Below are 115,058 nucleotides of genomic sequence, written 5' to 3' on the forward strand. Positions count from 1 at the left end.
GCTGAATACCTGCCGTTTCTGGGCCATCCGCTGATTCAGCATACTGGTCAGCTTATCGCTAAATCTGCCGTGTCGGTGCTGGTGAACCTGGCGCTGGTGTTTGCCGTCGGGATCCCGATTGGTCTGGCGACGCGTGATAAAGGCTATGCCGCGCTGATTGGTCTGGTGACCTTCGTCGTGTTCATCAACGCCATGAACGTCACGCTACAGCTGCAGGGCGCGCTGGCGCCAGCGGCCCAGATGAAAGCGGCCGGGCAGACCATGGTACTGGGCGTGCAGGTGCTGGAGATGGGCGTTTTTGCCGGGATCCTGACCGGGGCGCTCTCCGGATATCTGTACAACAAATACTCCGGCGTACAGTTTAACGGCGCGATGGCGATTTACTCCGGCCACTGTTTTGTCGCCATCGTCATGCTCCCCGTCTCCATGCTGCTCGGCGTGGCTATGAGTGAACTGTGGCCGTTTGCCCAGCACGGCATTAGCGCCCTGGCGCTGGCTATCAAAGGCTCCGGGCCGTTTGGCGTGGCAATCTACGGTTTCCTGGAACGCATTCTGGTCCCCACCGGCCTGCACCATCTGGTTTATACGCCGTTCCTCTATACCGAGCTGGGCGGCACGCAGGAGGTGTGCGGCGCAACCTATCAGGGCGCGCGCAATATCTATTTCGCCGAGATGGCCTGCCCGGACGTGAAGCAGCTCAGCAGCACCGTGGTGTGGGACGCGCGCGGCATCAGCAAGATGTTCGGCCTGCCTGCCGCTGCCCTGGCGATGTATATGACCGCAAAGCCAGAGCGTAAAGCCATTGCGAAAGCCATTCTGATCCCGGCGGCGCTGACATCGCTGCTGGTCGGCGTAACCGAGCCGATTGAATTCTCCTTCCTGTTCGTCGCCCCGCTGCTCTTCGTGGTGCACGCGGTGCTGACCGGCATCGGCATGATGCTGTTCTCGCTGCTGGGCGTTCACGCCATCGGCGCCAACGGGATTATCGACTTCATCCTTTACAACCTGCCGCTCGGCACGGAGAAGTCCAACTGGCCGATGTACATCGTGGTCGGGCTGATCATGTTTGCACTCTACTTCGTGGTGTTCCGCTTCCTGATTCTGCGCTTCAACATGAAAACGCCGGGCCGCGAGGATGACGATCAGGAGACGCGCCTCTACAGCAAGCAGGAGTATCAGGCCAAAGGCAATAACGACGGGCTGGGCGAATCCATCGTGACGGGTCTGGGCGGCCGGGAAAACATAGAGGTGGTGGACAACTGCTACACCCGCTTACGCGTCACGGTGAAGGACGTCGCCATTATCGACGAGCCGCGCCTGAAGGCGACCGGCGCGAAAGGGATTATCAAACAAGGTAACAACGTTCAGGTGGTCTACGGGCTGCACGTCAAAAAAATGCGAGAAGCCGTTGAGACGTTTCTCTGAAAGGAGCTAAAGATGTTTACACCCCCATTCATTCTGTCGATTGCCGGCGGCGGTAGCACCTACACGCCGGGTATTGTGAAAAGCCTGATGGTGCGCCTGCAGGATTTCCCGCTGGCCGAAATCCGCCTTTATGACATCGACGAGGCGCGTCAGAACACCATTGCGCCCGTCGTCGAGAAGGTCATTCGCGACCACAGTCAGAGCATCAAATTTACCGTCACCAGCGACCCGGAAGTGGCCTTCAGCGGCGCGCATTTCGTCTTCGCCCAGATGCGCGTCGGCCAGTACAAGATGCGCGAGCAGGACGAGAAGATCCCGCTGCGCCACGGCGTGGTCGGCCAGGAAACGTGCGGACCCGGCGGGCTGGCCTACGGGCTGCGCACGATCCTGCCGATGGTGGAACTTATCGATCTGGTGGATCGCTACGCGCACGAAAAAGCCTGGATCGTGAACTACTCCAACCCGGCGGCGATTGTCGCAGAGGGCGTGCGCCGGCTGCGTCCGGACGCGCGGGTGCTGAACATCTGCGATATGCCTGTGGCCGCGATGCGCAATATGGGGGCGATTCTGGGTGTCGATCGCCGCAGGCTGGAGGTGGACTACTTCGGCCTGAACCACTTCGGCTGGTTTACCCGCGTCCTGGTGGACGGCGAAGACAAACTTCCCGAGCTGCGTAAGCATATCGCGAAGTTTGGCCTGCTGACGGAAGACGCGGCCAAAACCGACCCGCAGCACTCGGATCCTTCGTGGGTAAAAACCTGGCGCAACATTAAGCCAATCATGGACAACTTCCCGGAGTATCTGCCGAACCCGTATCTGCAGTACTACCTGATGCCGAACCAGATTGTGGAGCATCAGAACCCGGACTATACCCGCGCCAATGAAGTTATGGACGGGCGCGAGAAAAAGCTGTTCGCCGCAGCCGAAGAATATAAGCGCACCGGGATCCTGCCGGACGCCTTCCACGTGGGCGTGCACGGCGAGTTTATCGTCGATGTCGCCCGCTCGCTGGCCTTTAACCTGCGGAGCCGCCACCTGGTGATGGTGGAAAACCTCGGGGCGATTACCAACCTGCCTTACGATGCCGTGGTGGAAGTGCCCGCGTATATCACCTCCGAAGGCCCGGAACCGATTCGCATCGGTCAGGTACCTCTGTTTCATCAGACACTTTTGCAACAGCAGCTGGCGTCTGAACAGCTGCTGGTGGAGGCGACCATCGAGGGCAGCTATGAGAAAGCCCTGCAGGCGTTTACCCTCAACCGCACCGTGCCGACCATGGAGCATGCAAAAGCGATTCTGGATGAGATGATCGAGGCCAACCGCGACTACTGGCCTGCGCTGCAAAAAGCCTGGCAGGACGGCGAAACGGTGAAAAAATAGGGGCTTGCTCGCGAGTTGAACGTGGTTTGCTTGTCGGTGTCATAAAAAACACCGACAATCCTTTTTTACGGAAAAGAATGGAGGCAACCCATGTCCACCTCATATTTTGTCGCCGCCGACTGGCTGATTGAGCACGGTGACGATCCGGAAGTTCAGATTATTGACGCGCGTATGGCCCCTGCCGGGCAGGAACACCTTCGCGATATGGTCGCGGAATACCGTGCCGGACATCTTCCTGGCGCGGTATTTTTTGATATCGAAGCCCTCTCCGATCACAACTCTCCCCTGCCGCACATGCTGCCGCGCCCGGAAGCATTTTCCGTGGCGATGCGCGAGCTGGGCGTCAGCAAAGACAAACACCTCGTTGTCTATGATGAAGGGAACCTCTTCTCCGCACCGCGCGCGTGGTGGATGCTGAAAAACTTCGGCGTGGAAAAAGTCTCGATTCTGGCGGGCGGGCTGGCGGGCTGGAAGCGTGACGAGCTGCCGCTGCAGCAGGGCGACGTGACGCTGCCGGAAGGCGAATTCGATGCCACGTTCGACGCGCACGTGGTGAAACGCCTGACCGACGTGCTGGTCGTGAGCCATGAAAAAACGGCGCAAATCGTCGATGCCCGTCCAGCTCCGCGCTTCAATGCCGAAGCGGATGAACCGCGTCCAGGGCTGAAGCGCGGACATATTCCCGGGGCGCTGAACGTGCCGTGGGGCGACCTGGTGTTTGAGGGCGAGCTGAAAACCACCGACGAGCTGCGCGCCATTTTTGACCGTGCAGGCGTGGATTTACATCGTCCGATTATTGCCAGCTGCGGCTCCGGCGTCACGGCCTGCGTGGTGATCCTGGCGCTCGCCACGCTCGGCGCGAACGACGTCACGCTATACGACGGCGCCTGGAGCGAATGGGGTGCGCGAGACGATCTCCCTGTCGAACCCGCGAAATAATGGATAACCGCCTGGCCACGCTGTTAACGCGCGGGGCGTCGCTGACCCGCGCGGAGTATCGCGTCCTCGCCCACCTCACGGAGCACCCGCTGCTGGTGGGCAACATCACGGTACGCGAGCTGGCGCAGGCGACATTTGTTTCTACCGCCACCATCATGCGGCTGTGTCAGAAGCTGGGGTTTAGCGGCTTTAGCGAGTTTATCTGGCACTGCAAGCTGCTGCTCTCCGACACGCCGCATATTGCTGCCCAGGGGCAGTCGCTTCCTGAACTCCCGGCACTGTTTAATCAGTTTATCGCCAACTATCAGCACACCTTCCAGTGGGTCACGCAGGAGAAGCGCCAGCAGTTTGCCGACCTGCTGCGCCAGAAAGAGAGCTTCTTTCTCTACGGCGCCGGGTTTTCCTATCTGTTTGCGGAGTACCTGACCAAGAAGCTGCAGGTGCTGGGCAAAACGGCGTTTATCTCCGGGCCGGGAGACAGCCGGAATATTTTCCTCAGCAACGCCTCACGCTATCAGGTGTTTATTGCCGTCTCGCGCAGCGGCGAAACGGAGCAGGTGCTGGATAAAGCGCGGATTGCCAAAAACGTCGGTATGACGATCGTCGCGTTTACCCGCGCCTCGGCCAATACGCTGGCGGGGATGGCGGACGTGCATTTTGCCCTCTATGACGAAGCGGTACACTTCGCCGCCGAAGCCGCGGGGGTGACGTCGTTTGAGTCGAATCTGGTGCTGCTGATGGATTTACTGCTGCTGGAAGCAACGGGGTGATATTCACCCCGCCGTAATCAGATGATGCGGTTGGTTTTGAGATCGCGCAGGAAGCCGCCCCAGCGACGCTCGTAGAACGGCGTGATGTGCTCGGTAATAAAGTGGCTGATGCCCTTCTCACCGTTCTTCACCTGGCAGATATCAATCGGCTCGTCGCCCGGCAGCGTGTCGGTCGCCACGCTTCCCGCCGCCTGAATGATTTCGTCGATATCGCCGTCCGCCTCAATACCAATCAGCAGTACCGGATGCTCGTCCGCGCGCTCTTTAATAGAACAGAGAAACGCGCGTCTAACCGGTTTCAGGGTTTTGAACAGCGTCGTCAGGGAATCAATCATCTGCGCGGGCGGCTCGGCTACTTCAGACAGCAGCAGCGTTTCGCCCCCTTCCAGCACTTCCTGGGTGCTGAGCGGGTTGCCCTCTTCGCCAATCAGATGGCTGATTTCACGCGGCGTAAACTCTTTCCCGGTCGGCAGCTTCGCGTTAAGGAACAGCGTCTGGCCCAGCGTCATTTCAAACAGGGTACGCACCGGCATTACCACGAACGCCTGTTCATCTTCTACCGCTTCCTGCAGGGCTTCCAGCGAGGTGAAGAACGGGATCACCGACGTGCCGTCGTCTTTCTCCCAGTGCAGCAGATCCAGCGCGCTGTCTTCGACAACCTGCTCACCTTCCGCCGCGGTGCCCGGCACCCAGACGGTGGATTCCAGCAGCGTGCGGAAAAATGCCGGACGATGGGCGGGCTCGGTCGCCGCCTGCTCCAGCAGGGTTTCTAATTCGTTTTTGGTTTCGGACATAATAATTCCAGATGTCGAATTTCCCCCTCCCCCCTGCCCTCTCCCCATGGGAGAGGGTTAGGGTGAGGGCAAAGAGCATTACTCAGCCGTCAGCAGGTTCGCCACGGTACGCACGCCCAGACCGGTCGCGCCCGCGGACCACTGCTCAACCGCCGCTTTACGGTAGGTTGCGGAGCAGTCGATGTGCAGCCAGCCTTCGTGGTAGTTCTCAACGAAGTGGGACAGGAAGCCTGCCGCCGTGCTTGCACCCGCCGGGTACGCCGCGCTCGCGGTGTTGTTCAGCTCGGCAAAGTTGGACGGCAGCTGGCTGCGGTGGAACTCGGCCAGCGGCAGACGCCAGAACGGCTCGTTTTCCGCAGCGGCGCTTGCCAGCAGGCGAGCGGCCAGCTTGTCGTCGAAGCTGAACAGCGCATGGTAATCGTTGCCCAGGGCGGTTTTTGCCGCGCCGGTCAGGGTCGCCATGTCAATAATCAGCTCTGGCTTCTGCGCAGACGCGTCGATCAGGCCATCGGCCAGAACCAGGCGGCCTTCGGCGTCGGTGTTCATCACTTCGACGTTTTTGCCGTTGCGATAGCGAATGATGTCGCCCAGCTTGAAGGCGTTACCGCTCACCATGTTGTCCGCGCAGCACAGATACAGCTTCACGCGCTTGTTCAGACCGCGGGTGATGGCGAACGCCAGCGCGCCGGTGATAGTTGCCGCGCCGCCCATATCGGACTTCATGGAGTCCATGAACGCGCTCTGCTTCAGGCTGTAGCCACCGGTATCGAAGGTGATGCCTTTACCCACCAGGCAGGCAAATACTGGCGCCGCTTTATCGCCGGTTGGGTTGTAATCCAGCGCCAGCAGGACCGGAGGACGCTCAGAACCACGGCCCACGGTGTGGATGCCCATGTAATTCTGCTCGCGCAGATCTTCACCTTTGGTGATGCGGTAGGACATCTTGTCGCCCGCCACGCCGCACAGCAGATCAACCGCGCGCTGCGCCAGCTGTTCCGGACCAAGCTCTTCCGCCGGGGCGTTGATGGTGTCGCGGACCCAGTCGATAATTTGCAGGCGGCTTTCCAGCTCTTTTTGACCGGCAGCGTCAAGGTTCGCCCACTCAATTTTGCGGGTGCCTTTCGGCCCTTTGTAGCCAGCCCAGAATGCCCAGCTGCGGTCTGTGTCCCAGCCTTCGCCTTCCAGGGACACATGCTTAATGCCCAGGCCATCAATTTTACGCGCGGCGCGCTGGATCAGGCCCAAATCATCGTTGCCCGTCAGGTGCAGGGTAACGCCGTCGTTGTTGATGCTGTAGGTGGCTTTCTCGCCCCAGCGCGCATCGGCTGGCTGCGTAGAGAGCGTAATCTTCATCGCTTCGGTCATTTTATTTATCCTTATTAGCAACTAGCAAACGGGCCGCCTGAAGGCAGCCCGTTATGTTATTTATTCTGCTTCATCTAACCAGACTAACAGAATCGCCTCCAGAATTTTTTCATTGGATGCGTTTGGATCGTCGTCGAAATCCTCTAAATCGCAGATCCACTGATGCATGTCGGTGAATCGTACGGTCTTCGGATCGAGATCCGGGTTCGCGTCGTAGAGCGCTTCGCCGATTTCACGGCTGTCTGTCCACTTCAGTCCCATATCAATGCTCGCGTGCGTGGTTGATGGTGTAGCGTGGGAATTCCACGACCAGATCTTCATCGGTCACCGCGGCCTGGCAGCTCAGGCGGCTGTCAGGCTCCAGACCCCATGCTTTATCCAGCATGTCGTCTTCGTCTTCAGTGCTCTCGGCGAGAGAGTCGAAACCTTCACGCACGATGCAGTGGCAGGTGGTGCAGGCACAGGATTTTTCACAGGCGTGTTCCACTTCGATACCTGCACGCAGGGCAACATCGAGAATGGTTTCACCGGTCTTCGCTTCCAGAACAGCGCCATCCGGACAGAGGTCCGCATGAGGCAAAATAACAATCTTTGGCATATTAAACCTCGTCCACGGACTGGCCTTTCAGCGCGACGCGGACAGATTTGTCCATGCGGCGAGCAGCAAAGTCCTGGGTTTGTTTATCAACGTTTTTAATGGCTTCTTCTATTGCGTCAGCGTCATTGCCTTCTGCTACTGCGCTTAAGCGCGCGGCAGCGTCGTCAATCACCTGGCGCTCAGCGGCGCTTAACAGCGCGGCATCGGCAGCGAGCGCGCCGTTCAGGCTTTCCAGCACGCGGGCGGCTTCAACTTTCTGTTCGGCCAGCATACGCGCCTTCACATCCTGCTCGGCGTAGCTCATTGAGTCCTGAATCATGGAGGCGATTTCGCCATCGGTCAGGCCGTAGGACGGCTTCACCTGAATGGACGATTCCACGCCGGTGGATTTTTCCATCGCCGTGACGCTCAGCAGGCCGTCCGCATCCACCTGGAAGGTGACGCGAATATGCGCCCCGCCCGCAGGCAGCGCCGGGATGCCGCGCAGCGCAAAGCGCGCCAGAGAGCGGCAGTCCTGCACCAGCTCGCGCTCGCCCTGCATTACGTGGATGGACATCGCGGTCTGACCGTCTTTGAAGGTGGTGAACTCCTGCGCGCGCGCCACCGGAATGGTGGTGTTACGCGGGATCACTTTCTCTACCAGGCCGCCCATGGTTTCTAAACCCAGCGACAGCGGGATGACGTCCAGCAGCAGCATTTCGCTGTCCGGCTTGTTGCCGACCAGAATATCGGCCTGGATTGCGGCGCCCACGGCAACCACTTTATCCGGGTCGATGGAGGTCAGCGGCGTGCGGCCAAAGAATTCGCCCACGCGCTCGCGCACCAGCGGCACGCGGGTCGAACCGCCCACCATGACCACTTCCAGCACCTCGTTTGCCTCAACGCCCGCATCTTTCAGTGCACGACGGCAGGCCAGCAGGGTGCGCTTCACCAGCGGGGCAATCAGATCGCTGAACTGGTCGCGGGTGATGTCACCCTGCCAGCCCGCAACGTTTACGGTAACCGTCTGCGCATCACTCAGGGCGATTTTAGCGTCGATGGCCGCATCCAGCAGCTCACGCTGCACGCGCGCATCGCTGCGATCGCTGATGCCCGCCTGCTCGCGAATGTAATCCGCCAGCAGATGGTCGAAGTCATCGCCGCCCAGCGCGGAATCCCCGCCGGTCGCCAGCACTTCAAACACCCCGCGGCTTAAGCGCAGGATCGAGATATCAAAGGTACCGCCGCCGAGATCGTAAACCGCAATGACCCCTTCCTGACCGGAGTCGAGGCCGTAGGCAATCGCCGCCGCCGTCGGTTCGTTCAGCAGACGCAGCACGTGCAGGCCCGCCAGACGCGCGGCGTCTTTGGTGCCCTGACGCTGTGCATCGTCAAAATAGGCCGGAACGGTGATGACTACGCCGTCCAGATCGCCGCCGAGCGTCGCCGTCGCGCGCGCCGCCAGCGCTTTGAGGATGTCGGAGGAAACGCGAATCGGGTTCAGCAGACCGGCCGCGGTCGCAATCATCGGCAGGCCGTTTTCACTGGCCTGCAGCTGATACGGCAGATGCGGATAGCGGGTCTGAATATCGGCCAGCGAGCGGCCCATCATGCGCTTTACGGAGCTGATGGTGTTGGCCGGATCGCGCGCGGCGTTGGCGCGGGCGTCATAGCCGACCGCGTGACCCTGCTGCTGGTAGTGGACTACGGAAGGCAGCAGATGGCGGCCCTGCTCGTCGGCCAGCGTTTCCGCCTGGCCGCTGCGCACGGTCGCCACGAGGGAATTGGTGGTGCCCAGATCGATACCCACCGCCAGACGACGCTGGTGCGGTGCGGCACTTAAGCCAGGCTCACTAATTTGTAATAAGGCCATAATTGCTTCCGAAATTAAAAATCGAGCAGCTTTTCTTCGAGTTGTTCAGCACTGCTTCGCAGTTTATCGAGAAAACGGAGTTTGCGCACAGTGTCTGCCGCCACGTCCCAGGTCTCGTTGTTCAGTTGCTCCACCATCTGCTGATGACGGGTATCGAACATGCCCTTCACGCGCGTGATGAAGCTTTCCAGACGCGCTTCGTCTTTGGCCTGTTCAATCTCATCCAGCTCTTCGCGAAGTTCCAGCTGTTCCATCAGAAACGCGGTGTCGCGCACGGTATGCTGTTCGCTCGTCAGATCGAAACCGTGGAGCGAGAGTAGGTACTCGGCACGGCTCAACGGATGACGCAGCGTCTGCCAGGCCTGGTTGATGGTCGCAGAGTGCGATACCGCAGCCAGCTGTTCTGCCTGAGTACCACTGGCGAATTTATCCGGGTGATACTGACGCTGAAGATCCTGAAAACGGATCGTCAGCGCCTGGAGATCAATCGGGTATTGAGCGGGTAGTCCGAAGAGAGTGAAGTAATCCATAACAATCTCAGGGGTAGCCTGTTAGAACAAACCCCACGCGTAGCGGGTAACGCCACGGTGGGGTTTCGGATGACGCGCGGTTAAACGTGGAAGCTTTCGCCGCAACCACACTCGTCTTTGACGTTCGGGTTCGTGAATTTGAACCCTTCGTTCAGGCCTTCTTTAACGAAGTCCAGCTGAGTGCCGTTGAGGAATTGCAGGCTTTTGCCATCGACCACCACCTTCACGCCCTTGTCTTCAAACACGGTGTCATCAGACGCCGGTTCATCAACAAACTCCAGTACGTAAGCCATACCAGAACAGCCGGAGGTACGTACGCCCAGTCGCAGGCCAAAGCCTTTACCACGGTTCGCCAGAAAAGAGCTTACTCGCGCGGCAGCGCTGTCGCTAAGGGTAATCGACATACTCAAACCTCAATTATTTTGCTTCACGTTTGCTTTTATAGTCCGCAATGGCGGCTTTGATCGCGTCTTCTGCCAGAATTGAACAGTGAATTTTCACCGGTGGCAGTTCGAGTTCTTCAGCAATATCGGTGTTCTTGATTGCCTGTGCTTCGTCCAGAGACTTGCCCTTCACCCATTCGGTGACCAGGGAGCTGGACGCGATAGCAGAACCGCAGCCGTAGGTCTTGAAGCGCGCGTCTTCAATGATACCTTCATTGTTGACTTTAATCTGCAACTTCATCACGTCGCCACACGCCGGTGCGCCAACCATGCCGCTACCGACAGATTCGTCGCTGTTGTCAAAAGAGCCAACGTTGCGCGGGTTCTCGTAATGATCGATGACTTTTTCGCTGTATGCCATGATTGAATTCTCCTTATGTACCGATTAGTGATGTGACCATTCAATGCTGTTCAGATCCACGCCCTGCTTGAACATTTCCCACAGTGGAGAAAGGTCGCGCAGACGGCCGATGGAGTTGCGAACCAGCTTGATGGTGTAGTCAATCTCTTCTTCGGTAGTGAAACGACCTAAAGAGAAACGGATAGAGCTGTGCGCCAGCTCGTCGGTCATACCCAGCGCGCGCAGCACGTAGGATGGCTCCAGGCTTGCAGACGTACAGGCTGAGCCTGAAGAAACGGCCAGGTCTTTCAGCGCCATGATCAGCGATTCGCCTTCAACATAGTTGAAGCTGACGTTGAGGATGTTCGGAGCGCCATGCTCGAGATCGCCGTTCAGATACACTTCTTCCATATCTTTCACGCCGTCCCACAGACGGTTACGCAGCGTGCGCAGGCGCGCCATCTCGGTTTCCATCTCTTCTTTTGCAATGCGGTACGCTTCGCCCATGCCCACGATCTGGTGAACAGGCAGCGTGCCGGAACGCATGCCGCGCTCGTGACCGCCACCGTGCATCTGTGCTTCGATGCGGATACGCGGTTTACGACGAACGTACAGCGCGCCGATCCCTTTCGGGCCATAAATTTTGTGGCCGGAGAAGGACATCAGGTCCACTTTCAGCTGGCTCAGGTCGATAGGCAGTTTGCCCACGCTCTGGGTCGCGTCAACGTGATAGATGATACCGCGCGCGCGGCACATTTCGCCGATGGTCGCGATGTCTTGTACCACGCCGATTTCGTTGTTGACGTGCATGATGGAAACCAGAATGGTGTCATCACGCATGGCCGCTTCGAGCTCTTTGAGGTCGATGATCCCGTTGCTCTGTGGCGCCAGGTAAGTCACTTCGTACCCTTCACGCTCCAGCTGACGGCAGGTATCCAGCACGGCTTTGTGTTCGGTTTTGCTGGTGATGATGTGCTTGCCTTTTTTCTGATAAAAGTTGGCTGCACCTTTGATCGCCAGGTTGTCGGATTCGGTCGCACCGGAGGTGAAAACAATCTCACGCGGGTCGGCACCCACCAGGTCGGCAATCTGATTACGGGCGATATCAACCGCCTCTTCAGCATGCCAGCCAAAACGGTGTGAACGGGAAGCTGGGTTACCAAAGTTTCCGTCCAGGGTCAGACACTGCATCATTTTCTCGGCAACACGCGGGTCCACCGGCGTGGTTGCGGAGTAATCGAGATAAATCGGTAATTTCATTGCTCTTTAAACTCCGTACATCGCTTCAATGCAAGGAATCAGGCAACCGGCTGGATGTACGACCGAGTACGCGGGGCGTGACCGCCCCGGCCTGATTCTGAAATCTTTATCGTTTTATTACGCGCGCAGTTTGACGTCGATAGCGTCCTGCGCGCGGGTGCTGCGTTGGGAATCCTGACCGTGCTGACGACCAGAGACATCCAGAACTTCCTGGTTATTGACCAGTTCACCCAGGGTGATGTTGTTCAGGAAGCCGGTGAGACGGTCGCTCAGATCGCGCCACAGCGCGTGGGTCAGGCATTTGTCGCCGCCCTGGCAGCCGCCTTTACCCTGGCAACGGGTCGCGTCAACGGATTCGTCAACTGCGCTAATCACTTCACCAACTGCAATACTGCCCGCGTCTTTACCCAGCAGATAACCGCCGCCTGGGCCACGAACGCTGGAAACCAGTCCATTTTTACGCAGTCTGGAGAACAGCTGTTCCAGGTAAGAGAGGGAGATCCCTTGTCGTTCAGAAATATCAGCCAACGGAACCGGGCCCGCTTCGGAGTTGAGCGCAACGTCCAGCATCGCGGTCACGGCATAACGCCCTTTAGATGTCAGTCTCATGTCTTACTTAACCTCAAACTCGCCCCTGCCCGGGGTTTTTTATTGTAAAATGGGGGTATTGCATAGCAGGGCCAAGTCTGACATTCCTGACTAAAATGGTCAACTATTTACTTGACTGTTTTAGTCAGGTATTTAACGTTCCGTGCCTTCATAACCCAGGTGCGGCCTGATGCCCTCACCCCGGCCCTCTCCCACGGGGAGAGGGGGAAATCGACACTACTCTTTATTCTTCTGCTCAATCGACGCCAGAATCCCGCGCAGGATGTTCAGCTCCTGGCTTTCCGGGCGAGCGCGGGTAAACATGCGGCGCAGCTTGTTCATCACCTGGCCCGGGTGACCTTCACGAATAAAGCCGGTTGAGAGCAGCGTCTGCTCCAGGTGACCGTAGAAGCGCTCAAGATCGTCCACCAGCGGGTAGGCCGTCTCTTCTTTCTGTTCGACCGATTTCTCCTGCGTCGCCAGCCACGCCATACGCACCTCATAGGCGATAACCTGCACCGCCATCGCCAGGTTCAGCGAGCTGTATTCCGGGTTCGCCGCGATGGCGACGTGATAGTGGCACTTCTGCAGCTCGTCGTTGGTCAGGCCAACGCGCTCGCGGCCAAATACCAGCGCAACCGGAGCCTGTTCCGCTTCTGAGACGCTTTTCAGGCCGCATTCGCGCGGATCCAGCATCGGCCACGGCAGCGTGCGTGAACGTGCGCTGGTGCCAACAACAAGGCTGCAGCCGGCCAGCGCTTCGTCAAGGGTATCGGCGATCTGGGCGTTGCCGATCACGTCGCTGGCACCGGCCGCCAGGGCGATGGCCTGCGAGTCAGGTTTCACCAGCGGGTTAACCAGCCACAGGTTCGTTAAGCCCATGGTTTTCATAGCGCGGGCAACGGAGCCCATGTTGCCGGTGTGCGATGTTTCGACCAGCACGATTCGAATGTTTTGCAGCATAATTTTTAATGTCTGAATTCAGCGTCTGAAGAATATTCCGGCATATTATCATAAACGGGAGACATAATCCGATCCCACTGCTATACTCTGCGCCGATTTTCCTGTTCTTTAACATCCAGTGAGAGAGACCGATGCATCCGATGCTGACCATCGCCGTGCGCGCAGCGCGCAAGGCGGGTAATGTAATTGCCAAACACTACGAAACGCCAGACTCCGTAGAAACCAGCCAGAAAGGCAGCAATGATTTCGTGACTAACGTCGATAAAGCCGCAGAAGCGATTATTATCGAAACGATCCGCAAATCTTACCCGCAGCACACCATCATCACCGAAGAAAGCGGTGAACATGAAGGTACCGATCAGGATGTTCAATGGGTTATCGATCCACTGGATGGCACCACCAACTTTGTTAAACGCCTGCCACACTTCTCTGTGTCTATCGCAGTACGCATTAAAGGCCGTACTGAAGTCGCCGTTGTTTACGATCCAATGCGTAACGAACTGTTCACCGCTACCCGCGGTCAGGGCGCACAGCTGAACGGCTACCGTCTGCGCTGCAGCAACGCACGCGATCTGGACGGCACCATACTGGCGACCGGTTTCCCGTTCAAGGCGAAACAGCACGCGACCACCTATATGAATATCCTGGGCAAACTGTTTACCGAATGCGCGGACTTCCGCCGCACCGGTTCTGCTGCGCTGGATCTGGCCTACGTGGCGACCGGCCGCGTTGACGGTTACTTTGAGCTGTCTCTGAAGCCGTGGGACTTTGCTGCGGGCGAGCTGATCGCACGTGAAGCAGGCGCCATCGTGTGTGATTTCACCGGCGGCCATAACTATATGTCTACCGGCAACATCGTTGCGGGTAACCCACGCGTTGTTAAAGCCATGCTGGCCAACATGCGTGATGAACTGAGCGATGCGCTGAAGCGTTAATCCCGGTAATTCCCTCTCCCTCTGGGAGAGGGTCAGGGTGAGGGCATCAGACCGCACCCTACTAGAAAGGCCGCAATCCCCTTCCCACCGGCACAGCGCTCATCCACATCGTCACCGCCGCCACCAGCAGAATCACCCCGCCCGCCAGCGCAAGCGTTGTCCACCCTACCTGTCGCCACAGCACCGGCGTTTTATTGCCGCTCAGTTTGACCGCAAGCTGACGGAAGCTGTGAACCAGCAGCGCTAAAGACGAAATGGTGAGAGACGTCCCTGCCGCCATCGCCAGCGCGGAAAGCATTCCCCAGCCAAACACGCCAATCACCTTACTAAACAGCAGCACCATGATTGCCCCCGAGCACGGGCGCATGCCCATCGAGAGAATAATCATCAGCCGCGCGCGCCAGTCGTCACCGTTCTGCAATTGTTCCTGCGTGGGCAAATGCTGATGCCCGCAGCCGCAGCTTTCATCATGAACGTGGTGCGGCGTAAAGGTTTTGAATTTCGGTTTTTGCAGCAGCACGCGCAGCTTTTTCAGCGCCCGCCAGCAGAGGATCAGCCCCAGCACGCCAACCAGCGCGTAACTCCCCTTCTCCAGCCAGAAGCTGCTCAAGTGCAGCTGGCGCGCGGGAAGCTGTAACAGCGAAAGCACGACCACGACGAGCGCAATCGCCACGCCGCCCTGGAGCAGCGAGGAGGCCAGCGTAAGGCCGATACTCGATCTCAGCTTCGACGGATGGGTGGCGAGCCAGGTCGTTATCACGATTTTGCCGTGCCCCGGCCCAAGCGCGTGCAGAACACCATAGATAAAGCTGAACGCCAGCAGGGAACCACCCGCTTTGGTCGGGTTCTCCGCCACCGCCTTCAGCAGACCGCTCATCTGCTGGTTGACCTCACGCTGCCAGGCAATACTTTTCATCATCACCTGCGGCCAGGCCTGCCATAGCCAGAGCGAACCGCAAACGGCTAGCAGGAGAAAGAGCGCCAGGGGCCAGAGGTGCAGCCAGCGGCGCGGTTTCCGAAGCGGAGAAGAGATCACTGACATTGTAACGTCACCTCCTGCGCGAACTGTTTACCCAACTCCATGTCCTCAGGCGGTGCATCTTCTTTATCAAGCGAGACCGCAAATTTCAGCGTCTCTTCGCTGGGTTTCGGTGTATGCACGCCAATTTTGCAGTTTTTTTGCAGAGCGTCCGGCAGCCGTACGTCGCTGTCTTTGTCATAGCGCATGTCGACATAGTAGGTAGGGTCAAAGGTGGAAAAACGGTACGTTTGCCCCGCCAGCGGCTGCGGATGCGCCAGCGGAAGCACGAAGGTCAGCACCGCCTGATGCCCGTCACGCGTCATACCGTATTCCGTTGGCCGGTTAAGAAATTTGACCTTCTGCCCGTTGTGCCAGAATTCCGTGAAGTAGTGCTGGCCGAGCACGTTAGCCATCACTTCCGCTGCCAGCTTTTTCCAGATTTCATCGCCAGGCTTCGCGTTTCCCGCATCATAGAGCAGATCGGCCGAGGTGATTTCATCCATCGTCCAGCGCATCTTCAGGCCGCTCAGCTGCGTGCCGTCGGTAACCAGCTCGGTCTGGAGGTCAATAAAACTGTGAGGGTGTGCGCTGGCGGTGAAGCTGATAACCGCCAAAAATAACGCCATCGCACTTTGTTTAACTGTTTGCATCAATTCCTCACGTCAAAAATTCTGTGATGTTCCCCAGCAATCCTGAGTGAAAGGCCTGCCGGCGCGCTTTTCAGCGCTCATCCTTTAGCTATTCTTATCAAACATTCACACTGGATACCCGACAGATGATGACGACGCTTGAAATTCCATCTGTGCTTTCCAGTTCGCAGCGCCGCTGCCAGGTGCTCTTGATGCTTTACCTGCCCGATGCTGCCGTCACCGCACAGAGCATAATTGCTGTCAACGGGGTTGACGACGCGATGGCACGGCAAGATATAGCCGAGACGCGCGATGAAATCCAGCGCTATCACCGGCTGGACATCGTTACGCACCACGACGGCAGCTACCGGATTGAAGGCACATCCCTGAATCAGCGTTTATGCCTGCTGCACTGGCTGCGCCGGGCGCTGCGGCTTTGCCCGCAGTTTGTCTCACACCAGTTTACCCCCGCATTAAAAACCGCGCTTAAACAACACGGCATTGCGCGGCCGCTTTACGATGATGCGAACCTGCGGGCGCTGATCGGCTTCTGCTCCCGCAAGCTGCAGCGTCAGTTTGAATGCCGCGACGTCCAGTTTTTACAGCTCTATTTGCAATACTGTCTTATTCAGCACCAGCTCGGGAATACGCCGCAGTTTTCTCACGTTCAGCGCAGCTGGACCCAGTCGAGAGGGGAATATTTTACGGCCCAGGAGATCGTGCGGCACTGGAAACGGCGCGTTCCGCAGGGAGCGCACGGGGATGAACAGCTGTTTCTGGCACTGCTGTTTATGATGCTCCGCACGCCCGATCCGGTGCTCGATAAACACCAGCAGGATCAGCGCTTGCGTCGGGCCATCGTGCGCATGGTCGCCCGTTTTCGCTCGCAGACCGGAATGAACTTCAGCGACGAGCAAGGGCTGACCGATCAGCTGTATATCCATCTTGCTCAGGCGCTGGACCGCTCGCTGTTTGAGATTGGCATCGACAATAGCCTGCCGGAGGAGATCCATCGTCTCTATCCCCGGCTGTTACGCACCACGAAGGAAGCGCTGTTTGAGCTGGAGGCGGAGTTCGGGCTGCGTTTTTCTGATGAAGAGATGAGTCTTGTCGCAGTGATTTTCGGTGCCTGGCTGATGCAGGAGACCGATCTGCACGAAAAACAGGTGATTCTGCTGACGGGAGACGATAAAGCCACCGAGGACCTGATTGAACAGCAGCTTCGCGAGCTGACGCTGCTGCCGCTCAACATTCGCTATCTGACGCTGCAGGCCTTCCAGAAAGAGGGGGCACCGCGCGAGGCCGCGCTGGTTATCACCCCCTACCCTACCGTCCTGCCGCTGTTCTCGCCGCCGCTGATTCATGCCGTTGAGACATTGAACGCGCAGCAGCAAGAACATATTCGCGCCATGCTGGAATCATAGCGGCGCGCGAGCGGCCACTTTAGGGCGAACAACGATCGCGGGTAAGGCGACCAGCGCCATCACCCAGAAGACGCCATGCCCCAGGTGCTGGTAGAGGAACCCCGCAAAGACCGTCATGATCGCGATACTTCCCCCCATTGCGACCGCCGAATAGACGGCCTGCAGGCGAATAACGTCTCCGCCCTCGCGCGCTGCGATATAGCGCATCGCCGCCAGATGACACACGGTAAAGGTGCCGCAGTGAAGGATTTGCGCCACTATCAGCCACGGCAGGTCGGTCGTCCAGCCCATAATGCCCCAGCGCGCCACGCCGCACACGGCGGAAAGCAGCAGCAGGTCTCGCGCGCCAAAGCGACGGAACAGCTTCTTGCTCAGGGCGAAGATAATGACTTCGGCCACTACCCCCAGCGACCAAAGATAGCCCACTGCGGAAGCTGAGTATCCAGCCCCCTGCCAGTAGATGGCGCTGAACCCATAGTACGCCGCATGCGCCCCCTGAAGCAGACAGACACAGGCCAGAAAACGCCAGCTCTGGGCCACCAGGCTCCGCCAGGCGGGCCAGCCTGCGCTCTCCTGATGGCGGCTTTCCCCTTGCGGCATCACCGACGGACGCAGCAGCATGCCCAGCAGCATTGAGGCAATACCGATACTTAGCAGGGCGAGAATGGCGCGGTAATCGTAAAGGCTGACCAGTTTGCCCACCAGCGCGGAGCCAATCACAAAGGCAATAGAGCCCCACAGGCGCACTCGGCCGTAGTCCATGGTGATCTGCTTTTGCCAGGTGTTCGCCAGGGCATCCGTCAGCGGTACCAGCGGTGAGAAGAACAGGTTAAAGCCGACCATCACTACCATCAGCCAGGCAAACTGGTGGCTGACCCAGAAGCAGGCAACGAAGACTAGCGTCAGCAGAGCAAGAATGCGCACGGCCTTGATCAGCAAGGAGGGATCGCTGACGCGCGGGGCAATCAGCAGGCTGCCGAGGAAACGCGCCACCAGCACGGCCCCCAGCAGGACACCGATGGTCTCGGGAGTCAGGCCGATACCCTTGAGCCAGACGCTCCAGAAAGGCAGAAAAATACCGTAGCTAAAGAAATAGGTGAAATAACTTAGCGCCAGCCAGCGCGTGGAATGCAAGACCATGAATCCCTCCCGAAATCGAGGCCATAGTCTGGCGTTAAATCAAAGCCTGCGCAAGCAACTATTAACAAGTGAATAACACGCACATTTCACAGGGCCATAGCGGCCCTGCGAAACGTCTAGCGTACAAAGACCTGATTAATGCGTTTGGAAACCAGGAAGTAGGGGATCCAGATCGATGCGCCAACTATGGAGGAAAGCGCATTGCGAATATCAGCCGTATCCAGCCTTGCGTCGAAGAGCCAGGCAGGTATGCCCACAAAATAGAGCATAAAAACAACGCCCATTAAATAGTAGGGAATGATGATCTTACGGATACCCGACTTTCTTTTAAAGAAATACCAGCCTGCGGCCGCGGTCAGTGCCACATCAATTATCATTACAGCGATACCCACGGCCCCAAACAGGTTAATTCCCCCTGGCTGGGAAAAGTGGAACACCGCCGCAAAGTAATTCCATGCCCCAATGGGCGTCATGATGAGGTTAATCACCAGGCCCGCCGCCGGGAGATAAAGCAGCCCGTTAATTTTCTTTTCGTCTGCACGCTCACACTGATTGCACAGCCCGGATTCTTTATTTGCCTCTTCTTGCTGACATGATATGCACTGCATAAATTTCCCTTGCCAAAGAAAAAAGACAATTTTACACGAAGTCTGAATTTAACATCACGCGAACGCCTGATTTATGAAGAAAAGCTGAATGGAAGACTCTGGATTTGTGTATTAATTTTAGATTGGGTCCCCTGAAAAATGAGCCAGCTATGAACACTCTACGTTATTTCGATTTCGGTCAGTCACGTCATCTGCTGCTGCTGATTGGCCGCATCGCGCTTGTCGTGCTGTTTATTATCTTTGGTTATCCAAAACTGACGGGGTTTAGCGGCACCGTACAATATATGACCTCGCTGGGTACGCCGATGCCCATGCTGGCGGCCATTATTGCGGTGGTGATGGAAGTGCCTGCCGCTATCCTGATCGTCCTGGGCTTTTTCACCCGTCCTCTCGCGGTACTGTTTGTATTCTATACGCTGGGCACGGCGATTATCGGTCACCATTACTGGGATATGACCGGTGATGCGGTCGTGCCGAATATGATTAACTTCTATAAGAACGTCAGTATTGCTGGCGCCTTTATTTTGCTGGCCATTGTTGGTCCGGGAGCCATTTCCCTCGACCGGCGTTAAGCCATAAAAAAAGGCCGCAAGCGCGGCCTTTTTTATTTCTGCCAGGCAGAGGAATTATGCGTATACCGGGAAGCGTGCGCAGATATCCAGAACTTTACCTTTGACGCGTTCGATTACCGCTTCGTCATTGATGTTGTCCAGAACGTCACACATCCAGCCAGCCAGCTCTTTCACTTCCGCTTCTTTGAAGCCGCGGCGAGTCACTGCCGGAGAACCGATACGGATACCGGAGGTCACGAACGGGCTCTTCGGATCGTTTGGCACGCTGTTTTTGTTCACGGTGATGTTGGCGCGGCCCAGGGCTGCGTCAGCTTCTTTACCGGTCAGGTTCTTATCAACCAGATCCAGCAGGAACAGGTGGTTTTCAGTACCGCCGGATACCACTTTGTAGCCACGGTTCAGGAACACTTCGACCATCGCTTTGGCATTCTTAGCAACCTGCTGCTGATAAACCTTGAACTCAGGCTCCATCGCTTCTTTCAGCGCAACCGCTTTTGCCGCGATAACGTGCATCAGCGGGCCGCCCTGCGCGCTTGGGAATACAGCGGAGTTCAGTTTTTTGTACAGCTCTTCGTCACCGCCTTTCGCCAGGATCAGGCCACCGCGTGGACCCGCCAGGGTTTTGTGGGTGGTGGTGGTCACAACGTGAGCGTGTGGAACCGGGTTCGGGTAAACGCCAGCGGCAATCAGGCCCGCAACGTGCGCCATGTCGACAAACAGGTAAGCACCGATGCTGTCCGCGATTTCACGCATTTTTGCCCAGTCAACGATACCGGAGTAAGCAGAGAAGCCACCGATGATCATCTTCGGTTTGTGCTCTTTAGCCTGCTTCGCCATGTCTTCGTAGTCAATTTTACCGGACTCATCAATACCGTAAGGGATGATGTTGTACAGTTTGCCGGAGAAGTTAACCGGGGAGCCGTGAGTCAGGTGGCCGCCCTGCGCCAGGTTCATACCCAGAACGGTATCGCCCGGCTGCAGCAGCGCGGTGTAGACCGCGAAGTTAGCCTGAGAGCCAGAGTGCGGCTGCACGTTCGCGTAGTCAGCGCCAAAGAGTTCTTTCGCACGGTCGATAGCCAGCTGCTCAACGATATCAACGTACTCGCAACCGCCGTAGTAGCGTTTGCCCGGGTAACCTTCAGCATATTTGTTAGTCAGCTGAGAACCCTGCGCCTGCATGACGCGCGGGCTGGTGTAGTTTTCGGAGGCGATCAGTTCGATGTGCTCTTCCTGACGTACTTTTTCCTGCTCCATAGCCTGCCACAGTTCGGCATCATAATCGGCAATGTTCATTTCACGCTTTAACATCCGCATCTCCTGACTCAGCTAACAAGTAAATTTTGGCCTGAAAAGGCAGTCCTGTTGGACGACGGGCAACAGTATAACTGATTAGTTCTGTGATAACAGGTCTTGACAAACGATTTTACGCAAACGTTTTCCTGCGCGCCACGCAAGGGTTTGAGGAATAAAGCTCTCGTCATTTCCAGCGGATTTCTTTTCAGGTTTGTGATGCATATTTTTCATCTTGCAAAGAACCATTTACAACGCAGGGGTATTTTTTATAAGATGCATTTAAAATACATCATTAAAGTCACATCAGAAGGATGCGCTCATGCTCGACGCCCAAACCATCGCTACCGTTAAAGCCACCATTCCCCTGCTGGTGGAAACCGGCCCTAAACTCACCGCCCATTTCTACGATCGCATGTTCACGCATAACCCGGAGCTCAAAGAAATTTTCAACATGAGCAACCAGCGTAACGGCGATCAGCGCGAAGCGCTGTTCAACGCCATCGCGGCCTATGCCAGCAATATTGAAAACCTGGCTGCGCTGCTGCCCGCGGTGGAAAAAATCGCTCAGAAGCACACCAGCTTCCAGATCCAGCCCGAGCAGTACAACATTGTGGGTGGCCACCTGCTGGCAACGCTGGACGAGATGTTCAGCCCGGGCCAGGAGGTGCTGGACGCGTGGGGTAAAGCCTACGGCGTGCTGGCAAACGTGTTTATCAACCGCGAAGCGCAGATCTACAGCGAAAACGCCAGCAAGAACGGCGGCTGGGAAGGCACGCGCGCCTTCCGCATCATCGAGAAAACGCCGCGCAGCGCGCTGATTACCAGCTTTGAATTTGAGCCGGTGGACGGACAGCCGGTTGCCGATTACCAGCCAGGCCAGTATCTGGGCGTGTGGCTGAAGCCTGAAGGCTTCCCGCATCAGGAGATCCGCCAGTATTCTCTTACCCGCAAGCCAAATGGCAAAGGCTACCGCATTGCCGTGAAGCGTGAGGACGGCGGTCAGGTCTCCAACTGGCTACACAACGAAGCTAACGTGGGCGACGTGGTCCATCTGGCCGCGCCGGCGGGCGATTTCTTCATGGCGGTTGAAGCGAATACCCCGGTTACGCTGATCTCTGCGGGCGTCGGCCAAACGCCAATGCTGGCGATGCTCGATACGCTGGCGAAAGCCAACCACGGTGCGCAGGTCAACTGGTTCCACGCTGCGGAAAACGGTGACGTGCACGCCTTTGCGGATGAAGTGAAAACGCTCGGGGCGTTCCTGCCGCGCTTTACCGCGCACACCTGGTATCGCCTGCCGACGGATGCAGACCGCGCGGCCGCGCGGTTTGACAGCGAAGGTCTGATGAATTTAAGCCAGATGGAAGGAGCGTTTAGCGCGCCGGACATGCAGTTCTACGTCTGCGGGCCGGTGGCATTTATGCAGTATGCCGCGCAGCAGCTGGTGGAGCTCGGTGTGAACAAAGACAACATTCACTACGAATGTTTCGGGCCGCATAAGGTGCTGTAATGAAAAAGCCCCTCGTTCGAGGGGCTTTTTTTCGCCGGGTGGCGGCTGCGCCTTACCCGGCATACAAAACCGTTGGCATTGTTAAATCGCAGCGTCGTCTTCTTCGCCGGTACGGATACGGATCACGCGCGCCACGTCAAAGACGAAGATTTTACCGTCGCCGATTTTGCCCGTCTGCGCCGTGCGGATAATGGTATCCACGCAGGTATCGACGATATCGTCGCTGACCACGATTTCAATTTTTACTTTCGGCAGAAAGTCGACCATGTACTCTGCGCCACGGTAAAGCTCGGTGTGGCCCTTCTGACGACCAAAACCTTTCACTTCCGTCACGGTCATCCCGGTGATGCCGACTTCCGCCAGCGCTTCACGCACGTCATCCAGTTTGAAAGGTTTAATAATCGCATCAATTTTTTTCATGGTGGGTCCTTAAACTCTTGCCTGTAAGCTGCCTCGTAATCGATTGCTCACAGTACCATACGGCATTACTCTTTAAAATCGTTTGCTTCCAGCTCGTGGCGCGACAGCAGCTTGTAGAACTCGGTGCGGTTGCGTCCGGCCATGCGCGCCGCGTGGGTCACGTTGCCTTTGGTGATCTGCAATAGCTTGCGCAGATAGTTGAGCTCAAACTGATTCCGCGCTTCCGCAAACGTCGGCAGAGCCGTGTTTTCCCCTTCCAGCGCCTGCTCCACCAGCGCATCGCTGATCACCGGTGAGGAGGTCAGCGCCACGCACTGCTCAATCACGTTCACCAGCTGGCGCACGTTACCCGGCCAGCCTGCGGCCATCAGCCGCTTCATCGCATCAGTGGAAAACGCGCGCACGAATGGTTTATGGCGATCGGCCGCCTGGCGCAAAAGATGGTTCGCCAGCAGCGGAATGTCTTCCGCACGCTCCGCCAGCGCGGGGATCTTCAGATTCACCACGTTCAGACGGTAGTAGAGATCTTCGCGAAACTCGTTGCGCGCCATCACTTTTGGCAAGTCGCGGTGGGTGGCGGAAATAATGCGCACGTTAATATCGATATCGCGGTTGCTGCCCAGCGGGCGAACTTTTCGCTCCTGCAACACGCGGAGAAGTTTAACCTGCAGCGGTGCGGGCATGTCGCCAATCTCGTCCAGGAACAGCGTGCCGCCTTCCGCGGCCTGGAACAGCCCCTCCCGACTGCTAACCGCGCCGGTGAATGCGCCGCGGGCGTGACCAAACAGTTCAGATTCGAGCAGCTGTTCCGGTAGCGCGCCGCAGTTAATGGCGATAAAGGCGTTTTTACTGCGCGGGCTGGCGTTATGGATCGCCTGGGCCAGGATCTCTTTTCCGGTTCCGCTCTGGCCGTTGATGAGCACGCTGACGTCGGACTGCGCCACCATCCGGGCCTGTTCAAGCAGACGCAGCATAATCGGGCTGCGGGTGACGATGGACTCCCGCCACGCTTCATCCCCCGCCGGGGCAGCATGTTCCAGCGCGCTGTCGATAGCCTTATAAAGCGCGTCTTTGTCCACCGGCTTGGTCAGGAAGCTGAAGACCCCCTGCTGCGTCGCGGCAACCGCATCCGGAATCGACCCGTGCGCCGTCAGGATAATCACGGGCATACCCGGCTGCTGCTTCTGGATCTCCGCAAACAGCTGCAGACCGTCCATTTCGTCCATCCGCAGGTCGCTTATCACCAGATCGATTTTCTCGCGGGTGAGGATCTTGAGCCCCTCCAGCCCGCTTTCAGCGGTGACGACGCTGTAGCCTTCGCTCACCAGACGCATGCCCAGCAGCTTTAACAGCCCGGGATCGTCATCCACCAGTAACAGATGGGCAGGTTTACGGCTCGTCATGCTTCACATCCTCTTGTTTCGGCGTATCGCTGTCCGGTGCCGCGGATGAACTCCCCGGCTGATATTTACGCGACGAGAGCTGCCTTTCGATATCGGTCAGGTTTTCCAGCTTGCGCGTCGTGGTATCCAGCTGCGTACGTAAATGTTGCTGCTGTTGACGCAGCGTATCAAGCTCGCTGTCGGTTGACTGCTGCAGCTTGCTGTAGCGGGAGCGCTCTTCAGACAGCTGAAGCTGTAATGTCTGCCCGTCGCGCCAGAGCTGGTATACCGGGCGTACCTGTACCGGAAGATTGACCACGTACGTGTCCAGTCGGGTCACATTGACGCGGCGTTCAACGGGAGTGATTTTCGCATCTGCAAGTAAAATCCCGCGCTTGAAAGCGTCCTGCCAGGTGTCGTCATCCAGCATCGCCGCCTTCGAGCGGGCGTCTACCGGCGCAAGACGCTGGGCGCAATCTATTCCACGCAGCCAGAACAGCGGGTTGCTTTCAACGTCATGTCCTGACAGGTTCCAGATGTCTTCACAGCGGGTTGAGAGGAAATCTGCCAGCTGGTTATCGGGCCATTTATCTTCCTGTTTATCGCTAATGGCACTTTGTGGCGCATGGGAAACACACCCTGCCAGAAATAAACAGGGCAGGCTCAGGCTAAGCGTTTTGCTGGAAAACACCGCGCGTACGGCGCGGAAAAAGACATGTGACATACTCACCAGACATAGATTCATTTTATTGATTTTTCCGGCTCAGGGGCAGTTCGATACGGAAGCAAACATCTGAACGTTCGTCCGCGGCAATGTTTAGCTCACCCTGCATGCGTCGTATGCAGTCCCGGGCGATGCTCAAGCCCAGACCGCTTCCTTTAACCGCGCCTTTCCGCTGATGACTCCCCTGGAAAAAGGGTTCGAAGATCATGGTTTTTTCGTCATCGGGGATCGGGGTGCCGGTGTTTGCGACGTCAATAAACACCCGTGAACCATTCGTATTACTTCGGATATAAATGTTACCGGATTCAGTACCATAGTGCACCGCATTGGAGTAAAGATTATCCAGTACGCTCATCAGCAGCATAGGCTCAGCCAGGCACGCAGGCGCATTCAGCTCGACGCCGGTATGCATCATTTTAGCTCTTGCTGGCAAGCTATGGGCGGAGATCACCATATCCACCAGCGGCTCAATCTCAACGTTTTCCAGTACGACCGCCCCGTCTGCCAGCTTGCGGTTATAGTCCAGCAGTTGCTCAATCAGCTTTTGCAGATTGCGGCTGCTGTTATCCAGGATCTCGACAATTTCTTTCTGTTCTGGCGTAAGGGGGCCAGCCACTTCGTCCGCCAGCAGCTCCGTTCCTTCACGCATGCTGGCCAGCGGCGTTTTAAGCTCATGAGAGATATGGCGCAGAAACTGATGGCGCTGAGATTCGAGCCACGCCAGGCGCTCGGACAGCCAGATAATGCGCTGACCTACTGATCGCAGCTCGCGGGGACCTTTAAAGGCGACCGTATCCCCGAGCGATTTCCCCTCCCCCAGGCGGTTGATCATACGCTGAATGCCCTTCACCGGGCCGATGATCATGCGGGTAAAGAGCAGAACCAGCCCGAGACTCACCAGAAACAGCACCAGCGCCTGCCAGCCGAAGAACTGGCCGCGCTCGGCAATCTCCTGCTGGAGCTGCTGGCCGCGAGAGAAAATCACCGCGCGCGTAGACTGCACCATCTCGGTGTTGGCGCTGGCAAAAGCTTCAAGGCGCGCGGCGGCGGCGGCATCCGGCCCGCTGTTGCTGCACTGCAGCTGCGCGAGATCGTTCAAATCCTGACGTAACGCCTGATAGAGCTTGTCGTCAGGCAAAACCCCCGCATGAGCGTCCAGCATTTCGCTGTAGCGTTTACGCTGACTCTGATAAACCTTTTCCAGCGTCCTATCGTCAAGCACGCAATACTGACGATAGCTACGCTCCATCTCCAGCGCGGCGTTGGTCATCGCTTCACTGCGTCTGGCGTCGATGAGCGTTGTGCGGTTGGTCAAAGCCGCCTGCGCGCTCAGCGCGTTCAGGCTTTGCCACGCCTGCCAGGCAAGGATCAGCAGCGGCAGCAGGATCAGCAGGAAGGCCATCATGACGAGCTGCCGCAGGGAGCGGGGGAAAACGGGCCAGCGTTTCAACGCATTACTCTCTTAATGGGGATTTACGCAGAGCGTAACTGAGTCTGCCCTTCAGATACAACAAAGCCGGGTAAAAACCCGGCTTTGTCATGGAATGAGGCGGTGCCTAACTCGACGTTTCGCCCTGGCCTGATAAAGCATCGCTATGATCAGTAGTTGGACGGCAGGCACCTTTTTGTGCGTCATTCGAAGTTTATGTAGCGCGTCCCGAAGGGGCTGACATAAGAAGGTGAATGAGCCACTGGTTAATATTATGCAACACCCGTGCCAGAATGCAAAACAAAATATTAACAGTTTGAAATATATGAGTTTTACTCGTTTAGCCTGTTAATTATCGGTTGAATGATTTCCAGGCTAAGTGTCGCTATTAAGCAACACCTTAACGGGAACCTTTACTGCCACATATAAATCAATGAGTTAAATGTCGCCTTTTGGAGACAGTCATATTGCGGGTCTGTCGCGTAATTGCGACACAAATAAAAAAGCCCGGTGGAGCTTTCGCTTACCGGGCCTGGAAGGGTGTGGGGCTAAAACTTAACCCAACTGTTTACGCGCGTTGCGGAAGATGCGCATCCACGGGCTGTCCTCGCCCCAGTTTTCCGGGTGCCAGGAGTTGCTCACGGTACGGAACACGCGTTCCGGGTGCGGCATCATGATGGTCGCGCGACCGCTTTCGCTGGTCACCGCCGTAATACCGTTGGCGGAGCCGTTCGGGTTAGCCGGGTAGGTTTCCGTCACCTTACCGAAGTTATCGACAAAGCGCAGCGCCACCAGTCCTTTGCTCTCCAGCTGAGCCAGATGCGCAGCGTCGCGCACTTCTACCTGACCTTCACCATGGGAAACGGCGATTGGCATCTGAGAACCGACCATCCCCTGCAGGAGCAGAGACGGGCTTTGGGTCACTTCCACCAGGCTGAAGCGCGCCTCGAAGCGGTCAGACTGGTTGCGCACAAAGCGCGGCCAGGCTTCGCTGCCCGGGATCAGCTCGCGCAGGTTAGACATCATCTGGCAGCCGTTACACACGCCCAGCGCCAGGGTCTGCGGACGGTGGAAGAAGGTTTCGAACTCGTCGCGCACGCGGCTGTTGAACAGGATGGACTTCGCCCAGCCTTCGCCCGCGCCCAGCACGTCGCCGTAGGAGAAGCCGCCGCACGCCACCAGCGCCTGGAAATCTTCCAGACCGGTACGCCCGGCCAGCAGGTCGCTCATGTGGACGTCGATAGCGTCAAAGCCCGCGCGGTGGAAGGCAGCCGCCATCTCAACGTGGGAGTTAACGCCCTGTTCGCGCAGCACGGCCACTTTTGGACGCGCGCCGGTCGCAATGTACGGCGCGGCGATGTCTTCGTTGATGTCGAAGGAGAGCTTCACGTTCAGGCCTGGATCGTTGTCGTTAGCCTTGGCGTTGTGTTCCTGGTCAGCGCATTCCGGGTTATCACGCAGGCGCTGCATCTGCCAGGTGGTTTCCGCCCACCACATGCGCAGCGTGGTGCGGCTTTCGCTGAACACGGCGTGACCGTCTGCTTCAATCACGAAGCGGTCGCCCTGAACGGCCTTACCCAGATAGTGCACGCAGTCTGCCAGACCGTGCTTCGCCAGAATCGCTTCAACCGCGTCGCGATCCGCCGCGCGCACCTGAATCACGGCGCCCAGCTCTTCGTTGAACAGCGCCGCCAGACGGTCTTCGCCAAGCGTCGCAATGTTCGCTTCCACGCCACAGTGACCGGTGAAGGCCATCTCTGCCAGGGTCACCAGCAGGCCGCCGTCGGAACGGTCATGGTAGGCCAGCAGCTTACGCTGCGCCACCAGAGCCTGAATCGCGTCGTAGAAGCCTTTCAGCTGGGCCACGTCACGCACGTCGGCTGGCTTGTCGCCGAGCTGGCGGTAAACCTGCGCCAGCGCGGTAGCACCCAGCGCGTTGTGACCTTTACCCAGGTCAATCAGCAGCAGGGCGTTGTCTTCGGTCGCAAGCTGCGGCGTAACGGTGTGACGCACGTCTTCCACGCGGGCAAACGCGGTGATGACCAGCGACAGCGGAGAGGTCATCTCGCGCTGCTCGTTGCCTTCCTGCCAGCGGGTTTTCATCGACATGGAGTCTTTGCCCACCGGAATGGTCAGGCCGAGGGCAGGACACAGCTCCTCGCCCACCGCTTTCACGGCTTCATACATGCCAGCATCTTCGCCAGGGTGACCGGCTGCGGCCATCCAGTTTGCGGAGAGCTTGATACGTTTGATATCGCCAATCTGCGTCGCGGCGATGTTGGTCAGCGCTTCACCGACCGCCAGACGGGCAGAAGCAGCGAAGTCCAGCAGCGCCACCGGGGTACGCTCGCCGAGGGCCATCGCTTCGCCGTAGTAGCTGTCGAGGCTCGCGGTGGTCACGGCGCAGTTAGCAACCGGGATCTGCCACGGGCCGACCATCTGGTCGCGCGATACCATACCGGTCACGGTGCGGTCGCCGATGGTCACCAGGAAGGTTTTCTCTGCCACAGCTGGCAGGTGCAGCACGCGGTTGACCGCTTCTGCCACGGTGATGCCCTGGCGATCCAGCGTTTTGCCGGCCGCTTTGCGGGTGGTTACGTCGCGGGTCATCTTCGGCGTTTTACCGAGCAGAACGTCGAGCGGCAGATCGATCGGCTGGTTATCAAAGTGGGTGTCGCTTAAGGAAAGGTGCTGCTCTTCGGTCGCTTCACCGATGACGGCATACGGCGCGCGCTCGCGGCGGCACAGCTCGTCAAACAGCGGCAGCTGATCCGCAGCAACCGCCAGCACGTAGCGCTCCTGGGATTCGTTACACCAGATTTCCAGCGGGCTCATGCCCGGCTCATCGCTCAGGATATCGCGCAGATTGAAACGCCCGCCGCGGCCACCGTCGCTTACCAGCTCCGGCATGGCGTTGGACAGGCCGCCCGCGCCCACGTCGTGAATGAAGAGGATCGGGTTAGCGTCGCCCAGCTGCCAGCAGCGGTCGATCACTTCCTGGCAGCGGCGCTCCATCTCAGGGTTGTCGCGCTGCACGGAGGCGAAGTCGAGATCCGCATCAGACTGGCCGGAGGCCATAGAAGAGGCCGCGCCGCCGCCCAGACCGATGTTCATCGCCGGGCCGCCCAGTACGATCAGCTTCGCGCCGACGACGATCTCGCCTTTCTGCACGTGATCGGCACGGATGTTGCCGATCCCGCCCGCCAGCATGATCGGCTTGTGGTAGCCTCGCAGCTCTTCGCCATTGTGGCTGTCCACTTTCTCTTCATAGGTACGGAAGTAACCGTTCAGCGCCGGACGACCAAATTCGTTGTTAAACGCCGCACCGCCCAGCGGGCCTTCGGTCATGATATCCAGGGCAGTCACAATGCGCTCTGGCTTGCCGAAATCTTCTTCCCACGGCTGTTCAAAGCCCGGGATACGCAGGTTGGAGACGGAGAAACCGACCAGACCCGCTTTAGGTTTAGCGCCACGACCGGTCGCACCTTCATCACGGATTTCACCGCCGGAGCCGGTCGCCGCACCCGGCCACGGGGAGATCGCCGTCGGGTGGTTGTGGGTTTCCACTTTCATCAGGATATGCGCGGGCTCCTGATGGAAGTCATAGCGCCCTGCTTCGCGATCGGCGAAGAAGCGGCCCACCTCGGAACCTTCCATTACCGCGGCGTTGTCTTTATAGGCAGACAGCACGTGGTCCGGGGTTTGCTCCATGGTGTTTTTGATCATTTTGAACAGCGACTTCGGCTGCTGTTCGCCGTCAATAATCCAGTCGGCGTTGAAAATCTTGTGGCGGCAGTGCTCAGAGTTAGCCTGTGCGAACATGTAGAGTTCGATGTCGTTCGGGTTACGGTTGAGCTTAACAAACGCATCCTGCAGGTAGTCGATTTCGTCTTCTGCCAGCGCCAGGCCGAGACGCAGGTTGGCGTCAATCAGCGCCTGACGGCCCTGCCCCAGCAGGTCTACGCTCTGTACCGGCGCAGGCTGATGGTGAGAGAAAAGCTTCTGCGCGTCATCGAGAGAGGCAAATACGCTCTCCATCATGCGATCGTGCAGTTCAGCCGCAACCGCCTGCCACTGCGCCTCGCTCAGGGTAGAGGCTTCCACGTAGTACGCCACGCCGCGTTCCAGACGGTTAATCTGGTTCAGGCCACAGTTGTGGGCGATGTCGGTGGCTTTGGAAGACCAGGGGGAGATGGTGCCCGGACGAGGCGTCGCAAGGATCAGTTTGCCGGTTGGCGTGTGGCTGCTCAGGCTTGGACCATACTTGAGCAGGCGTTCCAGCTGTACGCGCTCCTCTGCATTGAGGGGGGCATTCAGGTCAGCAAAATGGACATACTCAGCGTAAATATTGCTTACCGGAAGGTCGGCCGCCTGAAAACGTGCCAGCAGTTTAGTGATACGGAAGGCAGACAGTGCAGGCGAACCACGCAGAATTTCCATCATAAGTCTCTCGTCTTCGAAGCGCCGGGGCGCTTACAGTGTGCGCAAGGGGGGGAAAACGGGCGTCATTATAGAGAATCCTGAGCGCCGACGAAACCGTTTGCGTCGAAATAAAATTTGCACAGAGATTTAACAATAGATGTGACCTGTCTCTCTAATTGGTTGCCAAGTGGCGTAAGTTTACGCAAAATGCCGCTCATTCAATGGCAAACCTTATGATTAACATGGCTACAGCAGACTGAGGCAACCGGCGTCGCAGAGAATTAACTAATTGAAAAAATTAAAGATTAATTATCTGCTCATCGGCATTGTAACGTTGCTGCTGGCAGTGGCCCTCTGGCCTTCCATCCCCTGGTTCGGCAAAGCCGAAAACCGTATCGCCGCCATTCAGGAGCGGGGGGAATTGCGCGTCAGTACCCTCAACTCCCCGCTGATTTACAGCGACGTCAACGGCAAAATCATTGGCCTGGATTACGAGCTGGCACAACAGTTCGCCGACTATCTTGGCGTGAAGCTTAAAATCACCGTCCGCCAGAATATCAACGAGCTGTTTGACGACCTCGATAACGACGATGCCGACATGCTTGCCGCCGGGCTGGTGTATAACAGCGAGCGCAGCAAGAACTACCAGCCAGGCCCGACCTACTACTCCGTTTCTCAGCAGCTGGTTTACCGCGTCGGGAGCCTGCGCCCGCGCTCTCTGGCGTCAATTAACGATCGGCAGCTGACGATTGCGCCCGGCCACGTGGTGATTGACGATCTGCGGGAGCTTAAGGAGAAGAAATATCCCGACCTGAGCTGGACGGTGGATCCGAAACTCGGCACGACGGAGCTGCTGGAGCAGGTAAAAGATCAGAAGGTGCCGTACACCATCGCCGATTCGGTTGCGATCAGCCTGTTCCAGCGCGTTCACCCTGAAATCGCCGTGGCGCTGGACGTCACCGACGAGCAGCCCGTGACCTGGTTTAGCCAGCTTGATGACGATCAGACCTTCTCTGCCGCGATGCTTGATTTCTTCAACACCATCAATGAAGACGGTACCCTGGCGCGTCTCGAGGAGAAGTACCTCGGGCACGGCGATGACTTTGACTACGTTGACACCCGCAGCTTCCTGCGCGCGGTAGACAGCGTCCTGCCGGACCTGCAGCCGTTGTTCGAAAAATACGCCCAGGAGATTGACTGGAAGCTGCTGGCGGCTATTTCGTATCAGGAATCCCACTGGGACACCCAGGCCACGTCGCCCACGGGCGTACGCGGTTTGATGATGTTAACCAAAAATACCGCGCTGAGCCTGGGCGTCAATGACCGTACCGATGCCGAACAGAGCATCAGCGGCGGTGCGCGCTATCTGCAGGATATGATGGCCAAAGTACCGGAAACGGTGCCGGAGGAAGAGCGGATCTGGTTTGCGCTGGCGGCCTACAATATGGGCTACGCGCATATGCTTGATGCGCGAGCGTTGACGGCCAAAACGAAAGGTAATCCGGACAGCTGGTCAGACGTTAAGCAGCGCCTGCCGCTGCTGAGCCAGAAGCCATGGTATAACAAGCTGACATACGGCTACGCGCGTGGACATGAAGCCTACGCCTACGTTGAAAATATCCGTAAATATCAGATTAGCCTGGTCGGGTATCTGCTGGAGAAAGAGAAAGAGGCGACGGAGGCCAAACAGCTGGCTCAAAGTTACCCGGTGGTGGCGCCGGACGAGCTTAATCGTCCGACAGCTTCAATTCTGCCTTTTGCTGCTTTTTCTGCTGACGGCGCATTCGAAAGAAATCGCTTAATAGCCCCGAACACTCTGGTGCAAGCACCCCACCGATAGTCTTCACCTGGTGGTTCATACCCGGGTGACCCAGCACGTCCATCAGCGAACCGGCCGCACCGGTTTTTTCATCCCGCGCGCCGAAAACCAACGTCCCGATCCGGCTGTGCACCATCGCGCCGGAGCACATCACGCACGGCTCCAGCGTCACGTACAGCGTGGTATCAAGCAGGCGATAGTTTTGCAGCACCAGACCGCCCTGGCGAAGCGCCATGATTTCGGCATGCGCAGTAGGATCGTGGCGACCAATAGGACGGTTCCACCCTTCGCCAATCACCTGGTTGTTATGAACCAGCACCGCGCCCACGGGCACTTCGCCCTCTTCCCAGGCGCGTTGAGCCAGCGTCAGCGCGTGGCGCATCCAGTATTCATGATTGTATTCAGGGTTGGACAACGGTTGATACTCCAGTCGAAAAGCGGGCGGCATTATACACGCCAGTTTTAGAGAAGACTATTCGAGTTGCTGAAGTTCGCCTGATGGCGTGACGCGCCAGCGGTGCTGGCAAAAATAGAGCAGCGGATTGTCCTGCTTGCTGTCGCTGTAGCCGCTGTACAGGCGCAGCGGCGTACCGATGCGTTTCTCCAGCTGGACCACTTTTTCATGCCCCAGGCAGCGCAGGGTCAGCACCCAGCCGCCGTAGCCGCGGCTAATTTGCGTGGCGATAAGATTCACGCGCGGAAGCCAGGGGGTATCAAAATAAACCTGCTCCACCAGCGTCTGCGGGGAGCCGGTAATCAGCCAGATGTCGGCATCGTTCGCATCAAGGTAGCTGGTCAGGCGCGCCTGCACCACCGGAAAGGCGGCGACGTGGCCGCGAAACCAGTGCGCAAAATCCTTTTCGAGCTGTTTGAGCCGCGCTTCGCTGTGACCAAAGGTACATCCCCACAGCAGCAAACTCATCGGCCATCGCGCCGCCCGGCCTTTCACCAGCAGCGCGATACCGATAACCGGTAAGAGCGGCAGCACGATCAGCGCATTCAAAGGCTGACGCCGCAGCAGGTAACGCATAAACGTACCAAACATATCCTGCTGATGCAGCGTTCCATCAAGGTCGAAAAAGACAACGCGACGCCCGTGATTTGCCAAACCTTACTCCTCTGGGTCGTTGAAACCTAACAGCCAGGTAAACAGGAACCCGGCGATCACCGCTACTAAATAGCCTAACAGGTAGAGCATCACTTTTCCGGTCACGATGGTTAATGCCAGCGGTAAACCGGAAAGACCAAAGGTGATAACGGTAGCGACTTTCCAGTAGCTAATGAGCGCCCCGCCCACCGCGCCGCCCAGACAGGCGGCGAGGAACGGTTTACCCAGCGGCAGCGTAACGCCGAAAATCAGCGGCTCACCGATGCCGAGCAGTCCGACCGGGAGTGCGCCTTTAATCATTTTTTTCAGACGCGCGTTGCGAGTTTTCATCAGTACGGCAATCGCCGCGCCGACCTGCCCCACGCCCGCCATCGACAGGATAGGCAGCAGCGCGTTATAGCCGTGCGACTGCACCAGCTCGACGTGGATCGGCACCAGCCCCTGGTGCAGGCCGGTCAGCACCAGCGGCAGGAAGGTACCGGAAAGCACAGCGCCAACCAGCAGCCCGCCGCGGTCAATGGCCAGAGACGCACCGTGAGCGATGGCTTCAGAGATCCACCCGCCTAACGGCTGGAGGGCCACAATCGCTACGCTACCGGTAATCAGCGTGGTCAATAGCGGGTTGAGAATCAGCTCGATCGAGCCAGGCAGGATCGCACGCAGCCTTTTCTCGATCCAGCTCATCAGGATGACCACCAGCAGCACGGCAATCACCCCGCCGCGCCCGGGCTGGAGCGCCTCGCCAAACAGCGTTATCTGCGCCAGCTGCGGGCTGGACAAGATGCCCGCCATTACCCCGCCCATCGCCAGCGATGCACCAAACACCTTCGCGGTATTCACCCCGACCAGAATGTTCATGATGGCGAAAACAGCGCTGCCGAAGATCCCGAGAATCCCCAGCAGGTTCGGATACTGCGTGGCGAAATCCCCCACAATATCCGGTCGCTTGAGGATGTTGATGATCCCGGTGATCAGGCCTGAGGCAATAAACGCCGGGATCAGCGGAATGAAGACGTTTGCCAGCTGACGCAGCGCATCGCTCATGGGGGCTTTGTATTTGGCCTTTGCCTGCGCTTTGGTGCGCTCCGCATCGTCCATCGACGCGCTCGCGCTAACGCCCATTAGCGCGCGCATGGCATCGACAACCTGCGCCGCTTTCCCCGGCCCGACGATCAGCTGGTGCTGCTGCCCTTGTTTCACGTAGCCGCTGACGCCGGACAGTTGCTTCAGGCGCGGCACGTCAAGCTGGTCGTCGTTATGCACCTCGACGCGCACGCGCGTCATGCAGTTTTCGAGACGCTGAATATTTTTTTCCCCACCAATCCCCTGCAGGATATCGCTGGCGAGCGCTGCTGTTTTGTCCATAGACGCCTCTGTTAGTTTTCTAATGCCGCCCGTAAGAAGCCGTTATGCGCAGCGAGTTTGGCTCTCGCGGCCGCCGCATCCAGCCCGCTTAAGATCATCAGAATGGCCGGTTTAACATCGTGATCGGTCTGCTTGAGGACCGCTTCTGCCTCTTCACGGCCTGCGCCTGTTGCCTCCATCACCATGCGGCAGGCTCTGTCCACCAGCTTGACGTTGGTGGCCTGCATATCCACCATCAGGTTCTGATACACCTTGCCGAACTTCACCATCGCGCCGGTGGAGATCATATTGAGCACCAGCTTTTGCGCGGTCCCGGATTTCAGGCGCGTGGAGCCGGTGAGCGCTTCCGGCCCGACAACCGGAGAGATAGCGATAGCGGCCACCTGCGCAATCGGGGAGCCCGGATTACAGGAGATGGCCACCGTCGTGCAGCCGGTCTGGTTGGCGTATTCCAGGCCGCCAATGACGTACGGCGTACGCCCGGATGCCGCCAGCCCGACCACCAGATCCTTCGCGGTCAGATTCAGACCCTTCAGGTCATCCTCACCCAGCTGTTTGTTATCTTCCGCCCCTTCAACGGCTTTTAGCAGCGCGCCGGGTCCACCGGCAATCAACCCAACGACCAGACCGTGCGGAACCCCAAAGGTTGGCGGACATTCTGACGCATCCAGCACCCCAAGGCGCCCGCTGGTGCCCGCCCCCATGTAGATAATACGGCCGCCGGCCTTGAGGGCTTCCGCCGCCGCATCGACAGCTTTCGCCACCTCGGGTAATGTCTCTTTCACTGCCTGTGCGACCAGCGTATCCTGTTGATTAAAGCGGTTAACCAGCTCCAGGGTGGAGAGCGCATCCAGATCCATGGTTTGCGGGTTACGCGTTTCAGAAACAAGTGAGCCAAGATTCATTTTTGCACCTCAAGAATTTTTAATTCATAGTAATCACACTATAATGGAATATAAAATTCATTCAGGCGAGCAAAATTCTTATTTGAGCAGATAATCACATTTTCGCCAGGAGACCGTATGAACTGTTTAATTCGCATTCGCCAGCGCTACGCAGGCTTTGCCCAAAGCGACAAGAAGCTGGCGGATTTTCTGCTTTCTCAACCCGACCATGCACGCCATCTCAGCTCGCAGCAGCTGGCGAGTGAAGCCGGCGTGAGCCAGTCCAGCGTGGTGAAATTTGCCCAGAAGATTGGCTTTAAGGGGTTCCCCGCCCTCAAGCTGGCGATCAGCGAAGCGCTGGTGAGCAACCCCAACCCGCAGTCAATGCCGGTGCATAATCAGATCCGCGGCGATGACCCGATGCGGCTGGTTGGCGAAAAGCTGATCAAAGAGAACGTGGCGGCTATGCACGCGACGCTCGATGTGAACACCGAAGAGAAGCTGCTGGAGAGCGTGGCGATGCTGCGCGGCGCGCGGAGGATCATTCTGACCGGTATCGGCGCGTCCGGACTTGTAGCGCGTAACTTCGGCTGGAAGCTGACGAAAATTGGGCTTAACGCCATCGTCGAGCAGGATATGCACGCCCTGCTGGCGACCGTACAGGCAATGGATCCTGACGATCTGCTGCTGGCCATCTCCTACTCCGGCGAGCGCCGTGAAATCAACATGGCAACCGATGAAGCGCTGCGCGTCGGCGGTAAAATTCTGGCGATCACCGGTTTTACGCCGAATGCCATGCAGCAGCGGGCAACGCGCTGTTTATATACCATTGCCGAAGAGCAGGCCACGCGCAGCGCGGCTATCTCGTCTACCAGCGCGCAAATGATGCTGACGGACCTGCTGTTTATGGCGCTGGTGCAGCAGGATCTGGAGCGCGCACCCGAGCGCATTCGTCACAGCGAAGAACTGGTAAAGAAACTGGTTTGACGCGTATAATGCCCGCCCGGTTTGTGTTGTTTCTGAGAATTTCCTGATGGCGCTGTTAATTACCAAAAAATGCATTAATTGCGATATGTGCGAGCCCGAATGCCCGAACCAGGCGATTTCGATGGGCGACAGCATTTATGAGATTAACAGCGACCGCTGCACGGAATGCATCGGCCACTATGAAACGCCGACCTGTCAAAAAGTGTGCCCGATCCCGAATACCATCCTGAAGGATCCGGCCCACGTCGAGAGCGAAGAGCAGCTATGGGATAAGTTTGTCCTGATGCACCACGCGGACAAGCTTTAACTTTCGATGATCACCGTAGCGCTGGCATAGTGGCGTTCATCCGCGATCGTCACGTGCATGTGATTCACCCCCAGCTTTTCCGCCAGCTTTTGCGCTTCTCCCCACAGACGCAGGCTCGGTTTGCCCAGCTCATCGTTAAACACTTCGAACTGATTAAACGCCAGGCCGTTACGAATGCCGGTCCCGAAGGCTTTGGCCGCCGCCTCTTTTACCGCAAAGCGCTTTGCCAGAAAACGCACCGGCTGCTGATGCGCTTCCCAGATGGCCCACTCGTTATCGCTCAGCACGCGTCTTGCGAGGCGATCGCCGCTACGGGCGATCACCGCTTCAATGCGGGCTATTTCAACGATATCGGTGCCTAAGCCCAGAATGGCCATTACTGACGCGCTTCCTGCATCAGGCGTTTCATCTCTGAAACCGCCTCTTTCAGGCCGCTCATCACCGCGCGGCCAATGATGGCGTGGCCGATGTTCAGCTCGTGCATTTCCGGCAGAGCGGCAATCGCCTTCACGTTATGGTAGGTCAGGCCGTGACCGGCGTTCACCTTCAGTCCCAGACTTGAAGCATACGTGGCCGCTTTGGCAATACGTTCCAGCTCTTTGGCCTGTTCGGCATCATTTTTGGCATCGGCATAGCAGCCGGTGTGGATTTCGATATACGGTGCGCCCACGTCGGCCGCCGCTTTAATCTGGGCGAAATCGGCGTCGATAAACAGAGAAACCAGGATACCGGCATCCGCCAGGCGCTTGCAGGCATCGCGCATTTTGTCGAGCTGACCGGCCACATCCAGACCGCCTTCGGTGGTCACTTCCTGGCGTTTTTCCGGCACCAGGCAGCAGAAGTGCGGCTGGGTCTCGCAGGCAATCGCCAGCATCTCTTCGGTGACCGCCATCTCCAGATTCATTCGGGTGTCCAGCGTCTGACGCAGAATGCGCACGTCGCGATCGGTGATATGGCGACGGTCTTCACGCAGGTGAACGGTAATGCCGTCGGCGCCAGCCTGTTCAGCGATAAACGCCGCCTGAACCGGATCGGGATACGCCGTGCCGCGCGCATTACGCAGCGTGGCGATGTGGTCGATGTTGACGCCTAACAGTAATTCAGCCATGACAATCCTCGGTATTTTGGTTCATTTCTCTTCCCCCTCTCCCTCCGGGAGAGGGCTGGGGTGAGGGGTAAAACGTTAACGTTTCGGCACAAACTGCCTGAATAATTCGCGGCTCTTTAAGGGCTTGCCGCCAAGATACGGCTTGAGGGCAATCCGGGTAAAGCGTTTTGCTGCGCGCAGGGTATCCAGATCGGGAAACTCGCGCTCATACAGCGCCCGGAGCTGGCGCCCGGTAAAGGTGCTGTTGTCTATCACGATACTGGCAATGAAGCCTTTTTCTTCGCGGTAGCGGTAGGTCATGGTGTCTTCTATCTCGTCACCACTGCCCGCGCAGTGCAGAAAATCTACGCCGTATCCGAGGTGGCCCAGCAGCGCCAGTTCAAAACGACGCAAGGCGGGTTCGGGCGTGCCGGTTGCGCCAGCCAGCGCCTGGATACAGTGCAGATAATCGAAGAAAAGTTCAGAGAAGCGGGTCTCATGTTCAAGAACGCGTGAGATGAGTTCGTTGACATACAGACCGCTGTAGAGCGTGATGCCGGAAAGAGGAAGCGCCAGGGAGACGGCTTCAGCGCTGCGCAGGGTTTTTACTTCCCCTCGCCCACCGAAGCGAACCAGTAGCGGCGTGAAAGGCTGTAGGGCACCTTTCAGATTAGAACGTTTGGAACGTGCGCCTTTCGCAACAAGGCGCACGCGGCCCGACTCTTCCGTGAAGACGTCCAGCATAAGGCTGGTTTCGCTCCAGGGACGACTATGCAGGACAAAGGCGCGCTGCCATCCATCCATATGCTCGTCGTCTTAAGTTACTGGTCTTCGCCGTAACCGAGGCTGCGCAGAGCACGCTCATCATCGGCCCAGCCAGATTTCACTTTCACCCACAGTTCGAGGTGAACCGGCGCTTCGAACATTTCCATCATATCCTTACGGGCTTCAATACCGATGGTTTTGATCTTGGCCCCTTTATTGCCGATCACCATCTTCTTCTGCCCTTCGCGCTCAACGAGGATCAGGCCGTTGATGTCGTAGCCACCGCGCTCGTTGGTCTGGAAACGCTCGATCTCTACCGTTACGGAGTAAGGCAGTTCAGCACCCAGGAAACGCATCAGCTTTTCACGGATGATTTCAGACGCCATAAAGCGCTGAGAGCGATCGGTGATGTAGTCTTCCGGGAAGTGATGAATCGCTTCCGGCAGATGCTTACGCACGATGCCCGCGATGGTATCAACGTTCAGACCGGTCTCAGCAGACAGCGGAACGATGTCGAGGAAGTTCATCTGGCTACCGAGCCACTGCAGATGCGGAAGCAGGTCGGCCTTTTCCTGCACGTTATCAACTTTGTTGACCGCGAGGATGACCGGCGTTTTACCGTCACGCAGCTTGTTCAGCACCATCTCGTCGTCCGGCGTCCAGCGGGTGCCTTCCACAACGAAAATCACCAGCTCTACATCGCCGATCGAGCTGCTCGCCGCCTTGTTCATCAGGCGGTTGATGGCGCGCTTCTCTTCCATGTGCAGGCCCGGGGTATCGACGTAGATCGCCTGATACGCGCCTTCAGTATGGATGCCGACGATGCGGTGACGCGTGGTCTGCGCCTTACGCGAGGTGATTGAAATCTTCTGCCCAAGCAGATTATTCAGCAGGGTGGATTTGCCAACGTTCGGACGTCCGACGATGGCAATAAATCCGCAATAGGTTTTTTCTTCGCTCATTCCAGCTCCAGCATTTTTAACGCCTGTTCGGCGGCAGCCTGTTCAGCCTTACGACGGCTTGAACCTGTGCCCACCACCGGTTCACTCAGGCCACTGACCTGGCAATGGATGGTAAATTCCTGATCGTGCGCTTCGCCACGCACCTGTACCACCAGATAAGACGGCAGCGGCAGATGACGACCCTGCAAATATTCCTGCAGACGCGTTTTCGGATCTTTTTGTTTATCGCCCGGGCTAATTTCGTCCAGACGGGTCTGATACCAGTTCAGGATCAGCTTTTCTACGGTCTGGATATCGCTGTCCAGGAACACACCACCAATTAATGCTTCGACCGTATCGGCAAGAATAGATTCACGACGGAAGCCGCCGCTTTTCAGTTCACCCGGTCCAAGACGCAGACATTCGCCCAGTTCAAACTCGCGCGCGATTTCCGCAAGGGTATTACCCCTAACCAGCGTGGCACGCATGCGGCTCATATCCCCTTCATCCACACGCGGGAAACGGTGATAAAGCGCATTCGCAATCACGAAACTTAAAATAGAGTCGCCTAAAAACTCGAGACGCTCATTATGTTTGCTGCTGGCACTGCGGTGGGTTAATGCCTGTTGCAACAACTCCTGATGATGAAAAGTGTAGCCCAGCTTCCGTTGAAGCCGATTAATTACGATGGGGTTCATGCGATACCAATAAATGAATGCGTCAAAAATGCAGCACACGAAACCGACCTGAGAAAACCAACGCGGTTTCGTGTGCCGTGGCACCCTTGCAGGGCCAACCTTAAACTTCGGGGGAATATTCTATACACAACGACAGGGGATGTCGTTAGTTCGAAGAGATTTATCGTGGAAATAATTCACGTAGCCGCTAATTAAAGCGGCTACGCGTTCATTTATTGAGAATTAATGGATTCCGCCGATACGATTCAGGCGTACACCGGTCGGCCATTCGCCTTCCTGCTTCTCAAAACTCATCCAGATGGCGGTGGCTTTTCCGACCAGATTCGCTTCCGGCACAAAGCCCCAGTAACGGCTGTCCGCAGAGTTATCGCGGTTGTCACCCATCATGAAGTAATGTCCTGGCGGTACAATCCAGCTCGCCAGCTGCTGGCCCGGCTGGCGATAGTACATACCCAGCTGATCCTGCGCGATTGGCACAGTGAGGATTCGGTGCGTCACATCGCCCAGCGTCTCTTTGCGCTCAACCAGACGGATGCCGTCCTCTTTGGTTTCACCTTTCGGTACCTGGAAGAATCCGCTGGTCGCTTCGCCGCCGTTACGACGGGCGAAGGTCTGCACAAAATCACTTGGCTCAACGTTTGAGTAAGTGATTGGCAGCGCGTTTTCACATGCGGTACCGGAGCTGCAGCCCGGCTGAACGGTGACTTCTTTCGCAACCGGATCGTAAGTCACTTTATCACCCGGCAGACCTACCGCGCGCTTGATGTAGTCCAAGCGCGGATCTTCCGGATATTTAAACACCACGATGTCGCCACGTTTCGGATGACCGGTTTCGATCAGCGTCTTTTGGTAGATAGGATCTTTAATGCCGTAGGCAAACTTCTCTACCAGAATAAAATCACCAATCAGCAGTGTTGGCATCATTGAACCTGATGGGATTTGGAACGGCTCGTAAATAAACGAACGTACCACCAGCACAATTGCCAGCACCGGAAATACCGAGGCGCCCGTTTCCAGCCAGCCCGGTTTCGGGCCGACTTTCTTCAGGGTTTTAGCGTCAATCCCATCTCCAGTGGCTGCCTGAGCGGCAGCCTGACGTTCACGACGTTTTGGGGCGAAGATAAACTTATCCAGACACCACAGCAGACCTGTCACCAGGGTAGCAATGACCAGGATCAGGGCAAACATGTTCGCCATGCCAACTCCTTAGGGTTATTTGCCGTCTTTACCAACATGAAGGATGGCAAGGAATGCTTCCTGCGGCAGCTCGACGTTACCGACCTGCTTCATACGCTTCTTACCTTCTTTCTGCTTCTGCAGCAGCTTTTTCTTACGGCTGACGTCACCGCCATAGCACTTCGCCAGAACGTTTTTGCGCAGCTGTTTCACAGTTGAACGCGCGATAATGTGGTTGCCAATCGCAGCCTGAATCGCGATATCGAACTGCTGACGCGGGATAAGATCTTTCATCTTCTCAACCAGCTCGCGGCCGCGGTACGGCGCATTGTCGTTGTGGGTGATCAGCGCCAGCGCATCCACGCGCTCGCCGTTGATCAGCACGTCCACACGCACCATGTTGGAGGCCTGGAAGCGTTTGAAGTTGTAATCCAGTGACGCATAGCCACGGGAGGTCGACTTCAGACGGTCGAAGAAGTCGAGTACCACTTCCGCCATCGGGATCTCATAGGTCAGCGCCACCTGGTTACCGTGGTAAACCATGTTGGTCTGCACGCCACGCTTCTCAATACACAGCGTAATGACGTTCCCCAGGAATTCCTGCGGCAGCAGCATGTGACACTCTGCAATAGGCTCACGCAGCTCCTGAATGTTGTTCAGCGGCGGCAGCTTGGACGGGCTATCGACGTAGATCACTTCTTTCGAGGTGGTTTCAACTTCATAGACTACGGTCGGCGCCGTGGTGATCAGATCCAGATCGTATTCACGCTCCAGACGCTCCTGAATGATCTCCATGTGCAGCAGACCGAGGAAGCCACAGCGGAAGCCGAAGCCCAGCGCCGTTGAGCTTTCTGGCTCGTAGAACAGGGAAGCATCGTTCAGGCTCAGTTTACCGAGCGCGTCACGGAAGTTTTCGTAGTCGTCAGAGCTGACCGGGAACAGACCCGCGTAAACCTGCGGTTTCACCTTTTTAAAGCCTGGCAGCGCTTTATCTGCCGGGTTACGGGCGCCGGTCAGGGTATCGCCCACCGGCGCGCCGAGGATGTCTTTAATGGCGCAGACCAGCCAGCCTACCTCGCCACATCTCAGCTCGGTACGGTCAACCTGTTTTGGCGTGAAGATGCCCAGACGGTCGGCGTTGTAGACCTGTCCGGTACTCATTACCTTGATTTTGTCGCCTTTACGCATGGTGCCGTTTTTAATACGCACCAGAGAGACAACGCCCAGATAGTTATCGAACCAGGAGTCGATAATCAGCGCCTGCAGCGGACCATCCGGATCGCCTTCCGGGGCCGGAATGTCACGTACCAGGCGTTCAAGCACGTCGGTCACGCCCACACCGGTTTTCGCGGAGCAGCGCACGGCATCGGTCGCGTCAATGCCGACGATATCTTCAATCTCTTCCGCTACGCGTTCAGGGTCGGCGGCTGGCAGGTCGATCTTGTTCAGAACCGGCACAACTTCGAGATCCATTTCCATCGCGGTGTAGCAGTTTGCGAGGGTCTGGGCTTCAACGCCCTGCCCGGCATCCACCACCAGCAGCGCGCCTTCACAGGCCGCGAGCGAGCGTGAAACCTCATAGGAGAAGTCAACGTGGCCTGGGGTGTCGATAAAGTTCAGTTGATAGGTTTCACCATCAGCCGCTTTGTAATCAAGCGTAACGCTCTGCGCTTTAATGGTGATACCGCGTTCGCGTTCCAGGTCCATGGAGTCCAGAACCTGGGCTTCCATTTCACGATCAGACAGGCCACCGCAAATCTGGATAATACGGTCAGACAGCGTCGACTTACCGTGGTCAATGTGAGCAATGATCGAAAAGTTACGTATGTTCTTCATATAGTTAAATAATTATGCCTTACGAATTCCTGGAGGCCGCTGTTCTTAGCCTGACGTTTTTCAGTGCGAAAACGCAGCATTCTACACTACATCCTCGCTACCTGGAAATGCACTTAGAAGCAGGTATAGCGTGAAGAAAGGCCGTTTTCTGTTTTAGGGTGTAAAAAATGATAAAGCCCGATGGATCACCGGGCCTCAGAAGAGAGCGTTTCAACACGAAGCTGGTCTGGCGCCAGCCCAACGCTGAGAATGACAGGCTGCCACTCCTCGCGTGCGGCGAGCGTCGGAGAGAGCCCTTTGGCAAGCCAGAATCCCCCCACGCCACCCAATGCGGCACCGCACATAGCGGCCACATCGGTACCAAACAGCATCTGAAACAGGCCGCCCATGATAAACAGGCCGACCAGTGGAGAGAGATACACCAGCATAGCGGAGCTGAGCAGGCTGCCTTCCGCGATGCCCAGTTCTACCTTCTGCCCCGCCATCAGCGGCTGTTCGCTTGGCACAGAAATCGTGTGCGATGTTTGTGGCCCGAGCTTATTCAGCACGCGGCTGCCGCAGCCGGCGCGGGATGCGCAGCTATTACATGAGGCTTTTACATCGCAGCTCACCAGCGCAATGCCGTTCTGCCAGGAGACAACCGTCGCCCACTCTTTGATCATTGTGCAGCCCTGAATTTAATGCTGTCGGAGATGCGCTTCGCCGTCTGCGGAGGGAGTTCTCCCACAATGGTGATCTCTGCGTTATCGCGTACCGTTGTACTCACCGTACGACGCCCGGTACGCAGCATTTGTTCGGCGCTGTTTGCCGTTGCGCGATTGATATTCACCGAGAAGCTGAACAAGCCGTCGGAATAGAGGCGCGATTCCACCGGCGTTTCAATCGTTGGCAGCTGACGACGGCTGCTGGACACTTCGCTAAATCCTTGTGGGATCCAGGCAGGTACCCAGTTGAAATTAACGGAATCCCCGGCAGGAACAGAAAGCAGCGGCGGCAGGCTGGCCTTAGCCAGATTCTGCATGCTGTTGCCGACCTGATTGTTCACGCTGAAGGAGATAACCCGGAACTGTTCCAGCGTTTCACCGTCACGGTCGAGCAGGTCAACACGCATGGGGAGTTTGGTTTCGGCATCAATCCAGACGATATAGCTGTATCGCGTTCCGTCCCGGGCAACAACGCGAATTACCTCGCACAGTCTGTCCGCGATGCGGGTACGCCCTACCGAAATAAAATCGTAGTAAGGGGCAAGCCGTTTAAAGTCGGTGTAAATGAGTGACGGCAGGGAATCAACGATATAGTCGCCATTCAGCGTGAAAGGCTCCAGGCCTGGCTCGAAATAGCTGATTTCGTTACCACGCTGGACAACTTCCCGACGCGGGCCATCCATCTGTAGAAGCTGGGCGAGCGGCTGGTTATCAAGACGGGCATGGCGATAGCGTAACGACTCGACGCCCTGCTTATTGATGCTGATAAATGCCAACTCGTAATTGAGTGACTGGCTGGCCAGATTCATTTGCTGCAACAACGCCCCGGATGAAACATCAGCCGAGGCGTTGGCAGAGAAGAACAGGCTACCCGCCATCAGAGACATGGCGAACCAAAGTTGCTTCATTACTGCGATTGCGTTCCTAAAGTTTGGTTTCCGGGCACCTGCACAGCAGCTTGCTGTGTCTGCGCCTGCTCAAACTGAAGCTGTTCAGAGTGCAGACGACGCTGCAACTCGTAATCCTGCAACATCGCATTAATGCGACGGCGCTGCTCCTGAACCTGCTGTTGCTGGCCGCCGCTGGCGGATGCATCAGCCGGTACGCCCAAGCTTACCGGGCTGGCTTTGCCCATCATCGGCAGTGTGTTAAACACTGGCGCTTCTGGCTGCTGATTAGTTTCAGACTGAGTATTATAGTGCTGGACGCCAACAATAACTGCAAGCGATACGCATGCAGCCACACCCATTTGGGTAAGCTGGCTGGCCCACGGACGCACCTTTTGCCAGAACGGCATTTTCTGCCACTGGTGAGGCGCGGGTTGAGCTTCAGGAATCAGCGGAGTGGTCTGATGAACAGGCTCATTCTCAATCGCCGCCATGACGCGGGCTGAGATATCGAAATGGAGAACCTCGCCGGTGTCACCGCGAAGGGTGTCACGGATGAGATGGTAACTCTCCCAGGTCTCTTGCATTTCGGGTGAATGAGACAGCTCGTTGAGCAGCTCACTATCCACCGTTTCACCATCCATTAAAGCGGAAAGTTTTTCTTTCTGCATGCCTAATACCTTTTCCAGTATCCCGCTATCGTCAACGCCTGATAAGCGGTTGAACTTTATTATCAATAGCTTCTCGCGCACGGAAAATTCGTGAACGTACCGTGCCGACCGGACAATCCATGATAGCGGCTATCTCTTCATAGCTCAGACCATCCAGCTCCCGTAACGTAATTGCCATACGTAAATCTTCCGGGAGCGACTCGATCGTGCGAAAAACGATTTGTCTCAGTTCTTCTGACAACATTAAGTTCTCAGGGTTCGAAATTTCTTTCAATGCGCCGCCACTTTCGAAGTTTTCGGCGTCGATTGCGTCCACATCACTTGAAGGCGGACGACGGCCCTGAGCGACCAGATAATTCTTTGCCGTATTGACCGCAATACGGTACAGCCAGGTATAAAAAGCACTATCTCCCCGGAAAGAATCCAGCGCGCGATAGGCCTTAATAAAAGACTCTTGCACCACATCAGGCACATCGCCTGACGGTACATAGCGGGAAACCAGGCTCGCCACCTTATGCTGGTAGCGGACTACCAGTAGGTTAAAGGCTTTCTGATCTCCCTTCTGGACCCGTTCAACCAGGACCTGGTCCGTTAACTGCTCGCTCATCCGAGGTAATGTCTCCCCAAACCTAAATTCCACGCGTTATCGAAACGCCACTCTAAAATACCGCACTTTGAGCAAGCACCATTTAGAGTGTCTGATCTTCAATAAGTTCCGTAACGCCTTTGTTTTTGTTCATCGCGCCGCAGACTGTTCATTTTCTCTCATTATAAGTCTGTTCACGATACGCACCACTTTCTGACAAGAAACATCTTTTTCCCGCCAGAAGAGTAACGCAACACAGGCTTTATTTCACCACAAAATCTGACGCTAACGATCTGCTTCGCAAAATAATTTCACTCATTTACCCTCCGTTTACCTCCGCTTACGCGTTTAGCCATTGCGACAGCCTCTAAAAAAATACGTGCGATATATCGCATTCAGGTGCTATTCTGCCCCAACACTGTTTAGTAAATTAAACAACAATCATGAACACAACACCTGAACTCCATTGTGATGTACTGATCATCGGCAGCGGTGCTGCCGGTCTCTCTCTGGCGCTGCGCCTGGCCGAGCATCAAAACGTTATCGTTCTGAGTAAAGGACCGATAAGTGAAGGTTCTACGTTTTATGCCCAGGGTGGCATTGCCGCCGTGTTTGATGAGACAGACAGCATTGCGTCTCACGTCGAAGATACGCTCATTGCCGGGGCCGGGATCGTGGATGCACACGCCGCAGAGTTTGTCGCCAGCAATGCCCGTCACTGCGTTCAGTGGCTCATCGACCAGGGCGTCTTGTTCGATACTCAGGTTCAACCCAACGGTGAAGAGAGCTACCACCTGACTCGCGAAGGCGGCCATAGCCACCGCCGCATCCTGCACGCAGCGGATGCCACCGGAAAAGAAGTGGAAACCACGCTGGTCAGCAAAGCGTTGAACCATCCTAATATTCGGGTTCTCGAGCGAAGCAATGCCGTTGACCTGATTATCTCTGACAAGATTGGCCTGCCCGGTACGCGTCGCGTGGTGGGCGCCTGGGTCTGGAACCGCAATAAAGAGAAGGTGGAGACCTGTCAGGCGAAGGCTGTGGTACTGGCGACGGGCGGCGCCTCCAAGGTGTATCAGTACACCACGAACCCGGACATTGCCTCCGGCGACGGTATCGCTATGGCCTGGCGAGCTGGCTGTCGGGTGGCAAACCTCGAGTTTAATCAGTTTCACCCCACCGCCCTGTTCCACCCTCAGGCGCGCAACTTCCTGCTGACGGAAGCCCTGCGCGGTGAAGGCGCTTATCTGAAACGCCCTGACGGCTCCCGTTTTATGCCCGACTTTGACGCCCGCGGTGAACTGGCCCCGCGCGATATCGTTGCCCGCGCCATCGATCATGAAATGAAGCGTCTTGGCGTAGACTGCATGTATCTCGATATCAGCCATAAGCCAGCAGAGTTCATTCGCCAGCATTTCCCGATGATTTACGAGAAGCTGCTCAATCTTGGCATTGATTTAACGCGCGATCCGGTGCCCATTGTGCCAGCGGCACACTATACCTGCGGTGGCGTAATGGTTGACGATCATGGACGTACTGACGTAGACGGTCTGTATGCTATCGGTGAGGTCAGCTATACCGGACTTCACGGCGCGAACCGTATGGCCTCTAACTCGCTGCTTGAGTGTCTGGTGTACGGCTGGTCAGCGGCGGAAGACATAACGAAGCGCATGCCTTACGCCCGCGAGACAGAGCAGTTGCCAGCCTGGGATGAAAGCCGGGTGGATAACCCGGACGAGCTGGTCGTGATCCAGCACAACTGGCATGAGCTACGGCTGTTTATGTGGGACTACGTGGGGATTGTGCGCACCACGAAACGCCTGGAACGCGCCTTGCGCCGCATCACCATGCTGCAGCAGGAAATTGATGAGTATTATGCCAATTTCCGCGTATCCAATAACCTGCTGGAGCTGCGCAATCTGGTGCAGGTGGCCGAGCTGATTGTTCGCTGCGCGATGATGCGTAAAGAGAGCCGCGGGCTGCACTATACCCTGGACTACCCGGATCAGCTTGCTGAGTCCGGCCCGTCGATACTCGCCCCGCAGGTTTACATAAACAGATAAAATGCCTGGGTCAGAGCCGTGTAATCTTCGGAATAACGCTGGTCTGGCCCACGGATCACCATCCGGTCATTAAAGCATTCACCCTCTTTTGGCGAGAGCGCCAGCAGCACGCGGTGCGGCAGTCGTCCTTCCGTATCCGAAATATCGGTACGCAGACGTAACGTCCAGCCGATCTCCAGCGCGATACTGATAAACGTGTTGCCGGTACTCTCAGGCAGGACCACACAGAAAAAACCTTCTTCGGAGATGAGTTCTGCCGCACTGGTGAGCAGCGCTTTATGATCGAGGGAGCCGGTATAACGCGCCTGTTCACGCTCGGGTGTCCCGCACTCAACGCCGGGTTCGTAGTAGGGAGGGTTGCTGACGATCAAATCGTAACGCGCGGTTTGTTCAGGCGCCCAGGCGAGCACATCTGCGCATTCCACCTTCATTCGGGCTGCCCAGGGGGATTCGGCCATATTGTCACTCGCCTGCTCTGCGGCCTGCGCGTCCAGTTCGACGGCATCAATGATGACATGTTCTTCCGTACGCTGCGCCAGCATCAGGGCCACCAGCCCGCTGCCGGTACCGATATCAAGAATACGCTTAACACCTGCGACAGGCGCCCACGCTCCCAGTAAAATACCGTCTGTACCGACCTTCATGGCACAGCGATCGTGGGCGACAAAAAATTGTTTAAACGTAAAACCATCGCGGCGCAGCTGCGCTTTGAGTTGAGACATGTCGGGGCAACCTTCTAAGTGAAACTGGAGTAGCATAGGGGAAAGCGAAGTGGCCGAAAAGCGATATCCATACAAACAGATGAAGATTACAGCCGTAACGTCTATAATCAGCGCCCCACACAGAGGTAGAACATGACTGTAACGACTTTTTCCGAACTTGAACTCGATGAAAGCCTGCTCAATGCACTTGAGAGCAAAGGCTTTACACGCCCGACCGCCATTCAGGCAGCGGCCATTCCGCCTGCGCTTGAGGGCCGCGATGTGCTCGGTTCTGCGCCAACCGGCACGGGGAAGACAGCAGCCTATTTGCTGCCTGTGTTGCAGCATCTGCTCGACTTTCCGCGTAAAAAATCTGGCCCGCCGCGTATTTTAATCCTGACGCCTACGCGCGAACTGGCAATGCAGGTTGCCGATCACGCGCGTGAACTCGCGGCAAATACTCATCTCGATATTGCCACCATCACCGGCGGCGTTGCGTACATGAACCACGCCGAAGTGTTCAGCGAAAACCAGGACATCGTCGTTGCGACGACGGGCCGCCTGCTGCAGTACATTAAAGAAGAGAACTTCGACTGTCGTGCGGTTGAAACGCTGATCCTCGACGAAGCCGACCGCATGCTGGACATGGGCTTCGCACAGGATATCGAGCACATTGCCGGGGAAACGCGCTGGCGTAACCAGACGATGCTGTTCTCTGCCACCCTCGAAGGGGAAGCGATCAAAGACTTCGCAGAGCGTCTGCTGGAAGATCCGGTGGAAGTCTCGGCAACGCCGTCCACCCGTGAGCGTAAGAAGATCCACCAGTGGTACTACCGCGCGGACAACCTCGAGCACAAAGTAGAATTGCTGAAACATCTGCTGAAGCAGGAAGATGCTCTGCGCACAATCGTTTTTGTTCGCAAGCGCGAGCGCGTGCACGAGCTGGCTGAAATGCTGCGTAACGCCGGGATCAACAACTGCTATCTTGAAGGCGAGATGGCGCAGATCAAGCGTACCGAAGGGATTAAGCGTCTGACCGACGGTCGCGTTAACGTGCTGGTTGCGACTGACGTTGCCGCACGCGGGATCGACATCCCTGACGTCAGCCACGTCATTAACTTCGATATGCCGCGCAGCGGAGATACCTATCTGCACCGTATTGGCCGTACCGGCCGCGCGGGCCGCAAAGGGATTGCGATTTCACTCGTCGAAGCGCATGACTACCTGCTGCTGCAGAAGATTGGCCGCTATGTTGATGAGCCGTTGAAAGCGCGCGTTATTGACGAACTCCGCCCGACCACGCGCGCGCCAAGTGAAAAGATGACGGGTAAACCGTCCAAGAAAGCGCTCGCGAAACGTGCTGAGAGAAAAGAGAAAGAAAAAGAGAAACCGCGCGTGAAGCAGCGCCACCGCGATACCAAAAATATTGGTAAACGCCGTAAGCCAAGCTCTGCCGCACCAGAGACGAAAACTGAAGAGTAAAAAAAAGCCGGGGAAATCCCCGGCTTTTTTATTCCCCCCTGCTGAAGCCGTTACAGGCTTTCAGTAAAGGTACGGGCGATAACGTCGCGCTGCTGTTCTGGAGTCAGTGAGTTAAAGCGAACCGCATAGCCAGACACGCGGATGGTCAGCTGTGGGTATTTTTCTGGGTGCTCAACGGCATCCATCAGCGTTTCGCGGCGCAGCACGTTTACGTTCAGGTGCTGACCACCTTCCACGCGCACTTCCGGCTGCACTTCCATAGGAACTTCACGGTATTCGATTTCGCCCAGTTTGTTTACCGGTACGATTTCATCTTCAGCAAAACCCGCTTTCGCAACGACGCAGCGCGCTTCGTTCTTCTCGCTGTCCAGCAGCCAGAAAGAATTGAGCAGATCGTCATTTGCAGCTTTAGTAATCTGGATACCTGTAATCATGTATTGCCTCCCTTAGGCTACATTAACTCGTGTCGGCCTCTCGAGGCCAATTGGTAAAACCATTGTTTCTTGTGTGTATATATAACATTCACACCCCGGTGATTTATTGATTTAAATCAACAAAAACACCAACCACATAAAGAGTGTGGTTTGAATTTATTGTTTTAGATCAATTTCACAACCTTACCAATTCAACTTACCCTGTATCTTTTCAAAATAAATTTAGCCACTTAGCACGTATTTCAGCGCGTAATTTTGCTCACCGGGGTGAAACAGGTAAGCTAGTCAGAGATTGAGATTCGCAGGAGAGCGAGATGACGACACCTTTAACCTGGCATGACGTGCTGGCAGAAGAAAAGCAGCAGTCTTATTTTATCAATACGCTCAGCACCGTTGCCGCTGAGCGTCAGTCCGGACAGACGATTTACCCGCCGCAGAAAGACGTGTTCAACGCCTTTCGCTACACCGAACTGAGCGATGTGAAAGTGGTCATTCTTGGCCAGGATCCCTATCACGGCCCCGGGCAGGCGCATGGGCTGGCGTTTTCCGTCCGTCCGGGCGTGGCTATACCCCCTTCTTTGCTCAACATGTATAAAGAGCTTGAGGGAACCGTGCCCGGTTTTACCCGGCCAAACCACGGCTACCTGGAAAGCTGGGCGCGCCAGGGCGTGCTGTTGCTGAATACGGTGCTTACCGTACGGGCGGGCCAGGCGCACTCGCACGCCAGTCTGGGCTGGGAGACGTTTACCGATAAAGTCATCAGCCTTATCAACGAGCATCGTGAAGGGGTAGTGTTTTTACTCTGGGGTTCTCACGCGCAGAAGAAAGGGGCGATTATCGATCGTCAGCGTCATCACGTGCTGAAAGCACCGCACCCGTCACCGCTGTCTGCGCATCGCGGTTTCTTTGGCAGTAATCATTTTGTTCTGGCGAATGAATGGCTGGAAAAACGTGGCGAAACGCCGATTGACTGGATGCCTGTATTACCGGCAGAGAGCGAGTAGTTTGAGTTTGTATGCCCGGTTCACCGGGCATACAAAAAACACAATGGATTATGCCTTGTTCTGACGCCACCACTCGGCCAGCAGTACGCCGGTCGCAACGGATACGTTCAGACTTTCCACATTGCCTGTTCCGTCGATAGAGACGCTCAGATCCGCACTGGAGAGCGCCGCGTCAGACAGACCATCACGTTCCTGACCCAGCACCAGCACCATTTTGCGCGGCAGCGTCGCTTTAAACAGCGGCGTACCGGCATGGCTCGAGGTGGTCACGATGGAATAGCCCGCTTTACGGAACTGCTCCAGGGCGTCCAGAACGCTGTCGCCGGTGATTGGCTGTACGTGCTCGGCTCCGCCTTCCGCAGTACGGATCGCGGCGCCGGATTCCAGCAGCGCGGCATCCTGCAACAGCACGCCTTTCACGCCAAAGTGCGCGCAGCTGCGCATCATTGCGCCCAGGTTGTGCGGGTTGCCCACATCTTCCAGCGCCAGCACGCAGTCATCGGCATCCGCCTGGCTGACCCACTGCTGCACGGTCGTGCCGTTACGCTTTTTGATCAGGAAGCAGACGCCGCCGTGGTGTTCAGTACCGGAGGCTTTAGTCAGCTCGGCATCATCCACCACGTGGTAGGCTTTACGGTTCGCGGCCATCCAGCGCAGCGCTTCTTTGAAGCGCGGGGTCACGCTCTGGATAAACCAGGCGCGAACGATACACTCAGGACGGCTCAGGAACAGCGCCTGGCAGGCGTTCTCGCCATACACGCGGGTCTCTTCCGCACGCTGACGGCGCAGCACTTCCGGATCGATAAAGCTTTTACCGCTGATACCGCCGTGATCGGCTTTTTCCGGCGTCTCATCGCCAGGGGCGCGAGAAACGGTGCGCCACGGGGAGGCATTATCACGTGAGAAGTCATCACGCGGACGATCGTCGCGTGGACGGTCACTGCGTGGGCGGTCAGAACGCGGACGGTCATCACGTTTGCGATCGTCACGTTTGCGGTCATCACCGCGGTTATTTCTGTCATCGCGGGCGGGGCGACGGCCACCGTCTGCACGAGAAGACGCCGGACGCCCGCCACCTTTTCCGGTACGCGGATTTTGGGTGCGTTTATCAGAGTCATCATCACTGCGGACATACATCACTTTGACCTTGCCGCTTTTGTTTTTCATTTCGTCGTTCATGCTTTTCTCCACCAGCGCTGCGCGAAGCGCGCAGATTACCCGATGTGCCAGCGCATAGCCATAATTTCGTACAAAAGCCTGTGACTATTGTTCTCATTGAATAAAACGCATTGTTGTTTCAAACAGGCTCATTGATAATATGTAACATATTAGAAACATTATCGGCGTTCTGCCGCTGTCCCACGGCTCTATCAGAGGTTAGTTATGAATACCGTATGTGCCAACTGTCAGGCTCTTAATCGCATTCCGGACGATCGGATGGAAGATGGTGCGAAATGCGGACGTTGTGGCCATGAATTATTTGATGGCGATGTCATTAACGCGACGGGTGCTACGCTGGACAAACTCCTCAAGGACGATCTTCCTGTCGTGATCGATTTCTGGGCGCCATGGTGCGGCCCTTGCCGTAGCTTCGCGCCGATTTTCGAAGATGTGGCTGAAGAGCGTAGCGGAAAAATGCGGTTCGTTAAGGTCAATACCGAAGCCGAACCAGAACTGAGCGCACGTTTTCGTATTCGCAGCATCCCGACCATTATGATTTTCAAAAATGGCGAAGTGATCGATATGCTCAACGGCGCGGTTCCAAAAGCGCCTTTTGAAAGCTGGTTAAACGAGTCGCTCTAACATTCTCGGGGCACGTCTTGTGCCCCGCTCCCGCCTCTGCGAAAATAGCGTTTTTCCTGCATTTCGCCCATGACTGATAACGCTGTCCTTAAATTACGTGCCGAACGCCTTGCGCGCGCCACCCGACCTTTCCTTGCCCGTGGCAACCGTATTCGCCGCTGTCAGCGCTGCCTGCTGCCGCTGAAGGTTTGTCTGTGCGAGACGCTCGCTCCGAGTACGGCGGAAAGCCGTTTTTGTCTGGTCATGTTCGATACCGAGCCGATGAAACCCAGCAATACGGGGCGTCTTATCGCCGATATTCTGCCGGATACCGCCGCGTTTCAGTGGTCCCGTACGGAGCCGCCTCAGGCCCTGCTCGATTTAGTGGCCAGCCCCGACTATCAGCCTATGGTCGTTTTCCCCGCGTCTTATGCAGGCGCAGAGCGCCGGGTGCTTTCAACGCCGCCATCCGGTAAACCACCGCTGTTTATCATGCTGGACGGTACCTGGACCGAAGCGCGAAAAATGTTTCGCAAAAGCCCCTATCTCGACGCTCTGCCGGTGATTTCTGTCGATCTTTCCCGCGTCTCAGCCTACCGCCTGCGTGAAGCGCATGCTGACGGGCAATACTGCACTGCCGAAGTGGCAATTGCGCTTCTGGATTTAGCGGGAGATACCGCTGCGGCTGGTGCCCTGGGCAACCATTTCTCATGCTTCCGGGAGCGCTATCTGGCGGGAAAAACCGTTCATAAGGGCAGCGTCACAGCGCCCGAGCCAGAAAGCGTTTAAAATCATCAGGTCGCTTGCATTCACAGGAGGCCTGCATGAGCCAGCGAGGGTTAGAAGCGCTACTTCGTCCTAAATCCATTGCCGTTATCGGCGCATCAATGAAACCGGATCGTGCTGGCTATCTGATGATGCGCAATCTGCTGGCCGGGGGATTTAATGGCCCCGTCATGCCCGTCACGCCGTCTTATAAGGCCGTTCAGGGAGTGCTTGCATGGCCTGATGTGCAAAGCCTGCCCTTCGTGCCGGATCTTGCCGTACTCTGTACAAACGCGAAGCGTAACCCGGAACTGCTGGAATCACTCGGCAAGAAGGGGTGTAAAACCTGCATTATTCTCTCGTCCCCCCCTGAACAGAAAGCCGAGCTGTTGGCCTGCGCCAGCCGCTATCAAATGCGCATTCTCGGGCCAAACAGTCTGGGCCTGCTCGCCCCCTGGCAGGGGCTGAATGCCAGTTTCTCCCCGGTTCCAATCCGCAAAGGCAAACTCGCATTTATCTCGCAGTCGGCTGCAGTATCGAACACCATCCTCGACTGGGCGCAGCAGCGTGAAATGGGATTCTCCTACTTCATTGCCCTGGGCGACAGCCTGGATATCGACGTTGATGAGCTACTGGATTTTCTGGCGCGCGACGGCAAAACCAGTGCGATCCTGCTTTATCTTGAGCACCTCAGCGACGCGCGTCGTTTTGTCTCGGCTTCGCGAAGCGCTTCGCGCAATAAACCGATCCTGGTGATCAAAAGCGGACGCAGCCCTGCGGCACAGCGTCTGCTGCATTCTCATTCCGGCATGGATCCCGCCTGGGACGCCGCCATTCAGCGCGCGGGGTTGCTGCGGGTACAGGATACGCACGAGCTTTTTTCCGCCGTTGAGACGTTAAGCCATATGCGCCCGTTGCGCGGTGAGAAACTAATGATTGTCAGTAACGGTGCGGCGCCTGCCGCGCTCGCGCTGGACGAGCTGTGGCGGCGCTTCGGCAAGCTGGCAACGCTGAGTGAAGAGACGCTGCAGCGCCTGAAAGAAGCGCTTCCGACCAGCGTGACGCCCGGCAATCCGCTTGATTTGCGTGATGACGCCAGCAGCGACCGCTATATCAGGGCGATATCCATTTTGCTGGATAGCCAGGATTTCGATGCGCTGATGATTATCCACTCTCCCAGCGCGGTCGCGCCGGGCAGTGAAAGCGCGCGCGCGCTCATTGATGCCGTGCGCAACCATCCGCGCGGTAAATACGTTACCCTGCTCACCAACTGGTGCGGTGAGTTTTCCTCTCAGGAGGCGCGGCGCTTGTTCAGCGAGGCCGGGCTGCCAACCTACCGCACGCCGGAAGGCACCATCACCGCATTTATGCATATGGTGGAATATCGCCGCAACCAGAAACAGCTGCGTGAAACACCGGCTTTGCCGGGGAATCTGACGGCGAACACCGTCGACGTTCACCGGCTGTTGCAGCAGGCTATTGAAGAAGGCGCGACCTCGCTTGATACGCATGAGGTCCAGCCCATTCTGGGCAGCTACGGGATGCAAACTCTGCCGACCTGGATCGCCAGCGACAGCGCAGAGGCCGTGCATATAGCCGAACAGATTGGCTATCCGGTGGCCCTGAAGCTCCGCTCCCCGGATATCCCGCATAAGTCTGATGTTCAGGGGGTCATGTTATACCTGCGTACGGCGACTGAGGTGCAGCAGGCAGCTGATGCTATTTTCGACCGGGTCAAAATGGCCTGGCCGCAGGCAAGGATCCACGGATTGCTGGTGCAAAGCATGGCCAACCGCGCGGGAGCTCAGGAATTACGGGTGGTGGTCGAACACGATCCCGTCTTCGGACCGCTCATCATGCTGGGAGAGGGTGGCGTTGAGTGGCGTCCGGAGGAGCAGGCGGTGGTCGCTTTACCACCGCTGAACATGAACCTGGCGCGTTATCTGATCATCCAGGCGATCAAAAGTAAAAAGATCCGTGGCCGGAGTGCGCTGCGCCCGCTTGATATTGCCGGGTTAAGCCAGTTCCTGGTGCAGGTCTCTAACCTGATTGTGGATTGTGCCGAGATCCAGCGGCTGGACATTCATCCGCTGCTCGCCTCAGGCAATGAGTTCACGGCGCTGGACGTGACCCTGGATATCGCGCCATTCGAAGGAGACAGAGAGAGCCGTCTGGCGATCCGCCCGTATCCCCTGCAACTGGAGGAGTGGGTTGAGATGAAGAATGGGGAACGCGCCTTGTTCCGCCCTATTCTGCCGGAAGATGAGCCCCAGCTGCGGGCCTTTATCTCTCAGGTCACGAAAGAGGATCTTTATTATCGCTATTTTAGCGAAATCAACGAATTTACCCACGATGATTTAGCCAATATGACCCAGATCGACTACGATCGAGAAATGGCGTTTGTTGCCGTTCGTCGCTCCGATAAGGGGGATGAGATCCTCGGCGTCACGCGTGCGATTTCTGACCCGGATAACGTCGATGCGGAGTTTGCGGTGCTGGTGCGCTCAGATCTTAAAGGCCTGGGTCTGGGAAGACGGCTGCTGGAAAAACTCATCAGTTATACGCGAGATCACGGATTGTTACGCCTTAATGGCATTACTATGCCTAACAATCGCGGTATGGTGACCCTGGCGCGAAAACTTGGATTTGACGTTGATATTCAGCTGGACGAAGGTATTGTGGCCTTGTCCCTCAGTCTGACATCAGCAGACAAACGCGAGTAAGCTACTGGAAATGTTACCCACTTTGGACGGGACTGGTGGTATCATTGTCCGCTTATGTTGTTTGCATGGTACAGACAACCCTTCAATGAACAGAGAAGAAACGCACTGTGATGTTGTCAAAATTTAAGCGTAATAAACATCAACAACACCTTGCTCAACTACCGAAGATTTCTCAGTCAGTTGATGATGTAGAGTTCTTTTACGCTCCCGCTCATTTTCGGGAGACGCTTCTGGAAAAGATTGCCAGCGCCACGCGACGCGTTTGCATTGTGGCGCTGTATCTTGAACAGGATGAAGGCGGGCGCGGGATCCTGAACGCGCTCTATGAAGCCAAACGTCAGCGCCCGGAACTCGATGTTCGCGTGCTGGTAGACTGGCATCGCGCTCAGCGTGGTCGTATTGGCGCCGCCGCCTCAAACACCAATGCCGACTGGTATTGCCGCACGGCGCAGGAAAATCCTGGCGTCGATGTACCTGTTTATGGCGTCCCGGTTAATACCCGTGAAGCGCTCGGCGTTCTCCATTTCAAGGGCTTCATCATTGATGACAGCGTGCTGTACAGCGGCGCAAGTCTGAATGATGTTTACCTTCATCAGCTCGATAAATACCGCTACGACCGCTACCATCTGATCCGTAATCCGCAGATGGCCGATATCATGTTTAACTGGGTTGATAAAAATCTGGTCCATGGACGCGGTGTTAATCGCCTTGACGATCCCGAGCGCCCTAAAAGCCCGGAAATCAAAAACGATGTTCGCGCCTTCCGCCAGGAGCTGCGTGATGCGGTCTATCATTTCCAGGGCGATGCGAACAACGAAGAGTTATCCGTTACGCCGCTGGTAGGGCTCGGCAAATCAAGCCTGCTGAACAAAACGATCTTCCATCTGATGCCGTGCGCGGAGCAGAAACTCACCATCTGTACGCCGTACTTCAACCTTCCAGCCGTGCTGGTGCGTAATATCATTCAGCTGCTGCGCGACGGTAAAAAAGTGGAAATCATCGTTGGTGATAAAACCGCAAACGACTTCTTCATTCCTGAAGATCAGCCGTTCAAAATCATCGGTGCGCTGCCTTATCTCTATGAGATTAACCTGCGCCGTTTCCTGAGCCGTTTACAGTATTATGTAAACACTGACCAGCTGGTTGTGCGTCTCTGGAAAGACGAAGACAACACTTACCATCTGAAAGGAATGTGGGTCGACGATGAGTGGATGCTGCTGACCGGTAACAACCTGAACCCACGCGCGTGGCGACTGGATCTGGAAAACGCTATCCTGATCCATGACCCGCAGCATGAGCTAGCCGCAAAACGTGAGCGTGAGCTGGAGCTGATTCGCACACATACCACTGTGGTGAATCACTACCGCGAACTGCAGAGCATTGCCGATTATCCGGTGAAAGTCCGCAAGCTTATCCGCCGCTTACGTCGTATTCGTATCGACCGACTTATCAGCCGTATTCTGTAATGTCCAGGCCCTGCCACCCGCAGGGCTTTTTTATGGAGCCCGTTGATGCGTATTCCTCTGTTACTGAGCGTCCTCTTTCTGAGCGGCTGTAGCCATATGGCCAACGATAACTGGTCCGGACAGGATAAAGCCCAGCATTTCCTCGCTTCAGCGATGTTGTCCGCAGCCGGCAATGAATATGCGCAGCATCAGGGATACAGCCGGGATCGTAGTGCGGCAATTGGGTTGATGTTCTCAGTCAGTCTTGGAGCATCAAAAGAACTGTGGGATAGCCGCCCCGCAGGGAGCGGCTGGAGCTGGAAAGATTTCGCCTGGGACGTCGCCGGCGCAACGACCGGCTATGCCGTGTGGCAGATGGCGCGCTATTAAAGTCGAATGCCTTTCCCTTTGCGATGCAGCATCAGGGAGACAATAAAGGCCAGTGCGCCCATTATCGTTACGTACCAGAAGAATGTCGTTTCACTTCCCCATGATTTAAGCGATAACGCAACGTACTCTGCCGATCCACCAAACAACGCATTAGCTACCGCATAAGAGAGCCCTACCCCTAAAGCACGTACCTGCGCCGGGAACATTTCGGCTTTCAGTATTCCGCTAATAGAGGTATAGAAACTGACAATCACCATCGCCAGCATCACCAGCGCAAACGCGGCATACGGCGAAGTCACATGCTGAAGGGCAGACAGAATAGGTACGGTACATAACGCCGACAGCCCGCCAAAAATCAGCATCGACGTACGTCGACCGATTTTATCCGAGAGCGCACCGATAATAGGTTGTATAAGCATAAAGACAAACAGCGCCACGGTCATGACTACGCTGGCAACGTTTGCGTGCATGCCGGTGGTGTTCACCAGGTACTTCTGCATATAGGTCGTGAACGTATAAAAACTGAGAGAGCCGCCCGCAGTAAAGCCCAGCACCATCAGGAAAGCTTTACGGTTACGCCATAACCCTTTGAATGTTCCCGCCTCCTTCAGCGTTCTGACTTCCTTCTGAGAGGTTTCATCTAACTGACGGCGCAGCCAAAGTGCGACAACCGCCAGTACTGCGCCCATCGCGAAAGGAATTCGCCATCCCCAGGCGTGAAGTTGTTCATCCGTCAGAATTTGCTGCAGGATCACCACCACAAGAATGGCCAGCAGTTGACCACCAATCAGCGTGACATACTGGAATGAGGCGTAAAAACCTTTACGGCCTTCCAGTGCAATCTCACTCATGTAGGTCGCACTGGTACCGTATTCACCGCCCACCGATAATCCCTGAAATAAGCGGGCCAGTAAAAGTAGCGCCGGTGCCCAGGTACCAATCGATTCATATCCCGGTAAGCAGGCGATCACCAGAGAACCAAAGCACATCATGCACACCGAGATCAGCATAGAAGCCTTACGGCCGCGACGATCCGCAATGCGACCGAACAGCCAGCCCCCGATGGGTCGCATTAAAAACCCTGCAGCAAAAACCCCCGCTGTTTGTAGCAGCTGCGTTGTGGTGTTGCCGGATGGGAAAAAAATATGTGCGAAGTAGAGTGAACAGAATGAGTAGACGTAAAAGTCGAACCATTCAACCAGATTCCCTGAAGAGGCGCTGACGATTGCCCATACCCTTCTTCGGGTATCACTGTTAGCCAGCGTCCCGTTTGATGTAATGCTTTCTGTCATTGTGATTATGCTCCTGCCATAAACAGCGGCGTATTGAGCCATGAGACTCAATTACCTCGTAAATGAAATGTTATAATTTTGTTATAAATAACATTGCGACAGGGATCACACATTCCATTAGCAGGATAATGGATTAAGAGAAAGGCCAGAGAGGATAAGCACAAAGCAAAAAACCCCGCACCTTACGGTACGGGGTTCTTCTAATTGATGCCTGGCAGTTCCCTACTCTCACATGGGGAGACCCCACACTACCATCGGCGCTACGGCGTTTCACTTCTGAGTTCGGCATGGGGTCAGGTGGGACCACCGCGCTAAAGCCGCCAGGCAAATTCTGTTAAATCTGTATCAAAGCTGAAAATCTTCTGTCTCTTCGCCGAAACAGCTTCGGCGTTGTAAGGTTAAGCCTCACGGTTCATTAGTATCGGTTAGCTCAACGCATCGCTGCGCTTACACACCCGACCTATCAACGTCGTAGTCTTCAACGTTCCTTCAGGACCCTTAAAGGGTCAGGGAGAACTCATCTCGGGGCAAGTTTCGTGCTTAGATGCTTTCAGCACTTATCTTTTCCGCATTTAGCTACCGGGCAGTGCCATTGGCATGACAACCCGAACACCAGTGATGCGTCCACTCCGGTCCTCTCGTACTAGGAGCAGCCCCCTCAATTCTCCAGCGCCCACGGCAGATAGGGACCGAACTGTCTCACGACGTTCTAAACCCAGCTCGCGTACCACTTTAAATGGCGAACAGCCATACCCTTGGGACCTACTTCAGCCCCAGGATGTGATGAGCCGACATCGAGGTGCCAAACACCGCCGTCGATATGAACTCTTGGGCGGTATCAGCCTGTTATCCCCGGAGTACCTTTTATCCGTTGAGCGATGGCCCTTCCATTCAGAACCACCGGATCACTATGACCTGCTTTCGCACCTGCTCGAGCCGTCACTCTCGCAGTCAAGCTAGCTTATGCCATTGCACTAACCTCCTGATGTCCGACCAGGATTAGCTAACCTTCGTGCTCCTCCGTTACTCTTTGGGAGGAGACCGCCCCAGTCAAACTACCCACCAGACACTGTCCGCAACCCGGATCACGGGTCTACGTTAGAACACCAGCCATTAAAGGGTGGTATTTCAAGGTTGGCTCCACGCAGACTGGCGTCCACGCTTCAAAGCCTCCCACCTATCCTACACATCAAGGACCAGTGTTCAGTGTCAAGCTATAGTAAAGGTTCACGGGGTCTTTCCGTCTTGCCGCGGGTACACTGCATCTTCACAGCGAGTTCAATTTCACTGAGTCTCGGGTGGAGACAGCCTGGCCATCATTACGCCATTCGTGCAGGTCGGAACTTACCCGACAAGGAATTTCGCTACCTTAGGACCGTTATAGTTACGGCCGCCGTTTACCGGGGCTTCGATCAAGAGCTTCGCGTTGCCGCTAACCCCATCAATTAACCTTCCGGCACCGGGCAGGCGTCACACCGTATACGTCCACTTTCGTGTTTGCACAGTGCTGTGTTTTTAATAAACAGTTGCAGCCAGCTGGTATCTTCGACTGATTTCAGCTCCACCCGCAGGGGCTTCACCTACATATCAGCGTGCCTTCTCCCGAAGTTACGGCACCATTTTGCCTAGTTCCTTCACCCGAGTTCTCTCAAGCGCCTTGGTATTCTCTACCTGACCACCTGTGTCGGTTTGGGGTACGATTTGATGTTACCTGATGCTTAGAGGCTTTTCCTGGAAGCAGGGCATTTGTTACTTCAGCACCGTAGTGCCTCGTCATCACACCTCAGCGTTATAAACGTACCGGATTTACCTAATCGTTCCGCCTACATGCTTAAACCGGGACAACCGTCGCCCGGCTAACATAGCCTTCTCCGTCCCCCTTCGCAGTAACACCAAGTACAGGAATATTAACCTGTTTCCCATCGACTACGCCTTTCGGCCTCGCCTTAGGGGTCGACTCACCCTGCCCCGATTAACGTTGGACAGGAACCCTTGGTCTTCCGGCGAGCGGGCTTTTCACCCGCTTTATCGTTACTTATGTCAGCATTCGCACTTCTGATACCTCCAGCATGCCTCACAGCACACCTTCAACGGCTTACAGAACGCTCCCCTACCCAACAACGCATAAGCGTCGCTGCCGCAGCTTCGGTGCATGGTTTAGCCCGTTACATTTCCGCGCAGGCCGACTCGACCAGTGAGCTATTACGCTTTCTTTAAATGATGGCTGCTTCTAAGCCAACATCCTGGCTGTCTGTGCCTTCCCACATCGTTTCCCACTTAACCATGACTTTGGGACCTTAGCTGGCGGTCTGGGTTGTTTCCCTCTTCACGACGGACGTTAGCACCCGCCGTGTGTCTCCGTGATAACATTCTTCGGTATTCGTAGTTTGCATCGGGTTGGTAAGCCGGGATGGCCCCCTAGCCGAAACAGTGCTCTACCCCCGAAGATGAGTTCACGAGGCGCTACCTAAATAGCTTTCGGGGAGAACCAGCTATCTCCCGGTTTGATTGGCCTTTCACCCCAGCCACAAGTCATCCGCTAATTTTTCAACATTAGTCGGTTCGGTCCTCCAGTTAGTGTTACCCAACCTTCAACCTGCCCATGGCTAGATCACCGGGTTTCGGGTCTATACCCTGCAACTCTTCGGCTCCCCTATACGGTTAACCTTGCTACAGAATATAAGTCGCTGACCCATTATACAAAAGGTACGCAGTCACACCACGAAGGTGCTCCCACTGCTTGTACGTACACGGTTTCAGGTTCTTTTTCACTCCCTCGCCGGGGTTCTTTTCGCCTTTCCCTCACGGTACTGGTTCACTATCGGTCAGTCAGGAGTATTTAGCCTTGGAGGATGGTCCCCCCATATTCAGACAGGATACCACGTGTCCCGCCCTACTCTTCGAGTTCACAACCTGTGTGCTTTCGTGTACGGGGCTGTCACCCTGTATCGCCGGACTTTCCAGACCGTTCCACTAACACACAAGCTGATTCAGACTCTGGGCTGCTCCCGTTCGCTCGCCGCTACTGGGGGAATCTCGGTTGATTTCTTTTCCTCGGGGTACTTAGATGTTTCAGTTCCCCCGGTTCGCCTCGTTAACCTATGTATCAGTACGATAGTGCGAATCAGTTAACGATAGTGTGACGAATCACACTGGTTTCCCCATTCGGACATCGCCGGGTCAAAGGTTCATATCACCTCGCCGGCGCTTTTCGCAGATTAGCACGTCCTTCATCGCCTCTGACTGCCAGGGCATCCACCGTGTACGCTTAGTCGCTTAACCTCACAACCCGAAGATGTTTCTTTCGATTCACCATCGACTTGCGAAAATTTGAGAGACTCGAACACACCATTAAAGATGTGTCGTTTCAATTTTCAGCTTGATCCAGATTTTTAAAGAGCAAAACTTCGCAGTGCACCTTTTCAGGTTCACTCTGAAGTTTTCTTGTGTTCGCAGTAAAAGATGGTGGAGCTATGCGGTATCGAACCGCAGACCTCCTGCGTGCAAAGCAGGCGCTCTCCCAGCTGAGCTATAGCCCCATCGTGTGTAATCTCTGTACCGCTCATCCTTTAAAAGGAGTTTGGTAGGCCTGAGTGGACTTGAACCACCGACCTCACCCTTATCAGGGGTGCGCTCTAACCACCTGAGCTACAAGCCTGCAGAGATTTTTACTGCTGTTTTTCATCAGACAATCTGTGTGAGCACTACAAAGGCAGATTCTTTAAGGTAAGGAGGTGATCCAACCGCAGGTTCCCCTACGGTTACCTTGTTACGACTTCACCCCAGTCATGAATCACAAAGTGGTAAGCGCCCTCCCGAAGGTTAAGCTACCTACTTCTTTTGCAACCCACTCCCATGGTGTGACGGGCGGTGTGTACAAGGCCCGGGAACGTATTCACCGTAGCATTCTGATCTACGATTACTAGCGATTCCGACTTCATGGAGTCGAGTTGCAGACTCCAATCCGGACTACGACGCACTTTATGAGGTCCGCTTGCTCTCGCGAGGTCGCTTCTCTTTGTATGCGCCATTGTAGCACGTGTGTAGCCCTACTCGTAAGGGCCATGATGACTTGACGTCATCCCCACCTTCCTCCAGTTTATCACTGGCAGTCTCCTTGAGTTCGCGACGCTGCAACAAGTTCCCGGCCGAACCGCTGGCAACAAAGGATAAGGGTTGCGCTCGTTGCGGGACTTAACCCAACATTTCACAACACGAGCTGACGACAGCCATGCAGCACCTGTCTCAGAGTTCCCGAAGGCACCAATCCATCTCTGGAAAGTTCTCTGGATGTCAAGAGTAGGTAAGGTTCTTCGCGTTGCATCGAATTAAACCACATGCTCCACCGCTTGTGCGGGCCCCCGTCAATTCATTTGAGTTTTAACCTTGCGGCCGTACTCCCCAGGCGGTCGACTTAACGCGTTAGCTCCGGAAGCCACGCCTCAAGGGCACAACCTCCAAGTCGACATCGTTTACGGCGTGGACTACCAGGGTATCTAATCCTGTTTGCTCCCCACGCTTTCGCACCTGAGCGTCAGTCTTTGTCCAGGGGGCCGCCTTCGCCACCGGTATTCCTCCAGATCTCTACGCATTTCACCGCTACACCTGGAATTCTACCCCCCTCTACAAGACTCTAGCTGCTCGATGCGTCCAGTTTCGAATGCAGTTCCCAGGTTGAGCCCGGGGATTTCACATCCGACTTGACAGACCGCCTGCGTGCGCTTTACGCCCAGTAATTCCGATTAACGCTTGCACCCTCCGTATTACCGCGGCTGCTGGCACGGAGTTAGCCGGTGCTTCTTCTGCGGGTAACGTCAATCGACAAGGTTATTAACCTTATCGCCTTCCTCCCCGCTGAAAGTACTTTACAACCCGAAGGCCTTCTTCATACACGCGGCATGGCTGCATCAGGCTTGCGCCCATTGTGCAATATTCCCCACTGCTGCCTCCCGTAGGAGTCTGGACCGTGTCTCAGTTCCAGTGTGGCTGGTCATCCTCTCAGACCAGCTAGGGATCGTCGCCTAGGTGAGCCGTTACCCCACCTACTAGCTAATCCCATCTGGGCACATCTGATGGCAAGAGGCCCGAAGGTCCCCCTCTTTGGTCTTGCGACGTTATGCGGTATTAGCTACCGTTTCCAGTAGTTATCCCCCTCCATCAGGCAGTTTCCCAGACATTACTCACCCGTCCGCCGCTCGTCACCCAGAGAGCAAGCTCTCCTGTGCTACCGCTCGACTTGCATGTGTTAGGCCTGCCGCCAGCGTTCAATCTGAGCCATGATCAAACTCTTCAATTTAAGTTTGATGCTCGTGAATTAAACTTCGTAATGAATTACGTATGTTCACTCAGAGACTTGGTATTCATTTTTCGTCTTGCGACGTTAAGAATCCATGTCACTTTGAGTGCCCACACAGATTGTCTGATAAATTGTTAAAGAGCAGTGCAACGCGGCTTTCGCTCACCGTTGCGAGGTGGCGTATATTACGCTTTCCTCTTTCAGAGTCAACCCGTTATTTCAGGATTTTTTCTCTTCAACCGAACCGCTTGTTGTGTGAAGTGATTCACATCCGCCGTGTCGATGGAGGCGCATTATAGGGAGCCGCCGAGGAATGACAAGCGGAAAAATGCATTTTTATTTCAACCGCTCATCTTTTCGCCAAAAAGGCTATTTTTGGTGCTTTTTAATCTCTTTTGGCAGATCGGCCAGACTATTAATCACCCAATCCGCTGCATTTTCTGCTTCTGGCGTCACTGGCTTACCGGTGCGAACTAATATTTTGGTCCCTACACCCGCTGCGGCGGCTGCCTGCATATCTTCCAGTTTATCGCCCACCATATAAGAAGCAGACATATCAATGTGCAGGAACTCCTGCGCAGAGATGAACATCCCCGGATGCGGCTTACGGCAGTCACAGGTCTGGCGATACGCTTCTACCGTTCCCTGCGGGTGGTGCGGACAATAGTAGATACCGTCGAGATCCACGCCTCGGTCGGCCAGCGACCAGTCCATCCATTCCGTCAGCGTTTCGAACTGCGCTTCGGTGAATTTACCGCGTGCAATACCGGACTGGTTCGTCACCACCACCAGCGCATAGCCCATCTCTTTCAGCTGGCGCATGGCATCTATTACGCCCTCGATAAACTCGAACTCATCAATCTCATGGACATAACCGTGATCCACATTAATAGTGCCGTCACGATCGAGAAAAATTGCGGGTACTGATTTTGCCACCGGTTTGCTCCTGAAAAAGGCATGTTCGACTAGTATCTCATGAATCGCAGCGCAATAAAGTGCTCATCGTACAGAGTTGGATTGATTTAGACGTCTGGATGCCTTAACATCCGTTTTGTTTACGGTCATCACCCGTATCTGGCAGAAGAAAATGCCACGGCTAACTTACATACGATAAAAATAATCTAATGATTAAACTTTCCAATATCACCAAAGTGTTCCAGCAGGGGAACCGAACCATTCAGGCGCTGAACAACGTCAGCCTGCATGTTCCTGCTGGTCAAATTTATGGCGTCATTGGCGCATCGGGTGCAGGTAAAAGCACGCTGATTCGTTGTGTTAACCTGCTTGAGCGCCCAACCCAGGGCAGCGTAGAAGTTGGCGGCCAGGAACTTACCGCCCTCTCAGAGAAAGAACTCACCAAAGCGCGTCGTCAGATTGGCATGATCTTCCAGCACTTTAACCTGCTGGCCTCCCGCACCGTGTTCGGCAACGTTGCCCTGCCGCTTGAGCTGGATAACACGCCGAAAGAAGAAGTGAAGCGTCGCGTTACCGAGCTGCTCGACCTCGTGGGTCTGGGCGACAAGCATGATAGCTACCCGGCCAATCTGTCCGGTGGGCAAAAGCAGCGTGTGGCCATTGCCCGCGCGCTGGCAAGCAACCCTAAGGTACTGCTGTGCGATGAAGCCACCAGCGCACTGGATCCGGCAACCACACGTTCAATTCTGGAATTGCTGAAAGACATTAACCGTCGCCTGGGCCTGACGATCCTCCTTATTACACATGAGATGGACGTGGTGAAACGCATCTGCGACTGCGTGGCGGTCATCAGCAACGGTGAACTGATCGAGCAGGACACGGTAAGTGAAGTGTTTTCGCATCCGAAGACGCCTCTGGCACAGCAGTTCATCCAGTCCACGCTGCATCTGGATATTCCGGAAGATTATCTGGAGCGTTTGAAAACCGAACCGACGGCAGACAGCGTCCCGATGCTGCGCATGGAGTTCACCGGTCAGTCCGTTGACGCTCCCCTGCTTTCCGAAACCGCGCGTCGCTTTAACGTGAACAACAACATCATCAGCGCGCAGATGGATTACGCCGGTGGCGTGAAGTTCGGCATCATGCTGACAGAAATGCACGGCACAGAAGAAGAAACCCAGGCCGCGATTGCCTGGCTGCAAGAACACCATGTAAAAGTAGAGGTACTGGGTTATGTCTGAGCCGATGATGTGGCTGCTGGTTCGCGGCGTTTGGGAAACGCTGGCAATGACCTTTGTCTCTGGCTTCTTTGGTTTTGTGATTGGCCTGCCGGTCGGCGTATTGCTGTACGTGACGCGTCCGGGTCAAATCATTGAGAACGCGAAACTGTACCGTACGCTCTCTGCGCTGGTGAACATCTTCCGTTCTATTCCCTTCATTATTCTGCTGGTGTGGATGATTCCGTTTACCCGCGTGATCGTCGGAACGTCTATCGGTCTGCAGGCGGCCATCGTTCCGCTGACCGTAGGCGCAGCACCGTTTATCGCCCGTATGGTGGAAAATGCCCTGCTGGAAATCCCGACAGGTCTGATTGAGGCTTCCCGCGCGATGGGCGCAACGCCGATGCAGATCGTCCGCAAAGTTCTGCTCCCGGAAGCACTGCCGGGCCTGGTGAACGCGGCAACCATCACGCTCATCACGCTGGTCGGTTATTCCGCAATGGGTGGCGCAGTTGGCGCTGGCGGTTTAGGCCAGATTGGTTACCAGTACGGCTATATTGGATATAACGCTACCGTGATGAATACCGTTCTGGTATTGCTGGTTGTTCTGGTTTATTTAATCCAGTTCTCTGGCGATCGCATCGTCCGGACCGTTACTCACAAATAACGTTACACACAACACAAACTCTACGAGTTAAGGATAAAACATGGCGTTTAAATTAAAGACCTTTGCAGCAGTAGGCGCGCTGATCGGCTCTCTGGCACTGGTGGGTTGCGGTCAGGACGAAAAAGATCCAAACCACATTAAAGTGGGCGTTATCGTGGGTGCAGAACAACAGGTTGCTGAAGTTGCTCAGAAAGTGGCGAAAGAGAAGTATGGCCTGGACGTTGAGCTGGTGACCTTCAACGATTACGTTCTGCCGAACGAAGCGCTGAGCAAAGGCGATATCGATGCTAACGCCTTCCAGCATAAGCCATACCTGGATCAGCAGATCAAAGATCGCGGCTATAAACTGGTGGGCGTCGGTAACACCTTCGTTTATCCAATTGCCGGTTACTCTAAGAAAATTAAATCTCTGGACGAGCTGCAGCCGGGCTCTCAGGTTGCCGTGCCTAATGACCCAACCAACCTTGGTCGTTCCCTGCTGCTGCTGCAGAAAGTGGGCCTGATCAAACTGAAAGACGGTGTTGGCCTGCTGCCAACCGTTCTGGATGTCACCGAGAACCCGAAAAATCTGAAAATTGTTGAACTGGAAGCACCGCAGCTGCCACGTTCTCTGGACGATGCGCAGATTGCCCTGGCCGTTATCAACACCACTTACGCCAGCCAGATTGGCCTGACGCCAGCCAAAGACGGTATCTTCGTAGAAGATAAAGACTCCCCGTACGTTAACCTGATCGTGACTCGCGAAGACAACAAGGACGCGGAAAACGTGAAGAAATTCGTTCAGGCTTATCAGTCTGATGAAGTTTACCAGGAAGCCAACAAAGTGTTTAACGGCGGCGCTGTTAAAGGCTGGTAATCTCACCTCAGTGTAATATCATCAGGACGGGCTTATGCCCGTCTTGTCATTTGTGCAGTCAACTGATTCAATATCTGACGTTTTGATTATCCATTGAGGAACTATTATGCGTGCTTTACCGATCTGTCTTTTAGCACTCATGCTGAGCGGCTGTTCTATGCTAAGCAGATCTCCCGTTGAACCTGTTCAAAGCACGGCAACCCCGCCAAAAACCGAGCCTGCGAAACCGAAAGTGGTTCGCCCTGCGCCGGTTCGCATTATCACGAAAGCAGACGAACTCGTCGGTAAACCGTTCCGTGAACTGGGCGAAGTGAGCGGCGAATCCTGTCAGGCGACCAATCAGGACTCACCACCGAATATTCCGACAGCGCGTAAACGCATGCAGATTAATGCCGCAAAAATGAAAGCCAACGCGGTTCTGCTGCACAGCTGCGAAGTCACCAGCGGCACGCCGGGCTGCTATCGTCAGGCGGTTTGCATCGGTTCTGCGCTGAACATCACGGCGAAATGAGTGCATTTCAGTTCGAGCAGATAGGCGTTATCCACTCTCCTTATAAAGAGAAGTTCGCCGTCCCCCGCCAGCCCGGTCTTGTGACCAGCGGAAGCGGTGAGCTTCACCTGATTGCGCCTTACAATCAGGCCGATGCGGTACGCGGGCTCGAGGCTTTCAGCCATTTATGGGTGGTGTTCGTGTTTCACCAGACGATGGAAGGCGGCTGGCGTCCTACCGTGCGCCCTCCTCGTCTTGGCGGAAATGCGAGAATGGGCGTGTTTGCGACTCGCTCGACCTTCCGCCCAAACCCGGTTGGCATGTCGCTGGTTGAACTGAAAGGCATACGCTGCCAGAAAGATCGGGTGATACTGGAGTTAGGTAGCCTGGACCTGGTAGACGGCACGCCGGTAATCGACATCAAACCCTATTTGCCCTTCGCCGAAGCCCTCCCGGACGCCCGTGCAAGTTATGCTCAGGACGCACCGCAGGCGGACATGCCTGTTTATTTTACGCCAGAGATAACCGCGCAGCTCGGTCAGCTGGAGAAACGCTATCCTCGCTTACAGGATTTCATCACTGAAGTTCTGGCACAGGACCCTCGTCCGGCCTACCGTAAAGAAGAGGAAGAAGGAAAAACGTACGCCGTCTGGCTGTTCGATTTCAACGTTCGCTGGCGCGTCACCGGGGCAGGTTTTGAAGTGTTTGCCCTTGAACCCAGGTAATTTTGTTCTCCTCTCTTTTGGCATCTTTGCCACACTGGTAAACTAAACCACTTTTTTTGTGTCAGGCTGGTGTTTCAGCCTGTTCCAATCGTCGAAATGGAACCGTAACAACATGCGTACTAGCCAATATCTGCTCTCCACTCTGAAGGAGACGCCTGCCGACGCCGAAGTGATCAGCCATCAGCTGATGCTGCGCGCCGGGATGATCCGCAAGCTGGCCTCCGGGTTATACACCTGGCTGCCGACCGGCGTGCGCGTCCTGAAAAAAGTCGAAAACATCGTGCGTGAAGAGATGAACAACGCAGGTGCTATCGAGGTGTCCATGCCTGTGGTTCAGCCCGCTGACCTGTGGCAGGAGAGCGGCCGTTGGGAACAATATGGTCCTGAACTGCTGCGCTTTGTCGATCGCGGCGAGCGTCCTTTCGTTCTCGGCCCAACGCATGAAGAAGTCATTACCGACCTGATTCGTAATGAGCTGAGCTCTTACAAACAGCTGCCGCTGAACTTCTTCCAGATCCAGACCAAGTTCCGTGACGAAGTTCGCCCACGTTTCGGCGTTATGCGCTCTCGCGAATTCCTGATGAAAGATGCCTACTCTTTCCATACCTCTCAGGAATCACTGCAAGAGACTTACGACGCAATGTACGCGGCTTACAGCAAAATCTTCTCCCGCATGGGTCTGGATTTCCGTGCTGTGCAGGCTGATACCGGCTCCATCGGCGGTAGCGCATCCCATGAGTTCCAGGTACTGGCACAGAGCGGTGAAGACGATGTGATCTTCTCTGACTCTTCAGACTACGCGGCGAATATCGAATTTGCAGAAGCGCTGGCACCAAAAGAGCCGCGCGGCGCGGCAACGCAAGAGATGACGCTGGTTGATACGCCAAACGCGAAAACCATTGCCGAGCTGGTTGAGCAGTTCAGTCTGCCTGTCGAAAAAACCGTAAAAACGCTGCTGGTGAAATCCACCGAAGGTAGCGCTTACCCGCTGGTTGCCCTGCTGGTGCGTGGCGATCATGAGCTGAACGAAGTGAAAGCCGAGAAGCTGCCGCAGGTAGCCAGCCCGCTGACCTTCGCAACGGAAGCGGAAATCCGCGCCGTGGTGAATGCGGGTCCAGGTTCACTGGGTCCAGTCAACCTGCCGGTGCCGGTTGTTATTGACCGCACGGTTGCTGCAATGAGCGACTTCTCTGCAGGTGCGAACATCGACGGTAAACATTACTTCGGCATCAACTGGGATCGCGACGTGGCGACGCCGGAAGTGGCTGACATCCGTAACGTGGTTGCAGGCGATCCAAGCCCGGACGGTCAGGGTACCCTGATGATTAAGCGCGGCATCGAAGTCGGTCACATCTTCCAGCTGGGCGATAAATACTCTCGCGCGCTGAACGCCGCTGTTCAGGGTGAAGATGGCCGTAACCAGATCCTGACCATGGGTTGCTACGGTATTGGGGTGACGCGCGTGGTAGCTGCGGCAATTGAGCAGAACTACGACGAACGCGGCATCGTCTGGCCGGACAATATTGCGCCGTTCCAGGTAGCCATTCTGCCAATGAACATGCACAAGTCTTACCGCGTGCAGGAGCTGGCCGAGAAGCTGTATGCCGAGCTGCGCGCACAGGGTATCGAAGTGCTGATGGATGACCGTAAAGAGCGTCCGGGCGTAATGTTCGCCGATATGGAACTGATCGGTATCCCGCACACCGTCGTCATCGGCGACCGTAACCTCGACAGCGATGAGATTGAATACAAATACCGTCGCAGCGGCGAAAAACAGATGATCAAGACCGGCGACATTCTTGATTACCTGGTGAAAGCCATCAAAGGCTAAACAAAAAACCCCGCTCAGGCGGGGTTTTTTAATGACTCAGCGTCAGCTTATTTACTGTTACAGTCTTTACCCGCAACAAACTTCGCGTCTTTATCTGCCACCAGCGTTTTCACCATCTCCCCGCTATCCGGGTTTGGCTCCAGCGTAAAGTGACCGTCAACCGTCAGCAATACCGGCTTGCTGTCATTGCCGCGTGCCACAGCGTAATCACGTTCAAGCTGCGCATTGTTTGCCACGCTGACCTTCCTGCCGGTTGCGCAGTCGGTAAAGATCGCCGCATCCGCCATATAGAAGTACATCCCCCGCATTGCCATCGGCGTGGCAGGCAGAGCCGCTTTTACCGGCGCAAGCGTGTAGTTGAACTGGGATTCAATCGGGTTGCCTTCGCGGTCAAGCATCTCCATCCCCTCACCTTTGGCGCGGAAAAAGGTTTTCTCACCGGTGGTATCCGTCAGAACCAGCTTCTCCGCCGTACGCGCCCATGTTCCATAAGTTGCAAAAGAAGAAGGCTCTTTAGCGCCCTGATAGCGCTGATTCATCACCCAGGTGCCGTCTTTTTGCAGGAACAGAGACGTTTCAATGCCTTCGCAGTCCGCGCAAGGCAATACGCCGCGCCAGCTTTGCTGCATTGGTTTTAATTCTTCCGTTTGCGTGGGTTGTAAAACCTGCGTTTCGGAGCGGTTGTTACACCCAAAAAGCGCAAACAGCGTACTCGCTGCCAGCGCTGACCATAATACTTTTTTCACAATGAATTCCTTATGAAAAGTGTGTTCCCTTTCGTCACTCTGTCGGGCGACGAACTTTACCGCGTAGTGCTTTCACTGTGGATTTTTGGGCCTTCGAGGACAACCGACGCTCTTTCGATGCGCGAGTCGGCCGCGTTGCCCGGCGGCTTTTTTGTACTGCCGTTAGCTCTTTGATGACCGCCACCAGCCTGGCCAGCGCCGCTTCCCGGTTGAGCTCTTGGCTGCGGTACTCCTGGGCTTTGATCACAATCACGCCATCGCTGGTGATCAGGTGATGACTGGCGGCAAGCAGGCTTTCTTTATAATACTCTGGCAGGCTTGAGGCCCGAATGTCAAAACGCAAATGGATAGCCGTCGACGCCTTGTTGACGTGCTGCCCGCCAGCCCCCTGCGCACGGATGGCGGTGATCTCCAGCTCGCCGTCAGGGATGCTGACGTTTCGGGACAAGACGATCATGACGCGGGTTGCCACGCCGTTAAATGAATTTCCAGATTATTCTGAGAATCAGAGAGCCAGATGGCGCCATCCTGAATCGTCGCCTGCAAAACCATGGTCCGGCTGGCAAATTCGCTCAACTGCGCCAGCTGCTCATCATCCAGATACCAGACCGTGAGATTTTTAAACTGTCCGCACTTGCTCTTGTTTTGCTGCCACCAGATCTCCGCAGCGCGCTGATTATACGCGAATAAGGCCACTTCAGCGGACTGGGTGCAGGCCTTCTTAATTCTGCGCTCGTCCGGCAGGCCGAGTTCGATCCACAAATCGATACCCAGATGATCGTTGCGCAGCCAGGCTTCAGGCTCGTCTTCTGCGCTTAACCCACGGGAAAACTGCAGGCGCTCGTCGGCATACTTAATCCACGCCAGCAAGCGCAGCATCATGCGCTCCTGGGTTTCGGAGGGGTGGCGTGCCAGCGTAAGCGACGCGTCGAGGAACTGGTTGCGATCCAGATCGGCCACATTGACCACTGCTTTATAAATTGTCGCTTTCAGCGCCATGAGAGAACTCCATTCGAATCAGGCGCACATTGTAGCGAAAACCGCGGCAAAAGGCTGTTACAGGGTGTTAAATACACCGCAATCAAGGCTCTGATATTGCTTAAATGAGTATGGTATAGTCACCTTGCTAAACCGAGTTTATCTTCGTAGGCTTAATGATATCTCACAGTAAGTCAGTGCGCTGGCGGGAGGGGATGTGAATAATTATTGTGAGTTAATTCGCAAACGGTATGCGGAAATCGCCAGCGGAGATCTGGGGTATGTCCCGGACGCGTTGGGCTGTGTATTGAAAGTGCTTAATGAAGTGGCCTCTGATGAGAGCCTTTCAGAGTCGGTCAGGGAAAAAGCAGCGTATGCTGCGGCGAATTTACTGGTGAGCGATTATGTCGATGAATGATACTTATCAACCCATCAATTGTGATGACTATGACAACCTCGAACTCGCCTGCCAGCATCATTTATTACTGACGCTGGAGCTAAAAGATGGCGAAGTGTTGAAGGCGAAAGCCAGCGATCTGGTTTCACGAAAGAATGTGGAATACCTGATAGTGGAAGACGCCGGTGCGACGCGTGAGCTGCGTCTGGACAAAATAGCCAGCTTCAGCCACCCGCAAATCGGCACCGTCGTGGTGAGCGAATCCTGATGACATTAACGGGCAGCCTGGCTGCCCGTTACGCTTTCTGCCACTCAAAACGGACACCCTCTTCTGACCACCCCTCTTCCGTGATGAAAACCCCTGCCGCAGCGATAAGCGTTTCACCGTAGAACAGTAGCGGCGTGGTGTCGCGCAGCCAGGGCGGCACGTTACACTCCTGCCATATTTTCTTCAGCTTCCGTCCCCCGTTGCGCCCGACGATATGCAGCATGCCGCCAGCCTTAAAGCGCACGGTAACCGGTTCACCGGGCTTCGGCAGCCGCACATGACCAGACGGCAGGAGAGAAACGCGTCCTGCCTCGCAGGGCAATGGCAGCGGTGCGTCAGGAGAAAGCCAGTCGAGCACCACATCGGTCAGCGAGGGCGTGGATTTTATCCACCAGATTTCCCCCTTATAGCGTCTCACCTCAAAACCGTTCAGATGGACGCACGGGGAAGCATCATCCCGCGCCATTGCGACTTCGTCCCAGATACGGCTCAGCATTGTCCGCGACGGCATCGCGGCGCGATGAAAGGCCAGCCAGCGTCGTAGCAGTGCGGCGCGACGTACCGGGCTCATCGCTTTCATCGGTGCGATCGCCAACGCCCCGTCGGCAGAAATGAGTCCAGCCAGCTCGTCGCTCAACAGCTCATCCAGCAACGACTCCTGTTCGGCGCACAGCATGGCGCTTCTTGCCGTCGCGTCGGCGAAATGCGGCCAGCGCTCGCCTAAAAGCGGGAGGACGCGCAGGCGCAGGAAGTTACGGTCATAGCCGTCATCCTGGTTACTCTCATCTTCGATCCAGTTCAGCTGATGTTCTCGCGCCCAGTTTTCCAGTGAGGCACGCGTCTCGCCAAGCAGCGGACGCAGTAACGTTGTGCCGGCAAATTCAGAACGCGCCGGCATGGCAGAAAGCCCCGCCGGCCCGCTACCCCGCTTAAGGGCCAGCAGAAAGGTTTCACACTGATCGTCCAGATGCTGGGCCGTGACCAGCGCTTCTCCAGGACGTAATGCCCCGGCAAATGCAGCATAGCGGGCTTTACGCGCCTGCGCCTCGATGCCCAGCCCTTCCTCCGCAAGCGTGACGCGCTCAACGATGAGCGGGATCGCCCAGGCCGCACACAAGGCTTCGCAGTGCGCCACCCACGCCTCTGCGTGAGGACTTAATCCGTGGTGAACATGCATCGCCCGAAGCTGGACGTCAGGTTCCCGATCGCGCCAGCGCTTAAGGCGATGCAGCAACACGGTAGAATCCAGGCCACCGCTAAACCCCACCAGCAGCTGGCGGTACGGTGAAACGGCTTGTGCGATAGCGGGTAAGGTCATAGGAGATTACACATAAAAAATGCCCGAACTGAGCGGGCATTATCACACAGGACAATCATTACTGCTGATAAAGCTCCAGCGGCAGGCCGTCCGGATCGTTGAAAAAGGTAAAACGCTTGTCGGTGAACGGATCGACGCGTATCGCTTCGCACGTCACGCCGTGCGCTTCCAGATGTTTGACGGCGCTATCCAGGTCATCGACGCTGAAGGCAAGATGACGCAGGCCACAGGCTTCCGGGCGGGACGGACGCGCAGGCGGAAAAGGAAAAGAGAACAGCTCAATCACATATTGCCCGTTTAACGCCAGGTCGCCCTTCCAGGAGTCACGCTCCTCGCGGTAGGCCTCGCTCATGAGCGTAAAGCCGAGGATGTCGCAGTAGAAGGCCTTACTTTTCGCGTAGTCGGTCGCAATGATCGCAATATGATGAACCTGTTTTAAACCCAGCATAGCTTCTCCTTTTTATGATGCCTGAACGTTACAACCGAAAACCCGCACCTGGCAAGCGGTCACCCTTATTTTAGGACTCGCACCCAGTAAACGCCGTTCTCGTCGCGCTTCGCGCCGTGGATATCCGTCTCAAAACCGGGATAGTGGCGTCCTACCGAACAGAGCATCAGCAGGAAATCGAGCACGGCCCGACTCTCTTCGGTAATCATCTCTCCCGGCATCAGGAGCGGAACGCCCGGCGGGTAAGGCAGGATCATGTTAGCCGATACGCGCCCGACCAGGTTTTCCAGCTCGACGGTTTCGACCTCCCCTTTCACCTGGCGCTGCCATGCCTTGTGCGGGGTAAACTTCATCTCCGGTAAGACATCGAACGCCTGAAGCATCAGACGCGGCAGATCGTGCTGACGGATCAGCCTGTGGATCCCCTGGGCCAGATCCTTAATGCGCATATTTCGATAGAAGTCAGGATCTTCCGCGTAAAGATCCGGCAGCATATTCTTCACCCGCAGGTTGAGATCGTAGGCGCGCTTAAACTCCATCAGGCCGCGCAACAGCCCCATCGCGCGGGTTTTGTCGATCCCGATGCTGAACAGGAACAGCAGGTTATAGGGACCGGTTTTCTCCACCACCACGCCACGTTCATCAAGGAATTTCGCGACCAGCGCGGCCGGAATACCTTCATCGCTCATCTTGCCCTGCTCATCCATGCCCGGCGTCAGGATCGTCACTTTTACCGGGTCGAGGAACATATGGTCGCTATCGGCATCCCGGAAGCCATGCCAGTCTTCTCCGGGCGAGACGGGCCAGCATTCTGCTTCATCAATCTCTTCCGGCTGCCAGATATCAAAGAACCAGCCGTCGGCTTCATCTTTCAGCCGCTGCACCTCTTTGCGGAAATGCAGCGCGCGTTCTACCGAACGGTTGATGAGTCGTTTGCCCGGATTGCCGCGCAGCATCGCTGCGGCCGTTTCTATGGAGGCTACCAGCGGATAGCTCGGTGAGGTGGTGGTATGCATCATAAAGGCTTCGTTGAACGTGTCTTCGTCGTACTCGCCTTTGATGTGAATAAGCGAAGCCTGAGAAAACGCCGCGAGCATTTTATGGGTCGACTGCGTTTCGAAGAACACTTTCCCCGGCACGCGTTCACCGCTCATGCCGCTTTTGCCGGCGTAAATCGGATGGAAATTGGTGTACGGCACCCATGCGGAATCGAAGTGGATCGACGGCACATCCAGCGTCTGTTTGATCCAGTTCGTGTTGTACAGCAGACCGTCGTAGGTGGAGTTGGTGATCACCGCATGGACAGGCCAGCTTGCGCCAGGAATTGCCGCAACCTTACGTTCAATGGCGTCATGGGTGAACTCCCGGCGCGGAATACCCCCAAGAATACCGAGCGCGTTACGCGTGGGCGACAGCCAGAGCGGTACGACGTCGCTCATCATCAGCAGGTGTGCCAGCGATTTATGGCAGTTACGGTCAATCAGCAAGGTGCTGCCAGCAGGCGCAGCGTACATCCCGACGATTTTGTTCGAGGTCGAAGTGCCGTTGGTCACCATATAGCTCTGCTCGGCGCCAAAGGTACGGGCGATATACTCTTCGGCTTCAAGATGCGGGCCGGTGTGATCCAGCAGAGAGCCTAGTTCGGTGACTGAAATCGACACGTCCGCTTTCAGCGTGTTGCCACCGAAGAAATCATAGAACAGGCAGCCCGCCGGGCTTTTTTGATAGGCCGTTCCCGCCATATGACCTGGCGTACAGAAGGTATATTTGCCCTCCTTCACGTAGGTGAAGAGCGCGCGAGTAAACGGTGGAGTGATGTTATCGAGATATTCACCGGTATATTGCTGAATTCGGGTCGCAATATCTTCAGCCACGCCGAGCGAATATTCAAAGAACCACAGCGCCATACGCATATCATTGGCGCTGACGTCCATGGTTGAGTGAGTATTAATAAACGCGTACAGCGGGAGGTATTCGTTCAGCTTGTTGATATCGCTGCACAGTTCGAGATCGTATTCGTCCCAGTCGAAGATCACGCCGCAGATACGCGGGTTATGCTCGATGAACTTCAGCAGGTCGGCACTGTTGTGCGGCCAGATTAGCTGATACCCGCGCGACTGCAGGGCTTGCTCCAGCTCCTTAATTGGCTCATCTTTATAAAAGACGCCGTGCGGCCCCATAATGGCAATGATATTCATGGGCTTCCTCCCTAAAAAACATTAGCTAAGCATAGTCCGGCTAAACCGCAGGTATAAAAAAAGCCGCAACATTGTGCGGCTTTTCAGATAATTGTGAAGCTTACGCGTAACCGTAGGTCATCAGACGCTGGTAACGACGGTTGAGCAGATCTTCTTTGCTCAGCACATCCAGATCTGCAAGGTCAGCCAGCAGCTGCGCTTTCAGAGAAGCCGCCATTACTTCCGGCTTACGATGCGCACCACCCAGCGGTTCCGGGATGATAGAGTCGATCAGCTTAAGCTCTTTCAGGCGTGGCGCAATGATGCCCATGGCTTCTGCAGCCAGCGGCGCTTTGTCGGCGCTTTTCCACAGAATGGATGCGCAGCCTTCCGGAGAGATAACGGAATAGGTGCTGTACTGCAGCATATTCACTTTATCGCCCACGCCAATCGCCAGCGCACCGCCGGAACCACCCTCACCGATAACGGTACAGATGACCGGCACCTTCAGACGAGACATCTCGCGCAGGTTGCGCGCGATGGCTTCAGACTGACCGCGCTCTTCCGCGCCCACGCCAGGGTATGCACCCGGGGTGTCGATGAAGGTGATGATTGGCATGTTGAAACGCTCAGCCATCTCCATCAGGCGCAGGGCTTTGCGGTAGCCTTCTGGTGCAGGCATACCGAAGTTACGACGGATTTTCTCTTTGGTTTCACGACCTTTCTGATGACCAATGATCATCACCGGGCGTCCGTCCAGACGCGCGATACCGCCAACGATAGCTTTATCGTCAGCGTATGCGCGATCGCCTGCCAGTTCGTCAAATTCGTCAAACGCCAGGCGGACATAATCCAGGGTGTACGGACGCTGTGGATGGCGAGCCAGCTGGGCCACCTGCCATGCGCCGAGATCGGCAAAGATTTTGCGCGTCAGCTCTACGCTTTTCTCGCGCAGACGATGCACTTCTTCGTCGATGTTAATATCCAGTTTTTCATCCTGACGGCTTACCGCTGTCAGAGAATCGATTTTCGCTTCCAGCTCAGCAATCGGCTGTTCGAAATCAAGGAAATTCAGACTCATAGTATTCCTGTATTAGTCAAACTCCAGTTCCACCTGCTCCGAACCAATGAGGCCACGGAGATCGTTCAGTAAACGATCGCTCGGAGAGACACGCCACGTTGCACCAAAGCGCAACCGCGCGCGTGCATCCGCCCTCTGATAGTAGAGATGTACTGGAATTGTCCCCGAGCGGTGGGGTTCCAGAGACTGACGGAGTCGGTTTAAAAGCTGGTCATCAATTTGCCTGTCCGTCAGCGAGATAGCAAGCCCGCGAGCATATTTTTCCCGGGCTTCGTCAATGTCCATCACTTCGCGGGCGGTCATTTTAAGCCCCCCACTGAAGTCATCAAAGCTGACCTGTCCGCTGACGATAAGTATGCGGTCTTTTTCCAGCAATTGCTGGTATTTATCCAGCGCGTCGGTGAACAACATCACCTCCAGACGCCCGGAACGGTCATCCAGCGTACAGATGCCGATACGATTGCCGCGCTTGGTGACCATAACCCTTGCGGCAATCACGAGCCCCGCAGCCGTGGTGATTTTACCACGTTCTGTCGGATGCATGTCTTTAAGCCTGTGGCCGCCGACATAGCGCTCAATTTCTTTGATGTACTGGTTGATCGGGTGCCCCGTCAGGTACAAGCCTAACGTCTCACGCTCCCCATCCAGTACCACCTGTTCTGGCCACGGCTGGCAGTTGGAATAAGATTGCTCGATCTGCTCTGGCTCTTCCGCCAGCACCCCGAACATATCCGCCTGACCAATGGCTTCCGCTTTTGCATGCTGATCCGCCGCTTTCAGCGCGTCGCCCAGCGAGTTCATCAGCGCGGCGCGGTGCGGCCCCAGTCTGTCAAACGCGCCGGACATGATCAGTTTTTCCAGCACGCGACGGTTCAGTTTTTTGGTGTCGGTACGGGCGCAAAGATCGAACAGCTCGCGGAAATACCCGCCGTTGTTACGCGCTTCGATGATCGCCTCGATCGGACCTTCGCCCACGCCTTTGATCGCGCCGATCCCGTAAACGATCTCTCCGTCGTCGTTGACGTGGAAGTGGTAAAGCCCTGAGTTAATATCCGGCGGCAGGATCTTAAGGCCCATGCGCCAGCACTCGTCCACCAGGCCAACCACCTTCTCGGTGTTGTCCATATCGGCCGTCATTACCGCCGCCATAAATTCAGCAGGATAGTGCGCTTTCAGCCACAGCGTTTGATACGACACCAAAGCATAGGCGGCGGAGTGAGATTTGTTAAATCCGTACCCGGCGAATTTCTCCACCAGGTCGAAGATTTTCATCGCCAGCTCGCCGTCAACGCCGTTTTTCTTCGCCCCGTCTTCAAAGATGGAACGCTGCTTGGCCATCTCTTCCGGCTTTTTCTTACCCATCGCACGACGCAGCATGTCCGCGCCGCCGAGCGTATAGCCGGAAAGCACCTGAGCAATCTGCATGACCTGTTCCTGATACAGGATAATGCCGTAGGTTGGTTCCAGTACCGGCTTCAGGCTTTCATGCTGCCACTGAACGTCCGGGTAAGAAATCTCTTCGCGACCGTGCTTACGGTCGATAAAGTTATCTACCATCCCTGACTGCAGTGGGCCCGGACGGAACAGGGCGACCAGTGCGATCATATCTTCGAAGCAGTCGGGCTGCAGACGTTTAATCAGGTCTTTCATGCCGCGGGATTCAAGCTGGAAGACGGCAGTCGTCTCCGAGCGCTGCAGCATGTCGAAACTTTTCTTGTCATCCAGCGGGATGGCGGCAATGTCTATCGGCTCAAGGCCCTGCTTTTCCCGGCGCGGGTTGATCATCTTCAGCGCCCAGTCGATGATCGTCAGCGTACGCAGGCCGAGGAAGTCAAACTTCACCAGCCCGGCGTATTCCACATCGTTCTTATCAAACTGAGTAACCGGATGCTCACCCGCTTCATCACAGTAGAGCGGCGCGAAGTCGGTAATTTTGGTCGGGGCGATAACCACGCCCCCCGCATGCTTGCCGGCGTTACGCGTGACGCCTTCCAGCTTGCGCGCCATGTCGATCAGCGCTTTGACTTCTTCGTCGGCTTCGTAGATTTCCGGTAGCTGAGGTTCGGCTTCAAACGCTTTTGCCAGCGTCATGCCCGGATCGGGCGGCACCAGCTTAGAAATACGATCGACAAACCCGTACGGGTGGCCCAGCACGCGACCAACGTCGCGGATAACCGCCTTCGCCGCCATCGTACCGAACGTAATAATCTGCGATACCGCATCACGGCCGTACATATCGGCGACGTGCTCGATCACCTGGTCACGTTTCTCCATGCAGAAGTCGACGTCAAAGTCGGGCATGGAAACACGTTCCGGGTTAAGGAAACGTTCGAACAGCAGGTCGAATTCCAGCGGATCGAGGTCGGTAATTTTAAGCGCATAGGCCACAAGCGAGCCTGCACCGGAGCCACGTCCCGGTCCGACCGGTACGCCGTTATCCTTCGACCACTGGATAAACTCCATTACGATCAGGAAGTAGCCCGGGAAGCCCATCTGGTTGATTACCTGGAGTTCAATATCCAGGCGCTCATCGTACGGCGGCCGCTTCTCTTTGCGAACGGCCTCATCCGGGAACAGGAATTCCAGACGCTCTTCCAGACCTTCTTTTGATTTCACGACCAGGAAATCTTCCGTGGTCATATCACCCGTCGGGAACTGCGGCAGGAAGTATTCGCCGAGGCGAACGGTAACGTTACAGCGCTTGGCGATCTCTACGCTGTTTTCCAGCGCTTCAGGGATATCGGAGAAGAGTTCACACATCTCCTCCTCGCTGCGCATGTACTGCTGAGCGGAGTAATTACGCGGTCGTTTCGGATCGTCGAGCGTGAAGCCATCGTGGATCGCCACGCGAATTTCGTGAGCGTCAAAATCTCCCGGCTCGAGGAACCGCACATCGTTTGTCGCGACGACCGGCAGCCCGCGTTCTTCCGCAAGTGCGACCGCCGCATGCAGATAGTTTTCTTCGTCCTGGCGACCGGTGCGGATCAGCTCCAGATAATAACGATCCGGGAAATACTCTTCATAGAACGAGACGCATTGATCCACCAGCGCGCTATTGCCGCGCAGCAGGCATTTACCGACATCGCCCATACGGCCACCGGAGATCAGCAGCAGCCCTTCGTTGAGTTCAGCCAGCCAGTCGCGGTCGATCCACGGGCCCAGCGCACCGTATCCGCGCTGGTAGGCTTTTGAGATAAGCAGAGTGAGGTTTTGATAGCCCGTGTTGTTCATCGCCAGCACGGAGATTTGCGTCATTTCATCGCCGATGAGATCGCTCTGCACATGAAAATCCGCCCCGACGATGGGCTTTATTCCCGCGCCGTGCGCCGTTCCGTAGAACTTCACCAGGCCACACAGGTTGGTAAAATCGGTGATCGCCAGCGCGGGCATGCCAAGGGAGGCCGCCTTTTTTACCAGCGGCCCGGTCTTCGCCAGCCCATCGATCATGGAGTAGTCGCTATGCACCCGCAGGTGTACGAAACGTGGTTCAGCCATCTTCAGATTCCGCGTTACTTAATTGCTTGCGTATTGATTCAGGACACCCGTCCCAGCGCGCGCTTAACCGGGCCAAAACTGCGCCGGTGGTGTTCGGTTGCGCCATGTTCAGCCAGCCTTTCCAGATGGAAAGGTGTAGGATACCCCTTATGCTGGGCGAAACCATACTGAGGGTAAGTGAGATCCAGCGCGGCCATTTCGGCGTCGCGCGTCACTTTGGCAATAATAGAAGCTGCGCTAATTTCTGCGACCCGGCTATCGCCTTTGACGACCGCCATTGAAGGCATGGGCAATGCCGGACAGCGGTTGCCGTCAATCAGGACATATTCCGGGGAAATTTTCAGGCCTGCTACCGCACGCTGCATCGCCAGCATCGTGGCATGCAAAATATTCAGCTCGTCTATTTCATGCGGTTCAGCGCGCCCCAGGCTCCAGGCCAGCGCCTTCTCCTGAATCTCACTAAACAGCGCCAGACGGCGCTTTTCAGACAATTTTTTAGAGTCGTTCAGCCCGATAATCGGGCGAGCCGGATCGAGGATCACCGCGGCAGTCACCACGGCCCCGACCAACGGGCCACGACCCACTTCGTCCACGCCCGCCACAAGGCGAGTGTGAGGATAAACAAATTCCATCATTTTGCTAGCTCCAGCACCGCATCAGCCGCTTGCTCATCAGCATTACAGCGGATCAGTTGATGCAGTTCGCGGAAGGTATCGTGCATCTGGTGGCTGGTCTTGCCGTTGGCGAGCAGCGGCAGTAGCGCATCGGCGAGCGCCTGCGGCTGGCACTCGTCCTGCAGCAGCTCTTTCACCAGCTCGCGCCCGGCAAGCAGGTTTGGCAGGGAGACATAATCCGTTTTCACCAGACGTTTTGCCAGCCAGAAGGTGAACGGCTTCATGCGATAACCGACCACCATAGGGCATTTCGCCAGCATACATTCCAGCGCCGCCGTACCGGAGGCCAGCAGCGCGGCATCGCTCGCATACATCGCTTCCCGCCCTTTCCCGTCCAGAAGACGGACGTGAAGATCCGGGGCGACTTCCGCTTTGATGCGCTCAAACTGCTCGCGGCGTTTGGCATTTACCAGCGGAACAACCACTTCAAGATCCGGATAGGTCTGGCGAAGAATTTGCGCTGTTTTGAGAAAATCGGCGCTCAACATCTCAACTTCTGCGCCACGGCTGCCTGGCAGCAGTGCCAGACAGTGCACATCATGCGGGATGCCCAACGCGTCGCGCGCCGCGTTTTTATCCGGTTCCAATGGCATCGCATCCGCCATGGTATGACCGATAAAACGGCACGGAACATTAAATCTGTCGTAAAACGCTTTTTCGAAAGGCAGGAAAGCCAGCACCAGGTTGGTGGACCGTCCGATTTTGAAAACGCGTTTCTGTCGCCACGCCCAGACGGACGGACTGACGTAGTGAATCGTTTTGATACCCTGCTTTTTCAGATTCCCTTCGAGGGTAATGTTGAAATCAGGCGCATCGATACCGACAAACACATCGGGTTTGAGTTCGGTAAAGCGGCGGGTGAGATCGGCACGGATGTGCAGCAAACGGCGTAGCCGTCCCAGCACCTCAACGATGCCCATCACGGCGAGCTCTTCCATTTCATACCAGGCTTCACAGCCTTCGGCCTGCATCAGCGGGCCAGCAACGCCGACAAAGCGAGCATTGGGTACACGCGCCTTAAGCGCGCGGATGAGACCGGCACCAAGAATATCGCCGGAGGTTTCTCCGGCGACCAGGGCTATCGTAAGCGGACGACTGTCGACCATTAACGAATCAGACCCCTTGTTGAACGGTCAAAGAATTCCATGAACGCGTTCACTTCCGGGTGCTTATTCGCCAGCTCGGCAATTTCCGGCTTCGCCTCTTCCAGCGTTTTACCGCTACGGTACAGCAGTTTGTACGCGTTGCGGATGGCAGTAATCGCTTCGCGACTAAAACCACGACGCTTGAGGCCTTCGATGTTCACGCCAAACGGCGTGGCATGGTTGCCCTGCGCAATCACATACGGTGGAACGTCCTGCGCCACACCGGAGCAACCGCCTACCATCACGTGCGCACCAATGATGCAGAACTGATGGACTGCGGTCATGCCGCCAATAATTGCGAAGTCATCAACCGATACGTGTCCTGCCAGCGTTGCGTTGTTGGCAAGAATACAGCGGTCACCCACGGTACAGTCGTGCGCGATATGCGCATTAACCATAAACAGGTTATCGCTGCCCACCTTCGTCAACCCACCACCCTGTACTGTTCCACGATGAATGGTGACGCTTTCGCGAATACGGTTACGATCGCCAATTTCCAGACGGGTCGACTCACCAGCATATTTCAGATCCTGGTTAACTTCGCCGATGGAGGCGAACTGATAGATCTCGTTATTGCAGCCAATGGTCGTGTGACCATTCACCACAACGTGAGATTTCAGTACTGTACCCTCACCAATTTCGACATGGGGTCCAACAATACAAAACGGGCCAACGTGGACGTTAGCGCCAATGATGGCACCGGTTTCCACAATAGCGGTAGGATGAATAAAGGCGGATTTATCAATCACGTATCAGGACTCCCGGCTACGAGCACACATCATGGTCGCTTCGCAAACAACTTTGCCGTCAACCAGCGCTACGCCTTTGAAGCGAGTCAGGCCACGACGCGTTTTTTCAAAAGTGACTTCCATGATCATCTGATCACCAGGCACGACAGGGCGCTTAAAGCGCGCTTCATCGATACCCGCGAAGTAATACAGCTCACCTGGCTCCAGTTTGCCGACGCTTTTAAACGCCAGAATACCGGTAGCCTGAGCCATCGCTTCCAGAATCAACACACCCGGGAAGATAGGCTTACCAGGGAAGTGCCCCTGGAAAAACGGCTCGTTCACGGAAACATTTTTCACTGCGCGCAGAAAACGACCTTCTTCAAAATCCAGCACACGGTCTACCAGCAGAAACGGGTAGCGGTGCGGCAGAAGTTCTAAAATCTCTTCAATATGCAGAGTATGAGTGTCAGTAGTCAAAATACTCTTCCTGTCAAAATGTACTGATAACAATAATAACACGGCCTGCCGGTTTATTAGAAAGCCGACAGGCCGGGAAAAATAGCGTTCAACGGATGACGCTTAATCTTGTTGATCGATCTTACGCTCAAGAGACTTGAGGCGCTTGCTCATATCATCAATATTCATCACCAGAGCTGCTGTTTTACGCCATACCTTGTTGGGTTGTAGCGGAATACCTGAGGAATAGACGCCAGGTTCAGTGATAGGACGCATTACCATGCCCATTCCCGTCACAGTGACCTTGTCGCATATTTCCATATGGCCATTAATCACGCTCGCGCCGCCAATCATGCAATAACGGCCAATTTTCAGGCTGCCTGCCATGATGACGCCACCCGCAACCGCGGTATTGTCGCCAATCACAACGTTATGTGCAATCTGGCACTGGTTATCGATGATAACACCATTGCCAATGATCGTGTCGTCAAGCGCGCCACGGTCAATGGTGGTACAGGCGCCGATCTCTACGCGATCGCCAATAATAACGCGACCAAGCTGCGGGATCTTAACCCAGTTACCGCGATCGTTAGCGTAACCAAAGCCGTCAGAACCAATCACGGTGCTGGACTGGACAAGACAATTTTCGCCAATTTCAACATCATGATAAACGGACACATTGGCCCATAAACGGGTCCCGGCGCCGATTTTCGTATTTTTCCCAACGAAGCAGCCCGGGCCAATGACGACGTTATCGCCCAGCACTACGCCGGATTCGATAACCGCATTTGCGCCAACGGCGACGTTGCTACCAAGCCTGGCCGTCGCGTCAATCGCTGCACTGGCAGCAATGTCCTGGGCCGGCTGCGGCGTAGTATCAAGAATTTGAGCCATGCGTGCATACGTCAGGTAGGGGTTTTTCACTACCAGCGCGCTTACAGTGGCAAATGGAAGATCGTCCTGCGTCAGAACAACAGCTGACGCCTGGCATTGAGCCAGTTGCTCACGGTACTTAGGGCTTACCATGAAGGTAATCGTGCCAGCTTTAGCAGATTGCATGGACGCAACAGCGGTGATGACGATATCGCCATCACCGTGTAATTCTGCATCCAACTGCTGAGCTAAATCAGCCAGTCGAATTGAAGGCATTACTTATTTAACCTGTTTCAGAACATCAGCGGTGATGTCTTTAACATCGCTGCCGTTGAAAGCTACAGCGTTCGCATCAACAACCAGATCGATGTTCTGATCGGCAGCCACTGATTTAACAGCGGTCTGAATGCGAGTCACCAGCTTGCCGCGTTCTTCGTTAGAACGACGCTGACGATCCTGCTCGAAAGCCTGCGCTTTCTGAGAGAACGCCTGGCGCTGAGCCATTACGTCTTTTTCCAGCTTGCTGCGGTCGCTTGCTTTCATGGTAGAACCATCACGCTGCAGACGCTGCATTTTGGACTGAAGATCGTTTTCCATACCCTGCAGTTCGCTTGCACGGCCTTTGAATTCGTTTTCCAGAGTCGCAGAAACACCCGTTTTCTGTGCAACCTGCTGGAACAAATTACCCATGTTGACGATTGCAATTTTGTCTGCTGCCTGAGCAGAAGTTGCCATCGCTAAACCGAGACCTGCAGCTAATAACCACTTTTTCACAATTAACTCCTTACCATCCCATTGGCACCAGAAGGTACCGTTCTTTGCGTGGCAAGGCGACCGTGTTACCGATCGCCAGTTGTCAGCGCTACACTGCCAACGCATTCCTTTGCAGCGGATTATTACCAGGTTTTACCAATGTTAAACTGGAATTGCTCCGACTTATCTCCATCATATTTCTTAAACGGCTGGGCGTAGGAGAAGACCAACGGCCCCAGCGGTGACATCCATTGTAATGCGATACCGGCAGACATGCGAATATTGCTCGGATCGCTGTAGTCAGGAATGCCTTCTGCGCGCATCTGGGCAGTATTCTGCCAGTTGGTATCCCATACGGTACCGGCATCCCAGAAGAAGGACGTACGGACCGAGTTCGCGTATTTATCACTGATAAACGGCGTTGGTGTGATGAACTCCAGGCTGGCAACGGCCATGGCGTTACCGCCCACCGCGTCATTGGAGCTACAGACTTCGGACGAGGAAGACTTATTACAGTTATCTTTGTCGTTTCCGCCGTAGTAAACCGCTTTAGGACCAATGTTGTTGGACTGGAAACCACGAACGGTGCTGGAGCCACCCGCATAGAAGTTTTCATAGAATGGCAGTTCTTTGCCACCCAGACCATCACCATAGCCCCAACGGGTACGACCCAGAACCACCCACTTGTGATCGTCATCGATCGGGAAGTAGGATGCGGTATCCAGCGTGACCTTATAGAACTCGTTATCGGAACCCGGCACGGTAACTTTACCGTTCAGGTTGACGCGAGAACCTTCCGTTGGGAAGTAACCACGGTCGAGACGGTTATAGGTCCAGCCGTAGTTAAAGGTGAAGTCATCCGCCGCGAAGCCATTGTCATTACCATTTTTACTGGTTGACTGGCCGATAGAGTCCAGATAACGCCACATCGCCACCTGCGGTTGCATGTTGGACAGGTCGTTATGCACGTAACCCAAGCCTGCACGCAGGGTGTTGTATTCGTTAACCGGGAAGCCAAGCGTACCGTCTACACCGTAACTTTTGTTGGTGTATGAAGACAGGTCCGCGTCATCTGCTTTAAAGTCGTTATAGAAGATACGACCGCCCAGGCTCACACCGTCTACGGTGAAGTATGGGTTAGTCACAGAGAACTCAGAGTAGGTCTGGTAATCGTTTTTGGTGCCGTTAATACCGACAGAGTAACCCGTACCCAGCCAGTTATCCTGCTGCACGCCGACCTGGAAGCTGACGCCACTTTCAGTACCGTAGCCCACACCGAAGTTGAAGCTACCGGTGTTGCGCTCTTTCACTTTATATACGACATCAACCTGATCCGGGCTGCCCGGTACGCGCTGGGTATCGGTATCCACCGTTTCAAAATAGCCCAGACGGTTCAGACGCTCTTTACCCTGATCAACAAGGTCGCTTCCCAACCATGCGCCTTCCATCTGACGCATTTCGCGACGCAGAACGGAATCTTTGGAAGTGTCGTTACCGACGAAGCGGATCTTACGCACGTAGAAACGGTTGCCCGCATCAACATTCACGTGCAGCTTAACGGTTTTATCCGCGTCATTGATTTCCGGCTGAGTCTGTACGCGCGGATAGGCATAACCATAGCGGCCGAGCAGCTTCTTAATGCTGTCTTCCATTTTGGTTACTTTGGAACCGCTGTACAGGTCGCCCGGCTGAATTTTGGTCAGCGATTCGATTTCAGCAGAATGCCCCGCAAGGTTACCACTCACTTCAACACCAGAAAGCTTGTACTGCTCGCCTTCAGTGATGTTAACCGTAATGTAGATGCCTTTCTTGTCCGGAGTCAGACTGACCTGAGTCGAGTCGATGTTGAAACGTGCATAGCCACGATCGAGATAGTAGCTGCGCAGGGTTTCAAGGTCGCCCGCCAGTTTCTGTTTCTGGTATTTGCGATCGCCTACCACGTTCCACCATGGCACTTCATCGCGCAGCTGGAAGGTGGAGATCAGTTCGTCGGTGCTGAACGCGTGGTTGCCGACAATGTTGATCTGCTGGATCTTCGCAGAAACACCTTCCTGGAAGACCAGCTTCAGGTCAACACGGTTGCGCGGCAGCGGAGTGACAACCGCTTTCACGCTGGCACTGTATTTACCGACGCTGTAGTAGAAGTCTTCCAGACCTTTTTCAATGTCTGAAAGGGTTGTGCGGTCCAGGGATTCACCCACACGAACACCGGATGCTTCAAGGTTCTGCTTGAGCATGTCATCTTTCACCGACTTGTTACCGGAGAAAGTGATACTGGCGATCGTCGGACGTTCTTTTACCTGTACCAGCAGCGTATCACCATCGCGCAGGACGCGGACGTCCTCAAAGTTGCCGGTGGCAAACAGAGCACGGATGGTGTTACTGATATCATCATCATTAACCGTATCGCCGGGGCGTACAGGCATACTGAGGAGGGCCGCACCAACGGCGACACGCTGGAGGCCTTCGAAATGAATGTCTTTCACTACGAACCCGTCAGCACCGTATACGGTGGCGCTGCTAAACAGCAGCGACGCTATGAGCAACTTTTTCATCGCCATCGTTATTATGCGTTCTTCCTAACACTCTCTTACAACCGAGAGAAATCATTGAAAAGTGCAAGCCCCATTAACAGCACCAGCAAAATCGAGCCAATGCGATAACTAAAGTCTTGAACTCGCTCGGATACCGGTCCGCCTTTTAGCTTTTCAATCGCTAAAAACAGCAGATGACCCCCGTCTAAAACGGGAAGCGGGAACAGGTTGATTATCCCAAGGTTCACGCTAATGAGCGCGAGGAACATGAGATAGTAAATCACCCCGAATTCCGCTGACATCCCAGCCCCCTGAGCAATCGAAATTGGCCCACTGAGGTTGTTCAGTTTTACGTCACCGGTTATCAATTTCCCCAACATGTTGACCGTCAGCTTCATCAGTTGCCATGTTTTATCCGTGGCTTCAAGGATGGCGCTGAACGGCCCATACTGGCGTATTGTCTTGTACTCATCTGGCAGCGGGATCACTTTTGGCACAACGCCTGCAAACCCTTCTGCCTTTTTGCCGACCGACTTCGTATCCGGGATCAGCGTCAGCGAAAGCGGACTGCCTTGCCTTTCAACTTCCAGCGCGAGAGACGTTCCCGGATTATCGCGCACCAGAGTAACAAAGGTCATCCACTCTGTTAATGGTTGACCATCGACTTTAACGATCCTGTCGCCCGCTTGCAAACCCGCTTTGCTCGCCGCCGAATTTGCCTGAACTTCGGCTAATACCGGCTCAATCTGCGCACCGCGTGGACGAATGCCCAGCGCAGCGACGGGATCTTCTTTGTCTGGCTCGAAACGCCAGTGACGTAAATCGAGTACTTTGTCCTGACGCGTATCTGAACCAAACGGCGATACGCTGATGGTGGTCTGCGGATCGCCAATTTTAGCTACCAGCTGCAGTCGCACGGCATCCCAATCAGGGGTTTCGATGCCATCAATCGCTTTAAGTTCCATCCCGGATGTAATTTGCGCACTCGCCGCGATGGAGTTAGGGGCAATTTCACCCACCACCGGACGCACGCCAGGGACGCCAATGATAAACACCAGCCAGTAAGCGAAAATCGCAAAGATGAAGTTGGCTACCGGTCCGGCAGCAATGATGGCGGCGCGTTGTCCAACGGTTTTATTGTTGAATGCGCTGTGTCGCAGCTCAGGAGCGACAGGCTCGACGCGTTCGTCGAGCATTTTGACGTAGCCGCCCAGCGGGATAAGGGCGATGACAAATTCCGTGCCGTGGCGGTCGGTGCGCGTCCAGAGTGATTTACCAAAACCGATGGAAAATCGCTCTACGCGCACGCCACAGCGGCGAGCAACCCAGAAATGGCCAAATTCATGCACGGTAATCAGTACACCCAGTGCAACAATGAACGCCGCCAGATTCCAGAGAATGCTCAGCATAAAACCTTCCGTTAAATCGTCCCGAATACCAGTAAAAGCAAACACGCAAACACTGGAACAGCCGCTGTCAGGCTATCAATGCGATCCAGTATACCGCCATGCCCTGGAATCAGGTGTCCGCTGTCCTTAATCCCTGCTTCACGCTTAAACATACTTTCGGTTAAATCACCGAGCACGGAGGCAAGCGCAGCAAAAATCGAGCACACCAGCAGTATTGACGGTGCCACTTCAAGATTTGCCCAGACGCCGTAGCCCCAGGAGATGATCGCTGCCGTAAACAGGCCGCCGATGAATCCTTGCCAGGTTTTGCCCGGAGAAACCTTCGGTGCCAGCTTATGTTTGCCAAACAGTTTACCAAACATATAGGCCCCGGAGTCAGCCCCCCAGACCAGAATCATCACATAAAGCAGCCAGATCGCACCGCTGTAGTGGTTTTCGTCGTAGTGCCAGGCTCGCAGCGCAACCATACCCCAGAAAAAAGGAATAATTGTGAGCAAGCCAAAAATCAGTCGCAGCACTTTTGAATTACGCCATAATGCCGCTGAACCCGGATAAAAAAGAACCAGCAACAGCGCGGCAACCCACCAGGCCAACGATATCCACAAGGAACCGGCAACCAGGGGCTGATGAATATCATGGTGATATTCAGGCAACGTAAACAGCATTATGGCCAGGATAAAACCACAAAGTACCGCAAGCCATACTCGCTGAGTGCGCGAGGTAAAGCCGCTAAACTGTCCCCATTCCCACGCGGCGAGCATGCACACCACCAGCGTGACAATAGCGAATCCCACCGGGGGCAGTAAAAACAGCGCCGCAATGACAATGGGTATTAATACAAAAGCGGAAATCAGGCGATACTTCAGCAAAAGCTACCCCCATCAGGCTTTGTCGCCACCAGGCTCGGTGCCGCCGAAACGACGCTCTCGATTGGCAAAGGCATGCAGCGCACCTTCAAAGTCTTGTTCATCAAAATCGGGCCAAAGAACATCCGTAAAGTAAAGTTCGGCATAGGCAATTTGCCATATCAAAAAGTTACTTATGCGATGTTCCCCCCCTGTCCTAATTACCAAATCCACTGGCGCCTGTTCATTCATGCAGATTTGCTTGCTCAGCGCCTCTTCATCAATTTGGTCGGGTCTCAACAGCCCTTCCTGAACCTGTTCGGCCAGATGCCGAACGCCCTGGATAATATCCCAGCGTCCGCCGTAATTCGCCGCAATATTCAGCGTAAGACCGGTATTATTTTCCGTCAGCGCTTCTGCTTTACGAATCCGTTCCTGCAAACGTGAGTTGAAACGACTGGTATCGCCAATGATACGCAGGCGGACGTTGTGGCGGTGCAGGCTTTTTACTTCGCTGTCTAGCGCCCACACAAACAATTCCATCAACGCAGTCACTTCCTGCAGAGGTCGATTCCAGTTTTCACTGCTAAAAGCATAGAGCGTTAACGCATCAATGCCGTTGTTGGCGGCAAAAGAAACGGCGCGGCGAACGGATTTCGCCCCCGCTTTATGCCCAAAGGCTCGTATCTTCCCTTGTCTTTTCGCCCAGCGGCCATTGCCATCCATAATGATTGCTACATGACGGCAGCCATGAGCTGGCAAATTTTCGCTTATTGGTTGATTCGCAGACAACATAACGCGTTTTTTGTCCCTGAAAAGGATTTAACGGTACTCAGGAATACTGAAGCCTATACATAAAAAAGCCGTGTCAAACCACGGCTCACCTGACCACATTAAGTCAAATACCTGCGATTAGGTGGCGCAGACTATATCACTGAAGCCCAACGCTAACAAATAGCACGACGACTAGTGCTTGCTTTATCACCAGCTTGCGAGACGTGTCACCTGTTGGCGCGCAATATTACGCGCAGCTGCATCCACCGCCAGCACCTCTTCCACGCTTTGTGGTTCGCGCAAATCCATCATCTCCAGTACCGATAAATTTAACGACGCGATATCGGTAAAACGAATTTGCTGATTCAGAAATGCCTCAACGGTAATTTCATTGGCTGCATTAAGTGCCGTCGTCGCCGCCTGCCCCTGGTCAAAGGCATTCATCGCAAGCTTCAGACAAGGATAGCGGTCGTAGTCTGGTTCACTGAACGTCAGGGAACTTAGCTTGCAGAAATCAAGCGGCTTCACGCCGGATTTCACTCGATTTGGCCACGCCATTGAATGGGCAATCGGCGTACGCATATCCGGCTCGCCCAGCTGTGCCAGCACGCTGCCATCCTGATAACGCACCATCGAGTGAATCACCGATTGCGGGTGAATCAGTACTTCCATCTGTTTCGCTGACGCATTAAACAGCCAGCGTGCTTCAATGTATTCCAGACCTTTGTTCATCATGGTGGCAGAATCTACGGAGATTTTACGCCCCATCGACCAGTTCGGATGACGGCACGCCTGATCCGGCGTCATGGCGCGCAGTTCAGACAGTGGCGTTTCACGGAACGGGCCACCAGACCCGGTAAGCAGAATAGACACCACGCCATTCTGCTCCAGGTCAGCGTACCCCAGGTTCTGTTGAAAAGGTTGCGGTAAACTCTGAAAAATCGCGTTGTGCTCGCTGTCGACCGGCAAAAGACGCGCGCCGCGCTGCTTCACCGCATCCATAAACAGGCGTCCGCAGGTGACCAACGACTCTTTATTGGCCAGCAAAACATCCTTACCGGCATCAATCGCAGCAAGCGTCGGCAGCAGCCCTGCCGCGCCGACAATGGCCGCCATCACCTGATCCACCTCGTCCAGCGCCGCCATCTCGCAGGCCGCCTGCTGGCCACTCAGCACTTCGGTTCGGCTGCCCTTTTCACGCAGCCGTGCTTTCAGCAGACGCGCGCTCTCTTCGTCATCCATCACCGCATAGCGGGGCGCAAACTCCAGGCACTGCTCGACCATTCGCTGCACATTCTTACCGGCCACCAGCGCTGTCACGGTGTAAAGTTCAGGATTATGGCGAACGACGTCGAGAGTGCTGCAACCGATAGAGCCGGTTGAGCCGAGGAGTGTTAAATGCTTCATGAGATGCCCGAAAAAAGTTAGACCAGATAAAAGCAAAACGCCGCCAGCAAGACCCGAAGTCCCTCTGAACGGCGTTTATCAGTGTACGACAGAAATCAGAACTGCATCAGTTCCGCTTCTTTTTCTGCCAGCGCCGCATCAATTTTCTTGATGGCCGCGTCGGTCATTTTCTGAATATCGTCCTGAGAACGACGATCGTCATCTTCGCTGATCTCTTTTTCTTTCAGCAGTGCTTTCACTTTATCGTTCGCGTCGCGACGGACGTTACGCACGGATACACGACCCTGCTCAGCTTCGCCACGAACGACTTTGATAAGATCTTTACGACGCTCTTCCGTCAGCGGAGGCAGTGGAACGCGGATGTCAGCGCCCGCAGAGCTAGGGTTCAGTCCGAGGTCAGAGGCCATAATCGCTTTCTCAACGGCCGGGCTCATAGAGCGGTCGAAGACGTTGATTTTCAGCGTACGGGTATCTTCTACCGTGACGCTCGCCAGCTGACGCAGAGGAGTTGGCGTACCGTAGTATTCTACGATGATGCCATCCAGCAGGCTCGGGGAAGCACGGCCAGTACGGATTTTGCTGATTTGGTTTTTGAACGCTTCTACGCATTTGTCCATGCGTACTTCAGCATCTTTTCTGATGTCGTTAATCACGTTACGAATCCTTGAAAACTTGTCTCAGGCAGACTATCCGCCAGCACAGCGCTACAGGTGTGCTAAGTATAGTCGCGTTTAATTCATGACAACGCCAAAGGCGCGCCCGGGTAAGATACCACTACAAAATAAAGCGGAATCTTACCTGTATTTATCGTCAACGGAAATTATTCCGTGATCAAAGTGCCTTCTTTTTCGCCCATGACCACGCGACGCAGTGCGCCAGGCTTGTTCATGTTGAAGACACGGATCGGCAGTTTGTGGTCGCGAGCCAGCGTGAAGGCGGCAAGATCCATCACTTTCAGCTCTTTATCCAGCACTTCGCTGTAGCTCAGCTGATCGTACATGGTGGCAGAAGGATCTTTTGCCGGGTCGGCAGTAAACACGCCGTCTACTTTGGTCGCTTTCAGTACCACATCGGCTTCGATCTCGATACCGCGCAGGCAGGCAGCGGAATCGGTAGTAAAGAACGGGTTACCCGTACCGGCGGAGAGGATCACCACGCGGTTATTGCGCAGCAGGCTGATGGCTTCTGCCCAGCTGTAATTATCGCAAACGCCATTCAGCGGGATCGCGGACATCAGGCGGGCATTCACATAGGCGCGGTGCAGTGCATCACGCATTGCCAGGCCATTCATGACGGTTGCCAGCATACCCATGTGGTCGCCCACAACGCGGTTCATCCCCGCTTTCGCCAGACCAGCACCACGGAAAAGGTTGCCACCGCCAATGACCACGCCAACCTGGATACCCAGTTCGACCAGTTCTTTGATTTCCTGTGCCATGCGATCAAGGATGCTTGCGTCAATACCGAAGCCTTCCGATCCCTGCAGCGCTTCGCCACTCAGCTTAAGCAGAATGCGTTTGTACACGGGTTTTGCATTGGTAGCCATGTTTCTTTCCTGAGACTGTCAACGATTAAGATGGGGGTTAATTCTGGCGACATGATATGCCGCAAATCAGCACAGCGATACTGGAGCCTGTCTGATTTCCTGTGACGGGTGACAAAAAGAAGCCGCCCTCAGGCGGCTCCTTTTCAATCATTAAGACTGCTTGGACATTGCAGCAACTTCTGCTGCGAAGTCAGTCTCAACTTTCTCGATGCCTTCGCCCACTTCGAAGCGGATGAAGCCAGTTACGTCAGCGTTGTGCTCTTTCAGCAGCTGAGCAACAGACTTGCTTGGGTCCATTACGAATGGCTGGCCAGTCAGAGAAACTTCGCCGGTGAATTTCTTCATGCGGCCTTCAACCATTTTCTCTGCGATTTCTTTTGGCTTACCAGACTGCATCGCGATGTCCAGCTGAACCTGGTACTCTTTCTCTACCACTTCAGCAGACACGTCTTCTGGCTTAACGAATTCTGGTTTGCTTGCAGCGATGTGCATTGCCAGCTGTTTAACCAGCTCTTCGTCAGCGCCTTTAGCCGCAACCAGAACACCGATACGTGCACCGTGCTGGTAAGAGCCCAGAACGTCGCCTTCCAGAGAAGATACGCGACGGATGTTGATGTTCTCACCGATTTTAGCAACCAGCGCAACACGTTCTTCTTCGAACTGTGCTTTCAGAACTTCAACGTCAGTGATTTTACCAGCAACAGCTGCGTCCAGAACTTTGTTAGCAAATGCCTGGAAACCGCCATCTTTAGCAACGAAGTCAGTCTGGCAGTTAACTTCCAGAATGATGCCGTAGTTGCCGTCGATCTTAGTGATGATCACGCCGTCAGCAGCAACGTTGCCTGCTTTTTTAGCTGCTTTGATCGCACCGGATTTACGCATGTTTTCGATTGCCAGCTCGATGTCGCCGTTCGCTTCAGTCAGCGCTTTTTTGCAATCCATCATGCCTGCGCCAGTACGCTCGCGCAGCTCTTTTACCAGGGATGCGGTAATTTCAGCCATTCTTAAATCCTCGGGAGATGTGAACTGCCCGGCCGGGGGCCAAACAGTGTAAATTGAAAAAAGGGGCCGGTAATGGGCCCCTATTCATACACGGTACTAATAAGGGGTAAAACCTTATTATTCAGCTTCTACGAAGCTTTCTTCCGCCTGAGAAGCCAGATCCTGGGAACGGCCTTCACGAACGGTAGCAGCTACAGCGCTCAGGTACAGGCTAACAGCACGGATTGCGTCGTCGTTACCCGGGATAACGAAGTCAACACCGTCCGGATCGGAGTTGGTATCAACGATAGCGAATACCGGGATACCCAGGTTGTTAGCTTCTTTGATTGCGATGTGCTCGTGATCTGCATCGATTACGAACAGCGCGTCTGGCAGGCCGCCCATATCTTTGATACCGCCCAGGCTGTTTTCCAGCTTGTCCAGTTCACGAGTGCGCATCAGCGCTTCTTTCTTAGTCAGCTTGTCGAAAGTACCGTCCTGAGACTGGGTTTCCAGATCTTTCAGGCGTTTGATGGACTGACGAACAGTTTTCCAGTTGGTCAGCATGCCGCCCAACCAGCGATGGTTCACGAAGAACTGGTCGCAGCTGTTAGCAGCATCTTTCACAGCTTCGCTTGCAGCGCGCTTGGTACCAACGAACAGAATCTTACCTTTACGGGAAGAGATCTTGTTCAGCTCAGCCAGGGCTTCGTTGAACATTGGTACAGTTTTCTCAAGGTTGATGATGTGAACTTTGTTACGTGCGCCGAAGATGAAAGGCTTCATTTTCGGGTTCCAGTAACGGGTCTGGTGACCAAAGTGAACACCAGCCTTGAGCATGTCGCGCATGGAAACAGTTGCCATGTTTAAAACCTCTATATTGAAAGTTGGGGTTATGCCTCCACGTATCCCATATTACCGACCCCGAAGGGCACCCCGGAATATGTGCCGATACGTGTGTGTTGTTACACAAAGTGAGATTTGTCGCTTCCGTCCAGCCTGTGTATCTGAGATGGATCGGAAGTCCGGCGCGCTTTATACCACAAAACACGACCAGAAACCAACAGTTGTTGGCGGAGTGTGCTGTTAATGATTCTCAATTTGGCACGGAGCGTGCCTGACTGATACCATTGACGACACTTAGACTAGTATTGTCGAAAAAATCGACACCGATGGACAGATTACATGGCTATATCTATTAAGACACCTGAAGAAATTGAAAAGATGCGCGTCGCCGGTCGTCTGGCCGCGGAAGTGCTGGAAATGATCGAGCCGTTCGTGAAGCCGGGCGTCAGCACCGGTGAACTGGACCGTATCTGTAACGACTATATCGTGAACGAGCAGCACGCGGTTTCCGCCTGCCTCGGCTACCACGGTTTCCCGAAATCCGTCTGCATCTCTATTAATGAAGTGGTTTGCCACGGCATCCCTGATGACGAAAAACTGCTGAAAGATGGCGACATCGTCAACATCGACGTGACCGTTATTAAAGACGAATACCACGGTGACACCTCAAAAATGTTCATCGTTGGCAAGCCGACTATTCTTGGCGAGCGTCTGTGCAAAGTGACGCAAGAGAGCCTCTACCTGGCGCTGAAAATGGTGAAACCGGGTATTCGCCTGCGTACCATCGGTGCGGCGATCCAGAAGTTTGTGGAAGCAGAAGGTTTCTCCGTGGTGCGCGAGTACTGCGGTCACGGCATTGGTCGCGTCTTCCATGAAGAGCCGCAGGTCCTGCACTATGATGCAGATGACGGCGGCGTGGTGCTGCAAAAAGGCATGACCTTTACCATTGAGCCGATGGTCAACGCGGGTGATTACCGCATCCGTACCATGAAAGACGGCTGGACGGTGAAAACCAAAGACAGAAGCTTGTCTGCGCAGTACGAGCATACTATTGTGGTAACAGACAACGGCTGCGAAATTATGACGTTGCGCAAGGATGACACCATCCCGGCGATACTGACGCACGATGAATGATAAAAAAGCCGGCAAATGCCGGCTTTTTTAATGGCTATAGCTTTTTCTTATGGGTGGCGCACGATGAGTAATCTTTTACCCGAACAGTATGCTAACACAGCACTTCCCACCCTTCCCGACCAGCCCGATAACCCGGGCGTCTGGCCGTCGCACGAGCTGACCTGCGCGCATATTAAAGCCCATATGGATGTTTTCCATCGCTGGCTGGGCAGCGCGTTCGACGCGGGCGTGTCGGCCGAGCAGCTCATTGAAGCGCGCACCGAATTTATCGACCAGCTGCTGCAGCGCCTGTGGATCGATTACGGGTTTGGGCAAATCAGTGATGTTGCGCTGGTTGCCGTCGGGGGCTATGGCCGCGGTGAGCTGCATCCGCTTTCCGATATCGATCTGCTGATCTTAAGCCGCAAAAAGCTGCCGGATGAACAGGCGCAAAAAATTGGCGAACTGCTGACGCTGCTCTGGGACGTAAAGCTGGAAGTCGGCCACAGCGTGCGCACTCTGGAAGAGTGTCTGCTGGAAGGGTTATCGGACCTGACCGTCGCCACCAACCTGATTGAAACCCGCCTGCTGATTGGTGACGTCGCCCTGTTCCTGGAGCTGCAAAAACACATTTTCAGCGACGGCTTCTGGCCGTCAGAAAAGTTCTTCGCCGCGAAGGTCGAGGAGCAAAATCAGCGCCACCAGCGCTACCACGGCACCAGCTATAATCTTGAACCCGATATTAAAAGCAGCCCCGGCGGCCTGCGCGACATCCACACCCTGCAGTGGGTCGCCCGCCGCCATTTTGGCGCCACCTCGATGGATGAGATGGTCGGCTTCGGCTTTTTAACCGAGGCCGAGCGTAACGAGCTGAACGAGTGCCTGCACCTGCTGTGGCGCATCCGGTTTGCCCTGCATCTGGAAGTCACCCGCTACGATAACCGCCTGCTGTTTGACCGCCAGCTCAGCGTGGCTCAGCGCCTGAATTATCAGGGCGAAGGCAACGAGCCGGTTGAGCACATGATGAAGGATTTCTTCCGCGTCACCCGCCGGGTGACCGAGCTGAACCAGATGCTGTTGCAGCTGTTCGACGAGGCCATTCTGGCTCTGACGGCGGACGAAAAACCGCGCCCGATTGATGACGAATTCCAGCTTCGCGGCACGCTTATCGATCTGCGCGACGAAACGCTGTTCATCCGCGAGCCGGAAGCGATTCTGCGGATGTTCTATACCATGGTGCGTAACAGCACCATCACCGGGATCTACTCCACCACTCTGCGCCATCTGCGCCATGCCCGCCGTCATCTGACGCAGCCGCTGTGCTATATCCCGGAAGCGCGTTCGCTGTTCCTGAGCATGCTCCGCCACCCGGGCGCAGTCAGCCGCGGCCTGCTGCCGATGCACCGCCACAGCGTGCTGTGGGCCTATATGCCGCAGTGGTCGCACATTGTCGGGCAAATGCAGTTCGATCTGTTCCACGCCTACACGGTGGATGAACACACGATCCGCGTGATGCTCAAGCTGGAAAGCTTTGCGAAAGAAGAGACGCGCTCCCGCCACCCGCTCTGCGTGGAACTGTGGCCGCGCCTGACCCATCCGGAGCTGATCCTGATTGCCGCCCTGTTCCACGATATCGCCAAAGGTCGCGGCGGTGACCATTCGGTGCTGGGCGCACAGGACGTGCTGAAATTTGCCGAACTGCACGGCCTGAACTCGCGTGAAACGCAGCTGGTGGCCTGGCTGGTGCGCCATCACCTGCTGATGTCGGTCACCGCGCAGCGTCGTGACATTCAGGATCCGGAAGTGATCAAGCAGTTCGCGGAAGAGGTTCAGACGGAAAACCGTTTGCGCTATCTGGTCTGCCTGACGGTGGCCGATATCTGCGCCACCAACGAGACCCTGTGGAACAGCTGGAAGCAGAGCCTGCTGCGCGAGCTGTACTTCGCCACCGAAAAACAGCTGCGTCGCGGGATGCAAAACACCCCGGACATGCGCGAGCGCGTGCGCCATCACCAGCTTCAGGCGCTGGCGCTGCTGCGGATGGATAATATTGATGAAGAGGCACTGCATCAGATTTGGGCCCGCTGCCGCGCCAACTATTTTGTCCGCCATAGTCCAAACCAGCTTGCGTGGCACGCGCGGCATCTGCTCAAGCACGATCTGTCCCAGCCGATGATCCTGCTGAGCCCGCAGGCCACCCGCGGCGGGACGGAGATTTTCATCTGGAGCCCGGACCGACCTTACCTGTTTGCTGCGGTCTGCGCCGAGCTGGACAGGCGTAACCTGAGCGTTCACGACGCGCAGATTTTCACTACCCGCGACGGCATGGCGATGGACACCTTTATCGTGCTTGAGCCGGACGGTAGCCCGCTCTCGTCGGACAGGCATGAAGGGATACGTTTTGGTCTGGAACAGGCGATTACCCAGCGCAGCTGGCAGCCCCCGCAGCCGCGTCGCCAGCCGGCGAAATTGCGCCACTTTACCGTCGATACCGAGGTCAATTTCCTGCCGACCCACACCGACCGTAAATCGTTCCTGGAGCTGATCGCGCTCGACCAGCCGGGGCTGCTTGCCCGCGTCGGCCAGGTTTTTGCCGATCTGGGAATTTCGCTCCATGGGGCCCGAATTACAACGATTGGCGAGCGAGTAGAAGATTTATTTATAATCGCGACAGCGGACCGGCGTGCCCTTAATAATGACCTGCAGCTTGAAGTGCAACAACGGTTGACAGCAGCCCTCAATCCAAACGATAAAGGGTGATATGTTTTTTAGTGAAATGGAAAGAGTAAACAATGCAGCAGTTACAGAACGTTATTGAGTCCGCTTTTGAGCGTCGCGCCGAGATTACCCCGGCAAATGTGGATACCGTGACCCGTGAAGCGGTAAACCAGGTGATTTCCCTTCTGGATTCCGGCGCGCTGCGCGTGGCAGAAAAAATCGACGGTCAGTGGGTCACTCATCAATGGCTGAAGAAAGCCGTGCTGCTCTCTTTCCGTATCAACGATAACCAGGTTATCGACGGAGCAGAAAGCCGCTACTTCGATAAAGTGCCAATGAAATTCGCTGACTACGACGAAGCGCGTTTTCAGAAAGAAGGCTTCCGCGTGGTACCGCCTGCGGCAGTGCGTCAGGGCGCATTCATCGCACGCAACACCGTGCTGATGCCATCCTACGTGAACATCGGTGCCTACGTTGACGAAGGCACCATGGTTGACACCTGGGCGACCGTCGGTTCATGCGCGCAGATCGGTAAAAACGTTCACCTGTCCGGCGGCGTGGGCATCGGTGGTGTTCTGGAGCCACTGCAGGCTAACCCGACCATCATCGAAGACAACTGCTTCATCGGCGCGCGCTCTGAAGTGGTTGAAGGCGTGATCGTTGAAGAAGGCTCCGTGATCTCCATGGGCGTTTACATCGGTCAGAGCACCCGTATTTACGACCGTGAAACCGGCGAAGTTCACTACGGTCGCGTTCCGGCGGGCTCCGTGGTGGTTTCCGGCAACCTGCCGTCAAAAGATGGCAAATACAGCCTGTACTGTGCGGTTATCGTGAAGAAAGTAGATGCGAAAACGCGCGGTAAAGTGGGCATCAACGAATTGCTGCGCACCATCGATTAATCGGGTATAACAAAAAGCGGGGGCAACCCCGCTTTTTTTATATCTGAGGGTGGCGAAAATAGATTTTTTCGTTAATTATTCAAAGGTTATGTTGAGATCAAGGGTACCGCTATGTACGATAATCTGAAAAGTCTGGGCATTACCAATCCTGATGAAATTGATCGTTACAGCCTCCGTCAGGAAGCCAATAACGATATTCTGAAAATCTATTTTCACAAGGACAAAGGAGAGTTTTTCGCCAAAAGCGTGAAGTTTAAATATCCACGCCAGCGTAAGACCGTTGTGGCTGACGGCGTAGGACAGGGATACAAAGAAGTACAGGAAATCAGCCCTAACCTGCGCTATGTGATCGATGAACTCGATCAGATCTGCCAGCGCGACCGCACCGAAGTCGATCTCAAGCGTAAGATCCTTGACGATCTGCGTCACCTTGAAAGCGTTGTAACGAATAAGATCAGCGAGATTGAAGCGGATCTTGAGAAATTAACGCGGAAATAAAAGCAAAACGGCAATCCTTGATTGCCGTTTTTAGTGTTTGCGCCCTCTCCCACGGGGAGAGGGATGGGGTGAGGGCACCAGACCGCACTCAGTTATCTCTGTTCGTCCAGCTGCAGCGCCACATACAGCAGCAGCCTGTCGTCAAAGTTTCCCAGCTCCAGCCCCGTCAGCTCCGAAATCCGGTTTAACCGATACTCAAGCGTATTGCGGTGAATAAACAGCGCCTTCGAGGTCGCCAGCGGCTGCACGTTATGCCGGAACCACGCCTGCAGCGTCCGGCGCAGCAGGCCGTTGTTGTCCATGGCTTTCAGACGCGCTAATGGCCGCGCCAGCTCATTGGCCTGCCAGCCCCCGCGCAGGCTGTCGAGCAGCACCGGCAGCATCAGATCCTGATAGAAATAGCTGCGGCTCTCCGGCATCCGCTGCTTGCCCACCATCATGGTGGTGCGCGCGGTACGCCAGGAGCGGGCGATACTGCCCGGCCCGGTAAAGTAGTTGCCCAGCGCAACGCGAAAACGCAGCTGACCATTCTCCTCCATCCGGGAGATCAGCAGCTCCACGCGACGACGATGATCGTCTGCATCCCAGCGGCCGAACGCATTGAGCGCCGGTTTGAGGACCACCATTTCCGTCAGAGAAACGATCGCCACCAGGTTATCGCGCTCCGGCGTCGCCAGCGCATTTTGCAGCTGCTGCAGTTCGGCCATCGCGCTGTCCACGCCAAGCTGTCCGCTATCGACCTCAATGACCGCTACCACGCGCGGCTGGTTGAGATCGATCCCCAGACGCTGGGCCCATTCGCTGAGCGCAGGCGTATGCTCTTCAGCCTGAATAAGGTTCATCACTAGCTCTTCACGCAGGCGGCTGTCCTGGGCAAGCAGGTGCATCAGGCGCGACTGCTCCAGCATCATCTCAGCCGTCATACAGACCAGCTCACCGTATTTTCGCAGTGACTCGGGCTCGCCGGTGAGGCCGATTACCCCCACAATTTCGCCTTCAAGGCGCAGCGGTAAATTAATGCCCTGGCGTACGCCGTGCAGGTGTTTCGCTACCGCATCGTCGATATCCACGACCCGCCCCTGAGAAAGCACCAGCAGCGCACCTTCGTGCAATTCCCCAATACGCTCGCGATCGCCGCTGCCAATAATGCGCCCGCGGGCATCCATTACGTTGATATTGGTATCAATGATGCGCATGGTGCGCGCCACGATATCCTGCGCCATTTTGGTATCAAGATGCCAGCCAGCCATGTAATCCTCCTGTGAGCAGAGCTCAAGCATAGGGAAGTTCAGCGACGGCTGCATTGTGCGAATACACAAAGAGAGAGGGAGAAGTATGGAGTTGTGGCAAGAATCACAGAAAAGAGAAAGCCCCTGCGAACAGGGGCTTTAGAGGATTACTGCATCAGCAGATAAAGAGAGGTGTCACCACGCTGGATATTCAGCGCCAGCACGGAAGGCTTGCTGTCGAGAATTTTGCGCAGTTCAGCGATGTTTTTCACCGGCTGCTGGTTAGCGCCCATGATCACATCGCCTTTTTTCAGGCCGATACGGGCTGCCGGTGAATTCGCTTTCACGTTGTTCACCACCACGCCTTTGTCTGCGCCTTTATTGCTCATCTCGGCACCTTCAATACCGCTGAAGATGGTGCTGGAATCCACCTGATTCTGGCTGCTCTGCTGCAGCTCCAGGCTCACGTTAACCGGCTTACCGTCGCGCAGCAGGCCGAGGGTCACTTTACTGCCAATCGGCATCGAGCCCACTTCGGCACGCAGGGCGGCAAAGCTGCTGATCGGTTTACCGTTCAGGGAGGTGATCACATCCCCCGCTTTAATGCCCGCTTTCGCCGCGGAGGAATTCGGCATCACCTGGCTGACGAATGCCCCGCGCTGGGCGTCAACTTTCATCGCCTTAGCCAGTTCGGAGTTCAGCTCCGTACCGAGGATACCCAGCTCGCCGCGTTTCACCTGGCCATACTGCACCATCTGCGCGGTCAGGTTTTTCACCATGTTACTTGGGATAGCAAAACCGATACCGATGTTGCCGCCGTCCGGTGCCAGGATCGCGGTGTTGATACCGATCAGCTCACCGTTCAGGTTCACCAGCGCACCGCCGGAGTTACCGCGGTTGATCGCCGCATCCGTCTGGATGAAGTTTTCGTAGTTTTCCGCGTTCAGGCCGCTACGACCCAGCGCTGAGACGATACCGGATGTCACGGTTTCACCCAGACCGAACGGGTTACCGATCGCCACGGTATAGTCGCCCACGCGCAGCGCGTCAGAGTCGGCAATTTTAATCGCCGTCAGGTTTTTCGGATCCTGGATCTGGATCAGCGCGATGTCGGAGCGCGGGTCTTTACCCACCACTTTGGCGTCGAACTTGCGGCCATCGCTCAGCTGAACCTTAATGCTGTTAGCGTTATCGACAACGTGGTTATTGGTGACGACATAGCCTTTAGCCGCATCAATAATTACACCCGAGCCAAGCGCCATGAATTTCTGCTGCTGGCCGCCGCCCTGGCTGTCATCTCCTGCCCCACCGCCCTGACAGAACGGAGAGCTCTGGAATGGCGAACCGTCCTGGCAGAACGGCGAGTTGTCGCCGAAGAACTGCTGGAAGTTACGCGGCATACGCGGCGTATTGACGGTCGTACTGCCCTCAACGTTAATACTCACCACCGATGGCATCACTTTTTCGAGCATCGGTGCCAGGCTTGGCATCTGCTGCGCGGTTGCTGCCGACGACGCGGTCTCGGCTGCAGTAGCAGTCAGAGGAGACAGCGCTAAACCTAAACTCAGAGCCAGTGCACTCATTGCTAATGTGGTTTTTTTCATGTTTCTCAATCTCGATTTACAGGTAACGCAAAATTGCTGTGTAACTCAGATTCGTTTTATACCGCTTAGTTCCGGCGATAAGTTTATGGAAAAGGTAAAAATTTATTGGCCGTCTTTACAAAACTCCGGAATTATTCCACCGCCATCAGCTTGCGGTATTCATCCCAGGCATACAAATCCGTCATGCCGCTGATATAGTCCTGGATAAGACGGCAGCGATAATAATATTCCATCACCGGCCATTCAGGAGAGTTGCGTTCCAGCTTGCCAATTGCTTCGACATACGCCAGACGATGCCGGGTAGAGAGTTTTTGATAAAGTCGCGATTCGATGGGTATTCTGCGCACGCGCTCGTGTTCTACCAGTTCGCTGAACTCGTCGACCGACAGCCGGAGCAACGGGGAATAAATTTCCAGTAACCCACTGATTACCCGATAGCCCTGCAGCTCTAGCTGCTCGACATCCGGATGGCTGAATACGTGCCGCATCGCCACATGTTTATAAAGCTCAAGGAGTTGACTGAAGCTGCTGTCATCTTCCAGCAGCGCGTGGTTGAATTCCCCGCTGAAAATGAGCGGCAAATTATCAATAAAACGCGACGCCGCATACGGCACCAGTTTATTTAATGTATTGACCCGCAAATACATAAAGAACTGGTCTTCCGTACTTCGGCTTAATGTATTTGAGCGCGATTTTTCCCAGGCATTTTCGACCACCTGCGCAAACAGCGAGCCTTTTTCATGAGTACCCCAGGCCGCATAAAGATGCTGATAAAGCTCCTCGACGCTGAAGATTCTTTTCTCGACGGCATCTTCCAGATCGGCAACGCAATAGGAAATATCATCGGCGGCTTCCATAATCCACGTCAATGGAAAGCGGCCGTTTGGCGTCAATGAAAGTTCTTTACGTAACCGTTCAATATAGGCCTCTTCGGAAAGGTAATAGCCCGGTTTTTTCATTAAATAACTGTGGGACGCGGGCGTCTCCCCTATCCACCACGCTGGGCGGGTATATTTCAGAATGCAGCCGACCTGCGCCCAGGTCAGGTTCATGCGCATCAGGGAATGAACCAGCCGGATCCCCTGCGCGTTGCCCTCGAAGTGACACAAATCCTGGCGCACTTTGCGGCGCAGGTCGTTCAGCCGCTCTTCACCTTCACGCAGGCGTAAATCGCGTACGATGCAGCGGTCATCGCTGAGGGGCTGGCTTACCGCATCCGAAGGATAAAGCCGCTGCTTAAACCAGTCGTTGATCGCCGCCTCGCCGAAATGCCCAAAGGGCGGGTTGCCGATGTCATGCATCAGACAGGCCATCTCCACGATGCTTTCAAACGGCCCGGTCAGCTCGTCCAGACCATAGGCTTCCAGTAAACGCTGCTCTTTGAGACGGCTCAAAATCTCTTTGGCAATATAGCGCCCGACCTGCTGCACTTCCATCGAGTGGGTTAAGCGCGTGCGTACCGCGGCGTTACGCTCCAGCGGGAACACCTGAGTTTTTTGCTGCAGACGGCGGATGGCAGGCGAGTTAACGATCCGCCCGCGATCGCTCTCGAAGATACGCAGGATCTCATGTTCGCTCTTGTCGCCCTGCGGCGAACGGAAACGTCGGTGCCAGTTAATTTTGGTGCGAAAATCGATTGGTGACATGTGCTCCCCCGCGTGAGAATGCGTTTCCCCTTAACCGCATGATAGACTATGCATCTTAACAAGGCACATCGCGAGTAAATCTATGAAAATCGGCATTATTGGTGCAATGGAAGAAGAAGTTACGCTGCTGCGTGACAAAATTGAGAACCGTCAGACTCTCTCTCTTGGTGGTTGTGAGATTTACACCGGCCAGCTGAACGGCGTTGACGTGGCTCTGCTGAAATCAGGCATCGGTAAAGTGGCTGCTGCGCTGGGTGCAACCCTGCTGCTTGAGCGCTGCAAGCCGGACGTGATCGTGAATACCGGCTCTGCGGGCGGTCTGGCGCCGACGCTGAAAGTGGGTGATATCGTTGTCTCCGACGAAGCGCGTTACCACGACGCCGACGTCACCGCGTTCGGTTACGAGTACGGTCAGCTTCCGGGCTGCCCTGCGGGATTTAAAGCTGACGACAAGCTGATTGCGGCGGCAGAGACCTGCATCGCAGAACTCAACCTCAACGCGGTACGCGGTCTGATTGTCAGCGGTGATGCCTTCATCAACGGCTCCGTTGGGCTGGCGAAAATCCGCCATAACTTCCCTCAGGCGGTGGCCGTTGAGATGGAAGCGACCGCGATCGCTCATGTTTGCCATAACTTCAGCGTACCCTTCGTGGTGGTTCGCGCCATCTCTGACGTGGCAGACCAGCAGTCCCACATCAGCTTCGACGAGTTCCTGACCGTTGCGGCAAAACAGTCCACCGTGATGGTGGAGCGCCTGGTGCAGAATCTGGCACGTGGCTAAACATACCGTCAGGGCGCTGGCCGCCCTGCTTCTTCTCGCACCGCTGTGGCTCTATGCTGTACCGCGCGTGATTACCCTCTCTCCCGCGAATACGGAACTGGCATTTGCCGCCGGGATCACGCCTGTTGGCGTGAGTAGCTTTTCGGATTACCCACCGCAGGCCGCGGGTATTGAACAGGTGGCAACCTGGCAGGGGATGAACCTTGAGCGCATCGTGGCGCTTAAACCGGATCTCGTGCTGGCCTGGCGCGGCGGCAACGCCGAGCGGCAGGTCAACCAGCTCACCTCGCTTGGCATAAAGGTGATGTGGATTGATGCCGTCAGCATTGAGCAGGTCGCTCAGGCGCTACGCGCTCTGGCACCCTATAGCCCTACGCCCAAAAAAGCCGAGGCTGCGGCGAAACAGATGCTGAGCGACTATGCCGCGCTGAAATCCCAATACGATACCCCTGTTAAAAAGCGCATCTTCCTGCAGTTTGGCAGCCAGCCGCTGTTTACCACCGGAAAAGGGTCGATTCAGAACCAGGTGCTGGAAGTCTGCGGCGGTGAAAATATCTTTGCTGCCAGCCGGGTACCCTGGCCTCAGGTGAGCCGCGAGCAGGTCCTGGCGCGCCAGCCGCAGGCCATCGTCGTGGTCGGAAATGCGAGCGAGATTCCTAAAATTGAGCAATTCTGGCAAAAGCAGCTAAAAATACCGGTAATACCCCTCAACAGCGACTGGTTTGAACGCGCCAGCCCGCGTATTATCCTCGCCGCAAAACAGCTCTGTGCCGCGCTGGCAGAGAGTCACTAACATAAGACCCTTTTCGAGGATTTAACGATGCTCGTTTATTGGCTGGATATTCTTGGCACAGCCGTTTTTGCTATCTCCGGCGTTCTGCTCGCTGGAAAACTACGCATGGATCCGTTTGGCGTGCTGGTGCTGGGCGTCGTGACCGCCGTCGGCGGCGGGACTATCCGCGATATGGCGCTGGCGAATGGGCCGGTGTTTTGGGTGAAAGATCCTACCGATCTGGTGGTCGCGATGGTCACCTGCCTGTTAACCATTGTGCTGGTTCGCCAGCCCCGCAGATTACCTAAATGGATATTGCCGGTGCTGGATGCCGTCGGTCTGGCCGTGTTTGTCGGTATCGGCGTTAATAAGGCGTTTAATGCGGGTACCGGTCCGATGGTAGCAATCTGCATGGGCGTATTAACCGGCGTGGGCGGCGGGATCATACGCGACATTCTGGCGCGTGAAGTGCCGATGATCCTGCGTACTGAAATTTACGCGACGGCCTGCATTGTGGGCGGGATTGTTCACGCTACCGCGTACTACACCTTTGCCCTCCCGCTGGAAAATGCCGCGATGCTGGGGATGGTCGTGACGCTGGTGATACGTTTAGCGGCGATACGCTGGCACCTGAAGCTGCCGACGTTTGCGCTGGATGATAATGGCAGATAAAAGCAAAACGGTAACCGCAAGGTTACCGTTTTTAGCATTTTGCCGGGGTGAAGGTATCAGCCCGCACTCTCTTAGATGCTGAACGAAGATCCACACCCGCAGGTGCTTGTCGCATTCGGGTTAGTGACCACAAAGCGCGAACCTTCCAGACCCTCGGTGTAATCCACCGAACCACCCACCAGATACTGCAGGCTCATCGGGTCAACCACCAGCGCGACGCCCTGTTTCTCGATAGTCATATCGCCATCGTTAACCTGATCGTCAAAGGTAAAACCATACTGGAAGCCGCTGCAGCCGCCACCGGTAATATAGACACGCAGTTTCAGATCCGGATTGTCTTCGTCGGCAATCAGGACTTTCACTTTGTTGGCTGCTGCTTCGGTAAATTCGAGCGGTACAGCTACTACGTCATCACTCATCTTATGCTCCCATGAATACTGCTATTGGGTAAAATTCACCCAATTCTTTGTCTCATTATCTAATACCCTGGTAATTCATTCAAGTATTCTGCGTGGCGGCCCGTTCAGCCTCTTGTTTCGCCAGGGTACGCGCGAGGATGGTGGAGTATAGCGGTTTTCCACCCAGGAACTGGGCTAATAGTGTCGCGCCGAGACAGGTAATGATCATTGGCAAAATGAGCTGGTAATTGTCCGTCATCTCCAGCACCAGCACGATCCCGGTCAAGGGCGCACGCAGGGACGCGGCCAGCAGCGCCCCCATTCCGGCCACCGCAAAGGTCCCGGCTTCAAGGTGATAGGCGGGAAAGCCCACTTCAGCCGCCATACCAAATGCGGTCCCGAGCAGCGTACCCAGCGCCAGCATCGGGGCAAAAATCCCCCCTGGCGCGCCGGAAGAGAAGCACAGTACCGTCGTGATAACCCGGGAGATAAACATAAAGAGCAGCAGACCCACGCTGAAATTCCCCGCCGCCGCAATGGGAATCAGCCCGAACCCGCCGCCTGCGGCATTCGGCTCGATAAACCCGAGTACGCCACACATTCCGCCCAGCAGACCGCCCATCAGCACCCATTTCGTGGTGTTCCCGCCGTGAATGCGCTGGAACATATCCTGAGCGCGCAGGATAAAGGTGTTAAACAGCGGCCCCACTACGCCAAAAATCATGCCGAGGATCAGGTAAAGCCACAGGGTGTTGACCGGCGCGTTGGTGAGTTTACCCACCTCAATGACCGCTCCCTCGCCATTAAAGATGCGAAACACGATGCTCGACATAATGACGCCGGTGAATACCGCTTTAATTGAGATCAGGTTGTAGCGGAACTGCGCGCGCATCTCTTCGATAATGAACAAAATGCCCGCCAGCGGCGCGTTAAACGCGGCGGAAAGCCCCGCCGCCGCGCCGGTTGCCAGCAGCGTATGGCGCGCTTCGGCACTTCGCATCCGAAACAGATCGCCCACCATGCGGCCGACGTTCCCCCCCAGCTGTACCGTGGGTCCTTCCCGTCCAAGCACCATTCCCGCGCCCAGAGTTCCCATGCCGCCGATGAACTTAACCGGAATCACCCGCCACCAGCGCACCGGACGCAGCTCCTCCAGCGCGCCTTCAATTTCCGGGATGCCCGATCCCCCCGCTTCCGGCGCGAATTTTCGCACCAGAAAATACCCCACCATGGCAAACAGCGCGGACAGCCCGAATGCCCACACCCAGACCAGCCATTCGCTGTCGGCGAAACCGGCCACGGTGCCCACTCGCCAGTTGAGTACGGCATTAACCGCTTTTTCAAACGCTACGCCAACCAGGCCCGCGAGAGTGCCCACCACGGCAGCGGCCAGCAGGATCGCCAGCGGCGTTTTATCGCGATTGAGCAGGCGCCGAATGCTGATTCGGTGCTGGGCGCGCGTAAATTGTTGTTCTTCAAAAGACGGAGAATCTGATTTCATGTCCTGTTCTTATTTGTCACACAAAAAGCCGCGAGGATTTTACCAGAGACGGCCCCACCGTCTCCTGAAAATTACTTAACAAATCTTAAAGCATTGCCCGGCTAAAAATTTCATAACCTTCCCCGAATCACATAGAATAGTGGGCTTAACCATTTTATTCGAACCAGGAACGACGCCATGAGCAAGTCTGAAAACCTCTACAGTGCAGCCCGCGAGCTTATTCCGGGTGGCGTGAACTCACCTGTGCGCGCCTTCACCGGCGTGGGCGGTACGCCGCTGTTTATCGAACGTGCTGACGGCGCGTATCTGTATGATGTCGATGGCAAAGCCTATATCGATTATGTGGGTTCCTGGGGACCGATGGTGCTGGGGCACAACCATCCGGCGATTCGTAACGCGGTAATTGAAGCCGCCCAGCGCGGCCTGAGCTTCGGTGCGCCAACCGAAATGGAAGTGAAAATGGCGGAGCTGGTGACTGAACTGGTGCCTACCATGGACATGGTGCGTATGGTGAACTCCGGTACCGAAGCCACTATGAGCGCCATCCGCCTGGCGCGCGGTTTTACCGGTCGCGATAAAATCATCAAGTTTGAAGGCTGTTACCACGGTCATGCGGACTGCCTGCTGGTGAAAGCCGGTTCCGGCGCGCTGACGCTCGGTCAGCCAAACTCGCCTGGCGTACCGGCGGATTTCGCGAAGCACACCCTGACCTGCACCTACAACGATCTTGCTACCGTTCGCGCGGCGTTCGAGCAGTATCCGCAGGAGATCGCCTGCATCATCGTTGAGCCGGTTGCCGGCAACATGAACTGTATCCCACCGCAGCCTGACTTCCTGCCGGGCCTGCGCGCCCTGTGCGACGAGTTCGGCGCGCTGCTGATCATAGATGAAGTCATGACCGGCTTCCGCGTGGCGCTGGCGGGGGCCCAGTCTTACTACGACGTCGTGCCGGACCTGACCTGCCTCGGCAAAATCATCGGTGGCGGCATGCCGGTCGGCGCATTCGGTGGTCGTAAGGACGTGATGGAAGCCCTGGCGCCAACCGGTCCGATTTACCAGGCGGGCACGCTCTCCGGTAACCCCATCGCCATGGCGGCGGGCTTTGCCTGCCTGACCGAAGTGGCTCAGCCAGGCATTCACGAAACCCTGACCGACCTGACCACGCAGCTGGCAAACGGCCTGCTGGAAGCGGCAGAAGAGGCCGGTATTCCTCTGGTGGTTAACCACGTGGGCGGCATGTTCGGGATTTTCTTCACCGATGCGAAAACCGTGACCTGCTATCAGGACGTGGTGAAGTGCGACGTTGAACGCTTCAAGCGCTTCTTCCACCTGATGCTGGAAGAAGGCGTGTACCTCGCGCCGTCCGCGTTCGAAGCGGGCTTTATGTCCGTGGCGCACAGCGAAGAAGATATCTACAACACCATCGACGCGGCGCGCAAGGTGTTTGCGAAGCTGTAAGATGTGCGGCTTGATGCCCTCACCCCAACCCTCTCCCACGAGGAGAGGGAGCAAACACTAAAACGGCAATCTAAAGATTGCCGTTTACTTTTATTACCGGCTCTGCTTTCTCAACAGATAAATAAAGTACGGCGCGCCGATAAAGGTCGACAGCAGACCCGCCGGGATCTGATACGGAAACAGCACCATTCTTCCGCACCAGTCCGCGAACACCAGCATCACCCCGCCCGTCAGGGCCGACATCACGATATGCGGCATCGTCCGGCGGAACCCCATCATTCTGGCAATGTGCGGCGCCATTAGCCCGACAAAACTCAGCGGTCCAATCGTCAGGGTTGCCGTCGCCGTCAGGCCCGCCGCCAACAGCAGCAAGGCCACGCGCGCTGGCGTCAGCGCCATTCCCACCGCACGCGCGGTTTCGCCGCCGAGCGGCAGAATGGTCATCCAGCGGCGGCACAGCGGCACCATCGCCAGCAGCACGAGCATCACGATCCCGGACCAGGCCACCTGGCTGGCGGTGGCGTTGTAGGTTGAGCCGGAAATCCAGGTCAGGATCTTCGCCATACGCGGATCGCCGCTGGCCTGCAGCATCATCAGCAGCATGGTAAATGCGGTGCTGAGCGCCATCCCGGCCAGCAGCATGCGGTGCGGCGAAAATCCGCCGCGACCGGCGGCAATCAGGATAATCATCAGCGTGACTGCCGCGCCGATACTGCCGGCAGGCATCAGCCAGCCAAACGCATTCCCCGGCACAAAGAATAGCATCAGCACCACGCCAAAGGCGGCGCCAGAGCTGATCCCCAGCACTTCCGGGCTTGCCATCGGGTTGCCGGTCAGACGCTGAATAATGCACCCCGCCACCGCCAGCATCACCCCTGCGATCAGCGCAGCGAAGATACGCGGCCAGCGCCACTGCACCAGTTCATTGAGTAAATCACCCGTCGCCCAGTGCCAGCCCACGGCATCGCGTCCGAATGAGAGCGCCGCAAACGAAGCGATAATCAGCACCGCCAGACCGGCAAGGCTAAACCACAGCACCGACTGACGTTCAGCGTAGATTTTATCGCCCGCGTCCATCGCCGGTGCGCTCATGCTGCGCAGGCGCGGGAGCAGCCACAGCAGCAGCGGCGCCCCGATAAGCGCGGTCACAGAGCCGGTGGAGACTTCCCTCCAGACCTGCGCCAGCCAGAGAATAAGCTGATCGGAAAGCCAGAGGATCAGCGCCCCAA

The 115,058-nt window shown here is 55.7% G+C and carries 106 protein-coding genes, 2 tRNA genes, 3 rRNA genes and 1 pseudogene (2 of these 112 only partly in view); 36 read left to right on the forward strand and 76 right to left on the reverse strand.

Features of this window, described 5'->3' with window-relative positions:
- The 4 genes from ACJ69_RS12740 to ACJ69_RS12755 form a co-directional block, all read left to right on the forward strand.
- A protein-coding gene (locus ACJ69_RS12740) for a PTS transporter subunit EIIC (protein ID WP_059347143.1) crosses the window boundary here: on the forward strand, positions 1–1,425 show its 3' portion. It extends 120 nt beyond the left edge of the window; the window shows 1,425 of its 1,545 coding nt (coding positions 121–1,545); its start codon lies off the left edge, out of view; the stop codon is at positions 1,423–1,425.
- 12 nt (positions 1,426–1,437) lie between these two features.
- Positions 1,438–2,805: a 6-phospho-alpha-glucosidase gene (locus ACJ69_RS12745; RefSeq protein WP_059347144.1), complete on the forward strand. Its 1,368-nt coding sequence runs from the start codon at positions 1,438–1,440 to the stop codon at positions 2,803–2,805.
- A gap of 90 nt (positions 2,806–2,895) precedes the next feature.
- Positions 2,896–3,744: a 3-mercaptopyruvate sulfurtransferase gene (sseA, locus tag ACJ69_RS12750; RefSeq protein WP_032659439.1), complete on the forward strand. Its 849-nt coding sequence runs from the start codon at positions 2,896–2,898 to the stop codon at positions 3,742–3,744.
- A complete protein-coding gene (locus ACJ69_RS12755) occupies positions 3,744–4,514 on the forward strand; it encodes a MurR/RpiR family transcriptional regulator (protein ID WP_054829692.1) in 771 nt (256 codons plus the stop codon). Before sseA ends, ACJ69_RS12755 begins: the two co-directional genes overlap by 1 nt.
- 17 nt (positions 4,515–4,531) lie before the next feature.
- Here ACJ69_RS12755 and sseB read toward each other — a convergent pair whose 3' ends face one another.
- The 11 genes from sseB to trmJ all read right to left on the reverse strand — a co-directional run bounded on the left by sseB (position 4,532) and on the right by trmJ (position 13,247).
- Positions 4,532–5,308 (reverse strand): enhanced serine sensitivity protein SseB, encoded by a 777-nt coding sequence (gene sseB, locus ACJ69_RS12760; RefSeq protein WP_029741156.1) that lies wholly within the window; start codon positions 5,306–5,308, stop codon positions 4,532–4,534.
- A 78-nt stretch (positions 5,309–5,386) separates the two neighbouring features.
- Positions 5,387–6,673 carry an aminopeptidase PepB gene (gene pepB / locus ACJ69_RS12765; RefSeq protein WP_059347145.1) on the reverse strand — a complete coding sequence of 429 codons (1,287 nt, stop codon included), beginning with the start codon at positions 6,671–6,673 and terminating at the stop codon, positions 5,387–5,389.
- 60 nt (positions 6,674–6,733) lie between these two features.
- On the reverse strand, positions 6,734–6,934 hold the full coding sequence (iscX, locus tag ACJ69_RS12770) for a Fe-S cluster assembly protein IscX (RefSeq protein ID WP_003860650.1): 201 nt from the start codon (positions 6,932–6,934) through the stop codon (positions 6,734–6,736).
- A 1-nt stretch (position 6,935) separates the two neighbouring features.
- Positions 6,936–7,271, reverse strand: coding sequence for an ISC system 2Fe-2S type ferredoxin (fdx, locus tag ACJ69_RS12775; RefSeq protein ID WP_003860652.1), 336 nt, complete (start codon positions 7,269–7,271; stop codon positions 6,936–6,938).
- Between the two features lies 1 nt (position 7,272).
- The gene (gene hscA / locus ACJ69_RS12780; RefSeq protein ID WP_059347146.1) at positions 7,273–9,123 is read right to left on the reverse strand and encodes a Fe-S protein assembly chaperone HscA; all 1,851 of its coding nucleotides are present in this window, start codon (positions 9,121–9,123) and stop codon (positions 7,273–7,275) included.
- 14 nt (positions 9,124–9,137) lie between these two features.
- Positions 9,138–9,653, reverse strand: coding sequence for a co-chaperone HscB (gene hscB, locus ACJ69_RS12785; RefSeq protein ID WP_054829693.1), 516 nt, complete (start codon positions 9,651–9,653; stop codon positions 9,138–9,140).
- Between the two features lie 80 nt (positions 9,654–9,733).
- Positions 9,734–10,057, reverse strand: a complete 324-nt coding sequence (gene iscA, locus ACJ69_RS12790; protein WP_003860659.1) for an iron-sulfur cluster assembly protein IscA — start codon at positions 10,055–10,057, stop codon at positions 9,734–9,736.
- Between the two features lie 13 nt (positions 10,058–10,070).
- The gene (gene iscU / locus ACJ69_RS12795) at positions 10,071–10,457 is read right to left on the reverse strand and encodes a Fe-S cluster assembly scaffold IscU (RefSeq protein WP_003860661.1); all 387 of its coding nucleotides are present in this window, start codon (positions 10,455–10,457) and stop codon (positions 10,071–10,073) included.
- Positions 10,458–10,481: 24 nt separating this feature from the next.
- Positions 10,482–11,696: a cysteine desulfurase gene (gene iscS, locus ACJ69_RS12800; RefSeq protein WP_059347147.1), complete on the reverse strand. Its 1,215-nt coding sequence runs from the start codon at positions 11,694–11,696 to the stop codon at positions 10,482–10,484.
- 117 nt (positions 11,697–11,813) lie between these two features.
- Complete coding sequence (gene iscR, locus ACJ69_RS12805; RefSeq protein WP_023308826.1) at positions 11,814–12,305, reverse strand: Fe-S cluster assembly transcriptional regulator IscR; 492 nt, start codon at positions 12,303–12,305, stop codon at positions 11,814–11,816.
- Between the two features lie 216 nt (positions 12,306–12,521).
- Positions 12,522–13,247 (reverse strand): tRNA (cytosine(32)/uridine(32)-2'-O)-methyltransferase TrmJ, encoded by a 726-nt coding sequence (trmJ, locus tag ACJ69_RS12810; protein WP_054829694.1) that lies wholly within the window; start codon positions 13,245–13,247, stop codon positions 12,522–12,524.
- 131 nt (positions 13,248–13,378) lie between these two features.
- On the opposite strand from trmJ, the gene suhB reads away from it, so the two are divergent.
- Positions 13,379–14,182 carry an inositol-1-monophosphatase gene (gene suhB / locus ACJ69_RS12815; protein WP_003860668.1) on the forward strand — a complete coding sequence of 268 codons (804 nt, stop codon included), beginning with the start codon at positions 13,379–13,381 and terminating at the stop codon, positions 14,180–14,182.
- Positions 14,183–14,243: 61 nt separating this feature from the next.
- On the opposite strand, the gene ACJ69_RS12820 is transcribed toward suhB, so the two are convergent.
- Positions 14,244–15,224, reverse strand: coding sequence for a nickel/cobalt transporter (locus ACJ69_RS12820; RefSeq protein WP_059347148.1), 981 nt, complete (start codon positions 15,222–15,224; stop codon positions 14,244–14,246).
- Positions 15,215–15,853 carry a DUF1007 family protein gene (locus ACJ69_RS12825; RefSeq protein ID WP_047647057.1) on the reverse strand — a complete coding sequence of 213 codons (639 nt, stop codon included), beginning with the start codon at positions 15,851–15,853 and terminating at the stop codon, positions 15,215–15,217. Before ACJ69_RS12825 ends, ACJ69_RS12820 begins: the two co-directional genes overlap by 10 nt.
- Positions 15,854–15,978: 125 nt before the next feature.
- On the opposite strand from ACJ69_RS12825, the gene csiE reads away from it, so the two are divergent.
- Positions 15,979–17,256 (forward strand): stationary phase inducible protein CsiE, encoded by a 1,278-nt coding sequence (csiE, locus tag ACJ69_RS12830; RefSeq protein ID WP_047647056.1) that lies wholly within the window; start codon positions 15,979–15,981, stop codon positions 17,254–17,256.
- Here the strand turns inward: csiE and ACJ69_RS12835 are convergent.
- Together ACJ69_RS12835 and ACJ69_RS12840 are read right to left on the reverse strand one after the other, a co-directional pair.
- Positions 17,251–18,396, reverse strand: coding sequence for a 3-phenylpropionate MFS transporter (locus ACJ69_RS12835; RefSeq protein WP_054829695.1), 1,146 nt, complete (start codon positions 18,394–18,396; stop codon positions 17,251–17,253). The two genes, csiE and ACJ69_RS12835, sit on opposite strands and share 6 nt — an antisense overlap.
- A 116-nt stretch (positions 18,397–18,512) precedes the next feature.
- Positions 18,513–19,004, reverse strand: a complete 492-nt coding sequence (locus tag ACJ69_RS12840) for a DUF2569 domain-containing protein (RefSeq protein WP_059347149.1) — start codon at positions 19,002–19,004, stop codon at positions 18,513–18,515.
- 149 nt (positions 19,005–19,153) lie between these two features.
- Here ACJ69_RS12840 and ACJ69_RS12845 point away from each other — a divergent pair, with 149 nt between their 5' ends.
- Positions 19,154–19,576, forward strand: coding sequence for a DoxX family protein (locus ACJ69_RS12845; RefSeq protein ID WP_047647053.1), 423 nt, complete (start codon positions 19,154–19,156; stop codon positions 19,574–19,576).
- 54 nt (positions 19,577–19,630) lie between these two features.
- Here ACJ69_RS12845 and glyA read toward each other — a convergent pair whose 3' ends face one another.
- Complete coding sequence (gene glyA / locus ACJ69_RS12850) at positions 19,631–20,884, reverse strand: serine hydroxymethyltransferase (protein ID WP_008502165.1); 1,254 nt, start codon at positions 20,882–20,884, stop codon at positions 19,631–19,633.
- A gap of 304 nt (positions 20,885–21,188) precedes the next feature.
- Here glyA and hmpA point away from each other — a divergent pair, with 304 nt between their 5' ends.
- Positions 21,189–22,379: an NO-inducible flavohemoprotein gene (hmpA, locus tag ACJ69_RS12855; RefSeq protein WP_054829698.1), complete on the forward strand. Its 1,191-nt coding sequence runs from the start codon at positions 21,189–21,191 to the stop codon at positions 22,377–22,379.
- 81 nt (positions 22,380–22,460) lie between these two features.
- Here the strand turns inward: hmpA and glnB are convergent, their stop codons facing one another.
- The 5 genes from glnB to purL form a co-directional block, all read right to left on the reverse strand.
- Positions 22,461–22,799 carry a nitrogen regulatory protein P-II gene (gene glnB / locus ACJ69_RS12860; RefSeq protein ID WP_003860685.1) on the reverse strand — a complete coding sequence of 113 codons (339 nt, stop codon included), beginning with the start codon at positions 22,797–22,799 and terminating at the stop codon, positions 22,461–22,463.
- Positions 22,800–22,864: 65 nt separating this feature from the next.
- On the reverse strand, positions 22,865–24,202 hold the full coding sequence (gene glrR / locus ACJ69_RS12865) for a two-component system response regulator GlrR (RefSeq protein WP_054829700.1): 1,338 nt from the start codon (positions 24,200–24,202) through the stop codon (positions 22,865–22,867).
- Positions 24,189–24,926: a two-component system QseEF-associated lipoprotein QseG gene (qseG, locus tag ACJ69_RS12870; RefSeq protein ID WP_029741143.1), complete on the reverse strand. Its 738-nt coding sequence runs from the start codon at positions 24,924–24,926 to the stop codon at positions 24,189–24,191. Before qseG ends, glrR begins: the two co-directional genes overlap by 14 nt.
- A 1-nt stretch (position 24,927) precedes the next feature.
- Positions 24,928–26,355: a two component system sensor histidine kinase QseE/GlrK gene (gene qseE, locus ACJ69_RS12875; RefSeq protein ID WP_029741142.1), complete on the reverse strand. Its 1,428-nt coding sequence runs from the start codon at positions 26,353–26,355 to the stop codon at positions 24,928–24,930.
- Positions 26,356–26,889: 534 nt separating this feature from the next.
- Positions 26,890–30,777: a phosphoribosylformylglycinamidine synthase gene (gene purL / locus ACJ69_RS12880; protein WP_059347150.1), complete on the reverse strand. Its 3,888-nt coding sequence runs from the start codon at positions 30,775–30,777 to the stop codon at positions 26,890–26,892.
- 35 nt (positions 30,778–30,812) lie between these two features.
- On the opposite strand from purL, the pseudogene ACJ69_RS25985 reads away from it, so the two are divergent.
- Together ACJ69_RS25985 and mltF are read left to right on the forward strand one after the other, a co-directional pair.
- Positions 30,813–30,892, forward strand: a pseudogene (locus ACJ69_RS25985) (hypothetical protein); the annotation flags it as partial.
- Between the two features lie 153 nt (positions 30,893–31,045).
- The gene (gene mltF, locus ACJ69_RS12885) at positions 31,046–32,596 is read left to right on the forward strand and encodes a membrane-bound lytic murein transglycosylase MltF (RefSeq protein WP_029741140.1); all 1,551 of its coding nucleotides are present in this window, start codon (positions 31,046–31,048) and stop codon (positions 32,594–32,596) included.
- On the opposite strand, the gene tadA is transcribed toward mltF, so the two are convergent.
- The 4 genes from tadA to murQ are packed head-to-tail and all read right to left on the reverse strand — an operon-like array spanning position 32,484 to position 35,953.
- A complete protein-coding gene (tadA, locus tag ACJ69_RS12890; RefSeq protein WP_032659480.1) occupies positions 32,484–33,023 on the reverse strand; it encodes a tRNA adenosine(34) deaminase TadA in 540 nt (179 codons plus the stop codon). The two genes, mltF and tadA, sit on opposite strands and share 113 nt — an antisense overlap.
- Positions 33,024–33,047: 24 nt before the next feature.
- Positions 33,048–33,683 carry a phosphatidylglycerophosphatase C gene (gene yfhb, locus ACJ69_RS12895; protein ID WP_054829701.1) on the reverse strand — a complete coding sequence of 212 codons (636 nt, stop codon included), beginning with the start codon at positions 33,681–33,683 and terminating at the stop codon, positions 33,048–33,050.
- A gap of 3 nt (positions 33,684–33,686) precedes the next feature.
- A complete protein-coding gene (locus tag ACJ69_RS12900; protein WP_059347151.1) occupies positions 33,687–35,048 on the reverse strand; it encodes a PTS transporter subunit EIIC in 1,362 nt (453 codons plus the stop codon).
- 11 nt (positions 35,049–35,059) lie between these two features.
- Positions 35,060–35,953 (reverse strand): N-acetylmuramic acid 6-phosphate etherase, encoded by an 894-nt coding sequence (gene murQ / locus ACJ69_RS12905; protein WP_054829702.1) that lies wholly within the window; start codon positions 35,951–35,953, stop codon positions 35,060–35,062.
- Between the two features lie 117 nt (positions 35,954–36,070).
- On the opposite strand from murQ, the gene ACJ69_RS12910 reads away from it, so the two are divergent.
- Both ACJ69_RS12910 and ACJ69_RS12915 read left to right on the forward strand, forming a co-directional pair.
- Positions 36,071–36,919 (forward strand): MurR/RpiR family transcriptional regulator, encoded by an 849-nt coding sequence (locus ACJ69_RS12910; protein ID WP_059347152.1) that lies wholly within the window; start codon positions 36,071–36,073, stop codon positions 36,917–36,919.
- Positions 36,920–36,965: 46 nt separating this feature from the next.
- Entirely contained in the window at positions 36,966–37,226 is a 261-nt protein-coding gene (locus ACJ69_RS12915) for a YfhL family 4Fe-4S dicluster ferredoxin (protein WP_008502177.1), read from the forward strand.
- Here ACJ69_RS12915 and acpS read toward each other — a convergent pair.
- The 12 genes from acpS to rseD all read right to left on the reverse strand — a co-directional run bounded on the left by acpS (position 37,223) and on the right by rseD (position 46,657).
- Entirely contained in the window at positions 37,223–37,603 is a 381-nt protein-coding gene (acpS, locus tag ACJ69_RS12920; RefSeq protein ID WP_023294331.1) for a holo-ACP synthase, read from the reverse strand. The two genes, ACJ69_RS12915 and acpS, sit on opposite strands and share 4 nt — an antisense overlap.
- Positions 37,603–38,334: a pyridoxine 5'-phosphate synthase gene (pdxJ, locus tag ACJ69_RS12925; protein WP_032659491.1), complete on the reverse strand. Its 732-nt coding sequence runs from the start codon at positions 38,332–38,334 to the stop codon at positions 37,603–37,605. Before pdxJ ends, acpS begins: the two co-directional genes overlap by 1 nt.
- Positions 38,335–38,409: 75 nt before the next feature.
- Positions 38,410–39,117: a DNA repair protein RecO gene (gene recO, locus ACJ69_RS12930; RefSeq protein WP_029741134.1), complete on the reverse strand. Its 708-nt coding sequence runs from the start codon at positions 39,115–39,117 to the stop codon at positions 38,410–38,412.
- A 17-nt stretch (positions 39,118–39,134) separates the two neighbouring features.
- Complete coding sequence (gene era, locus ACJ69_RS12935) at positions 39,135–40,040, reverse strand: GTPase Era (protein WP_006176722.1); 906 nt, start codon at positions 40,038–40,040, stop codon at positions 39,135–39,137.
- On the reverse strand, positions 40,037–40,717 hold the full coding sequence (gene rnc, locus ACJ69_RS12940; RefSeq protein ID WP_003860711.1) for a ribonuclease III: 681 nt from the start codon (positions 40,715–40,717) through the stop codon (positions 40,037–40,039). The genes era and rnc overlap by 4 nt, the downstream gene beginning before the upstream one ends.
- 222 nt (positions 40,718–40,939) lie before the next feature.
- Complete coding sequence (lepB, locus tag ACJ69_RS12945; protein WP_023308848.1) at positions 40,940–41,914, reverse strand: signal peptidase I; 975 nt, start codon at positions 41,912–41,914, stop codon at positions 40,940–40,942.
- 15 nt (positions 41,915–41,929) lie between these two features.
- Positions 41,930–43,729, reverse strand: a complete 1,800-nt coding sequence (lepA, locus tag ACJ69_RS12950) for a translation elongation factor 4 (protein ID WP_032659499.1) — start codon at positions 43,727–43,729, stop codon at positions 41,930–41,932.
- Between the two features lie 185 nt (positions 43,730–43,914).
- Positions 43,915–44,391, reverse strand: coding sequence for a SoxR-reducing system protein RseC (gene rseC, locus ACJ69_RS12955; RefSeq protein ID WP_023308850.1), 477 nt, complete (start codon positions 44,389–44,391; stop codon positions 43,915–43,917).
- Complete coding sequence (rseB, locus tag ACJ69_RS12960) at positions 44,388–45,341, reverse strand: sigma-E factor regulatory protein RseB (protein WP_023308851.1); 954 nt, start codon at positions 45,339–45,341, stop codon at positions 44,388–44,390. Before rseB ends, rseC begins: the two co-directional genes overlap by 4 nt.
- Positions 45,341–45,991: an anti-sigma-E factor RseA gene (rseA, locus tag ACJ69_RS12965; protein WP_008502186.1), complete on the reverse strand. Its 651-nt coding sequence runs from the start codon at positions 45,989–45,991 to the stop codon at positions 45,341–45,343. Before rseA ends, rseB begins: the two co-directional genes overlap by 1 nt.
- Before the next feature lie 31 nt (positions 45,992–46,022).
- Positions 46,023–46,598 (reverse strand): RNA polymerase sigma factor RpoE, encoded by a 576-nt coding sequence (gene rpoE / locus ACJ69_RS12970; RefSeq protein ID WP_006176728.1) that lies wholly within the window; start codon positions 46,596–46,598, stop codon positions 46,023–46,025.
- Positions 46,595–46,657, reverse strand: coding sequence for a rpoE leader peptide RseD (gene rseD, locus ACJ69_RS25750; RefSeq protein WP_229255512.1), 63 nt, complete (start codon positions 46,655–46,657; stop codon positions 46,595–46,597). The genes rpoE and rseD overlap by 4 nt, the downstream gene beginning before the upstream one ends.
- Before the next feature lie 363 nt (positions 46,658–47,020).
- Between rseD and nadB the strand changes: the two genes are divergently transcribed.
- Positions 47,021–48,640, forward strand: coding sequence for an L-aspartate oxidase (gene nadB / locus ACJ69_RS12975; RefSeq protein WP_047647045.1), 1,620 nt, complete (start codon positions 47,021–47,023; stop codon positions 48,638–48,640).
- Here nadB and trmN read toward each other — a convergent pair.
- A complete protein-coding gene (gene trmN, locus ACJ69_RS12980) occupies positions 48,625–49,362 on the reverse strand; it encodes a tRNA(1)(Val) (adenine(37)-N(6))-methyltransferase TrmN (RefSeq protein WP_059347153.1) in 738 nt (245 codons plus the stop codon). The genes nadB and trmN overlap by 16 nt on opposite strands.
- 132 nt (positions 49,363–49,494) lie before the next feature.
- On the opposite strand from trmN, the gene srmB reads away from it, so the two are divergent.
- Positions 49,495–50,823, forward strand: coding sequence for an ATP-dependent RNA helicase SrmB (gene srmB, locus ACJ69_RS12985; RefSeq protein ID WP_023308854.1), 1,329 nt, complete (start codon positions 49,495–49,497; stop codon positions 50,821–50,823).
- Positions 50,824–50,873: 50 nt separating this feature from the next.
- Here srmB and grcA read toward each other — a convergent pair whose 3' ends face one another.
- The gene (gene grcA, locus ACJ69_RS12990; RefSeq protein ID WP_029741127.1) at positions 50,874–51,257 is read right to left on the reverse strand and encodes an autonomous glycyl radical cofactor GrcA; all 384 of its coding nucleotides are present in this window, start codon (positions 51,255–51,257) and stop codon (positions 50,874–50,876) included.
- Between the two features lie 314 nt (positions 51,258–51,571).
- Between grcA and ung the strand changes: the two genes are divergently transcribed.
- Complete coding sequence (gene ung / locus ACJ69_RS12995) at positions 51,572–52,261, forward strand: uracil-DNA glycosylase (RefSeq protein ID WP_047647042.1); 690 nt, start codon at positions 51,572–51,574, stop codon at positions 52,259–52,261.
- A gap of 48 nt (positions 52,262–52,309) precedes the next feature.
- On the opposite strand, the gene ACJ69_RS13000 is transcribed toward ung, so the two are convergent.
- Complete coding sequence (locus tag ACJ69_RS13000; RefSeq protein WP_029741125.1) at positions 52,310–53,440, reverse strand: tRNA/rRNA methyltransferase; 1,131 nt, start codon at positions 53,438–53,440, stop codon at positions 52,310–52,312.
- A gap of 204 nt (positions 53,441–53,644) precedes the next feature.
- Here ACJ69_RS13000 and trxC point away from each other — a divergent pair, with 204 nt between their 5' ends.
- The 5 genes from trxC to ACJ69_RS13025 all read left to right on the forward strand — a co-directional run bounded on the left by trxC (position 53,645) and on the right by ACJ69_RS13025 (position 59,366).
- Positions 53,645–54,064 carry a thioredoxin TrxC gene (trxC, locus tag ACJ69_RS13005; protein ID WP_023308858.1) on the forward strand — a complete coding sequence of 140 codons (420 nt, stop codon included), beginning with the start codon at positions 53,645–53,647 and terminating at the stop codon, positions 54,062–54,064.
- 69 nt (positions 54,065–54,133) lie between these two features.
- Complete coding sequence (gene tapT, locus ACJ69_RS13010) at positions 54,134–54,832, forward strand: tRNA-uridine aminocarboxypropyltransferase (RefSeq protein ID WP_029741124.1); 699 nt, start codon at positions 54,134–54,136, stop codon at positions 54,830–54,832.
- A gap of 35 nt (positions 54,833–54,867) precedes the next feature.
- Complete coding sequence (locus tag ACJ69_RS13015; RefSeq protein ID WP_059347154.1) at positions 54,868–57,531, forward strand: bifunctional acetate--CoA ligase family protein/GNAT family N-acetyltransferase; 2,664 nt, start codon at positions 54,868–54,870, stop codon at positions 57,529–57,531.
- Between the two features lie 110 nt (positions 57,532–57,641).
- Positions 57,642–58,997 (forward strand): CDP-diacylglycerol--serine O-phosphatidyltransferase, encoded by a 1,356-nt coding sequence (pssA, locus tag ACJ69_RS13020; protein WP_029741122.1) that lies wholly within the window; start codon positions 57,642–57,644, stop codon positions 58,995–58,997.
- A 45-nt stretch (positions 58,998–59,042) separates the two neighbouring features.
- Positions 59,043–59,366, forward strand: a complete 324-nt coding sequence (locus tag ACJ69_RS13025; protein ID WP_059347155.1) for a YfiM family lipoprotein — start codon at positions 59,043–59,045, stop codon at positions 59,364–59,366.
- Here ACJ69_RS13025 and ACJ69_RS13030 read toward each other — a convergent pair.
- The 7 genes from ACJ69_RS13030 to gmhB form a co-directional block, all read right to left on the reverse strand.
- Positions 59,363–60,658: an MFS transporter gene (locus tag ACJ69_RS13030; RefSeq protein ID WP_029741120.1), complete on the reverse strand. Its 1,296-nt coding sequence runs from the start codon at positions 60,656–60,658 to the stop codon at positions 59,363–59,365. The genes ACJ69_RS13025 and ACJ69_RS13030 overlap by 4 nt on opposite strands.
- A gap of 209 nt (positions 60,659–60,867) precedes the next feature.
- A 5S ribosomal RNA gene (gene rrf / locus ACJ69_RS13035) occupies positions 60,868–60,983 on the reverse strand.
- A 69-nt stretch (positions 60,984–61,052) separates the two neighbouring features.
- Positions 61,053–63,940: ribosomal RNA gene (locus ACJ69_RS13040) — 23S ribosomal RNA — on the reverse strand.
- Between the two features lie 181 nt (positions 63,941–64,121).
- Positions 64,122–64,197, reverse strand: a tRNA-Ala gene (locus tag ACJ69_RS13045).
- Positions 64,198–64,239: 42 nt separating this feature from the next.
- Positions 64,240–64,316: transfer RNA gene (locus ACJ69_RS13050), tRNA-Ile, on the reverse strand.
- Between the two features lie 69 nt (positions 64,317–64,385).
- Positions 64,386–65,954 (reverse strand): 16S ribosomal RNA (locus ACJ69_RS13055).
- The 16S, 23S and 5S rRNA genes sit together here with 2 tRNA genes alongside, the layout of an rRNA operon.
- A gap of 369 nt (positions 65,955–66,323) precedes the next feature.
- Positions 66,324–66,890, reverse strand: coding sequence for a D-glycero-beta-D-manno-heptose 1,7-bisphosphate 7-phosphatase (gene gmhB / locus ACJ69_RS13065; RefSeq protein WP_029741186.1), 567 nt, complete (start codon positions 66,888–66,890; stop codon positions 66,324–66,326).
- A 188-nt stretch (positions 66,891–67,078) separates the two neighbouring features.
- Between gmhB and metN the strand changes: the two genes are divergently transcribed.
- The 6 genes from metN (at position 67,079) to proS (ending at position 72,658) form a co-directional block, all read left to right on the forward strand.
- The gene (gene metN, locus ACJ69_RS13070; protein WP_054829716.1) at positions 67,079–68,110 is read left to right on the forward strand and encodes a methionine ABC transporter ATP-binding protein MetN; all 1,032 of its coding nucleotides are present in this window, start codon (positions 67,079–67,081) and stop codon (positions 68,108–68,110) included.
- Positions 68,103–68,756, forward strand: a complete 654-nt coding sequence (locus ACJ69_RS13075; RefSeq protein WP_014168730.1) for a methionine ABC transporter permease MetI — start codon at positions 68,103–68,105, stop codon at positions 68,754–68,756. Before metN ends, ACJ69_RS13075 begins: the two co-directional genes overlap by 8 nt.
- 40 nt (positions 68,757–68,796) lie before the next feature.
- A complete protein-coding gene (gene metQ / locus ACJ69_RS13080) occupies positions 68,797–69,612 on the forward strand; it encodes a methionine ABC transporter substrate-binding lipoprotein MetQ (protein WP_014168729.1) in 816 nt (271 codons plus the stop codon).
- 106 nt (positions 69,613–69,718) lie between these two features.
- Positions 69,719–70,123, forward strand: a complete 405-nt coding sequence (rcsF, locus tag ACJ69_RS13085; RefSeq protein ID WP_008501883.1) for an Rcs stress response system protein RcsF — start codon at positions 69,719–69,721, stop codon at positions 70,121–70,123.
- Positions 70,120–70,827: a tRNA (N6-threonylcarbamoyladenosine(37)-N6)-methyltransferase TrmO gene (gene tsaA, locus ACJ69_RS13090; protein WP_029741187.1), complete on the forward strand. Its 708-nt coding sequence runs from the start codon at positions 70,120–70,122 to the stop codon at positions 70,825–70,827. The genes rcsF and tsaA overlap by 4 nt, the downstream gene beginning before the upstream one ends.
- A gap of 112 nt (positions 70,828–70,939) precedes the next feature.
- Positions 70,940–72,658 (forward strand): proline--tRNA ligase, encoded by a 1,719-nt coding sequence (proS, locus tag ACJ69_RS13095; RefSeq protein ID WP_023310473.1) that lies wholly within the window; start codon positions 70,940–70,942, stop codon positions 72,656–72,658.
- A 47-nt stretch (positions 72,659–72,705) separates the two neighbouring features.
- Here proS and nlpE read toward each other — a convergent pair whose 3' ends face one another.
- From nlpE to ACJ69_RS13110, 3 genes are read right to left on the reverse strand one after another with little or no spacing between them, the layout of a single operon-like run.
- On the reverse strand, positions 72,706–73,404 hold the full coding sequence (gene nlpE / locus ACJ69_RS13100) for an envelope stress response activation lipoprotein NlpE (protein ID WP_032660574.1): 699 nt from the start codon (positions 73,402–73,404) through the stop codon (positions 72,706–72,708).
- Positions 73,405–73,438: 34 nt separating this feature from the next.
- Complete coding sequence (gene arfB / locus ACJ69_RS13105; protein ID WP_059347157.1) at positions 73,439–73,861, reverse strand: alternative ribosome rescue aminoacyl-tRNA hydrolase ArfB; 423 nt, start codon at positions 73,859–73,861, stop codon at positions 73,439–73,441.
- A complete protein-coding gene (locus ACJ69_RS13110; RefSeq protein ID WP_033144678.1) occupies positions 73,858–74,403 on the reverse strand; it encodes a YaeQ family protein in 546 nt (181 codons plus the stop codon). The genes arfB and ACJ69_RS13110 overlap by 4 nt, the downstream gene beginning before the upstream one ends.
- Before the next feature lie 196 nt (positions 74,404–74,599).
- Between ACJ69_RS13110 and ACJ69_RS13115 the strand changes: the two genes are divergently transcribed.
- On the forward strand, positions 74,600–74,800 hold the full coding sequence (locus tag ACJ69_RS13115; RefSeq protein WP_008501889.1) for a YaeP family protein: 201 nt from the start codon (positions 74,600–74,602) through the stop codon (positions 74,798–74,800).
- Positions 74,787–75,047 carry a Rho-binding antiterminator gene (gene rof / locus ACJ69_RS13120; protein ID WP_008501890.1) on the forward strand — a complete coding sequence of 87 codons (261 nt, stop codon included), beginning with the start codon at positions 74,787–74,789 and terminating at the stop codon, positions 75,045–75,047. The genes ACJ69_RS13115 and rof overlap by 14 nt, the downstream gene beginning before the upstream one ends.
- Before the next feature lie 28 nt (positions 75,048–75,075).
- Here the strand turns inward: rof and tilS are convergent, their stop codons facing one another.
- The 20 genes from tilS to rpsB all read right to left on the reverse strand — a co-directional run bounded on the left by tilS (position 75,076) and on the right by rpsB (position 98,558).
- The gene (gene tilS, locus ACJ69_RS13125) at positions 75,076–76,365 is read right to left on the reverse strand and encodes a tRNA lysidine(34) synthetase TilS (protein WP_059347158.1); all 1,290 of its coding nucleotides are present in this window, start codon (positions 76,363–76,365) and stop codon (positions 75,076–75,078) included.
- 58 nt (positions 76,366–76,423) lie between these two features.
- Positions 76,424–76,813, reverse strand: a complete 390-nt coding sequence (locus ACJ69_RS13130; RefSeq protein WP_029741193.1) for a VOC family protein — start codon at positions 76,811–76,813, stop codon at positions 76,424–76,426.
- A 65-nt stretch (positions 76,814–76,878) separates the two neighbouring features.
- A complete protein-coding gene (locus ACJ69_RS13135) occupies positions 76,879–79,011 on the reverse strand; it encodes a lysine decarboxylase LdcC (RefSeq protein ID WP_059347159.1) in 2,133 nt (710 codons plus the stop codon).
- A gap of 100 nt (positions 79,012–79,111) precedes the next feature.
- On the reverse strand, positions 79,112–80,071 hold the full coding sequence (accA, locus tag ACJ69_RS13140; RefSeq protein ID WP_008501895.1) for an acetyl-CoA carboxylase carboxyl transferase subunit alpha: 960 nt from the start codon (positions 80,069–80,071) through the stop codon (positions 79,112–79,114).
- A gap of 12 nt (positions 80,072–80,083) precedes the next feature.
- Entirely contained in the window at positions 80,084–83,566 is a 3,483-nt protein-coding gene (gene dnaE / locus ACJ69_RS13145; protein WP_023334580.1) for a DNA polymerase III subunit alpha, read from the reverse strand.
- A 38-nt stretch (positions 83,567–83,604) separates the two neighbouring features.
- Positions 83,605–84,201: a ribonuclease HII gene (rnhB, locus tag ACJ69_RS13150; RefSeq protein ID WP_024907528.1), complete on the reverse strand. Its 597-nt coding sequence runs from the start codon at positions 84,199–84,201 to the stop codon at positions 83,605–83,607.
- The gene (gene lpxB / locus ACJ69_RS13155) at positions 84,198–85,346 is read right to left on the reverse strand and encodes a lipid-A-disaccharide synthase (RefSeq protein WP_029741197.1); all 1,149 of its coding nucleotides are present in this window, start codon (positions 85,344–85,346) and stop codon (positions 84,198–84,200) included. The genes rnhB and lpxB overlap by 4 nt, the downstream gene beginning before the upstream one ends.
- A complete protein-coding gene (gene lpxA / locus ACJ69_RS13160) occupies positions 85,346–86,134 on the reverse strand; it encodes an acyl-ACP--UDP-N-acetylglucosamine O-acyltransferase (protein WP_029741198.1) in 789 nt (262 codons plus the stop codon). The genes lpxB and lpxA overlap by 1 nt, the downstream gene beginning before the upstream one ends.
- Positions 86,135–86,137: 3 nt before the next feature.
- Entirely contained in the window at positions 86,138–86,593 is a 456-nt protein-coding gene (gene fabZ, locus ACJ69_RS13165) for a 3-hydroxyacyl-ACP dehydratase FabZ (protein ID WP_010426706.1), read from the reverse strand.
- A 102-nt stretch (positions 86,594–86,695) separates the two neighbouring features.
- Positions 86,696–87,721, reverse strand: a complete 1,026-nt coding sequence (lpxD, locus tag ACJ69_RS13170) for a UDP-3-O-(3-hydroxymyristoyl)glucosamine N-acyltransferase (protein WP_029741199.1) — start codon at positions 87,719–87,721, stop codon at positions 86,696–86,698.
- Between the two features lie 3 nt (positions 87,722–87,724).
- A complete protein-coding gene (gene skp, locus ACJ69_RS13175) occupies positions 87,725–88,219 on the reverse strand; it encodes a molecular chaperone Skp (RefSeq protein WP_029741200.1) in 495 nt (164 codons plus the stop codon).
- Between the two features lie 122 nt (positions 88,220–88,341).
- Positions 88,342–90,759 (reverse strand): outer membrane protein assembly factor BamA, encoded by a 2,418-nt coding sequence (gene bamA, locus ACJ69_RS13180; protein ID WP_029741201.1) that lies wholly within the window; start codon positions 90,757–90,759, stop codon positions 88,342–88,344.
- A 29-nt stretch (positions 90,760–90,788) separates the two neighbouring features.
- Positions 90,789–92,141 (reverse strand): sigma E protease regulator RseP, encoded by a 1,353-nt coding sequence (rseP, locus tag ACJ69_RS13185; protein WP_023310458.1) that lies wholly within the window; start codon positions 92,139–92,141, stop codon positions 90,789–90,791.
- Positions 92,142–92,152: 11 nt separating this feature from the next.
- The gene (cdsA, locus tag ACJ69_RS13190; RefSeq protein ID WP_023310457.1) at positions 92,153–93,010 is read right to left on the reverse strand and encodes a phosphatidate cytidylyltransferase; all 858 of its coding nucleotides are present in this window, start codon (positions 93,008–93,010) and stop codon (positions 92,153–92,155) included.
- A 12-nt stretch (positions 93,011–93,022) separates the two neighbouring features.
- Positions 93,023–93,781, reverse strand: a complete 759-nt coding sequence (ispU, locus tag ACJ69_RS13195; protein ID WP_024907522.1) for a (2E,6E)-farnesyl-diphosphate-specific ditrans,polycis-undecaprenyl-diphosphate synthase — start codon at positions 93,779–93,781, stop codon at positions 93,023–93,025.
- Positions 93,782–93,967: 186 nt separating this feature from the next.
- The gene (ispC, locus tag ACJ69_RS13200) at positions 93,968–95,167 is read right to left on the reverse strand and encodes a 1-deoxy-D-xylulose-5-phosphate reductoisomerase (RefSeq protein WP_029741202.1); all 1,200 of its coding nucleotides are present in this window, start codon (positions 95,165–95,167) and stop codon (positions 93,968–93,970) included.
- Positions 95,168–95,262: 95 nt separating this feature from the next.
- The gene (gene frr / locus ACJ69_RS13205) at positions 95,263–95,820 is read right to left on the reverse strand and encodes a ribosome recycling factor (RefSeq protein WP_003856180.1); all 558 of its coding nucleotides are present in this window, start codon (positions 95,818–95,820) and stop codon (positions 95,263–95,265) included.
- A 167-nt stretch (positions 95,821–95,987) separates the two neighbouring features.
- The gene (pyrH, locus tag ACJ69_RS13210; RefSeq protein WP_008501910.1) at positions 95,988–96,713 is read right to left on the reverse strand and encodes a UMP kinase; all 726 of its coding nucleotides are present in this window, start codon (positions 96,711–96,713) and stop codon (positions 95,988–95,990) included.
- Positions 96,714–96,863: 150 nt separating this feature from the next.
- Complete coding sequence (tsf, locus tag ACJ69_RS13215) at positions 96,864–97,715, reverse strand: translation elongation factor Ts (protein WP_014882627.1); 852 nt, start codon at positions 97,713–97,715, stop codon at positions 96,864–96,866.
- Between the two features lie 117 nt (positions 97,716–97,832).
- Entirely contained in the window at positions 97,833–98,558 is a 726-nt protein-coding gene (gene rpsB, locus ACJ69_RS13220) for a 30S ribosomal protein S2 (RefSeq protein WP_003856207.1), read from the reverse strand.
- A 321-nt stretch (positions 98,559–98,879) separates the two neighbouring features.
- On the opposite strand from rpsB, the gene map reads away from it, so the two are divergent.
- The 4 genes from map to ACJ69_RS13240 all read left to right on the forward strand — a co-directional run bounded on the left by map (position 98,880) and on the right by ACJ69_RS13240 (position 103,768).
- Complete coding sequence (gene map / locus ACJ69_RS13225; protein WP_023310454.1) at positions 98,880–99,674, forward strand: type I methionyl aminopeptidase; 795 nt, start codon at positions 98,880–98,882, stop codon at positions 99,672–99,674.
- 63 nt (positions 99,675–99,737) lie between these two features.
- Entirely contained in the window at positions 99,738–102,413 is a 2,676-nt protein-coding gene (gene glnD / locus ACJ69_RS13230) for a bifunctional uridylyltransferase/uridylyl-removing protein GlnD (RefSeq protein WP_029741204.1), read from the forward strand.
- 32 nt (positions 102,414–102,445) lie between these two features.
- Positions 102,446–103,270 carry a 2,3,4,5-tetrahydropyridine-2,6-dicarboxylate N-succinyltransferase gene (gene dapD / locus ACJ69_RS13235; RefSeq protein ID WP_008501915.1) on the forward strand — a complete coding sequence of 275 codons (825 nt, stop codon included), beginning with the start codon at positions 102,446–102,448 and terminating at the stop codon, positions 103,268–103,270.
- Positions 103,271–103,381: 111 nt separating this feature from the next.
- On the forward strand, positions 103,382–103,768 hold the full coding sequence (locus ACJ69_RS13240) for a DUF3461 family protein (protein WP_014168696.1): 387 nt from the start codon (positions 103,382–103,384) through the stop codon (positions 103,766–103,768).
- 92 nt (positions 103,769–103,860) lie between these two features.
- On the opposite strand, the gene ACJ69_RS13245 is transcribed toward ACJ69_RS13240, so the two are convergent.
- From ACJ69_RS13245 to dgt, 3 genes are all read right to left on the reverse strand, one after another.
- A complete protein-coding gene (locus tag ACJ69_RS13245) occupies positions 103,861–105,018 on the reverse strand; it encodes a CdaR family transcriptional regulator (RefSeq protein ID WP_059347160.1) in 1,158 nt (385 codons plus the stop codon).
- A gap of 146 nt (positions 105,019–105,164) precedes the next feature.
- Positions 105,165–106,601: a serine endoprotease DegP gene (gene degP / locus ACJ69_RS13250; RefSeq protein ID WP_024907518.1), complete on the reverse strand. Its 1,437-nt coding sequence runs from the start codon at positions 106,599–106,601 to the stop codon at positions 105,165–105,167.
- Between the two features lie 131 nt (positions 106,602–106,732).
- Complete coding sequence (gene dgt / locus ACJ69_RS13255) at positions 106,733–108,247, reverse strand: dGTPase (protein WP_059347161.1); 1,515 nt, start codon at positions 108,245–108,247, stop codon at positions 106,733–106,735.
- An 82-nt stretch (positions 108,248–108,329) separates the two neighbouring features.
- On the opposite strand from dgt, the gene mtnN reads away from it, so the two are divergent.
- Genes mtnN through ACJ69_RS13270 form a run of 3 tightly spaced genes read left to right on the forward strand, consistent with a single transcriptional unit; the run spans position 108,330 to position 110,472 of the window.
- Positions 108,330–109,028 carry a 5'-methylthioadenosine/S-adenosylhomocysteine nucleosidase gene (gene mtnN / locus ACJ69_RS13260; RefSeq protein WP_014882620.1) on the forward strand — a complete coding sequence of 233 codons (699 nt, stop codon included), beginning with the start codon at positions 108,330–108,332 and terminating at the stop codon, positions 109,026–109,028.
- Entirely contained in the window at positions 109,021–109,821 is an 801-nt protein-coding gene (btuF, locus tag ACJ69_RS13265; RefSeq protein ID WP_059347162.1) for a vitamin B12 ABC transporter substrate-binding protein BtuF, read from the forward strand. The genes mtnN and btuF overlap by 8 nt, the downstream gene beginning before the upstream one ends.
- 27 nt (positions 109,822–109,848) lie before the next feature.
- Positions 109,849–110,472, forward strand: a complete 624-nt coding sequence (locus ACJ69_RS13270) for a TRIC cation channel family protein (protein WP_023310447.1) — start codon at positions 109,849–109,851, stop codon at positions 110,470–110,472.
- A 71-nt stretch (positions 110,473–110,543) separates the two neighbouring features.
- Here the strand turns inward: ACJ69_RS13270 and erpA are convergent, their stop codons facing one another.
- Both erpA and clcA read right to left on the reverse strand, forming a co-directional pair.
- Complete coding sequence (erpA, locus tag ACJ69_RS13275) at positions 110,544–110,891, reverse strand: iron-sulfur cluster insertion protein ErpA (RefSeq protein ID WP_023310446.1); 348 nt, start codon at positions 110,889–110,891, stop codon at positions 110,544–110,546.
- 79 nt (positions 110,892–110,970) lie between these two features.
- Positions 110,971–112,371: a H(+)/Cl(-) exchange transporter ClcA gene (clcA, locus tag ACJ69_RS13280; RefSeq protein WP_039260615.1), complete on the reverse strand. Its 1,401-nt coding sequence runs from the start codon at positions 112,369–112,371 to the stop codon at positions 110,971–110,973.
- Between the two features lie 177 nt (positions 112,372–112,548).
- Here clcA and hemL point away from each other — a divergent pair, with 177 nt between their 5' ends.
- A complete protein-coding gene (gene hemL / locus ACJ69_RS13285) occupies positions 112,549–113,829 on the forward strand; it encodes a glutamate-1-semialdehyde 2,1-aminomutase (RefSeq protein WP_059347163.1) in 1,281 nt (426 codons plus the stop codon).
- 93 nt (positions 113,830–113,922) lie between these two features.
- Here the strand turns inward: hemL and fhuB are convergent, their stop codons facing one another.
- On the reverse strand, positions 113,923–115,058 hold the 3' portion of the coding sequence (gene fhuB / locus ACJ69_RS13290; protein ID WP_059347164.1) for a Fe(3+)-hydroxamate ABC transporter permease FhuB. It continues 847 nt past the right edge of the window; only the last 1,136 of its 1,983 coding nucleotides appear in the window; its start codon lies beyond the right edge, outside the window — the gene reads right to left on this strand; its stop codon occupies positions 113,923–113,925.

The organism is Enterobacter asburiae (assembly GCF_001521715.1).
Lineage (GTDB): Bacteria > Pseudomonadota > Gammaproteobacteria > Enterobacterales > Enterobacteriaceae > Enterobacter > Enterobacter asburiae.

Bases quoted from the DNA above. Each gene is read 5' to 3' on its own strand.
- metN (WP_054829716.1), top strand. From the start codon at position 67,079: ATGATTAAACTTTCCAATATCACCAAAGTGTTCCAGCAGGGGAACCGA.
- ACJ69_RS12910 (WP_059347152.1), top strand. From the start codon at position 36,071: ATGAACTGTTTAATTCGCATTCGCCAGCGCTACGCAGGCTTTGCCCAA.
- era (WP_006176722.1), bottom strand. From the start codon at position 40,040: ATGAGCGAAGAAAAAACCTATTGCGGATTTATTGCCATCGTCGGACGT.
- rseA (WP_008502186.1), bottom strand. From the start codon at position 45,991: ATGCAGAAAGAAAAACTTTCCGCTTTAATGGATGGTGAAACGGTGGAT.
- ACJ69_RS13075 (WP_014168730.1), top strand. From the start codon at position 68,103: ATGTCTGAGCCGATGATGTGGCTGCTGGTTCGCGGCGTTTGGGAAACG.
- glrR (WP_054829700.1), bottom strand. From the start codon at position 24,202: ATGACGAGCCGTAAACCTGCCCATCTGTTACTGGTGGATGACGATCCC.
- rpoE (WP_006176728.1), bottom strand. From the start codon at position 46,598: ATGAGCGAGCAGTTAACGGACCAGGTCCTGGTTGAACGGGTCCAGAAG.
- accA (WP_008501895.1), bottom strand. From the start codon at position 80,071: ATGAGTCTGAATTTCCTTGATTTCGAACAGCCGATTGCTGAGCTGGAA.
- map (WP_023310454.1), top strand. From the start codon at position 98,880: ATGGCTATATCTATTAAGACACCTGAAGAAATTGAAAAGATGCGCGTC.
- dnaE (WP_023334580.1), bottom strand. From the start codon at position 83,566: ATGGCTGAACCACGTTTCGTACACCTGCGGGTGCATAGCGACTACTCC.
- ACJ69_RS12745 (WP_059347144.1), top strand. From the start codon at position 1,438: ATGTTTACACCCCCATTCATTCTGTCGATTGCCGGCGGCGGTAGCACC.
- trmJ (WP_054829694.1), bottom strand. From the start codon at position 13,247: ATGCTGCAAAACATTCGAATCGTGCTGGTCGAAACATCGCACACCGGC.
- ACJ69_RS12900 (WP_059347151.1), bottom strand. From the start codon at position 35,048: ATGGACAAAACAGCAGCGCTCGCCAGCGATATCCTGCAGGGGATTGGT.
- pdxJ (WP_032659491.1), bottom strand. From the start codon at position 38,334: ATGGCTGAATTACTGTTAGGCGTCAACATCGACCACATCGCCACGCTG.
- murQ (WP_054829702.1), bottom strand. From the start codon at position 35,953: ATGAATCTTGGCTCACTTGTTTCTGAAACGCGTAACCCGCAAACCATG.
- grcA (WP_029741127.1), bottom strand. From the start codon at position 51,257: ATGATTACAGGTATCCAGATTACTAAAGCTGCAAATGACGATCTGCTC.
- csiE (WP_047647056.1), top strand. From the start codon at position 15,979: ATGATGACGACGCTTGAAATTCCATCTGTGCTTTCCAGTTCGCAGCGC.
- iscS (WP_059347147.1), bottom strand. From the start codon at position 11,696: ATGAAATTACCGATTTATCTCGATTACTCCGCAACCACGCCGGTGGAC.
- rseB (WP_023308851.1), bottom strand. From the start codon at position 45,341: ATGAAGCAACTTTGGTTCGCCATGTCTCTGATGGCGGGTAGCCTGTTC.
- ACJ69_RS13240 (WP_014168696.1), top strand. From the start codon at position 103,382: ATGTACGATAATCTGAAAAGTCTGGGCATTACCAATCCTGATGAAATT.
- dgt (WP_059347161.1), bottom strand. From the start codon at position 108,247: ATGTCACCAATCGATTTTCGCACCAAAATTAACTGGCACCGACGTTTC.
- trmN (WP_059347153.1), bottom strand. From the start codon at position 49,362: ATGTCTCAACTCAAAGCGCAGCTGCGCCGCGATGGTTTTACGTTTAAA.
- ispC (WP_029741202.1), bottom strand. From the start codon at position 95,167: ATGAAGCATTTAACACTCCTCGGCTCAACCGGCTCTATCGGTTGCAGC.
- ACJ69_RS12820 (WP_059347148.1), bottom strand. From the start codon at position 15,224: ATGTCAGTGATCTCTTCTCCGCTTCGGAAACCGCGCCGCTGGCTGCAC.
- rnc (WP_003860711.1), bottom strand. From the start codon at position 40,717: ATGAACCCCATCGTAATTAATCGGCTTCAACGGAAGCTGGGCTACACT.
- fdx (WP_003860652.1), bottom strand. From the start codon at position 7,271: ATGCCAAAGATTGTTATTTTGCCTCATGCGGACCTCTGTCCGGATGGC.
- ACJ69_RS13030 (WP_029741120.1), bottom strand. From the start codon at position 60,658: ATGACAGAAAGCATTACATCAAACGGGACGCTGGCTAACAGTGATACC.
- ACJ69_RS12915 (WP_008502177.1), top strand. From the start codon at position 36,966: ATGGCGCTGTTAATTACCAAAAAATGCATTAATTGCGATATGTGCGAG.
- pssA (WP_029741122.1), top strand. From the start codon at position 57,642: ATGTTGTCAAAATTTAAGCGTAATAAACATCAACAACACCTTGCTCAA.
- pepB (WP_059347145.1), bottom strand. From the start codon at position 6,673: ATGACCGAAGCGATGAAGATTACGCTCTCTACGCAGCCAGCCGATGCG.
- nadB (WP_047647045.1), top strand. From the start codon at position 47,021: ATGAACACAACACCTGAACTCCATTGTGATGTACTGATCATCGGCAGC.
- rnhB (WP_024907528.1), bottom strand. From the start codon at position 84,201: ATGATGGAATTTGTTTATCCTCACACTCGCCTTGTGGCGGGCGTGGAC.
- glnD (WP_029741204.1), top strand. From the start codon at position 99,738: ATGAGTAATCTTTTACCCGAACAGTATGCTAACACAGCACTTCCCACC.
- ACJ69_RS13110 (WP_033144678.1), bottom strand. From the start codon at position 74,403: ATGGCGCTGAAAGCGACAATTTATAAAGCAGTGGTCAATGTGGCCGAT.
- lepB (WP_023308848.1), bottom strand. From the start codon at position 41,914: ATGGCGAACATGTTTGCCCTGATCCTGGTCATTGCTACCCTGGTGACA.
- erpA (WP_023310446.1), bottom strand. From the start codon at position 110,891: ATGAGTGATGACGTAGTAGCTGTACCGCTCGAATTTACCGAAGCAGCA.
- metQ (WP_014168729.1), top strand. From the start codon at position 68,797: ATGGCGTTTAAATTAAAGACCTTTGCAGCAGTAGGCGCGCTGATCGGC.
- mtnN (WP_014882620.1), top strand. From the start codon at position 108,330: ATGAAAATCGGCATTATTGGTGCAATGGAAGAAGAAGTTACGCTGCTG.
- glnB (WP_003860685.1), bottom strand. From the start codon at position 22,799: ATGAAAAAAATTGATGCGATTATTAAACCTTTCAAACTGGATGACGTG.
- degP (WP_024907518.1), bottom strand. From the start codon at position 106,601: ATGAAAAAAACCACATTAGCAATGAGTGCACTGGCTCTGAGTTTAGGT.
- tsf (WP_014882627.1), bottom strand. From the start codon at position 97,715: ATGGCTGAAATTACCGCATCCCTGGTAAAAGAGCTGCGCGAGCGTACT.
- ACJ69_RS12840 (WP_059347149.1), bottom strand. From the start codon at position 19,004: ATGCAGTGCATATCATGTCAGCAAGAAGAGGCAAATAAAGAATCCGGG.
- sseB (WP_029741156.1), bottom strand. From the start codon at position 5,308: ATGTCCGAAACCAAAAACGAATTAGAAACCCTGCTGGAGCAGGCGGCG.
- suhB (WP_003860668.1), top strand. From the start codon at position 13,379: ATGCATCCGATGCTGACCATCGCCGTGCGCGCAGCGCGCAAGGCGGGT.
- ACJ69_RS13245 (WP_059347160.1), bottom strand. From the start codon at position 105,018: ATGGCTGGCTGGCATCTTGATACCAAAATGGCGCAGGATATCGTGGCG.
- bamA (WP_029741201.1), bottom strand. From the start codon at position 90,759: ATGGCGATGAAAAAGTTGCTCATAGCGTCGCTGCTGTTTAGCAGCGCC.
- rcsF (WP_008501883.1), top strand. From the start codon at position 69,719: ATGCGTGCTTTACCGATCTGTCTTTTAGCACTCATGCTGAGCGGCTGT.
- hscA (WP_059347146.1), bottom strand. From the start codon at position 9,123: ATGGCCTTATTACAAATTAGTGAGCCTGGCTTAAGTGCCGCACCGCAC.
- rof (WP_008501890.1), top strand. From the start codon at position 74,787: ATGTCGATGAATGATACTTATCAACCCATCAATTGTGATGACTATGAC.
- iscA (WP_003860659.1), bottom strand. From the start codon at position 10,057: ATGTCGATTACCCTTAGCGACAGCGCTGCCGCGCGAGTAAGCTCTTTT.
- purL (WP_059347150.1), bottom strand. From the start codon at position 30,777: ATGATGGAAATTCTGCGTGGTTCGCCTGCACTGTCTGCCTTCCGTATC.
- iscU (WP_003860661.1), bottom strand. From the start codon at position 10,457: ATGGCATACAGCGAAAAAGTCATCGATCATTACGAGAACCCGCGCAAC.
- ung (WP_047647042.1), top strand. From the start codon at position 51,572: ATGACGACACCTTTAACCTGGCATGACGTGCTGGCAGAAGAAAAGCAG.
- lepA (WP_032659499.1), bottom strand. From the start codon at position 43,729: ATGAAGAACATACGTAACTTTTCGATCATTGCTCACATTGACCACGGT.
- ACJ69_RS12835 (WP_054829695.1), bottom strand. From the start codon at position 18,396: ATGGTCTTGCATTCCACGCGCTGGCTGGCGCTAAGTTATTTCACCTAT.
- clcA (WP_039260615.1), bottom strand. From the start codon at position 112,371: ATGAAATCAGATTCTCCGTCTTTTGAAGAACAACAATTTACGCGCGCC.
- rseP (WP_023310458.1), bottom strand. From the start codon at position 92,141: ATGCTGAGCATTCTCTGGAATCTGGCGGCGTTCATTGTTGCACTGGGT.
- ACJ69_RS13270 (WP_023310447.1), top strand. From the start codon at position 109,849: ATGCTCGTTTATTGGCTGGATATTCTTGGCACAGCCGTTTTTGCTATC.
- qseG (WP_029741143.1), bottom strand. From the start codon at position 24,926: ATGAATCTATGTCTGGTGAGTATGTCACATGTCTTTTTCCGCGCCGTA.
- ACJ69_RS13025 (WP_059347155.1), top strand. From the start codon at position 59,043: ATGCGTATTCCTCTGTTACTGAGCGTCCTCTTTCTGAGCGGCTGTAGC.
- ACJ69_RS13135 (WP_059347159.1), bottom strand. From the start codon at position 79,011: ATGAATATCATTGCCATTATGGGGCCGCACGGCGTCTTTTATAAAGAT.
- srmB (WP_023308854.1), top strand. From the start codon at position 49,495: ATGACTGTAACGACTTTTTCCGAACTTGAACTCGATGAAAGCCTGCTC.
- lpxB (WP_029741197.1), bottom strand. From the start codon at position 85,346: ATGGTCGACAGTCGTCCGCTTACGATAGCCCTGGTCGCCGGAGAAACC.
- ACJ69_RS12825 (WP_047647057.1), bottom strand. From the start codon at position 15,853: ATGCAAACAGTTAAACAAAGTGCGATGGCGTTATTTTTGGCGGTTATC.
- recO (WP_029741134.1), bottom strand. From the start codon at position 39,117: ATGGATGGATGGCAGCGCGCCTTTGTCCTGCATAGTCGTCCCTGGAGC.
- rseC (WP_023308850.1), bottom strand. From the start codon at position 44,391: ATGATCAAAGAGTGGGCGACGGTTGTCTCCTGGCAGAACGGCATTGCG.
- ACJ69_RS13130 (WP_029741193.1), bottom strand. From the start codon at position 76,813: ATGCTGGGTTTAAAACAGGTTCATCATATTGCGATCATTGCGACCGAC.
- glyA (WP_008502165.1), bottom strand. From the start codon at position 20,884: ATGTTAAAGCGTGAAATGAACATTGCCGATTATGATGCCGAACTGTGG.
- sseA (WP_032659439.1), top strand. From the start codon at position 2,896: ATGTCCACCTCATATTTTGTCGCCGCCGACTGGCTGATTGAGCACGGT.
- rpsB (WP_003856207.1), bottom strand. From the start codon at position 98,558: ATGGCAACTGTTTCCATGCGCGACATGCTCAAGGCTGGTGTTCACTTT.
- trxC (WP_023308858.1), top strand. From the start codon at position 53,645: ATGAATACCGTATGTGCCAACTGTCAGGCTCTTAATCGCATTCCGGAC.
- tapT (WP_029741124.1), top strand. From the start codon at position 54,134: ATGACTGATAACGCTGTCCTTAAATTACGTGCCGAACGCCTTGCGCGC.
- ACJ69_RS13015 (WP_059347154.1), top strand. From the start codon at position 54,868: ATGAGCCAGCGAGGGTTAGAAGCGCTACTTCGTCCTAAATCCATTGCC.
- pyrH (WP_008501910.1), bottom strand. From the start codon at position 96,713: ATGGCTACCAATGCAAAACCCGTGTACAAACGCATTCTGCTTAAGCTG.
- proS (WP_023310473.1), top strand. From the start codon at position 70,940: ATGCGTACTAGCCAATATCTGCTCTCCACTCTGAAGGAGACGCCTGCC.
- hscB (WP_054829693.1), bottom strand. From the start codon at position 9,653: ATGGATTACTTCACTCTCTTCGGACTACCCGCTCAATACCCGATTGAT.
- iscR (WP_023308826.1), bottom strand. From the start codon at position 12,305: ATGAGACTGACATCTAAAGGGCGTTATGCCGTGACCGCGATGCTGGAC.
- ACJ69_RS13000 (WP_029741125.1), bottom strand. From the start codon at position 53,440: ATGAACGACGAAATGAAAAACAAAAGCGGCAAGGTCAAAGTGATGTAT.
- hmpA (WP_054829698.1), top strand. From the start codon at position 21,189: ATGCTCGACGCCCAAACCATCGCTACCGTTAAAGCCACCATTCCCCTG.
- acpS (WP_023294331.1), bottom strand. From the start codon at position 37,603: ATGGCCATTCTGGGCTTAGGCACCGATATCGTTGAAATAGCCCGCATT.
- tilS (WP_059347158.1), bottom strand. From the start codon at position 76,365: ATGACCTTACCCGCTATCGCACAAGCCGTTTCACCGTACCGCCAGCTG.
- iscX (WP_003860650.1), bottom strand. From the start codon at position 6,934: ATGGGACTGAAGTGGACAGACAGCCGTGAAATCGGCGAAGCGCTCTAC.
- ACJ69_RS12845 (WP_047647053.1), top strand. From the start codon at position 19,154: ATGAACACTCTACGTTATTTCGATTTCGGTCAGTCACGTCATCTGCTG.
- arfB (WP_059347157.1), bottom strand. From the start codon at position 73,861: ATGATCGTCTTGTCCCGAAACGTCAGCATCCCTGACGGCGAGCTGGAG.
- dapD (WP_008501915.1), top strand. From the start codon at position 102,446: ATGCAGCAGTTACAGAACGTTATTGAGTCCGCTTTTGAGCGTCGCGCC.
- hemL (WP_059347163.1), top strand. From the start codon at position 112,549: ATGAGCAAGTCTGAAAACCTCTACAGTGCAGCCCGCGAGCTTATTCCG.
- tadA (WP_032659480.1), bottom strand. From the start codon at position 33,023: ATGCCGCCCGCTTTTCGACTGGAGTATCAACCGTTGTCCAACCCTGAA.
- tsaA (WP_029741187.1), top strand. From the start codon at position 70,120: ATGAGTGCATTTCAGTTCGAGCAGATAGGCGTTATCCACTCTCCTTAT.
- lpxD (WP_029741199.1), bottom strand. From the start codon at position 87,721: ATGCCTTCAATTCGACTGGCTGATTTAGCTCAGCAGTTGGATGCAGAA.
- ACJ69_RS12755 (WP_054829692.1), top strand. From the start codon at position 3,744: ATGGATAACCGCCTGGCCACGCTGTTAACGCGCGGGGCGTCGCTGACC.
- ispU (WP_024907522.1), bottom strand. From the start codon at position 93,781: ATGTTGTCTGCGAATCAACCAATAAGCGAAAATTTGCCAGCTCATGGC.